The 111,809-nt window shown below is 70.3% G+C and carries 103 protein-coding genes and 3 pseudogenes (1 of these 106 running past the window's edge); 44 read left to right on the forward strand and 62 right to left on the reverse strand.

What is annotated here, in order from left to right; translation table 11 throughout:
• Positions 1-162, forward strand: a pseudogene (locus ACZ3TI_RS21210) (ABC transporter ATP-binding protein); the annotation flags it as partial.
• A 60-nt stretch (positions 163-222) separates the two neighbouring features.
• Positions 223-2,787 (forward strand): ABC transporter permease, encoded by a 2,565-nt coding sequence (locus ACZ3TI_RS21215; protein WP_465728332.1) that lies wholly within the window; start codon positions 223-225, stop codon positions 2,785-2,787.
• A 133-nt stretch (positions 2,788-2,920) separates the two neighbouring features.
• On the opposite strand, the gene efeU is transcribed toward ACZ3TI_RS21215, so the two are convergent.
• The 4 genes from efeU to ACZ3TI_RS21235 all read right to left on the reverse strand — a co-directional run bounded on the left by efeU (position 2,921) and on the right by ACZ3TI_RS21235 (position 7,389).
• Positions 2,921-3,769, reverse strand: a complete 849-nt coding sequence (efeU, locus tag ACZ3TI_RS21220; protein ID WP_465728334.1) for an iron uptake transporter permease EfeU — start codon at positions 3,767-3,769, stop codon at positions 2,921-2,923.
• 49 nt (positions 3,770-3,818) lie between these two features.
• Positions 3,819-5,126: an iron uptake transporter deferrochelatase/peroxidase subunit gene (gene efeB, locus ACZ3TI_RS21225; RefSeq protein ID WP_465728336.1), complete on the reverse strand. Its 1,308-nt coding sequence runs from the start codon at positions 5,124-5,126 to the stop codon at positions 3,819-3,821.
• A 169-nt stretch (positions 5,127-5,295) separates the two neighbouring features.
• A complete protein-coding gene (efeO, locus tag ACZ3TI_RS21230) occupies positions 5,296-6,444 on the reverse strand; it encodes an iron uptake system protein EfeO (RefSeq protein ID WP_465728339.1) in 1,149 nt (382 codons plus the stop codon).
• Between the two features lie 129 nt (positions 6,445-6,573).
• Positions 6,574-7,389, reverse strand: coding sequence for an ABC transporter ATP-binding protein (locus ACZ3TI_RS21235; protein ID WP_465728341.1), 816 nt, complete (start codon positions 7,387-7,389; stop codon positions 6,574-6,576).
• A 189-nt stretch (positions 7,390-7,578) separates the two neighbouring features.
• On the opposite strand from ACZ3TI_RS21235, the gene ACZ3TI_RS21240 reads away from it, so the two are divergent.
• Positions 7,579-9,687, forward strand: coding sequence for an amino acid adenylation domain-containing protein (locus ACZ3TI_RS21240; protein WP_465728343.1), 2,109 nt, complete (start codon positions 7,579-7,581; stop codon positions 9,685-9,687).
• A gap of 7 nt (positions 9,688-9,694) precedes the next feature.
• On the opposite strand, the gene ACZ3TI_RS21245 is transcribed toward ACZ3TI_RS21240, so the two are convergent.
• A complete protein-coding gene (locus ACZ3TI_RS21245; protein ID WP_465728345.1) occupies positions 9,695-11,023 on the reverse strand; it encodes a hypothetical protein in 1,329 nt (442 codons plus the stop codon).
• A gap of 240 nt (positions 11,024-11,263) precedes the next feature.
• Here ACZ3TI_RS21245 and ACZ3TI_RS21250 point away from each other — a divergent pair, with 240 nt between their 5' ends.
• Complete coding sequence (locus ACZ3TI_RS21250) at positions 11,264-12,856, forward strand: M4 family metallopeptidase (RefSeq protein WP_465728347.1); 1,593 nt, start codon at positions 11,264-11,266, stop codon at positions 12,854-12,856.
• A gap of 10 nt (positions 12,857-12,866) precedes the next feature.
• Here the strand turns inward: ACZ3TI_RS21250 and ACZ3TI_RS21255 are convergent, their stop codons facing one another.
• From ACZ3TI_RS21255 to ACZ3TI_RS21270, 4 genes are all read right to left on the reverse strand, one after another.
• Positions 12,867-13,913, reverse strand: coding sequence for a hypothetical protein (locus ACZ3TI_RS21255; RefSeq protein ID WP_465728349.1), 1,047 nt, complete (start codon positions 13,911-13,913; stop codon positions 12,867-12,869).
• 42 nt (positions 13,914-13,955) lie between these two features.
• Positions 13,956-14,924 (reverse strand): D-2-hydroxyacid dehydrogenase family protein, encoded by a 969-nt coding sequence (locus ACZ3TI_RS21260; protein ID WP_465728351.1) that lies wholly within the window; start codon positions 14,922-14,924, stop codon positions 13,956-13,958.
• An 88-nt stretch (positions 14,925-15,012) separates the two neighbouring features.
• A complete protein-coding gene (locus tag ACZ3TI_RS21265; RefSeq protein ID WP_465728353.1) occupies positions 15,013-16,014 on the reverse strand; it encodes a glycerophosphodiester phosphodiesterase in 1,002 nt (333 codons plus the stop codon).
• Between the two features lie 87 nt (positions 16,015-16,101).
• Positions 16,102-17,184: an ArsR/SmtB family transcription factor gene (locus tag ACZ3TI_RS21270; protein WP_465728355.1), complete on the reverse strand. Its 1,083-nt coding sequence runs from the start codon at positions 17,182-17,184 to the stop codon at positions 16,102-16,104.
• Between the two features lie 73 nt (positions 17,185-17,257).
• Between ACZ3TI_RS21270 and ACZ3TI_RS21275 the strand changes: the two genes are divergently transcribed.
• From ACZ3TI_RS21275 to ACZ3TI_RS21290, 4 genes are all read left to right on the forward strand, one after another.
• Positions 17,258-18,205: an oxidoreductase gene (locus ACZ3TI_RS21275; protein WP_465728357.1), complete on the forward strand. Its 948-nt coding sequence runs from the start codon at positions 17,258-17,260 to the stop codon at positions 18,203-18,205.
• Between the two features lie 167 nt (positions 18,206-18,372).
• Complete coding sequence (locus ACZ3TI_RS21280; protein ID WP_465728359.1) at positions 18,373-18,996, forward strand: histidine phosphatase family protein; 624 nt, start codon at positions 18,373-18,375, stop codon at positions 18,994-18,996.
• 101 nt (positions 18,997-19,097) lie between these two features.
• Positions 19,098-19,697: a TetR/AcrR family transcriptional regulator gene (locus ACZ3TI_RS21285; protein ID WP_465728361.1), complete on the forward strand. Its 600-nt coding sequence runs from the start codon at positions 19,098-19,100 to the stop codon at positions 19,695-19,697.
• 123 nt (positions 19,698-19,820) lie between these two features.
• The gene (locus tag ACZ3TI_RS21290) at positions 19,821-20,888 is read left to right on the forward strand and encodes an SDR family oxidoreductase (RefSeq protein ID WP_465728363.1); all 1,068 of its coding nucleotides are present in this window, start codon (positions 19,821-19,823) and stop codon (positions 20,886-20,888) included.
• 61 nt (positions 20,889-20,949) lie between these two features.
• Here ACZ3TI_RS21290 and ACZ3TI_RS21295 read toward each other — a convergent pair whose 3' ends face one another.
• The 5 genes from ACZ3TI_RS21295 to ACZ3TI_RS21315 form a co-directional block, all read right to left on the reverse strand.
• Positions 20,950-21,105, reverse strand: coding sequence for a hypothetical protein (locus ACZ3TI_RS21295; protein WP_465728365.1), 156 nt, complete (start codon positions 21,103-21,105; stop codon positions 20,950-20,952).
• Between the two features lie 69 nt (positions 21,106-21,174).
• A complete protein-coding gene (locus tag ACZ3TI_RS21300) occupies positions 21,175-21,792 on the reverse strand; it encodes a hypothetical protein (RefSeq protein ID WP_465728367.1) in 618 nt (205 codons plus the stop codon).
• Positions 21,793-22,341: 549 nt separating this feature from the next.
• Positions 22,342-22,965: a class I SAM-dependent methyltransferase gene (locus tag ACZ3TI_RS21305; RefSeq protein ID WP_465728369.1), complete on the reverse strand. Its 624-nt coding sequence runs from the start codon at positions 22,963-22,965 to the stop codon at positions 22,342-22,344.
• The gene (locus ACZ3TI_RS21310; protein ID WP_465728371.1) at positions 22,962-23,480 is read right to left on the reverse strand and encodes a hypothetical protein; all 519 of its coding nucleotides are present in this window, start codon (positions 23,478-23,480) and stop codon (positions 22,962-22,964) included. The genes ACZ3TI_RS21305 and ACZ3TI_RS21310 overlap by 4 nt, the downstream gene beginning before the upstream one ends.
• A 42-nt stretch (positions 23,481-23,522) precedes the next feature.
• Positions 23,523-23,753 carry a hypothetical protein gene (locus ACZ3TI_RS21315; protein WP_465728373.1) on the reverse strand — a complete coding sequence of 77 codons (231 nt, stop codon included), beginning with the start codon at positions 23,751-23,753 and terminating at the stop codon, positions 23,523-23,525.
• A 126-nt stretch (positions 23,754-23,879) separates the two neighbouring features.
• On the opposite strand from ACZ3TI_RS21315, the gene ACZ3TI_RS21320 reads away from it, so the two are divergent.
• Positions 23,880-24,521 carry a hypothetical protein gene (locus ACZ3TI_RS21320; RefSeq protein WP_465728375.1) on the forward strand — a complete coding sequence of 214 codons (642 nt, stop codon included), beginning with the start codon at positions 23,880-23,882 and terminating at the stop codon, positions 24,519-24,521.
• Here the strand turns inward: ACZ3TI_RS21320 and ACZ3TI_RS21325 are convergent.
• The 3 genes from ACZ3TI_RS21325 to ACZ3TI_RS21335 form a co-directional block, all read right to left on the reverse strand.
• Positions 24,512-26,695, reverse strand: coding sequence for an acyltransferase family protein (locus ACZ3TI_RS21325; protein WP_465728377.1), 2,184 nt, complete (start codon positions 26,693-26,695; stop codon positions 24,512-24,514). The two genes, ACZ3TI_RS21320 and ACZ3TI_RS21325, sit on opposite strands and share 10 nt — an antisense overlap.
• Before the next feature lie 190 nt (positions 26,696-26,885).
• Entirely contained in the window at positions 26,886-28,622 is a 1,737-nt protein-coding gene (locus ACZ3TI_RS21330; protein WP_465728379.1) for a glycosyltransferase family 2 protein, read from the reverse strand.
• Between the two features lie 140 nt (positions 28,623-28,762).
• Positions 28,763-29,329: a GNAT family N-acetyltransferase gene (locus ACZ3TI_RS21335; RefSeq protein WP_465728381.1), complete on the reverse strand. Its 567-nt coding sequence runs from the start codon at positions 29,327-29,329 to the stop codon at positions 28,763-28,765.
• Between the two features lie 280 nt (positions 29,330-29,609).
• Here ACZ3TI_RS21335 and ACZ3TI_RS21340 point away from each other — a divergent pair, with 280 nt between their 5' ends.
• A complete protein-coding gene (locus tag ACZ3TI_RS21340; RefSeq protein ID WP_465728383.1) occupies positions 29,610-30,515 on the forward strand; it encodes a lysozyme in 906 nt (301 codons plus the stop codon).
• 90 nt (positions 30,516-30,605) lie between these two features.
• Here ACZ3TI_RS21340 and ACZ3TI_RS21345 read toward each other — a convergent pair whose 3' ends face one another.
• The 4 genes from ACZ3TI_RS21345 to ACZ3TI_RS21360 form a co-directional block, all read right to left on the reverse strand.
• Positions 30,606-32,297, reverse strand: a complete 1,692-nt coding sequence (locus ACZ3TI_RS21345; protein ID WP_465728385.1) for a S53 family peptidase — start codon at positions 32,295-32,297, stop codon at positions 30,606-30,608.
• A gap of 197 nt (positions 32,298-32,494) precedes the next feature.
• Positions 32,495-34,330 carry a M1 family metallopeptidase gene (locus tag ACZ3TI_RS21350; protein ID WP_465728387.1) on the reverse strand — a complete coding sequence of 612 codons (1,836 nt, stop codon included), beginning with the start codon at positions 34,328-34,330 and terminating at the stop codon, positions 32,495-32,497.
• A 132-nt stretch (positions 34,331-34,462) separates the two neighbouring features.
• The gene (locus ACZ3TI_RS21355; protein WP_465728389.1) at positions 34,463-34,849 is read right to left on the reverse strand and encodes a hypothetical protein; all 387 of its coding nucleotides are present in this window, start codon (positions 34,847-34,849) and stop codon (positions 34,463-34,465) included.
• A 92-nt stretch (positions 34,850-34,941) separates the two neighbouring features.
• Positions 34,942-35,571, reverse strand: a complete 630-nt coding sequence (locus ACZ3TI_RS21360) for a maleylpyruvate isomerase N-terminal domain-containing protein (protein WP_465728391.1) — start codon at positions 35,569-35,571, stop codon at positions 34,942-34,944.
• A gap of 218 nt (positions 35,572-35,789) precedes the next feature.
• On the opposite strand from ACZ3TI_RS21360, the gene ACZ3TI_RS21365 reads away from it, so the two are divergent.
• The 4 genes from ACZ3TI_RS21365 (at position 35,790) to ACZ3TI_RS21380 (ending at position 38,936) form a co-directional block, all read left to right on the forward strand.
• Entirely contained in the window at positions 35,790-36,452 is a 663-nt protein-coding gene (locus ACZ3TI_RS21365; RefSeq protein WP_465728393.1) for a LysE family transporter, read from the forward strand.
• A 206-nt stretch (positions 36,453-36,658) separates the two neighbouring features.
• Positions 36,659-37,396: a TetR/AcrR family transcriptional regulator gene (locus tag ACZ3TI_RS21370; protein ID WP_465728395.1), complete on the forward strand. Its 738-nt coding sequence runs from the start codon at positions 36,659-36,661 to the stop codon at positions 37,394-37,396.
• 106 nt (positions 37,397-37,502) lie between these two features.
• Positions 37,503-37,847, forward strand: a complete 345-nt coding sequence (locus ACZ3TI_RS21375; RefSeq protein ID WP_465728397.1) for a hypothetical protein — start codon at positions 37,503-37,505, stop codon at positions 37,845-37,847.
• 15 nt (positions 37,848-37,862) lie between these two features.
• On the forward strand, positions 37,863-38,936 hold the full coding sequence (locus tag ACZ3TI_RS21380; protein ID WP_465728399.1) for a M14 family metallopeptidase: 1,074 nt from the start codon (positions 37,863-37,865) through the stop codon (positions 38,934-38,936).
• Positions 38,937-39,024: 88 nt separating this feature from the next.
• On the opposite strand, the gene ACZ3TI_RS21385 is transcribed toward ACZ3TI_RS21380, so the two are convergent.
• From ACZ3TI_RS21385 to ACZ3TI_RS21400, 4 genes are all read right to left on the reverse strand, one after another.
• Positions 39,025-40,392 carry a hypothetical protein gene (locus ACZ3TI_RS21385; RefSeq protein ID WP_465728401.1) on the reverse strand — a complete coding sequence of 456 codons (1,368 nt, stop codon included), beginning with the start codon at positions 40,390-40,392 and terminating at the stop codon, positions 39,025-39,027.
• A gap of 6 nt (positions 40,393-40,398) precedes the next feature.
• Complete coding sequence (locus ACZ3TI_RS21390; protein ID WP_465728403.1) at positions 40,399-41,172, reverse strand: hypothetical protein; 774 nt, start codon at positions 41,170-41,172, stop codon at positions 40,399-40,401.
• A gap of 18 nt (positions 41,173-41,190) precedes the next feature.
• The gene (locus ACZ3TI_RS21395; protein ID WP_465728405.1) at positions 41,191-41,454 is read right to left on the reverse strand and encodes an ABC transporter permease; all 264 of its coding nucleotides are present in this window, start codon (positions 41,452-41,454) and stop codon (positions 41,191-41,193) included.
• A gap of 342 nt (positions 41,455-41,796) precedes the next feature.
• Complete coding sequence (locus ACZ3TI_RS21400; protein ID WP_465728407.1) at positions 41,797-42,423, reverse strand: TetR/AcrR family transcriptional regulator; 627 nt, start codon at positions 42,421-42,423, stop codon at positions 41,797-41,799.
• A gap of 184 nt (positions 42,424-42,607) precedes the next feature.
• Between ACZ3TI_RS21400 and ACZ3TI_RS21405 the strand changes: the two genes are divergently transcribed.
• The 4 genes from ACZ3TI_RS21405 to ACZ3TI_RS21420 all read left to right on the forward strand — a co-directional run bounded on the left by ACZ3TI_RS21405 (position 42,608) and on the right by ACZ3TI_RS21420 (position 46,224).
• Positions 42,608-43,366, forward strand: a complete 759-nt coding sequence (locus tag ACZ3TI_RS21405; RefSeq protein ID WP_465728409.1) for an SDR family oxidoreductase — start codon at positions 42,608-42,610, stop codon at positions 43,364-43,366.
• Positions 43,367-43,443: 77 nt separating this feature from the next.
• Positions 43,444-44,199 carry an SDR family oxidoreductase gene (locus ACZ3TI_RS21410; RefSeq protein ID WP_465728742.1) on the forward strand — a complete coding sequence of 252 codons (756 nt, stop codon included), beginning with the start codon at positions 43,444-43,446 and terminating at the stop codon, positions 44,197-44,199.
• Entirely contained in the window at positions 44,196-45,167 is a 972-nt protein-coding gene (locus ACZ3TI_RS21415) for an NADPH:quinone oxidoreductase family protein (RefSeq protein WP_465728411.1), read from the forward strand. Before ACZ3TI_RS21410 ends, ACZ3TI_RS21415 begins: the two co-directional genes overlap by 4 nt.
• A gap of 70 nt (positions 45,168-45,237) precedes the next feature.
• Positions 45,238-46,224 (forward strand): ADP-ribosylglycohydrolase family protein, encoded by a 987-nt coding sequence (locus ACZ3TI_RS21420; protein WP_465728413.1) that lies wholly within the window; start codon positions 45,238-45,240, stop codon positions 46,222-46,224.
• Positions 46,225-46,464: 240 nt separating this feature from the next.
• Here ACZ3TI_RS21420 and ACZ3TI_RS21425 read toward each other — a convergent pair whose 3' ends face one another.
• Entirely contained in the window at positions 46,465-47,286 is an 822-nt protein-coding gene (locus ACZ3TI_RS21425; RefSeq protein WP_465728415.1) for an NAD(P)H-binding protein, read from the reverse strand.
• A 104-nt stretch (positions 47,287-47,390) separates the two neighbouring features.
• Between ACZ3TI_RS21425 and ACZ3TI_RS21430 the strand changes: the two genes are divergently transcribed.
• Positions 47,391-47,807: a winged helix-turn-helix transcriptional regulator gene (locus ACZ3TI_RS21430; RefSeq protein ID WP_465728417.1), complete on the forward strand. Its 417-nt coding sequence runs from the start codon at positions 47,391-47,393 to the stop codon at positions 47,805-47,807.
• Positions 47,808-47,854: 47 nt separating this feature from the next.
• On the opposite strand, the gene ACZ3TI_RS21435 is transcribed toward ACZ3TI_RS21430, so the two are convergent.
• The 3 genes from ACZ3TI_RS21435 to ACZ3TI_RS21445 all read right to left on the reverse strand — a co-directional run bounded on the left by ACZ3TI_RS21435 (position 47,855) and on the right by ACZ3TI_RS21445 (position 52,109).
• A complete protein-coding gene (locus tag ACZ3TI_RS21435; RefSeq protein WP_465728419.1) occupies positions 47,855-48,313 on the reverse strand; it encodes a hypothetical protein in 459 nt (152 codons plus the stop codon).
• Between the two features lie 183 nt (positions 48,314-48,496).
• The gene (locus tag ACZ3TI_RS21440) at positions 48,497-50,392 is read right to left on the reverse strand and encodes a putative Ig domain-containing protein (protein WP_465728421.1); all 1,896 of its coding nucleotides are present in this window, start codon (positions 50,390-50,392) and stop codon (positions 48,497-48,499) included.
• 439 nt (positions 50,393-50,831) lie between these two features.
• On the reverse strand, positions 50,832-52,109 hold the full coding sequence (locus ACZ3TI_RS21445) for an alpha/beta hydrolase family protein (protein WP_465728423.1): 1,278 nt from the start codon (positions 52,107-52,109) through the stop codon (positions 50,832-50,834).
• Between the two features lie 148 nt (positions 52,110-52,257).
• Here ACZ3TI_RS21445 and ACZ3TI_RS21450 point away from each other — a divergent pair, with 148 nt between their 5' ends.
• The gene (locus ACZ3TI_RS21450; protein WP_465728425.1) at positions 52,258-52,689 is read left to right on the forward strand and encodes a DUF6193 family natural product biosynthesis protein; all 432 of its coding nucleotides are present in this window, start codon (positions 52,258-52,260) and stop codon (positions 52,687-52,689) included.
• Positions 52,690-52,698: 9 nt separating this feature from the next.
• Here ACZ3TI_RS21450 and ACZ3TI_RS21455 read toward each other — a convergent pair whose 3' ends face one another.
• The 8 genes from ACZ3TI_RS21455 to ACZ3TI_RS21490 form a co-directional block, all read right to left on the reverse strand.
• The gene (locus ACZ3TI_RS21455) at positions 52,699-53,016 is read right to left on the reverse strand and encodes a DUF6191 domain-containing protein (RefSeq protein WP_465728427.1); all 318 of its coding nucleotides are present in this window, start codon (positions 53,014-53,016) and stop codon (positions 52,699-52,701) included.
• 82 nt (positions 53,017-53,098) lie between these two features.
• Complete coding sequence (locus tag ACZ3TI_RS21460) at positions 53,099-54,313, reverse strand: acyl-CoA dehydrogenase family protein (protein ID WP_465728429.1); 1,215 nt, start codon at positions 54,311-54,313, stop codon at positions 53,099-53,101.
• Positions 54,314-54,316: 3 nt separating this feature from the next.
• The gene (locus tag ACZ3TI_RS21465) at positions 54,317-55,345 is read right to left on the reverse strand and encodes a phosphotransferase family protein (protein WP_465728431.1); all 1,029 of its coding nucleotides are present in this window, start codon (positions 55,343-55,345) and stop codon (positions 54,317-54,319) included.
• A 145-nt stretch (positions 55,346-55,490) separates the two neighbouring features.
• Positions 55,491-56,030, reverse strand: a complete 540-nt coding sequence (locus ACZ3TI_RS21470) for a hypothetical protein (protein WP_465728433.1) — start codon at positions 56,028-56,030, stop codon at positions 55,491-55,493.
• 90 nt (positions 56,031-56,120) lie between these two features.
• Positions 56,121-56,408 (reverse strand): hypothetical protein, encoded by a 288-nt coding sequence (locus tag ACZ3TI_RS21475; protein WP_465728435.1) that lies wholly within the window; start codon positions 56,406-56,408, stop codon positions 56,121-56,123.
• A complete protein-coding gene (locus ACZ3TI_RS21480) occupies positions 56,392-57,909 on the reverse strand; it encodes a WXG100-like domain-containing protein (RefSeq protein ID WP_465728437.1) in 1,518 nt (505 codons plus the stop codon). Before ACZ3TI_RS21480 ends, ACZ3TI_RS21475 begins: the two co-directional genes overlap by 17 nt.
• A gap of 196 nt (positions 57,910-58,105) precedes the next feature.
• Positions 58,106-58,315, reverse strand: coding sequence for a DUF397 domain-containing protein (locus ACZ3TI_RS21485; RefSeq protein ID WP_465728439.1), 210 nt, complete (start codon positions 58,313-58,315; stop codon positions 58,106-58,108).
• Positions 58,316-58,318: 3 nt separating this feature from the next.
• Entirely contained in the window at positions 58,319-58,609 is a 291-nt protein-coding gene (locus ACZ3TI_RS21490; protein ID WP_465728441.1) for a Scr1 family TA system antitoxin-like transcriptional regulator, read from the reverse strand.
• On the opposite strand from ACZ3TI_RS21490, the gene ACZ3TI_RS21495 reads away from it, so the two are divergent.
• The 3 genes from ACZ3TI_RS21495 to ACZ3TI_RS21505 all read left to right on the forward strand — a co-directional run bounded on the left by ACZ3TI_RS21495 (position 58,562) and on the right by ACZ3TI_RS21505 (position 60,492).
• On the forward strand, positions 58,562-58,933 hold the full coding sequence (locus ACZ3TI_RS21495) for a recombinase family protein (RefSeq protein WP_465728762.1): 372 nt from the start codon (positions 58,562-58,564) through the stop codon (positions 58,931-58,933). The genes ACZ3TI_RS21490 and ACZ3TI_RS21495 overlap by 48 nt on opposite strands.
• Complete coding sequence (locus tag ACZ3TI_RS21500; protein ID WP_465728443.1) at positions 58,930-59,148, forward strand: hypothetical protein; 219 nt, start codon at positions 58,930-58,932, stop codon at positions 59,146-59,148. Before ACZ3TI_RS21495 ends, ACZ3TI_RS21500 begins: the two co-directional genes overlap by 4 nt.
• Before the next feature lie 90 nt (positions 59,149-59,238).
• A complete protein-coding gene (locus ACZ3TI_RS21505; protein WP_465728445.1) occupies positions 59,239-60,492 on the forward strand; it encodes a polysaccharide deacetylase family protein in 1,254 nt (417 codons plus the stop codon).
• A 48-nt stretch (positions 60,493-60,540) separates the two neighbouring features.
• Here ACZ3TI_RS21505 and ACZ3TI_RS21510 read toward each other — a convergent pair whose 3' ends face one another.
• The gene (locus tag ACZ3TI_RS21510) at positions 60,541-62,556 is read right to left on the reverse strand and encodes a transglycosylase domain-containing protein (RefSeq protein ID WP_465728447.1); all 2,016 of its coding nucleotides are present in this window, start codon (positions 62,554-62,556) and stop codon (positions 60,541-60,543) included.
• Between the two features lie 125 nt (positions 62,557-62,681).
• On the opposite strand from ACZ3TI_RS21510, the gene ACZ3TI_RS21515 reads away from it, so the two are divergent.
• Positions 62,682-63,791, forward strand: a complete 1,110-nt coding sequence (locus ACZ3TI_RS21515; protein WP_465728449.1) for a hypothetical protein — start codon at positions 62,682-62,684, stop codon at positions 63,789-63,791.
• Positions 63,792-63,888: 97 nt separating this feature from the next.
• On the opposite strand, the gene ACZ3TI_RS21520 is transcribed toward ACZ3TI_RS21515, so the two are convergent.
• The 5 genes from ACZ3TI_RS21520 to ACZ3TI_RS21540 form a co-directional block, all read right to left on the reverse strand.
• A complete protein-coding gene (locus ACZ3TI_RS21520; RefSeq protein ID WP_465728451.1) occupies positions 63,889-64,788 on the reverse strand; it encodes a Gfo/Idh/MocA family protein in 900 nt (299 codons plus the stop codon).
• Between the two features lie 95 nt (positions 64,789-64,883).
• Entirely contained in the window at positions 64,884-65,555 is a 672-nt protein-coding gene (locus ACZ3TI_RS21525) for an O-methyltransferase (RefSeq protein ID WP_465728453.1), read from the reverse strand.
• Between the two features lie 101 nt (positions 65,556-65,656).
• Positions 65,657-66,310: a DedA family protein gene (locus tag ACZ3TI_RS21530; RefSeq protein WP_465728455.1), complete on the reverse strand. Its 654-nt coding sequence runs from the start codon at positions 66,308-66,310 to the stop codon at positions 65,657-65,659.
• A 313-nt stretch (positions 66,311-66,623) separates the two neighbouring features.
• Entirely contained in the window at positions 66,624-67,148 is a 525-nt protein-coding gene (locus ACZ3TI_RS21535) for a hypothetical protein (RefSeq protein ID WP_465728457.1), read from the reverse strand.
• Between the two features lie 26 nt (positions 67,149-67,174).
• Positions 67,175-74,410: an RHS repeat domain-containing protein gene (locus tag ACZ3TI_RS21540; protein WP_465728459.1), complete on the reverse strand. Its 7,236-nt coding sequence runs from the start codon at positions 74,408-74,410 to the stop codon at positions 67,175-67,177.
• A 481-nt stretch (positions 74,411-74,891) separates the two neighbouring features.
• Between ACZ3TI_RS21540 and ACZ3TI_RS21545 the strand changes: the two genes are divergently transcribed.
• Positions 74,892-78,992 (forward strand): LamG-like jellyroll fold domain-containing protein, encoded by a 4,101-nt coding sequence (locus ACZ3TI_RS21545; RefSeq protein ID WP_465728461.1) that lies wholly within the window; start codon positions 74,892-74,894, stop codon positions 78,990-78,992.
• Between the two features lie 184 nt (positions 78,993-79,176).
• On the opposite strand, the gene ACZ3TI_RS21550 is transcribed toward ACZ3TI_RS21545, so the two are convergent.
• The 4 genes from ACZ3TI_RS21550 to ACZ3TI_RS21565 form a co-directional block, all read right to left on the reverse strand.
• Positions 79,177-80,016: a class I SAM-dependent methyltransferase gene (locus tag ACZ3TI_RS21550; protein WP_465728463.1), complete on the reverse strand. Its 840-nt coding sequence runs from the start codon at positions 80,014-80,016 to the stop codon at positions 79,177-79,179.
• A 263-nt stretch (positions 80,017-80,279) separates the two neighbouring features.
• The gene (locus tag ACZ3TI_RS21555; protein ID WP_465728744.1) at positions 80,280-81,074 is read right to left on the reverse strand and encodes a spermidine synthase; all 795 of its coding nucleotides are present in this window, start codon (positions 81,072-81,074) and stop codon (positions 80,280-80,282) included.
• A 62-nt stretch (positions 81,075-81,136) separates the two neighbouring features.
• Positions 81,137-82,153, reverse strand: coding sequence for an alpha/beta hydrolase (locus tag ACZ3TI_RS21560; protein WP_465728465.1), 1,017 nt, complete (start codon positions 82,151-82,153; stop codon positions 81,137-81,139).
• Between the two features lie 116 nt (positions 82,154-82,269).
• Positions 82,270-82,512, reverse strand: coding sequence for a hypothetical protein (locus ACZ3TI_RS21565; protein ID WP_465728467.1), 243 nt, complete (start codon positions 82,510-82,512; stop codon positions 82,270-82,272).
• Positions 82,513-82,724: 212 nt separating this feature from the next.
• Here ACZ3TI_RS21565 and ACZ3TI_RS21570 point away from each other — a divergent pair, with 212 nt between their 5' ends.
• Positions 82,725-84,128 carry a selenium-binding protein SBP56-related protein gene (locus tag ACZ3TI_RS21570; RefSeq protein ID WP_465728469.1) on the forward strand — a complete coding sequence of 468 codons (1,404 nt, stop codon included), beginning with the start codon at positions 82,725-82,727 and terminating at the stop codon, positions 84,126-84,128.
• Between the two features lie 20 nt (positions 84,129-84,148).
• On the opposite strand, the gene ACZ3TI_RS21575 is transcribed toward ACZ3TI_RS21570, so the two are convergent.
• Positions 84,149-85,450, reverse strand: coding sequence for a globin domain-containing protein (locus ACZ3TI_RS21575; protein ID WP_465728471.1), 1,302 nt, complete (start codon positions 85,448-85,450; stop codon positions 84,149-84,151).
• 135 nt (positions 85,451-85,585) lie between these two features.
• The gene (locus ACZ3TI_RS21580) at positions 85,586-86,545 is read right to left on the reverse strand and encodes a helix-turn-helix domain-containing protein (protein ID WP_465728473.1); all 960 of its coding nucleotides are present in this window, start codon (positions 86,543-86,545) and stop codon (positions 85,586-85,588) included.
• Between the two features lie 189 nt (positions 86,546-86,734).
• Here ACZ3TI_RS21580 and ACZ3TI_RS21585 point away from each other — a divergent pair, with 189 nt between their 5' ends.
• Positions 86,735-87,841: an NAD(P)-dependent alcohol dehydrogenase gene (locus ACZ3TI_RS21585; RefSeq protein ID WP_465728475.1), complete on the forward strand. Its 1,107-nt coding sequence runs from the start codon at positions 86,735-86,737 to the stop codon at positions 87,839-87,841.
• 713 nt (positions 87,842-88,554) lie between these two features.
• Here the strand turns inward: ACZ3TI_RS21585 and ACZ3TI_RS21590 are convergent.
• Both ACZ3TI_RS21590 and ACZ3TI_RS21595 read right to left on the reverse strand, forming a co-directional pair.
• Positions 88,555-88,887, reverse strand: a complete 333-nt coding sequence (locus ACZ3TI_RS21590) for a hypothetical protein (protein ID WP_465728477.1) — start codon at positions 88,885-88,887, stop codon at positions 88,555-88,557.
• Between the two features lie 255 nt (positions 88,888-89,142).
• Positions 89,143-89,337 carry a hypothetical protein gene (locus ACZ3TI_RS21595; RefSeq protein WP_465728479.1) on the reverse strand — a complete coding sequence of 65 codons (195 nt, stop codon included), beginning with the start codon at positions 89,335-89,337 and terminating at the stop codon, positions 89,143-89,145.
• Between the two features lie 111 nt (positions 89,338-89,448).
• Here ACZ3TI_RS21595 and ACZ3TI_RS21600 point away from each other — a divergent pair, with 111 nt between their 5' ends.
• The 6 genes and pseudogenes from ACZ3TI_RS21600 to ACZ3TI_RS21625 form a co-directional block, all read left to right on the forward strand.
• A complete protein-coding gene (locus ACZ3TI_RS21600; protein ID WP_465728481.1) occupies positions 89,449-91,059 on the forward strand; it encodes a hypothetical protein in 1,611 nt (536 codons plus the stop codon).
• An 11-nt stretch (positions 91,060-91,070) separates the two neighbouring features.
• Complete coding sequence (locus ACZ3TI_RS21605; RefSeq protein ID WP_465728483.1) at positions 91,071-92,054, forward strand: single-stranded DNA-binding protein; 984 nt, start codon at positions 91,071-91,073, stop codon at positions 92,052-92,054.
• 141 nt (positions 92,055-92,195) lie between these two features.
• A complete protein-coding gene (locus ACZ3TI_RS21610) occupies positions 92,196-92,606 on the forward strand; it encodes a hypothetical protein (RefSeq protein ID WP_465728485.1) in 411 nt (136 codons plus the stop codon).
• A gap of 129 nt (positions 92,607-92,735) precedes the next feature.
• Positions 92,736-94,829: a type IV secretory system conjugative DNA transfer family protein gene (locus ACZ3TI_RS21615; protein ID WP_465728487.1), complete on the forward strand. Its 2,094-nt coding sequence runs from the start codon at positions 92,736-92,738 to the stop codon at positions 94,827-94,829.
• Positions 94,830-94,895: 66 nt separating this feature from the next.
• Positions 94,896-95,867 (forward strand): replication-relaxation family protein, encoded by a 972-nt coding sequence (locus ACZ3TI_RS21620; RefSeq protein WP_465728489.1) that lies wholly within the window; start codon positions 94,896-94,898, stop codon positions 95,865-95,867.
• A gap of 104 nt (positions 95,868-95,971) precedes the next feature.
• A pseudogene (locus tag ACZ3TI_RS21625) lies at positions 95,972-96,085 on the forward strand (helicase HerA domain-containing protein); the annotation flags it as partial.
• A gap of 12 nt (positions 96,086-96,097) precedes the next feature.
• Here ACZ3TI_RS21625 and ACZ3TI_RS21630 read toward each other — a convergent pair.
• A complete protein-coding gene (locus ACZ3TI_RS21630) occupies positions 96,098-96,325 on the reverse strand; it encodes a hypothetical protein (RefSeq protein ID WP_465728764.1) in 228 nt (75 codons plus the stop codon).
• A 220-nt stretch (positions 96,326-96,545) separates the two neighbouring features.
• On the opposite strand from ACZ3TI_RS21630, the gene ACZ3TI_RS21635 reads away from it, so the two are divergent.
• The 4 genes from ACZ3TI_RS21635 to ACZ3TI_RS21650 are packed head-to-tail and all read left to right on the forward strand — an operon-like array spanning position 96,546 to position 98,322.
• Positions 96,546-97,367 (forward strand): type IV secretory system conjugative DNA transfer family protein, encoded by an 822-nt coding sequence (locus ACZ3TI_RS21635; protein WP_465728766.1) that lies wholly within the window; start codon positions 96,546-96,548, stop codon positions 97,365-97,367.
• A 46-nt stretch (positions 97,368-97,413) separates the two neighbouring features.
• Entirely contained in the window at positions 97,414-97,665 is a 252-nt protein-coding gene (locus ACZ3TI_RS21640; protein WP_465728491.1) for a hypothetical protein, read from the forward strand.
• A gap of 10 nt (positions 97,666-97,675) precedes the next feature.
• Complete coding sequence (locus ACZ3TI_RS21645; RefSeq protein ID WP_465728493.1) at positions 97,676-98,083, forward strand: type II toxin-antitoxin system VapC family toxin; 408 nt, start codon at positions 97,676-97,678, stop codon at positions 98,081-98,083.
• Entirely contained in the window at positions 98,080-98,322 is a 243-nt protein-coding gene (locus tag ACZ3TI_RS21650) for a hypothetical protein (protein ID WP_465728495.1), read from the forward strand. Before ACZ3TI_RS21645 ends, ACZ3TI_RS21650 begins: the two co-directional genes overlap by 4 nt.
• Positions 98,323-98,639: 317 nt before the next feature.
• On the opposite strand, the gene ACZ3TI_RS21655 is transcribed toward ACZ3TI_RS21650, so the two are convergent.
• The 7 genes and pseudogenes from ACZ3TI_RS21655 to ACZ3TI_RS21685 all read right to left on the reverse strand — a co-directional run bounded on the left by ACZ3TI_RS21655 (position 98,640) and on the right by ACZ3TI_RS21685 (position 102,954).
• Positions 98,640-99,056: a hypothetical protein gene (locus tag ACZ3TI_RS21655; protein ID WP_465728497.1), complete on the reverse strand. Its 417-nt coding sequence runs from the start codon at positions 99,054-99,056 to the stop codon at positions 98,640-98,642.
• A gap of 248 nt (positions 99,057-99,304) precedes the next feature.
• Entirely contained in the window at positions 99,305-100,135 is an 831-nt protein-coding gene (locus tag ACZ3TI_RS21660; RefSeq protein ID WP_465728499.1) for a hypothetical protein, read from the reverse strand.
• Between the two features lie 509 nt (positions 100,136-100,644).
• Positions 100,645-100,890, reverse strand: a complete 246-nt coding sequence (locus ACZ3TI_RS21665; protein ID WP_465728501.1) for a hypothetical protein — start codon at positions 100,888-100,890, stop codon at positions 100,645-100,647.
• Positions 100,887-101,288, reverse strand: a complete 402-nt coding sequence (locus ACZ3TI_RS21670) for a hypothetical protein (RefSeq protein WP_465728503.1) — start codon at positions 101,286-101,288, stop codon at positions 100,887-100,889. The genes ACZ3TI_RS21665 and ACZ3TI_RS21670 overlap by 4 nt, the downstream gene beginning before the upstream one ends.
• Positions 101,289-101,372: 84 nt before the next feature.
• Entirely contained in the window at positions 101,373-102,215 is an 843-nt protein-coding gene (locus ACZ3TI_RS21675; protein ID WP_465728505.1) for a helix-turn-helix domain-containing protein, read from the reverse strand.
• Positions 102,212-102,742, reverse strand: a complete 531-nt coding sequence (locus ACZ3TI_RS21680; RefSeq protein WP_465728507.1) for a DUF6879 family protein — start codon at positions 102,740-102,742, stop codon at positions 102,212-102,214. The genes ACZ3TI_RS21675 and ACZ3TI_RS21680 overlap by 4 nt, the downstream gene beginning before the upstream one ends.
• A gap of 1 nt (position 102,743) precedes the next feature.
• A pseudogene (locus ACZ3TI_RS21685) lies at positions 102,744-102,954 on the reverse strand (hypothetical protein).
• Positions 102,955-103,171: 217 nt separating this feature from the next.
• Here ACZ3TI_RS21685 and ACZ3TI_RS21690 point away from each other — a divergent pair.
• From ACZ3TI_RS21690 to ACZ3TI_RS21705, 4 genes are all read left to right on the forward strand, one after another.
• Entirely contained in the window at positions 103,172-103,924 is a 753-nt protein-coding gene (locus tag ACZ3TI_RS21690) for a ParA family protein (protein ID WP_465728509.1), read from the forward strand.
• A 1,469-nt stretch (positions 103,925-105,393) separates the two neighbouring features.
• A complete protein-coding gene (locus tag ACZ3TI_RS21695) occupies positions 105,394-105,591 on the forward strand; it encodes a helix-turn-helix domain-containing protein (RefSeq protein WP_465728511.1) in 198 nt (65 codons plus the stop codon).
• A 42-nt stretch (positions 105,592-105,633) separates the two neighbouring features.
• Positions 105,634-106,095, forward strand: coding sequence for a tyrosine-type recombinase/integrase (locus ACZ3TI_RS21700; protein ID WP_465728513.1), 462 nt, complete (start codon positions 105,634-105,636; stop codon positions 106,093-106,095).
• Between the two features lie 25 nt (positions 106,096-106,120).
• Positions 106,121-106,837 carry a site-specific integrase gene (locus ACZ3TI_RS21705; RefSeq protein ID WP_465728515.1) on the forward strand — a complete coding sequence of 239 codons (717 nt, stop codon included), beginning with the start codon at positions 106,121-106,123 and terminating at the stop codon, positions 106,835-106,837.
• A gap of 170 nt (positions 106,838-107,007) precedes the next feature.
• Here the strand turns inward: ACZ3TI_RS21705 and ACZ3TI_RS21710 are convergent, their stop codons facing one another.
• From ACZ3TI_RS21710 to ACZ3TI_RS21720, 3 genes are all read right to left on the reverse strand, one after another.
• Positions 107,008-107,550, reverse strand: coding sequence for a DUF6114 domain-containing protein (locus ACZ3TI_RS21710; RefSeq protein ID WP_465728517.1), 543 nt, complete (start codon positions 107,548-107,550; stop codon positions 107,008-107,010).
• Positions 107,551-107,552: 2 nt separating this feature from the next.
• Positions 107,553-108,206 (reverse strand): DUF6230 family protein, encoded by a 654-nt coding sequence (locus ACZ3TI_RS21715; RefSeq protein WP_465728519.1) that lies wholly within the window; start codon positions 108,204-108,206, stop codon positions 107,553-107,555.
• Between the two features lie 138 nt (positions 108,207-108,344).
• The gene (locus ACZ3TI_RS21720; RefSeq protein ID WP_465728521.1) at positions 108,345-109,115 is read right to left on the reverse strand and encodes a TetR/AcrR family transcriptional regulator; all 771 of its coding nucleotides are present in this window, start codon (positions 109,113-109,115) and stop codon (positions 108,345-108,347) included.
• A gap of 434 nt (positions 109,116-109,549) precedes the next feature.
• Between ACZ3TI_RS21720 and ACZ3TI_RS21725 the strand changes: the two genes are divergently transcribed.
• The 3 genes from ACZ3TI_RS21725 to ACZ3TI_RS21735 all read left to right on the forward strand — a co-directional run.
• Positions 109,550-110,218 carry a Tat pathway signal sequence domain protein gene (locus ACZ3TI_RS21725; protein ID WP_465728523.1) on the forward strand — a complete coding sequence of 223 codons (669 nt, stop codon included), beginning with the start codon at positions 109,550-109,552 and terminating at the stop codon, positions 110,216-110,218.
• Between the two features lie 204 nt (positions 110,219-110,422).
• Positions 110,423-111,310 (forward strand): AAA family ATPase, encoded by an 888-nt coding sequence (locus tag ACZ3TI_RS21730; protein WP_465728525.1) that lies wholly within the window; start codon positions 110,423-110,425, stop codon positions 111,308-111,310.
• Positions 111,307-111,809: the 5' end (the start) of a VWA domain-containing protein gene (locus ACZ3TI_RS21735; RefSeq protein ID WP_465728527.1), read on the forward strand. 943 nt of this gene lie beyond the right edge of the window; only the first 503 of its 1,446 coding nucleotides appear in the window; it begins with the start codon at positions 111,307-111,309; its stop codon lies beyond the right edge, outside the window. The genes ACZ3TI_RS21730 and ACZ3TI_RS21735 overlap by 4 nt, the downstream gene beginning before the upstream one ends.

Here is a 111,809-nt window from a genome sequence, read left to right on the forward strand (position 1 = left end):
CAGACCGTCGTCATGGTCACCCACGACCCCGTCGCCGCCTCCTACGCCGACCGCGTCGTCTTCCTCGCCGACGGCCGCATCGTCGACGAGCTCCACGCACCCACCGCCGACACCGTCCTGGACCGCATGCGCCGCTTCGACGCCAAGGGCCGCACCAGCTGACACGGCCCACCGGCCCCGATGCCACCCGTCCCACGAGTACCCCAGGACTGACAACACCTCATGTTCCGCACCGCACTGCGCAACGTGCTCGCCCACAAGGCCCGGCTGCTGATGACGGTGCTCGCCGTCATGCTCGGCACCGCCTTCGTGGCCGGCACGCTCGTCTTCTCCGACACCTTCGGCAACGCGCTCAGGACCCAGAACTCCAAGAGCTACAGCGACATCGCCGTCACGGTCGGCGACCGGGAAGCCGTCGGCCGCGGCTACGACCACGGCGGCAAGCCCGGCACCGGCCCGACCCTCACCGAGGAGACCCGCCGCAAGGTCTCCGCACTGCCCGGTGTCGCCGATGCCCGCGGCGTGGTCAGCGGCTTCGCCGGCATCGCCGACAAGAAGGGCGCGCTGATCGGCGACGGCTTCTCCACCACCGGCACCAACTACGTGCCGGGCGCCGACGGCACCGACCCGCGCTACCCGCTGGTCGAGGGGCGCGGCCCGAAGAACGCCACCGAGGTCGCCCTCGACACCAGGACCGCCGACAAGGGCGGCTACAAGGTCGGCGACACCGTGCGGGTCGCCGTCAACGGCCCGGTGATGGAGCTCAAGCTCACCGGCACCCTGCACACCAACGACCCGCGCGTGCAGGCCGGCGGCTCGCTGGCCGCCTTCGACACCGCCACCGCCCAGCAGCTCTACCTGAGCCCGGGCCGCTTCGGCGAGCTGGACGTCAAGGCCAAGCCGGGCACCGACGACACCGCGCTGCTCGCCGCCGTCAAGCAGACCGTCCCGCAGGGCGACAACATCGACGCCCAGACCGGTCGCGAGCTCGCCGCCGAGCAGGACCGGATGATCAAGCAGGGCACCAAGGCCCTGAGCACCTTCCTGATGGTCTTCGCGGGCATCGCGCTGTTCGTCGGGATCTTCATCATCGCCAACACCTTCACCATGCTGGTCGCCCAGCGCACCAAGGAACTGGCCCTGCTGCGCGCCGTCGGCGCGACCCGCCGCCAGATCACCCGGTCGGTGCTGATCGAGGCGCTCCTGGTCGGCCTCACCGCGTCGGCGGCCGGCCTGCTGGCGGGCATCGGCGTCGCCGTCGGGCTCAAGGCGTTCCTCAACGGCCCGATGGACGCGAACCTGCCGGACGGCCCGCTGATCGTCGCTCCGAGCACGGCGATCGCCGCGATCGCGGTCGGCGTGCTGGTGACGGTGCTGGCCGCCTGGCTGCCCGCCCGCCGGGCCTCCCGGATCGCTCCGGTGGCCGCGATGAGCTCGGTCGAGCAGCCCGCGACCCACAAGAGCCTGGTGGTCCGCAACACCATCGGCCTGCTGTTCGCCCTGGCCGGCGCGGGCGGGCTGGCCGCCGGCGTGGCCGGCAAGGAGGTCAAGCTGGTCGGCCTCGGCGCGGGCGCGCTGCTGATCGGCGTCTTCGTCCTCACGCCGCTGCTGTCCCGGCCGCTGATCGCGCTGTTCGCCCCGCTGCTGCGCCGGCTGTACGGCACTGCGGGCAAGCTGGCCAAGGAGAACGCCATCCGCAACCCGCGCCGTACCGCCGCCACGGCCTCGGCGCTGACCATCGGCGTGACCCTGATCACCTCGCTGACCGTGATCGGCGCCTCGGTGAACAAGGCCGTGGACGACGCCGCCGCGAACGACCTCAAGGCCGACTACGCGGTCACCATGCAGAACTTCTCGATGCTCTCCCCCGAGGTCGCCACCCAGATCGCCAAGGCGCCCGGCGTCCAGGCGACGAGCGTGGTGCGCACCGTCCCCGTGGAGAGCGGCCCGGACGGGTCGGACAACAAGTGGCTGACGGCGGTCGACGCCGCCACGATCGACCAGCTGGTCACCGTCAAGGTCAAGGAAGGCTCGCCGGACGCCCTCAAGCAGGGCAAGCTGCTGGTGAGTTCGGGCAGCGCCGGGCAGAACGGCCACAAGGTCGGCGACACCCTCGCCGTCACCTACCCGGACGGCAGCAAGGGCTCGCTGACCGTCGGCGCCGTCATCGAGGCCAACTCGGTGCTGGCCGGGATCGTCGCCCCCGACGCCGTCGTCGGCCCGCACGCGGCACCCGGGGCCGGACTGGACAAGGTCCTGGTCAAGGGCGCGAACGGCCCGACCGGGGAACTGAAGCAGGCACTGCGCGACGCGACCGGCGGCAACCCGCTGATCGCGGTCAAGGGCGAGAAGGACATCAAGGCGGAGAACCGCCAGCTGCTCAACGGGATCCTGAACATGATGTACGGGCTGCTCGGCATGTCCGTCGTCATCGCGGTGCTCGGTGTCGTCAACACCATGGCGATGTCGGTGTTCGAGCGCCGCCGGGAGATCGGCATGCTGCGGGCGATCGGCCTGGACCGGCTCGGCATCCGCCGGATGGTCCGCCTGGAGTCCCTGCTGATCGCGCTGTTCGGCGGGCTGGTCGGGATCGGCCTCGGCATCCTGGTGGCGTGGGCCGGTGTCCGTACGATGGCGGACAGCCTCAAGGGCATCACCACCGTGGTCCCGCCGGTCCAGGTCGTCGGCTTCCTGCTCGCGGCCGCCGTGATCGGTCTGCTGGCCGCCCTCTGGCCCGCCTTCAAGGCGGCGAAGCTGGACATCCTGGGCGCCATCAAGAGCGAGTAGCCCGGCGCCGTACCACCGGAGCCCCCGGGCGGTTCGACCGAACCGCCCGGGGGCTCCTTCACGGGCCCACACACGGAACCGCCCCGTCCGGCGGGTGCCGGGCGGGGCGGTTCGGTGCGGTCGGGGTGCCGGGTCAGGCGGCCGACTCGGCGGTGACGGGCTGGGCGGGCTTGGTCTTGCTGCCGCCGCCGAGGACGTTGAAGAAGACGGCCAGGGTGGGGATCAGGTAGGCCAGCCAGATGACCAGCTGCAGCACCGTCGGGTCGGGCTGGAAGTTGAAGACGCCCTTCAGCAGGGTGCCGTACCAGCTGTCCTTCGGGATGGTGCTGGAGATGTCGAAGGCCACGCTGTGCAGGCCGGGCAGCCAGCCGGCCTCCTGCAGGTCGTGCACGCCGTAGGCGAGGACGCCCGCCGCGACCACGACCAGCATCGCGCCGGTCCAGGTGAAGAACTTGGCCAGGTTGATCTTCAGCGCGCCGCGGTAGAACAGCCAGCCGAGCACCACCGAGGTGAGCAGGCCGAGCGCGGCGCCGACCAGCGGGTTCCAGCCGTCGTCGGTGGCCTGCACGGCCGACCAGATGAACAGCGCGGTCTCCAGGCCCTCGCGGCCGACGGCCAGGAAGGAGGTGACCACCAGGGCCGTGGTGCCCATCGCGAGCGCCGCGTCCAGCTTGCCGTGCAGCTCGGCCTTCAGGTGCCGGGCGGTGCGCCGCATCCAGAACACCATCCAGGTCACCAGGCCGACCGAGATGATCGACAGCGAGCCGCCGAGCGCCTCCTGGGCCTCGAAGGTGAGCTGCGAGGAGCCGAACTGCAGCACGGCACCGAAGGCCATCGAGAGCACCACGGCCGAGCCGACGCCGAGCCAGACCGGCGGCAGCTTGTCCTTGCGGTCGGTCTTGACCAGGTAGGCGATCAGGATGCAGACGACCAGGCTGGCTTCGAGGCCTTCGCGCAGGCCGATCAGGTAGTTGCCGAACACGCGGCCTCCTGGGGGGTGAAGAGGGTGGTACGGACGGGGGCGGGTCGGGTCAGCCGAACAGGGCCTGGCCCCACCACTCCCCCGGCTTGCGCACGCCCGCCGGGCAGGCGAAGTGCGCGGAGCCGACGTGCTGGATGTACTCGTTGAGCTTGTCGCTCGCGGCCAGGCGGGTCTGCAGCGGCACGAAGGCCTTGCGGGTGTCGCGCTGGTAGGCGAGGAAGAACAGGCCGGCGTCCAGGCGGCCGAGGCCGTCGGTGCCGTCGGTGAAGGAGAAGCCGCGGCGCAGGATCATCAGGCCGTTGTTGGCGTCCGGGTGGGCGAGCGCGACGTGCGAGTCCGCGGGCATCGCCTTGAGGTCCGGCGCGTCGTGCTCCTTGGACTTGCCGTACGGGGCGCCCTCGCCCTTGGTGCGGCCGAAGACGTCCTCCTGCTCCTTGAGCGCGGTGCGGTCCCAGGTCTCGATGTGCATCCGGATCCGCCGGGCGACCAGGTAGGAGCCGCCGGTCATCCACTCGGGGCCGTCGCCGGGGGCGGCCCAGACGTGGTCGGCGAGCTTCCCGGTGTCGGTGCCCGCGATGTTGTGGGTGCCGTCCTTGAAGCCCATCAGGTTGCGCGGGGTCTGCGCGTCCGGGGTGGTGGAGGAGGTCTTGCCGAAGCCGAGCTGGGACCAGCGGATGTTGACGGTGCCCATGCCGATGCGGGCCAGGTTGCGGATCGCGTGCACGGCGACCTGCGGGTCGTCGGCGCAGGCCTGGACGCAGATGTCGCCGCCGCTGCGGGTGGGGTCGAGCTTGTCGCCCTTGAAGCCCGGCAGGTCGATCAGGGCCTCGGGGCGCTTGGCCTTCAGGCCGAAGCGGTCCACGCCGTCCTTCTCGAACAGGCTCGGGCCGAAGCCGATGGTGAGGGTGAGCCGGGAGGCGGGCAGGCCGAGGGCCTCGCCGGTGTCGTCCGGCGGCGCCTCGGGCAGGCCGGTGGCGGCGCCGGTGCCGACCTCGCGGCCGCCGGTCATCGCGGCGGCGGCCTTGGTCCACTCCTTGAGCAGCTTGACCAGGGACTCCCGGGTGGCCTTCTCGGAGACGTCGAAGGCGGCGAAGTGCAGCCGGTCCTGGACGGGCGTGGCGATGCCGGACTGGTGGTCGCCGTAGAACGGCACCTCGGCGCCGAGCGGGGCGGCGGCCGCCGCCGGGGCGGGGTCGTCCTGCTTGGTGGCCGCGGCGACGGAGCCGACGGCGGCGGCGCCGAGCGCGACGCCCGCGCCGGCCCAGCCGATGACGGCGCGTCGGCTGACCGCGCTCTTGGTCGCGGTGGCGTCGGTGGTGGCCGGCGTCCCGTTCTGCTGCTCGTTCTCGGCGTCCATCGGCGGCGGGCCCTTCTCGGTACTGAACTGCTCGGGGTGCTCAACTGCTGTGGGTGCGAACTGCTGTGCGCCGACTCACGGATGCCGTGGCGGCCGGTCGGGCCGCCACGGCGTCGGTGGGGTGGATCTCAGCTCGCGGCCGGGTCGGTGCTCCCGGCCCGGGGGTCGGCTACTTGGCGACCACGGCGGCGGCCAGCTTCGACAGCGGCTCGCCCAGCGAGTTGACCGCGTCGGAGAAGGCCTTGCGCTCGGCCTCGGTGACCTTGTCGTAGGAGGTGAAGGTGCCGTCGGCCTGCTTGTACTTGGCGAGCAGGGTGTTGATGGCGGCGAACTCGGAGTCCAGCGTCTTGGCCAGCTCCGCGTCCTTCTCGGAGGCGACCGGCTTCAGCAGCTCGTAGGCCTTCTGCGCGCCCTCGACGTTGGCCTGGAAGTCGGCCAGGTCGGTGTGGCTGTAGCGGTCCTCCTCGCCGGTGATCTTGTTGGTGGCGACCTCGTCCAGCAGCTCCTTGGCGCCGTTGGCCATGCTGGTCGCGGTGATCTCGGCCTCGGGGATCTTCTTCTGCCAGTCCGTGAGGTCGTTGACCAGCTGGTCGGCGAGCTTCTTCTCGTCGTCGCCGATCTTGGCGTCGGCCCAGAGCGACTTCTCCAGCTTGTGCCAGCCGGTCCACTGTTGGCCGGCCTCGACCTTGTCCTCGCGGGTGTCGGTCTTGGGGTCGACGTCGCCGAAGCTCTCGGCGACCGGCTCGGTGCGCTCCCAGCCGGTGCGCGAGGCCGCGTACAGCGACTTGGCCTTCTCCAGGTCGCCGGCCTTGATCGCGTCGGCGAAGGCCTGGACGGCCGGGATGGTGGCGTCGGCCTGCTGCTGGGCGTACGTGCGGTAGGCGTCGACGGCGGCGGTCAGGCGCGGGTCGGCCGGAGCGGCGCTGCCGCCCTCGCCGGTCACGGTGATCTTCTGGCGGATGCCGTCGCCGACCATGCCGGGCTTGCAGGCGATCTCGTACGAGCCGGCCTTGATCTCGGCGTTGATGCTGGCCTTGGTGCCGGGGCCGATGTTCTCGCGCTCGGTGACGATCTTGTCACCGGCGCCGTAGACGTAGACCTCGGTGGTCTTGGAGCCCTTGTTGCTGATGTCCAGCACGACGTGTCCGGCCGGGAAGGTGGTCTTGGAGACCTCGCACGCGCTGTCGGTGGCGTTGACCTTGACGGCGTCGGAGGAGGCCGCCTTGTCGTCCTTCTTGGACGAGCAGCCGGCCAGGGTTGCGGTCGCCACAGCGAGGGTGAGCAGCGCGGCTGCGGTGGAACGGCGACGGGCGGACATGCGGGCTCCAACGGAAAAGGGCATGGGGATGCCGAGCAGTGCGAGGGCCGGCGGGGCCGGAGCCCCGTCGTTAGCTAAGGCATACCTTACGTATGGATGTCCCAGCGTCTACACCCACCCCCTGAACCGTTACCTTCCCGGTGTCCGGCGGGCGGCGGCACGGGCCGTCCAGCGGCCCTCGTGGCGGCTGATCCGGATCGGGTGGCCGAAGGTCTCGCTGATCAGAGCGGTGGTCATCACCTCCGCCACCGGTCCGGCCGCCACGCACTCTCCGGCGCGCAGCAGCAGGGCGTGGGTGGTGCTCTCCGGCAGCTCCTCCAGGTGGTGGGTGACCAGCACGCCGGCCAGCTCCGGGTGCTGGTGGCGCAGCAGGTCCAGGCTGTCCAGCAGCAGTTCGCGGGCGGTGAGGTCCAGCCCGGTGGCCGGCTCGTCGAGCAGCAGCAGGCGGGGGCTGGGCATCAGGGCGCGGGCGATCAGGGCCCGGCCGCGCTCGCCCTGGGAGAGGGTGGTCCACGGGGCCTCGGCCATCGCGCGCATGCCGAGCGTCTCGATCAGCAGCTCGGCGCGCTCCAGCACCTCCGGGCCCGGCTTGCGGTGCAGCTCCGGCTCGATGGTGTTGGTGTGCCCGGTGAGGACGACCTCGCGCACGGTCAGCGGCGAGCGCAGCGGGTGGCGCGGGTTGACGTGCCCGAGGTGGGCGCGCAGCTCGCGGACGTCGACCCGGCCGAGCCGGCGGCCGAGCACGTCCACCTCGCCGCGGGTGGGGTGGGAGACCGCGCCGAGCAGGGCGAGCAGGGTGGACTTGCCCGCGCCGTTGGGGCCGAGCAGTGCCCAGTGCTGGCCCGGGTGGATCTCCAGGGTGATCCCGCGCAGCAGGTGGCGGCCGTCGCGCACGACGTCCACGTCCTTGGTGCGCAGCAGCGGGCCGTCGAAACTCGCGGTCATGGGGCTTGGGTCTCCGATCACGGCGCCGGACGGACGCGGTGCCGTCCGTCCGCGTGCAGACTACGACCGTCGCCCGGGGCGGAGCCGGGCCGTCCACGTCGTGGACGTGCCACAACCCTGTTGCCCGAGGGGAGTTGGGAGGAGGATCGTGCCTTCGACGTTCCGTTGCGGGCACGAGGGGGAGGCCGGATGAACGTGGATGCCGAGCGGGCCGGAACGCTGCACGGGCTGGTCGAGCGGCAGGCGCGCCGGGCGCCGGCCGCGGTGGCCGTGCGCTGCGGCGACCAGGAGCTGACGTACGGGGAGCTGGACGCGCGGGCCGACCGGCTCGCCGCCCTGCTGGCGGAGCGCGGCCTGGCACCCGGCGGGCGGGTGGCGGTCGCGCTGGGCCGGGGCACCGAGGTGTACGTGGCACTGCTCGCGGTGCTGAAGGCGGGCGCCGCGTACGTGCCCCTGGAGCCGAGCGCGCCCGACGCGCTGCTGCGGCACGTGCTGGCCGATGCCGCGCCGGACGTGGTGGTGACCACGGAGGTCCACCGGGTGCGGCTGGCGGACGCGGGCTCCGCGGAGCTGGTCTGCCTGGACACGGCCACGCTCCCGGAGGCGCTGCCCTCGGCGACGCCCGACCGGCCGGAGACCGGGCCGACGGACCTCGCCTGCGTCTTCTACACCTCCGGCTCCACCGGCCTGCCCGCCGGCGCGCTGGTCGAGCATCGCAACCTGCTCGCCGCGTACGAGGGCTGGCGCGAGGTGTACGGGCTGAGCGCCGAGGACCGGATCCTGCAGACGGCGAGCCTGGAGTTCGACGTTTTCACGGCCGACTGGGTGCGGGCGCTGTGCACCGGTGCCACCCTGGTGGTCACCCCGTTCAACCTCACCCTGGACCGCACCGCCGACCTCGGCGCGCTGCCCGCTCTGGTGGCCGCCGAGCGGATCACCGTGCTGGAGCTGAACGTGCGCACCGCGCGCCGGCTCACCGCGCAGCTGGCCGCGACCGGCCAGGGCCTGCCCGGGGTGCGGCTGCTCACCGTCGGCGCCGAGAAGTGGTACCTGGACGAGCAGTTGGGCCTGCAGCGGCTGCTCGGCGAGGGGGTCAGGGTGCTGAACGTCTACGGGCTGGCCGAGGCCACCGTGGACAGCACCTACTTCGACGCGCAGGGCACCGCCGCCGCGGACGGCGCCGAGCAGGTCTCGTTGGTCGGCCGGCCCTTCCCCGGCACCCGGGTGTACGTGCTCGGCCCGAACGGCACCCCCGCCAAGCCGGGCCTGGCGGGCGAGATCGCGATCGCCGGCTCCGGCCTGACCCGCGGCTACCTCGACCGGCCGGCGGACACCGCCCGCCGCTTCGTCCGGGCGGACTTCGACCCGGACGGCCGGGTGCTGCTGACCGGCGACCTCGGCGTGCTGCGGGCGGACGGTGTGCTGGAGTTCACCGCGCGGGCCGCGACCGTGGTCGGCCCGCTCGGCGAGCAGCGGCCGATCGGCGTGCTGGCGCGGGTGCGGGCGGCGGTCCGGGCGGAGGGTGTCCTGCGCGGGCATCCGGCGGTGCGGGAGGCTGCCGTCGTCGAGGTGGAGCCGGTGCCGGGGCAGCGGCAGCTGGTCGGCTACGCGGTGACCGAGCCGGGCGCGGACGGTGCCGACGCAGCGGACGGCTGGTCGCTCTCCCAGTACCTGAAGACGCAGCTCAAGGGCCGCTCGGTGCCCGCCGCCGTCGTCCCGGTGCCCGAGCTGCCGCGCACCCGGGCGGGCAAGCTGGACCGCGCGGCGCTGCCGCTGCCGGCCCCGCCGGAGCACACCGCCCCCGCCCGCTCGGGCAAGGCCGGATCCCGCAAGGGCGGCGGCAAGGCCGGGGGCGGGGGCGGCGCGGAGAGCCCGACGGGCTGCTTCGCGGTGGCCGCGGTGGTGCTCGGAGCGTTCTTCGCCTGGGTCACCACGGACTCCTTCTTCCCCGGCTCGACGGACCTCTCGGCGGTGCCCGCCGGCTACCACTTCGGCTTCCGGCTGCTCTACCTGTGCGAGAACCTCGCCTTCGGCGCGGGGATGGCGTTCCTCTTCCTCGGCCTCCCGGCGGTACTGCGGCAGGGCCGCCCGTTCCGGCTGTCCGTGTACACCTACGTGGCGGTGTTCTGGCTGCTCGCCTCCTGGTGGCCGCAGGACAACCTCTACCGGCTCACCTCCGCCACGGACTGGTCGCGCGAGACCGCGATGATCCTCGTCTTCAACGTCCCGCTGATGCTGGCGGCGGTCGTGGTGGTGGTCTTCCTGCTGACCAAGCCGCGCCAGCCTGCCAAGAAGTGAGTGGCCGTCATCTGAGCGCCTCGAACATCCCGGCCAGCCCGTGGTTCGCCGCCGCCACCAGCCCCTCGGCGGCGTCCAGCGCCTCGGCGTCCGGCCCGGCGAGGGCGAGTCCGACGGTGGGCTCCGGCTCGTGGCAGGCCGTCGGGATCAGCGGCAGCAGCGTGATGCCGAGCCGGGCGCAGCGCGGCCGCAACCGCTGCAGGTGGTCGTGCAGCGCCGCCGGGGCGAGCCGGGCGCCGAGCGGCATCCCGTCCAGGGTGCGGACCAGGTGGCCGGGGCCGCGCACCGCGTCGAGGCGGGCGGCCAGCACGAAGGCGACGGCCGGGCCGGTGAGCCGCAGGTTGATCTCGGTGGGGGCGAGCCGGCGTTCCCGGTCGGTGACGAAGTCGACGTCGTACCAGCCGCGGTAGCCGTCGGCGGCCAGCCGCTCCCCCACCGCGAGGGCGAACCGGCGGGCGGTCGCGGCGGCGCCCGGCGGGACGGCGCCGGGGCCGACGGTGACGCCCTGGTAGCGGGTGCCGGCCACGTCCATGGCGCCCGCGCCGACCGGGTGGACGGTGCCGTCCGGGCCGACCACGGCGTCGTAGGTGAGGTCGCGCAGCCGGGCGGCCGGGCCCGGGTCGACGTGCTCCTCCAGCAGCAGCGCGCCGTCCGGCGGCAGGACCTCGGTCCGGACCAGGCGCCGCAGCAGGGCCCGGCCGCCGCCCGCGGCGAACAGCTCGGCGGGCTCGACCACGACGGTGCCGTAGCCCCCGACGCCGTACGGGCTCTTCAGTACGGTGGTCAGCCCCCGGGCGGCGCGGGCGGCCAGCCGACGGCCGGCCCGGCGGCGGCCGTCCGGGCGTTCCTGGTGCGGGACGACGATCCCGGGGTGCCCGGGGGCGAGGCCGGCGAAGAGGTCGTGCGCGGCGGCCTTGGACTCGTAGCGGCGGACGGCGTCCAGCTCGGGCCCCCCGCCCTGCGCGGCGGTCCGTCCCCACCCGACCACCGGGTGGCCGGAGTCGGCGATCCGCGCGGCCAGGGCGGGGCGGGCGGCGAGCGCCTCCGCCACCGTCCGGTCCGGTGCCACGCCGCTGTGCACCTCGACCGGGCCCCAGGCCAACTCCCGGGCCAGCCAGTCGGTCCACTCCGGGGCGACCTCGGCGGGCAGCACCAGCAGTGCCGGTTCGGGGCTGTAGCCGACGGCCAGACAGGCGTAGTGGTGGGCCTGCCGCAGCCGCCGCAGTCGCTGTGCGGCGTCCATGCCGGGGCCGAAGAACTGCGCGTTGAAGTCCGCGACGTCGCCCACGTGGACGGCCGCCCGCCCACCGGTCCAGGCCCCCATCCATCCGCCCATGGACCGAGAGCGTAGGCGCTGCGGGGTCCGGGCGCGCACGGTTTCCGGGCGCTCCCCCGCGCCGCGTGTAGTCGATCGTCACAACCGCACTGTGGAGCGCATGTTAACTTCCGATCATTTTTGACCATCAAAGGACACAACTTGGCAAAGTTATGACCTTTCCTCTAGCTGCGCCTGACTGATCGCCGTCAATCTCTGACCCAGCTCCTATCCCTGCAGCTAACCCCCACTGGAGTCAGAGTGACCCCCACGTCCTCCTTCCGCCGTGCCCGCGTGGCCGGAGCCGTCGCGATCGTCGCCGCCCTCGCCGGTGCGACCATCCCCGCCGCGACGGCCTCCGCCGCGCCCGACCCGCGTGAGGCCGCGATATCCCAGGCCCGCGCCAACGTGGCCCACAACGCCGCGGTCTTCGGCTTCGGCGCCGGCCAGGACCTCGTGCTCAAGGACGTCGTGCTCGACGCCGACGGCACCTCGCACGTCCGCTTCGACCGCACCTACCAGGGCCTGCCGGTGGTCGGCGGGGACCTGGTCGTCCACCAGGACGCCAAGGGCAAGTTGAAGGACACCTCCCGGGCGGCCGCCCACGACGCCGCCGTGAAGTCGACCGTCCCGAAGGTCCCCGCGCAGTCCGGCGCCGCGAACGCGCTGTCCGCCGCCCCGGGCGTCCGGGACGCCGTCAGCACCCCCGAGCTGGTCGTCTGGGCCGCCGACGGCACCCCCCGCCTCGCCTGGCGGACCACCGTCGAGGGCACCGGCGAGCACGGCCAGCCGGCCGGCAAGGTCGTCGTCACCGACGCCACCACCGGCGAGCAGATCGAGTCCTACGACGCCGAGCACCAGGCCTCCGGCACCGGAAACTCGGAGTACACCGGCACGATCACCATCGACACCACCCCGGTCAGCGGCGGCTACACCCTGACCGACCCGATCCGCGGCCACGTCACCAAGGACGCCCACAACCTCTCGTCGAGCTCGGTCAAGGCCACCTCGGGCACCGCGTTCACCAGCGCCACCAACGTCTTCGGCGACGGCAGGAAGTTCTCCACCGACCGCTCCACCGCGGCCGTCGACGCCCACGCCAACACCGCCTGGACGTACGACTACTACAAGAACACCTTCGGCCGGAACGGCATCAAGAACGACGGCAAGGGCGCCACCGTCTTCGTCCACGTCGGCACCAACTGGGACAACGCCCAGTGGTCCGACGCCTGCTTCTGCATGATGACCGGCGACGGCGACGGCACCACCGACCCCGAGCAGGTCGACCTCGACACCATGGGCCACGAGATGACCCACGGCGTCACCAGCGCCACCGCCAACCTGCGCTACAGCGGCGAGTCCGGCGGCCTCAACGAGTCCACCAGCGACATCTTCGGCACGATGGTCGAGTGGTACGCCAACAACTCCATCGACAAGGGCGACTACCTGTTCAGCGACCAGTCCACCCCGCCGTGGCTGCGCCGCTTCGACAAGCCCTCGCTGGACGGCCGCTCGGCGGACTGCTGGAGCAGCTCGGTCGGCAAGCTGGACGTGCACAACTCCTCGGGCGTCGGCAACCACTGGTTCTACCTGGCCAGCGAGGGCAGCGGCACCAAGACCGTCAACGGTGTCACCTACAACAGCCCCACCTGCAACAACTCCACGCTGACCGGCATCGGCAACCAGAAGGTCGCCAAGATCTGGTACCGCGCGCTGACCGTCTACATGACGTCCACCACCACCTACAAGGGCGCCCGCGCCGCCTCGCTCAACGCGGCCCGCGACCTGTACGGCGCCGGCAGCGCCGAGTACAACGCGGTGGCGGCGGCCTGGAGCGGCGTCAACGTCAACTGACGTACGGCGGTCACTGCCTGAACCCCACGTGGCAGTGGTCATGGTGGGTGTCGTCGGTGAAGAACTGGTTGCCGACGCCCGGGATCGCCACCGGACCGCCCACGTTGTACGAACCGGCGGCGGCCGCGTCCCGCATGAAGGACTCGACCAGCTGCCGAGGCGTGGCCCGGTCCACCACGGCCATGCCGTCGATCCGCCAGACGTCGAAGGCCCGGCCCGGCGGATGGTCGCTGGGCCGGGTCGTCCCGAAGACGTCCAGCGGATGGCCGGTCCGTACCACGCTCACCGACAGCGTGTACGGGCCGGCCAGCCGCAGCATCGCCTCCAGCACGCTGTCGTGGACGGTGCCGCTGCGCAGATCGGCCGCCGCCTCGGGCGGCAGCTCGATCCTCGGCTCGTCCAGCACCCTGGCCACCGCCGGGGGCGGTGAGGCGGCGGCCGGGCCCGCGACGCCCGGGTGCAGGTCGGTGACGGTCCAGCGCGGCTCGGCCCGGCTCAGCCGGACGTCCACCGTGGTACCGCCCTCGGCCACCGAGCCGTCCGGGGCGCGGCTCCACTGCCGGCACACCACCAGCACGCTCGCCGAGTCGTCGAGGATCCCGCCGTACTGGGCGACGACCACCTCCAGGCTCGCCTCGGACGCCGCCGGGGCCAGCGGGCCCGCCTGGTCGGCCAGCCCGGGCGGCAGCCCGAGCGCCGCCACCCGGGCCCGGGCCGCTTCCACACCCTGACCGCCGGGCGGCCAGGCACCGAGCGCGGCGACCAGCTCCACGGCGCGGCGCTTCACATCGGGCTGGATCTCGGACGGTCCGGGCTGCCAGAGCGGCGGCTGGGGCAGCGGGTCGGGCGTCCGGCTGGGAGCCTGACTGGGAGTCGGTGTCGCGGTGGGTGTCGCGGGCGATGCCGTGCTCGGACTCGGCTCCGCCGTCCGCGACTTGCTCCCGCCCGTGCACCCCGCCGCGCCCAGCACCAGCGCCGCCGCACCCGCCCGCAGCACCCCGCGCCGGGCCGCGCCCCGGCCACGGTCGTCGTCTCCGCCCGTCATGCGGTCAGTCATCCCGTCAGTATGCGACCCGGGGCCGGGCACGCGCCGGAGGCGTCAGCCGAGTCGACGGATCGGATCGCCCGCCAGGAAGGCCGCGATGTCCTCCACCGCCTCCCCGTAGTACCGCCGGTAGTTGTCCTGCGACACGTACCCCAGGTGCGGGGTGGCGAGCAGCCGGGGCGCGGTGCGCATCGGGTGGTCGGCGGGCAGCGGCTCGATGTCGAAGACGTCCACGGCCGCGCCCGCGATCGTACCCCCGGTGAGCGCGGCGAGCAGGGCGTCCTGGTCGACGATCGCCGCCCGCGAGGTGTTGACCAGGTAGGCGTCGGGCTTCATCAGGGCGAGTTCGGCGGCGCCGATGAGCCCCCGGGTGCCCTCGTTCGACGCGAGGTGGATCGAGACGAAGTCACTGCCGCCGAGCAGCTCCTCCTTCGTCACCGCGCGACGCACGCCCGCCTCGACGGCCCGCTCGTCGGTCAGGTTCCGGCTCCACGCGACCACGTCCATGCCGAAGGCGAGCCCGACCTTGGCGACCAGGCTGCCGATCTTCCCGAGGCCGAGCAGCCCGAGCACCCGCCCGTGCAGGTCGGCGCCGACGACGCTCTGCCACGGTCCGCCCTCGCGCAGCGCGGTGTTCTCCCGGACGAGGCCGCGGGCCAGTCCGAGCAGCAGGGCCCAGGTCAGTTCGACGGGAGGGGTGGAGGAACTGGCCGTGCCGCACACTGTCACGCCGTGTGCCTCGGCGGCCGCGTAGTCGATCACCGAGTTCCGCATGCCGGAGGCGATCAGCAGCTTGAGCTTCGGCAGCCGGGCGAACAGCGACCCCGGGAAGGGCACCCGCTCGCGCAGGGTGACGGCGATGTCGAAGTCGGCCAGCGCCGCGGCGAGTTCCTCCTCCGAGCCGAAGTGCTCGCGGAAGGCCGTCACCGCGACCCGATCGGCCACCGGGGACCAGTCGACGCAGCTGGTGGCGACGCCCTGGAAGTCGTCCAGGACGGCGCAGCGAAGGATCGGAATCGTCATACCCGCACTCTCGCAGAGGGCTCCCGCCGTCCGACCGACCGGGCCGGGTCCGGCGGGATCGGCGTTCTCCCGGTCCATGCCCAGCAGCCTACGTGGCGGCGGCGGAGTCCTGCCACGCCGCGTTCCAACCGACCAGCTCCGCCGGGCGGTTGGTGATGATGCCGTCCACGCCGGCGGCGGCGAGGGCCTTCCAGCGGGCGGGTTGGTCGACCGTCCAGACGTTGACGGCGACCCCGGCGGCGTGCAGCTCCTCGACCACGGCGGGGCGGGCGGAGAGTGCGTCGTCGGAGGGGTTGTAGGCGCTCAGGCCGAGCTCGCGGGCGGTGGCGACCGGGTCGGCGTCGAGGCCCCCGCGCAGCAGGCCGAGCGGCAGCTCGGGGGCCAGCTCGCGGGTGTGGCGCAGGGCGTCCACCTCGAAGCTCTGGACGAGGACCCGGTCGGTCATGCCGTGGTCGCGGACCTCCCGGACGATCCGGGCGACCTCCTCGCGGGTGTGCGGCCCCTTGATCTCCAGCAGCAGCTTGCCGCCGCGGGTGCGCAGGTCCTCCAGCTGGGCCGCGAGGCTCGGCAGGTGGGTGCCCGCGTAGGCCGGGGCGAACCAGGAGCCCGCGTCCAGCGCGTCGAGCTGGGCGGCGGTCAGGTCGCGGATGCGGCCCTTGCCGTCGGTGGTGCGGTCCACGGTTTCGTCGTGCAGCACGTACGGGACGCCGTCCCTGCTGGGCTGGACGTCGTTCTCGATCCACTCGGCGCCGCCGCGCCGGGCGACCTCGTCCGAGACCAGGGTGTTCTCGGGCGCGGCGGAGGATGCGCCGCGGTGCGCGTACACGGTGGGCGGCGCACCGGCCGGGCGGAGCCGGGCCCCGGCGGTCGGGGCGTCCGACCGGACGGGTGGCCCGGTGAGCGCGACGGTGCCGAGGGCGGCCGCGAGCAGGGCGGCGACGAGGGCCCGTCCGGCGGTCCGGCTGGGACGTGGACTCCGGGCGCTCCACGGGTTCCGAGGGTGCCACGGGTTCCGAGGGCGCCGGGGGTGCCGGGGGTGCCGGGGGTGCCGGGGGTGCCGGGGGCTCCGGGGGTGCTGACTGGGTGTCATGTCCCGCACGCTACGGACGTCGGGCGGATCCTGCCAGATGACACCGGGGAGGATCGGCTGACATTACGGTAGCCGGAGGAACAGATCTCATCCCTCCGCCAGTGGCGCCAGCAGCGCCTCCGCCGAGGCCGTCCGCGCGTACAGCACCGACCGGCCGGCCCGGTGGGCGCTGACCAGGCGCGCGTCCCGCAGGGCCGTCAGGTACTGGGACACCGCCGAAGGCGAGAGCCCGGTGCGCCGGGCCAGTTCGGTGGTGGACGCCGGGGCCGCCAGCTCTGTCAGCAGCCGGGTGCGCGAGCGGCCGAGGACGGCGGCGAGCGCCTCGGTACCGGCCGCCGGGGCGCTCGCCCACAGCGTGCCGATGCCGCGCGCCGGGTAGGCGAGCTGCAGCGGGTCGGGCGGAGTGAGTCGGGTGTAGAGGGCCGGGCCGGTGAAGGCGGACGGCACCAGCAGCAGTCCCGCCCCGGCCGTCCGGCCCGGCAGCGGGCGGGTGCGGTGGCGCAGCCGCAGGGTGTCCTCCGTCCAGCGGAGTTCGGCGTGCAGGTCGTTCAGGACCCGTGCCGCGCCGTGCTCGGCGGCCTGCCGGGCGCGGTACAGGACGTCCGCGTCCAGGACGGCGCGGATCCGCACCCAGTACGGGGCGAGTGCCAGCTCCCAGTACACCTCGACCGCCTCGGTGAGCCGGGCCAGGCCGCCCGCCGGATCGTCGTACAGGGCGCGGAGCCGGGGGCCGGGCCGGCCGCGGCCGTCCCTCGGGCGGTCGTGCCGCGGGCGGTCCTGCCGCGGGCGATCGTGCCGCAGGCTGTCTTCCCGCAGGCGATCGTGCCGCAGGGTGTCTTCCCGCAGGCGGTCGAGGTCGTGGCGGACCCGCTCGGCCGGGGTGGCCCGGATCGCCGCCAGCTCCTCCGCCAGCGTGGGGGCGGGTCCGGCGGGGGTCGGGTTGAGGAAGTCCGGCACGTACCCGGCGGGTGGGACCAGCTCGGCGAGCAGCGCGTACGCCGGTGCGAGCGCCGCCAGCCGGGGCCGCACCTGTTCCACCCAGGGCCGGTGGACGGCGTGGGCGAGCCCCGAGCGCAGCAGCCGCAGGCTCGGGCCGACCTCCCACATCGGGGAAACCGCGAAGCGCATCCGGGCCAGGTCGCCCGCCGTGAACAGCAGTTCGGCTGCCATGCCCCGCCCCCATGGATTCAGACATGTTCGAATCATTGGCGGTCAGGTTAGTGCAGCGGCGATCATGATCAGCATGACTTCGGAGACCACCACCCCCACCATCCCCACCACCCCCGTGACCGCCGCCGCCTCCGGCAGCTGGACCCTCGGCGACCGCACCGTCCACCGCATCGGCTTCGGCACGATGCGCCTCCCGCAGACCGGCCCGGCCCTCGTCCCGCACGCCGTGCCGCGCGACCGGGAGCAGGCCCTGCGGGTGCTGCGCCGCGCTGTGGAGCTCGGCGTCGACCACATCGACACCGCCGCCTTCTACTTCTCCCCGCTGCGCTCCGCCAACGAGCTGATCAACCGGGCGCTCGCGCCGTACCGCGACGACCTGGTGATCGCCACCAAGGTCGGCCCGGCCCGCGGCATCGACGGCCGCTGGGAGGAGCACGCCCGCACCCCGGAGCGGCTGCGCGCCCAGGTCGAGCAGAACCTGCGCCAGCTCGGCCGCGACCACCTCGACCTGGTCAACCTGCGGGTCCTCGGTACCGACTCGATCGCCGAACGCTTCGGCGCGCTGGCCGAGTTGCAGCAGGAGGGCCTGATCCGCCACCTCGGCCTGTCCAACATCCGCCCGCACCAGCTCGCCGAGGCCCGGACCATCGCGCCCGTGGTCTGCGTGCAGAACCCGTACGGCATCGGCGCCTCGCCCGAACAGGACGAGCTGCTGCGGACCTGCGGCGAGCAGGGCATCGCCTTCGTCCCCTTCTACGCCATCGCCGGCGCGGGACGGGAAGGCGGAGCAGGCGACACCGAGTCCACCCAGGTCCGGGCGGTGGCCGAGGCGCGCGGGGTGAGCACCGCCCAGGTCCGCCTGGCCTGGACGCTGCACCGCGGCCCGCACGTCCTGGCCATCCCGGGCACCGGCGACGTGGCGCACCTCGAGGACAACATCGCCGCCGGGGCGCTGCGGCTCTCGCCCGAGGAGCTGGCCCTGCTGGACCAGGCCCACCGGGGCGACAGCCAGACCGGCTGAGCCGGAACCGGACGGGCGGTGCGGTGCGTCGCTCCGGAACGACCTGACGTCGTTTCGACGTCGCCCCCTGATGGACGTCGACCCCTGTTCACGTCGATCCCGGTCGACATCGACCCCGTCGACGTCGAACCCCGTTGACGGCGAACCCCGTTGAGGAGACCCGGAGCATGACCGACCTCGCCACCCGCTACCTCTACCTGGCCCGCCACGGCGAGGCCGCGCCAGACGGCAGCGGGCTCTCCGACACCGGACGCCGGCAGGCCGTCCTACTGGGCCGACGGCTGGCGGGCCGGCCGATCTCGGCGGTGCACCACGGCCCGCTGCCCCGGGCCGCGCAGACCGCGCAGCTGGTCGCGAAGCAGCTGGGCGGCGTGGTGCCCGCGGTGTGCGAGGAAGCCGGGGACTACGTCCCGTACCTGCCCGAGCGGACCGAACTGCCGGAGGACAGCGCGGAGTTCCTGCTGGAGTTCCTCTCGCACGCCACGGCGGAGGAGTGCGAGATCGGCGCGGTACTGGCGCCGCGGGCGGTCGAGCGGTTCACCGGTCCGGTGGCGGGCGGCGAGGAGCGGCACGAGCTCGTCGTCACCCACGCCTTCCTGGTCGGCTGGCTCGTCCGGCACGCCCTGGACGCCCCGGCCTGGCGCTGGCTCGGGCTGCAGGTCGCCAACGCGGGCTTGACGGTCCTGCGTTACGCTCCAGGCCGGCCCCCGTCCGTCCTGCTGCTGAACGACCAGGGCCACCTGCCCGAGGAGCTGCGCTGGACCGGCTTCCCGCCCGGGCTGCCCCGCTGACTCCACGCCCGCCGTCCCGCCGGCTGACATGCGGTGTCGCCCCGTGTCGTCCCGTCAACTCGCCGTCGACAGGAATATGCAGACCGGTCTACTATCGCCGCATGGGAGTCAAGGGCGAGGAGACCCGGGCCCGGCTGATCGCCGGCACCAGGGAACTGATCGAGGCGCAGGGTTACTTCGGGACCGGCCTGAACCGGATCGTGGCCGCCACCGGCGCCCCGCGCGGCTCGCTCTACTTCCACTTCCCCGGCGGCAAGGACCAGTTGGTGACGGCCGCCCTCACCGAGGCCGGCCAGGAGGTCGAGGAGCTGCTCGCAGCGCTGGCCGCCGAGGGCGCCGACACCGCCACCCTCGCCGAACGGCTCGTCGAGGCCTTCTCCGAGCGCCTGGAGCAGTCCGACTACACCAGTGGCTGCCCGATCGCGACCGTCGCCCTGGAGACGGCCGGAACGAACGACGCACTGCGGATCGTCTGCGCCGAGGTGTACGCGCGGTGGCAGCAGGTCCTCACCGACCGGCTGGAGGCCGAGGGCTTCGGCCCGGCCGAGGCCGACACCGCCGCCGGTCAGGCGCTCGCCCTGCTGGAGGGCGCCGTCCTGCTCGCCTCCGTCCGACGCAGCCGCGAACCGCTGGACCACGCCCGGCACGCCGTCCGGCACCTGCTCGGCAGGCAGGACCGGCACGAGAAGCACGACAAGTAGGCACGGGCGCGCCGCGGTCCACGCAGCGCGCCTTCGCTTGGGCAAAAAATATGCAGACCGGTCTACTGATTTCTTGGCCATCGGCTTCCCGAGCCACCGACTTCCTGAGTCCTGGAGCGCAGCATGACGTCCGCCCCGCCGCCCCGCACGCTCGTCCTCGGCGCCACCGGCTTCCTCGGCCGCTGGCTGGTCCTCGAACTCCTCACCCGCGGCGAGCCCGTGGCCGTCGCCGTCCGCGAGACGGGCGGCGAATCCGGCCGGGCCCTCGCCCTGCGCCGCTGGCTGCGCGAGCACGACGCCGACGACGTGGCCCTGACCACCGTCACCGCCGACCTCACCCGCCCCGGCCTCGGCCTCTCCCCCGAGGACGACACCCGGCTCGCCGAGGTCCGGGACGTCCACAACCTCGCCGCCCGCTACGACTTCGGCCTCACCCGCGCCCAGGCCGAACCCGCCAACGTCCACGGCGCCCTGCACGCGCTGCAGTGGTCCGCCACCCGCCCCCGGCTGCGCCGGCTCGTCCACCTCTCCGGCTACCGCGTCGGCCGCGACCCCGACCCGCGGTACCCGCTCGACGAACGCGCCACCACCGCGCTCTACACCCGCCTCGGCGCGTACGAGGCCTCAAAGCAGCTCGGCGACGCCGCCGTCCGGGTCGCCGCACCCCGCCTCGGCGTCCCGCTCACCACCGTCAACCCGAGCAGCGTGATCGGTCACTCCCGTACCGGCGAGGCCGGTCAGTACCTCGGGCTGGCCCAGCTGGTCCGCCAACTCCACGGCGGCCGCCTCCCCCTGCTGCCCGGTACCCGGCGCACCTTCCTGCCCGTGGTCACCGTCGACCACCTGGCCCGCTTCCTGGCCGCCGTCCCCGGCCACGACCGCGACCCGCTCCGGGCCCACACCGTCCTCGACCCCGAAACCCCCGTCCTGCCCGACCTGATCGCCCTCATCGCCACCCACCTGGGTGTCCGCCCGCCCCGCGGCCTGATCCCCGTCCCCCTCGTCCGCCGCCTCCCCCGCGCCCTCACCGGCGCCGACCCGGAGACCCTCACCTTCCTCTCCGAGGACCGGTACGACACCGCCTCCGCCGACCGGCTGTCCGCCGCCGCGGGCCTCGCCCACCCGCCCCTCACCCCCGCGCTGACCCGCTGGGCCACCCGCCTGGTCGAGGAGGGCTTCGGCACACGGTGACACCGGGACAGCCGTGCGCAGGAAGTCGGCCCAGCTGACTCCCTGCGCACGGCGGCGCCGCTCAGCGGTCTGCCGCACGACCCCGGGAGGCGCGAACCGCGGCGATGACGACTGCGATCACGATGGACGCCAGGAACAGCGTCACCGCAGGCCACAGTGGATCGCCCTCGACGAGTGCGGTCGTGAGCACGCGGAAACCGGAAGCGATGATTTTCATGCGCGTACCGTAGCGCCCACCGCCTCGAATCGGAACGCAGAGTTCCGCTAACGGGAATCCCCTGGTCGATCAGGCCGCAGAGCGGCGCCGGAACGCGACAGCCGACAGGTCGGCGGCGACGTCGACGGCTTGGTAGCCGTAGGTGTCCGCCGCGTCGACGCGCAGCATGAGGCAGAACCGGTCGACGGACTCGATCTCCTTCAAGAGGATCCTGTAGTCACGTTTGAGCAGGTGCACCGCCGCACGATTGGCGATCGCCGACTGCCCCATGATCACGAGAACCGGCTGTGCGGACCGGGGCGTGGTGAACTTCGCGACCAGGGCGTGGTCCGTCCGCCCTTGCTCGTGGATGTAGCGCCGGCCGTCGACGGTGAAGTCACCATGGTGATCGACCTGCACGCCCGGCAGGTGCCGTGCCACGTATTCGACGTTGCGCCGGTTCGATCCGAGGCCACCGATGCTGAGTTCGGCGCGGTCTCCGTTCAGCTCGGGTGCTTCGGCGGCAACGAGGGAGAACGCGCAGCCCGCCTCCTCGGCGAGCATCGCGAGCTCGATGATCGCGTAGACATCACTGTGCTCGGTGACAGCGGGCATCTGCCAGTGGCTGTTCAGGATGATGACGCACGGTACGCCGGGCCGTAGACCGAGGAGTGCCTGCTTCTGATGCAGGATGCGAGCGGTGCTCACCCGTCTCCAAGCCCACACGGACCCGCCGCTGACCACGCTCGTGACCAGCCCGATCACGAGATTCAGTACTGCATCCGACACGAAGCGCCCCCGCCCTCGTCCTGCCGACCGATCCGACCCGATCCGACCCGGCCCGATGGCCGGTGAGCCAGCCTACTGATCAACGGCCAAGGCAGCACGGTGGTTTGGCGACGACGTCAGGGCCTCCGTCTCGACCCGCACCCGCTCCGGCGGGTTTCCCGCCCGACCTCCGCGAGCAAGCGGTCGAGCAGACCGAACCCGGCCCCCGCTCCCAGCAGTCCCGATCGACAAGGCCGACCAGCACGGAGGCCCCCGCCGCCGGACGGACCGCCCCGCAGGCCGCCAGTCGGCCGGAACCGTCGAACGCGCCGATCGCCACGGCGCCCTCGGCGAAGAACCGGCGCTCGAGGACGGCCGGGGCCACGGCTGCCGGCAGGCCGCCGTCCCGGTCCACGCACCGCCGCGCGAGCTCCGCGACCGCGGCGGGCTCCCGGACGGCCAGGGGCGCCCACGCGATCCGATCCGTCGTCATGAGACGGGCGCTCCCTCGCGCTCCCGCTCGAACAGCAGCTCGGTCCAGCGCACGCCGACCCGTCCGTGCAGGTCCGGGCGGGTGGTGCGGTGGAGGAGGCGCAGGCCGCGGGCGGTGGCGAGGTCGATGGTGTGCTCGGGCGGGAGGTCGAACATGCGGCGCCCGGGTGGGACGGGGCCGTGGCGGAGGGTGAGGGCGAGGCGGCCGCCGGGGGCGAGCAGGGCGGCGAGCGCGTCCATCGCGGGCGGGCACTCGGCGGGGGCGAGGTGCATCCAGACGGCGGTGAGCAAGACGAGGTCGAACTGCTCGCCCTCGGCGCGGAGTTGCGGCAGGCCCGGCAGCGCGTCGGCGACCCAGCGGATGCCCGCGTCCGGGTGCAGCCGTTCGCCGACGGCGCGCAGTTCGGGGGTCGGTTCGGCGGCGACCACGCGGTGGCCGAGGGCGGCGAGGGCGGCCGCGTCACGGCCGGTGCCGGCACCGATGTCGAGGACGGCGGCGGGCGGCGCCGGGTAGCGGTCCAGCAGTTCGCGGTGGACCTCGGCGAAGCTCACGCTCTCGTACTGGACGGCGAGTTGCTCGGCCGCCTCGCCGTACCCCGCCGTACTCGCCAACTCGCTCACTGCGCCTCCCGCTCTGCCGTTGACTGTGCCTCCCGGACGATCACCGCGTCCCCGGCGGCGGCCGCGCCGGCGAAGAAGTCCCGCAGTTCGCGCAGGTCGTTGACGACCCGGACGGCCACGGACTCGGACCAGGGCGACGGGTAGCCGAGGTGCGCGGCCGTACGGGCGAGCACGCTGTGCTGCTGACGGACGAGTTCGCCCAGCGCCGAGTCGCGCAGGAAGGTTGCGGCCGCCGCGACCTGCTCGGGGCGCAGCACGGGCATCTCGGTGCCCGGCTCGCGCCGTCCGCCGCCGTAGACGGGGAGGCGGGCGGCGGGGTCGGGGTGCAGGCCGTTCTCGGTGAGCGCGAGTTCCATCAGGACGGCGGTGCGCCGGACCCCGAGCGCTAGTCCGGCGGCGGCCAGCCGGTCGTACCGGACGTCGCGGTCCCGGGGCACGAGTTCGCCGAGTTCCTCCGGCGAACTTGTGTCCACGGCCTGACCCGGCAGTCGGCACCAGAAGTGATCCACACTCACCCGCTCAGCCTAACCACGTCACGACCGGTGTGGAGCGGTGGATCAGGCCTCGCCGGGGTGCCACGCGGGCCACTCCCAGGGGCGGTCGGCCCACTGGACGCGCTGCGGGTCGCGCGGGTCGAGGTCCGGGAAGAGCTGGTGGATGCGCGGCTCGAGCTCCTCGGGCCCGAGCGGCTCCCAGCCGTGGCCCTCGAAGTGGACGAGGCGGTAGCGGCTGTCGGTCCGGAACTCGGCCACCTTGACCAGGGGTTCGGTCGTACTGTTGGTCTCCATGAGCCCAAGCATGGGGCGCGGCGGCAATCAGCGCCCGTCCGGACCCCTCTTCCGGGTCATGTCCCCGCGTCGGTGTGCTCGTTGAGCACGGAAAGGTAGACGGGGGGCCGCTGGAAGGACGAACACATGACTGGGCAGCCCACCGGAGGGCAGTGGCAGTGGCCGCAGGACGCGTGGCAGCCCCCGCCGGTCCCCACGACTCCCCCGCCGCCCCCCGCTCCCGCCCCGCCGCGGCGCCGCCCGCGCAGGGTGTGGGCGGCTGCGGCGGTCGGGACGGGTGCTCTGCTGGCGTCCGTCCTGGTGATGTGCGGGCCGGGGTCGGGCGACGTCCTGAGCGTGACGGCCCTGCCGGAGGCCTCGCCGTCCGCCACGGATCCGGCCTCCCACCTGCTGCCGGTGCCCCCGCCGCCCGTCACGCCCTCGCCCTCGCCCTCGCCGCTGCCGCCCCCGGTACCGGGAGGCGGGACGGCGGGCACGGCGGAAACGGCGGGAGCGCCGGGCGGAGCGGGAACCGCGGCGACGGCGGCCGCTCCCGGGGGCGCGGACGTCCAGCACGGGTCGGCGAGCCCGCGCCCGAAGCCGGGGCACAGCCCGCGGGCCTCCGCCTCGGCGCGCGGGACGTCGGGCGCGCCCGCCCCGGCGGGTCCGGGGTCGGGCGTGTCGGTGCCGGGCGCCGGCCCGGGCACCATCTGCGACCAGGCCGAACGCATCGGCCGCTGGCCGGCCGGCTCGGAGCAGGCCCGTCTCTGCCGCAGCGTCTACGGCTGAGCCGGGACGCCGGCACCCCCTGATGCTCCGGGAGTCCCCGGGGCCCCGACGGCGGTCGCCCCCAGCAGCCCCTTGTCCAGCCGGGGCGCCAGCACCCGCGCCAGCGTGTCGGTGATGTGCCCGGTGTCCCGGTACAGCACGACGCCTTCCAGCACCGCCGGGCAGGAGGGCCCGGTGCCGGGGCAGAGCAGCGGACCGAGGTCCAGGGTGCGCACGCCGTACCGGGCGGCGAGCCCGCCGTCCAGCAGCGGGTCGGGCTCGAAGGCGGTGTCTCGCGGGAAGAAGCACGCGTCCGAGCGCCCGTCGGAGGCGGCCAGGCAGGTCGGGATGTCCTTGCCCGGCATCGGGGTGTCGCCGAGGTAGGCGAGCGGGGCGCCGAGCGCGGTGAGGCGGTCGAGGGTGCGGGTCCAGCCTTCGGTGCGCTCTTCGGGGCTGCCGTAGCGGTTGAGTCCGGCCATCAGGACGAGGCGCGGTGTGGGCCCGGAGGTGAGCCGGGTGAGGGTGTTCTCGCGCCAGCGGTGGCACTCGTCGAAGGTGCGGCCGAGCACGTTGTTGCGCACGGTGAGGGTGGCCAGCGGGCAGCCGGGCTTGACCAGGACCTCCAGTGCCCAGTGCCGCTGCTCGGCCATGGCGAGGGCGGCGGAGATCCACTGCCCGGCGTGCGAGTCGCCGATCAGCACGATCCGGTCGGGGCTGTCCTCGGCGCCGAAGCGGCAGCGCGGGCTGCTGTCGGCGTTGAGCGGGATCTCGCAGCCCTTGCCGGGTGGGAAGTCCTCGCGGGCGCGGGCCAGCGAGGGTGTGAGGGCGAGCACCCGGATACCGGGGGCGAGCAGGCCGGGCCCGTCGACGGCTCCGGCGGGGGCCGCCGTGGGCCCGGCGGAGGGGTCGCCGAGGGCGCGGACGGTCCCGCCGCCGAGGGTGAGCGCGGCGATCAGCGGGATGACCAGGGCGCTCGCGCCGACCGCGAGCCCGCGCCGGGGTGCCGGGCTGCTGCCGTACCGCAGCGGCTGTTCGACCAGGCGCAGGGTGAGCCAGGCGGGCATCGCACTGGCGGCGGTGAGCGCGACCAGGGTGGTCCAGGGCAGCGCGCCGTACCGGGCCTGGGCGATGGTCAGCACCGGCCAGTGCCAGAGGTACCAGGCGTAGGAGAGGCGCCCGGCGGCGCGCAGCGGGCGGGCGGCGAGCAGCCGCCCGGCGTCGAGGGCGCGGAGCGGGCCGTGCCCGGCAAGCAGGACGGCGGCGGTGCCGAGGACGGGCAGCAGCGCGGCGGCGCCGGGGAACGGGGTGTCGCGGTCGTACAGGAAGAGCGGCGCCAGGACGCCCGCCAGGCCGAGCCAGCCGAGCACCCGCAGCGACCACTGCAGCGACCGCTGCACCGGCCGTTGCACCGGGCGGCGCTCGGTGCCGGCGGCCAGGGCGCCGCCCAGCAGGGCGACGCAGGCGCCGGCCGCGAACTCCCAGAGCCGGCTGCCGGTGGAGAAGTAGGCCAGCGGCGCCGAGGTCTGCGTCCAGCGCAGGCAGAGCGCCAGGGAGACGCCGCCGATGCCCACCGTGGCGAGGGTGAGCGCGAGGGTGCCGCGCCGCCCGTGCAGGTAGCGGGCGAGGCCGAGCAGCAGGACGCCCCAGAGCAGGTAGAACTGGTTCTCCACGCCCAGGGACCAGAAGTGCTGCAGCGGGCTGGGGTCGCGTTCGGCGGCCAGGTAGTCGGTCTGCCGGCCGACGAAGCGCCAGTTGGCGAACTGGCCGGCGGAGGCGATCAGGTCGCGGGCGAGGTCGGTGCCGCGCAGCGGGTCGAGCAGCGCGCCGCCGGCGACGGCGGTGGCGACCAGGACGGTGGCGGCGGCGGGCAGGATGCGCCGGGCGCGGCGGGCGGCGAAGTCCCACAGGCCGAGCGGGCGGCCGATCAGCAGGCCGGTGATCAGGAAGCCGGAGATGACGAAGAAGACGTCGACGCCGACGTAGCCGCCGGTCACACCGGGGACGGCGGCGTGGAAGGCGAGGACGGACAGCACGGCGATGCCGCGCAGCCCCTCGATGTCGAGGCGGAAGGCGGCCCGCCGGCGGGGCGGCCCGCTCTCGGCGACGGCGGCGCCCTTCGGGGCGGCGACTTCCCGGTCCGCCCTGTCCACCCGGTCCATCCGGACGACGTCGGGCAGCAGGTCGGGTGCGGGCACGGAAGCGGATGCAGGTGCGGACGGTGAGGACGACGGTGGTACGGCCGTTGGCACGGCGGCGCTCCTTGGCAGGGCTGGCAGCGGTGGTCGGGCCCGCCGGGCCGATGGGGCGGCCGGGCGGGGTCCGCGCCGGTGGGGCGACGCGCAAGGAAACTCGATGACGAAGCGGTCGAGGAGAATTGACTGAGTATCAGAAGATCAGCGGGTCGGCCCAGCCGGACGCCAGCAGCCCGCAGAGCAGCAGCACGGCGGTGACGGCGACGGCCTCGGCGCGTCCGAACCCGAGGTCGGAGCGGCTCCGTACGGGCGCGGCGACCTCGCCGACGGTGGCGTCCTTGCCACCGTTCGCACCGTTCAGGAGCGGCCACAGGGCGCTGATCAGCGGGATCATGGTGTAGGCGGTGAGCCCGAGCAGTGCGGCGAGCGCCCAGTACGGCCGCCAGCCGTGCAGCAGCGCGGCCCGGACGAGTCCGGCGGCGCCGGCGAGGACGACGAACCCGAGCCAGCCGACCCCGATCCGGGCGACGGCGCGGGCGAGTGAACTGCCGCCCGACACGGCGCCGGTGGGCACCCAGTCGGCGGAGCGGCGGCGCAGGGCGTGCGCGATGGCGACCACGTGGCAGAGCCCGCCGAGGAGTTGGACCCGGGTGACCTCGAAGCGCCACCGGGTACGGGACATCGCGGGCAGCAGCACCAGGGCGACCCAGATCGGGGGCAGGAAGGGGAGCACCTGCCAGGGCTGGATCTCCTCGGGCCGGAAGAACAGCATGATCAGGGCGGGCAGCGGCACGGCGAACACGTTCACGGCGCTGGTGAGGTAGCCGAGTATGCCGTTCCAGAAGCAGAGCCGGGCGGAGCGGGGCAACGGGCCCTTGCGGAAGTCCGGGTCGCGGACGAGGGCGAGCGAGCCGAGGCACCAGCGGTACTGCTGGCTGATGAAGGCGGGCAGGCCGGTGGGCGACATGCCCTTGGCGACCAGCGCGGGCACATAGCGGGTGGACCAGCCGGCGCGGGCGAGGGCGAGGCCGGTGTAGAGGTCCTCGCTGTGGTCGATCTCGGCGAAGCCGCCGATCCGCTTCAGCGCGGCGCGGCGGTAGAGGGCGTTGGTGCCGCAGCAGACGGTGCCGTCCTGCGCGTCCCGGGAGGGCTGGATCCAGCGGTAGAAGATCTCCTGGGTGGCTCCCGCGGCGCGTTCGAGCCAGGACATGTCGGCGTCCGTGTCGAAGCACTGCGGGCTCTGCACGATGCCGACCCCGGGGTTGTCGAGGTAGGGCCCCAGGTGGTGCAGGAAGTCGGGGCGGGGGCAGAAGTCGGCGTCCAGGACGGCGACGATCTCGCCGGTGCCCTCGGCCAGGCCGTGGTTGAGGTTGCCGGCCTTCTTGAAGCGGCCCCGGTCGGGGCGGGCCCGGTAGCGGAAGCCGTAGGACTCGGCGAGGTCGCGCACCTCGGGGCGGTCGGCGTCGTCGAGGACCAGGACGGTCAGCTCGCCGGGCCATCGGACGGCGGCGGTGTGCCGGTAGGCGTTGTCGAGGACGGCCAGCGGTTCGCCGGCGGTGGGCAGCAGCAGGTCCACGCTCGGGTGGCGGGCGGGCTGCCAGGCGCGCATCAGCAGGTCGTGCGAGTCGCGGGTGAAGCGGCGGGCGCGCTGGCCGTCGGCGAGCGAGAGCAGCCAGGTGGCCGCGTTGAGCACGGTGAGCACCAGGAACGGCCAGAGCAGCGGCTTGCTGAGGGCGAACAGGCCGAGCGTGGCGGTGGCTCCCGCGTAGGAGAGGGTGGCACAGAGCAGCACCCAGCGGCGCTGCGGGCCGAAGTACCAGTAGAGCTCCTCGTCGTCGGGCGGGACGGGCAGGCGCAGGCCGGGGTCCGCGGGTATCCGGCGCGGACCGGCGTCGGGTGCGGGCATGGCGGTGCCATGGAGTACGGGCATGCGGAAATGGCCCCCTGGGCATCGGACGGAACGTGGCCGTTCGCGACCCAGCCTCTCACATTGGCCTAGACCAATCATGAACGAGGTATGACATCTCCGCATCGCCCCAGCTCAGCGACTTGACGCCACATCAGCCGACTTCAGGCGGCCTTCAGCTCCTTGACCAGGTGCTCGAACCGGAGGTCCGGCCGCTTCGGGATCCCGAAGCGCTCGTCGCCGTACGGGAAGGGGCTGAACACGCCGGTCCGGCGGAAGCCGCGCCGCTCGTACCAGGCGATCAGCTCGGCGCGCTGCTCGATCACCGTCATCTCCATCTCGCCGACGCCCCACTCCTCGCCGGCCACCCGCTCGGCCTCGGCCAGCACGGCCCGGCCGACCCCGCCGCCCTGCAGCCCGGGGCGCACCGAGAACATGCCGAAGTACGCCCGCCCGCCGCGCCGCTCCAGCTGGCAGCAGGCGACCAGCTCGCCGTCGCGCTCGGCCAGCAGCACCAGCCCCTCGGGGTGGCCGAGCGCCTCCGCGACGGCCTCGGGGTTGGTCCGCCGCCCGCCCAGCAGGTCGGCCTCGGTGGTCCACCCGGCACGGCTGACGTCGCCCCGGTACGCGGACTCGACCAACTCGACGAGGGCCGGGACGTCGGCGGGTGTGGCGGTCCGGAACACGGGCTCCCCGACGGGCCCGGCAGTGTCGGTGGCGCTCTCGGTCATGGCTGGTCCTCTCCTCCGTGCTGGGGCGCCGGCCGGGACGGCGGGCACCCGGGCATCGTGTCACAGCGCCCTGGTCGGCCCCGGGGCCGGGACCGGCCGGACCGGCGGCGCGGGGTGCCGGCCATGGCGGTCCGGCACATGTGACAGCGGTTCACGATGGTGCCGAAGTTGCCTGGCGCCACTGGCGGGAGGATGGCTACTCTTCGGTTCGGCCGACGCCAACGTCCGGCCGTATCAGGCCCGTTGGGCCCATTCCCGCACCGGAACCAGAGGAGTGTCCATGCCCCGCTCTTCCCGCTCCGCCCGCACCACCGGTACCGACCGCACCACCGATACCGACCGTCCCGCCCGCCGCCGGCTGCCCGCGCTCGCCGCACTCGCCGCCGCGACCGCCCTGGTCGTCGGCGTTGCCGCCCCGGCGTACGCGGCCGAGCCCGCCCCCGTCGCCCCGGTCGTCGAGGGCACCGCCGCCTTCCACCCGGACCGCGACTTCGCCGGCTCCACAGTCGCCGCCCACGAGGGCCGCAGCACCTCCGCCCCCTTCGCCTCCCTCGCCGCCACCCAGACCCCCGGTCTGGACGTCGCCAGCTACCAGGGCAACGTCAACTGGTCATCGGTCGCGGCCAACGGCGCCAAGTTCGCCTACGTCAAGGCCACCGAGGGCACCGGATACACCAACTCCTACTTCGCCCAGCAGTACAACGGTTCCTACAACGCCGGACTGATCCGCGGCGCCTACCACTTCGCCCTGCCGAACAGCTCCTCGGGCGCCACCCAGGCCAACTACTTCGTCGACCACGGCGGCGGCTGGTCCGCCGACGGCAAAACCCTGCCGCCCGCCCTGGACATCGAGTACAACCCCTACGGCGCCACCTGCTACGGGCTCAGCCAGAGCAGCATGGTCAGCTGGATCCGCTCCTTCAGCGACACCGTGCACTCCCGCACCGGCCGCTACCCCACCATCTACACCACCACCAGCTGGTGGACCCAGTGCACCGGCAACTACGGCGGCTTCGGCACCACCAACCCGCTGTGGATAGCCCGCTACTCCTCCACCATCGGCACCCTGCCGAACGGCTGGAGCTACCAGACCATCTGGCAGTACGCGGACTCCGGCACCTTCCCCGGTGACCAGAACTACTTCAACGGCGCGACCGACCGCCTGAAGGCCCTCGCCCTGGGCTGACGCACGAGCCGGTGGGCCCCCGTCGCCGGGACGGGGGCCCACCGGGTGCGGACCGAAGAGGATTCACAGGGCCGTGAGGCCGCCCGGGGTTCAGAGGGCCTTGAGGCCGTCCAGGAGCTCCTGGCCGCCGGGGCTGCCGAAGCCCGTGCACGGGTCCCAGCCGGGCCCGGAGGCGAAGGCGCCGTTGCTGCCCTCGGTGACGTCCCGCAGCACGTCCGTCGCCAACTTCGCGTACAGCAGCGGGTTGAGGAAGCCGACCTGGGCGTTGCCGGGCAGCGCCTGGTTGATCCGGGCGAGCAGGGCGGACCACATCGGGGCGGCCGCGCTGGTGCCGCCGATCTGGTGGAAGTTCACGCCGTCCACGCTCGGCACCACCACCCCGGTCCGGGGATCCGCGAGGGCGGCCACGTCCGGGACCCCGCGCCCGCGCCGGTGCGGCGGGTTGACCGAGGGCGGCACGTGGACGCCGGCCTGGTACGGGGGCACCGGGAAGATCGCGCTGACGCCGCCGCCGGTCCGGCTGCCGGGCCCGTCGTCCCAGACGGTCTCGCTGACGACCAGCCCCTGGCGCGCCACCAGCCGGGTGCCGCCGACACCGAGGACGTGCGGGTCGGAGGAGGGGTAGTCGGCGTGGGCGCGCTCGTCGTCGGCCTGGTCGCGGGAGCCGTCGTCGCCCGAGGCGCAGCAGACGGTGATGTTCTTCTCCGCCGCGCTCGCGAAGGCCCGGTCGATCCGGTCGACCGCGCCCGCGGTGAACAGGCTTCCGGAGACCAGCTCGGGGTTGCCGTAGCTGCAGGAGATGATCGTGGGCCGGTTCTCGGTGTCGTTGACGATCCGGGTGATCACGTTGACCCAGCCGCGCTCGGTGAACTTGGTGAAGTACACGACGATCTTCGCCTTGGGGGCGAGGGCGCCGACCACCGCGAGGTCGAGCATGATCTCGCCGGTGGTGTCGGCGGTCTCGAAGTCGGCGTCCTGGCCCGGGTCGTTGCCGGGGCTGCCGACGTTCGGGATCACCACGTTGGTGATGTCGGGCATCGACTGGTGCAGGACGTTCTCGAAGTAGTTCCGCAGGGCGTCGAGCGAGTAGCCCCCGGAGGGGACGCCCGGCGGCGTGTCGCCATTGAAGGCGAGCACGGCGATGCACTGACCGGAGCCGTCGGTGCCCTCGGGGTAGGCGTACGGCTTCTGCAGCGCCGGCGGGAGGAAGGCGCCCGGCCGGACCACGGGGGTGGCGGCGCGGGTCACCGGGATCGCCTGGGTGGCGCGCCGGATCAGCAGGCGGGAGCCGATCGGCCGGTCGTCCAGGCCGAACACGCCGGTGACGATGCCCTTGAGCTCGGCGGGCACGTAGACCGGGCCCTCCCGGCCGCGGTAGACCTGCGGGTTGCCCTGGGCGTCCTGGTAGCGGTAGCGGGCCAGGGTGACCCGGAAGGCTTCGGCGACGTCCTCGGTGGTGCCGGTCAGGTCGACGCTGCGGGCCAGCGGGTCCTCGTCGGAGGGGGTGAGGCGGTGCTCGGCGGCGAAGGCCTCGAGCGTCTTGAGGTCGGTGTCGCTCCAGCGGTGGGTGGCGGCGTACTCCTGGTCGGTGGGCACGGTACGGCGGGTCGGCGGCTGCAGCGCCAGCTCGTACACGTCGGGGCGCGGGGGCGCATCGGGGTCGCGCCGCAGGTAGACGGTGACGGTGAGGGAGGTCCGTGGATTGGCCGGTCCGATGACCCGCGCCCCGGTGAGCGGAGCGCGGGAGCTGTCCGGCAGCGCCACGTAGTGGTTGCTCGACATGATCGCTCCAGCGGTCGGGTCGACGCCGGGAGCTCGCGACGGTTGGTCGTGCGCTTTCGACTGTCCGTATACGGCACACGCTTATGTCGTACACGGACAGCGTCTCCCCGATCCGGGGGCGACGTCAAGCGGCGCCGGGCACTGCCGGGCGGTGCCGGCCCCGGCCCCGGCCGTAGCCGGGGCCGGCACCGGGGCGGTCAGCCCTCGATGCGGTGCTGGGTCCAGAAGGAGCTCAGGTCCACGGTGGTGGCCGCCTGGGCCGCGGCCTTGAACTCCGCGGTGGTGGACACGCCGTACCAGTGCGCCTGCGCGTAGTTCCGCAGCATCGTGGTCATCGCGGTGTCGCCGATGGTCCGGCGCAGCTCGTGCAGCGCGCACTTGCCGTAGCCGTAGACGACCGTGGAGTAGCGGGAGGAGTTGGCGTCCCAGTAGGCCATCGAGTTGCTGATCTTCTCCGCCGAGGAGGCCCAGGAGACGCTGTTCCAGCAGCCGTTGCCGGTCTTGCCGAGGGCGAGGTCGGTGGCGTAGTCGGTGAAGGCCTCGTCCAGCCACGGGTTGTTGTACTCGTCGTCGCCCACGATGCCGTACCACCACTGGTGGCCGATCTCGTGGGTGAGCGCCGTGGTGCTGACCAGGTCGAGGACGAAGCCCGGGTACTCCATGCCGCCGAACCAGAAGTTGTTGTCGATCACCGCGTCCAACTCGCCGTACGGGTAGGCGCCGAAGCGCTGGGCGTGGGCGTCGACCGCCGAGGTCGCGGTGGAGAGCATCGACTTGGAGTCGGCCGCGCTGATCCCCGCCACCGAGTACACGTTGACCTTCACCCCGGCCGCGGAGGTGCCGGAGATCCTGGTGAACGGCCCGGCGCCCCAGGCGAAGTCGCGCACCTTGCTCGCGGTCGCCTTGGTGACGGTCCGTCCGGCCGCGCCGGGGGTGTCCACCGAGGTGCCGGTCGCGGGCACCAGTAGGCCGCTCGGGTGGTCCAGGGTGACGGTGAAGTCCGAGGCCACCGAGTAGAAGGACTCGCCGTTGTTGGTGTATGGGTCGAGGTGCCAGCCGGTCGCGTCGCGTATCGCCAGGACGGGCAGGGCGTTGCCGACGAAGTTGTACGCGCCGTCGTGGCCGAAGCGGTCCGCGCCGCTCGGCACGGTGATGCCGAGGTCGAAGCCGACGGTGCCGCTCTGGCCCTGCGCGAGCGGTGCCGGCAGGGTGATCTTGAGTGCGGTGCAGTTCACCGTGAGCGGGGAGGGCGTGCCGCCGGTCACGTTGGTCACCGTGATCGGGGTGCTGGGGCAGCTGCCGTGGGCGTTGTCCCACAGCCGCAGGTACACCTCGTTCAGCGGGGTGGGCGAGGCGTTGCTGAAGGACACGCTCTCGTGGCCGGTCCAACTGCCCCCGGAGGCGTCGCTGGTGAGGTCCACGGTGTACGCCGGCGCGACCGGGGTGCGGGTCGGGTCGCCGGGCTGGGGCGGGGTGGTGCCGCCGGAGGCGTCCAGGGTGACGTCGTCCAGCACGAAGCTGGTCTGCAGGCTGGAGTCCTCGACGCCGGTGAACGCGAGCGTCGCGGTCTGGCCGGCGAAGGCCGAGACGTCGACGGTCTTGTGCACGTACCCGTCCTTGGCGTCCAGGTTGGAGTAGGTGGCGAGGGTGGTGGAGCCGAGTTTGACGGTCAGTTTGTCGTAGGCGGTGCTGCCCGTCGTCTCGGCGGTGTCGATGTGCAGCCAGAACCCGAGCGTCGCGGTGCCGCACCCGGCGGGGAGGGTGACGGACTGCGAGAGCGTGTCGGTGTGGCTGGAGCCGTAGCCGTCGAGCCAGGCGTAGGAGCTGCCGGAGTGCGCGCTCTGGCCGCTGTCGGCGGTGATCGCGCCGCTCGGCGCCGTCCAGGACGAACTGCCGGACTCGAAACCGCCGTTGGCCACCACCTGGGCGGGTGTGCAGTCCGCGGCGCTCGCCACCGTGGGGGTGGCGAGCACCGCGAGGCCGGTCGCCGCGAACAGGGCGGCGCCGGTCAGGGCAGGCAGGAGTCTTCTCATCGGAGCCTCTCGTGGGGGATCGGGCCGGGAGCAGCAGCGTGACAGCAAACCCGCACCTTTGAAAGGCTCATGACACCAACGGCCCCGGTCCCACCGGGGACCGGGGCCGAGGACCGACCGAGGAAGGAACGATCAGCGCGGGTCGACCAGCTCCGGGGCGAAGACCGTGCCGAGCGGCTCCGGGCCGACGTACTGCTGGCAGTTGCAGGGCCGCGCCTCGTACTGCAGCGGGCGGCGCTCGGCGTCCCACGCGGTCGGGGCCTCGACGACCTCGTGGCAGCGCCCCTGCTTGTCGTGCTTGGCGAGGTGGTGGGTGCAGCCGCAGACCGGCTCCGGCGGCCGGTTCGCCGCCTCCAGCGCGGCGGTCCGGCGCTCGGTGGCGGCGAGCAGCTCCATCTTGCGCTCGTGCCGCACCTTCAGCGCCTGCCGGGCGTCCTTGACGATCCATCCGCTGCCGTACAGGACGACGGGCAGCACCCACCAGATGCTCAGCAGGTGGTCCACTGATTCTCCCCCCATCGGACCTATTCCAGCTGCTGATCATACTGCTGACCAGGGCCTACCGGCCCCCGCCGGACGGAGGGAGCGGCCGACCCGACGCCGGCGGGCGGTCAGCGGATGACCGGCAGCACCGCCGTCGCGCTGCGGCCGGTCGCCGCCTCGATGAAGGCCACCGGGTCCGCGACCTCCGTCAGCAGGACGCTGGTCGCCCGCAGGGCCGCGTCGGCGGGCGGGGGGCCGCCGACGGCCGCGGTCAGGTCGAGCAGGTGGACGGTCGCCTCCATCAGCGCCACCTCACCGAGCGCGCCCAGCCGCACGCTGCCGAGCAGGGGGTGCGCCACCGTCGTGTCCGGCGGCAGGTCGGCGAGTCCGGCCAGGGCGGCCGGGCCCTCGACCCCGAACCGGGCGATCAGCACGGCGGATTCGGTCCGCCCGGCGACCTCCCTCGCCGCGTCCGCGATCTGCCCGGCCGCGGTGTGCGCGAGGCCACCGGGGCGGTTGTAGGCGCGCAGGATCCCGGCCCCGGTGGCGATCTCGGGTGGCGCGTCCAGGACGGCCCCGCGCAGCCCGGTGAACATCTCCGGCACCGGCGCCACGTGCGTGTACAGCTCCCGGACGGTCCACGCGGGCAGCCGGGTCGGCCGGTCCCAGTCCTCGGCTCCCAGGGCCGCGCCGCGTTCCGCCCAGGAGCCCCACACCTCCGCCAACAGGGCGCGCGTCGTATCGATCTGACTGGTCATCGGCTCTCCCGGGATCACAGGTCACGGAACGGCCCACGCTACCCGGCGCCCCACCGAAAAGCGCCCACGGAAAACCACTTGCCGTCCCCCCACCCGGCCAGCAGGATCCCGCCCATGACCGACTCCCCCGCCCGCCCGCTGCCCGTGACCTCCGCCGCCCGTACGGCCGTGGTCCGACAGCAGCCCTGCCGTCCCCGGAGGCCCGACGCCGCACGCACGTGAGGGCCGCGCTGGTCGCGGGGCTGCTCGCCGGGTACGGCGTCGCCGTCCCGGTCGGGGCCGTCGGGTCCTACCTCGTCGCGCTCACCGCTCGCACCTCGCTGCGCACCGGCGCCTGCGCCGCCCTCGGCGTGGCCGCCGCGGACGGGTTGTACGCGCTGCTCGCGGCGGCCGGTGGCGGCGGCCTCGCACCGCTGCTGGAACCCGCCGCCCGACCGCTGCGGATCGGCTCCGCCCTGGTGCTGCTGACGCTGGCCGCCCGCACCGCCCACGCCGCGCTCCGCAGCCACCCCGGGGCCGCCGGAAAGCCGGGTCGCACGCCGGGGCAGGCGCCCGGGACGACGCCGGAGCAGGCGCCGCCGACCCCCGCCCGGGCCTTCCTCACCCTGCTCGGGATCACCCTGCTGAACCCGCTCACCGTGCTCTACTTCACCGCCCTGGTCCTCGGCGGCGGGGGCCGGGACGAGGCGGCCGCCGGCTCCCTCGCCAGGGCGGTGTTCGTCGCCGCGGCGTTCGCCGCCTCCGCGAGCTGGCAGCTGCTGCTCGCCTCGGGCGGCGCGCTGCTGGGCCGCGCACTGACCGGTCCGCTCGGCCGACTACTCACCGCATTCGGGTCCTCCGCCCTGGTCGCCGGGCTCGCCCTCCGACTACTGGTCGGCTGACCAGCGAAATCGCCGGAATCACAGATCGGTGGAGCAGCACCCGTTTACGCCTGATTCATACCTTGTATCCTGGTCCTGTATCCGCTGAGTGACATCAGCTGCGGACGGATCCGCCCGCAGCGGATCCGGCGCAGAGCCCCCGCCGGTCCGCCCGACCGGCTCTGGCACGGCCGAGGACACCGGCACCGACCCGGAGGAGTGCGGACATGGTTGAGCGGGACGGCACCGAGAAGCGGGGGCGGCTGAGCCGGCCGCTGGTGCTCGACGCCGCCGTGGCACTGGTGGACCGCGAGGGCCTGGCCGCCCTGACCATGCGCAGGCTGGCCACCGAGCTGGGCGTCGAGTCGATGGCCCTGTACCGCTACACCCCGGGCAAGGAGGCCCTGCTCGACGGGCTGATCGAGGCCTACTTCACCCAGGTCAACGACCGGCTGCGGACCAGCGCCGCACGCGACCCGCGCGAGCCCGAGCGGCACCGGGCCGAGTGGCGGCTCGAACTGCGCCGGATCACCCGGGCGTTCGCCGACGTCGCGCACGCCCACCCCGAGATCCTGCCGCTGGTCGCCGCCCGCCCGCTGACCGTACCGGTGGCGCGTCGGCCGGCGCCGGTGCTCGAACTCACCGAGCACATCCTCGCCGTGCTCGGACTGGCCGGCTTCGACGACGCGACCGCGCTGACCGTCTACCGCACCTTCGTCGCCTGGAACCTCGGCTGGATGCTGGTGGACAAGCGCCAGGTGGTCGACAACCCGGAGGAGCCCGACCCGGCCCTGCGTCTGGGCCTGCACCGGCTGCCCGCCGCCGAGTACCCGCGGCTGCGCGCCCTGGTGCCCCGCTTCGCCGACTTCGACAACGAGAACGAGATGCTCAGAGGCCTCGACAGCCTGCTCGACGGGATGCCACAGCCTCCCCTTGACGCGTTCTACGGCGGCGGCGCATCCTGAGGGATACGAGGTACACGTCGGACATATCCGCCCAGATCGGCGCCGCCGAGCGAGCCGCCCGGAACCGCTCCGGCCACGCTCCGGCGGCGCCCGGAAGAAGCCCCCCATGTCCGCCGTTCCGAACGCATCACCCCAGGACGCGACACCCCACGACGACATCCTGCGCCTCCACGTCACCGCCAAGGACCCGGAGGCCCTGCGCGCGCTGCTGCACGAGACCCGCGCCGACATCGGTGGACGCCCGCACGTCGAGGCGGACGGCCGCATCGGCGTCGACGTCTACACCACGGCCGACCGGATCCCGGACCTCGAACGCGAGGACGTCACGGTCACCCGGACCGGCAACGCCAGCGAGGCCGGGCGCGCCGCCCAGGCCGAGGTCGGCAGTGGCGACCGGTTCGCCCCCGACGACGCCTTCCCGCGCGGCCTGGCCGCCAAGCTCGCCGACTGACCCGGGAGACCCGTCATGCCGTACCTGAACGTCACCGAGGTCGAATCCGCCGTGACCAGCCTGGCCACCGCCTACCCGGACCTCACCCAGCTCATCACCCTGCCCGAGACCACCGTCGAGGGCCGCACCGCCCACGCGCTGCGGATCGGCGAGCCCTCGGACACGCCCAAGCCGTGCGTGATGATGATCGGCGGCGTGCACGCCCGCGAGTGGGGCAGCTGCGAGATCCTCATCCACCTCGCCGCCGACCTGCTGGAGGCCCACCGCGACGGCACCGGCCTCGGCTACGGCGGCACCACCTTCACCGCCGGCCAGGTCAGCGGCCTGCTCCGCCGGCTCGACCTGGTGGTCTTCCCCCTGGTCAACCCCGACGGCCGGCACTACAGCCAGACCGTCCGGCCGATGTGGCGCAAGAACCGCAACCCGGCCAACGCCGGCGGCAACCCGGACGGGGACTGCGTCGGCGTCGACCTCAACCGCAACTACGACTTCCTCTTCGACTTCGTCACCGCCTTCGACCCGAACGCCAATCCCCGGGTGTCGAACGACCCCTGCGACCCGCAGACCTACGCCGGGCCGAGCGCGTTCTCCGAGGCGGAGACCCAGAACGTCCTCGCGCTGCTGGAGCAGTTCCCGCTGACCCAGTGGTTCATCGACGTGCACAGCTACTCGCAGGACATCCTCTACAACTGGGGCGATGACGAGAACCAGTCGGTCGACCCCGAGATGAACTTCCGCAACGCCGAGTACGACGGCAAGCGCGGCGTGCCCAACGACCTCGCGTACGCCGAGTACATCCCCAAGGACGACGAAGACGCCGCCATCCTGCTCTCCGAGGCGTTCTGCAAGGGCCTCAACGGCGTGCGCGGCCTGACGTACAAGCCGATCACCGGCTTCCACCTGTACCCGACCAGCGGGACCAGCGACGACTACGTCTACTCCCGCAGCTTCGCCGACCCCGACGTGGGCAAGGTGCTCGGCTTCACCATCGAGTGGGGCACCGAGTTCCACCCGCGGTGGGCGGAGATGGAGGAGATCATCCGCGACGTGGACGCCGGGCTGGTGCAGTTCTGCCTGGCCACCGCCTGACGCACCCCGCGGCATACACCCGAGCCACAGTGCCCGACAGCAGGGCGCCCGCCACGATCGCTCGTGGCGGGCGCCTTGGGGTGGGTGCTCAGGCGGCCCGGTGGAAGAAGAACGGGTCGATGGACGGCGGGACCCTGGTCAGGCTGTCCGTGCTGAGCAGTTGATGGGTGGTGAAGTTGGCGTTGCGCTGGTACGTCACGCCGACCGGGAAGTTGGCCGGGTCGGGGGTGTTGTTGCCGGCGAACACGCCGTAGAAGTCCTTCCCGACGGTGATCATCCTGATGTAGTCACCGAGGTACGGCAGCTGCCCCCGCGCCGGCGGGACGTCGCCCGGGGCCTGGTGCAGCACGTGGCTCTCGACGTTCCGGAAGTCGTCGTCGGTCAGCTCCAGCACCGTCGACCACTGGTTGGTGACCAGTCGCTGGTAGACCAGCCCGACCAGACCGTCGGTGTTGACCGCCAGCGACGGGTTCTTGCCGTTGATCACGTCCTGGCGCGCCGCGGACCAGGACTGCCCCCGGTTCACCGAGTGCCGGGTGTGGAGCACGTAGTCGGTGGGGCCGGTCCCGCCGATGTTGTCGCAGAAGGCGACCCACAGACTGTTGGAGTCCCTGGGATCCACCGCGATCGAGAGGTCCGCTCCGGTGCGTTCCTGACCGAGCGTCCGCATCAACGAGTTGAACCGGACCTTCCGGCCGGTCTCGACCCGCTGGCCGACCTCGCCGTCGGCCGAGTCCAGGAGGTCCTCGAAGGGGTTCGGTCCGATGCCTCCCTTGTCGTCGCGGGTCACCACGACGTCGAAGGTGAGGAGGTCCCCCGGAGCATCGTCGGTGAAGCTCTGGAACGCGATGTAGACGGTGCCGTCCGGGTGTGCGGCGATCCGCACCGCCGGCCCGTCGCCGATCACGCCGGCACGCCGGTCGAGCTGGACGGGCGCGAACCCGGCCGGACCGGGCCCGGTACCGGCGTCACTCGAGACGTCCACGGTGGAGGTGCCGCCGTCGTTGCTGCCGACGTACACCCGGTCGCTGCTGTGGCCGTTCACCGCAACGGTGGTGGCGACCACCCAGGGCTGGTCCTCCTCTCCCCGGTCGACGAGGACGGTCATCGGCGCGGTCGCGGTGACCTTCGGCATGCGCAGGACCTGCAGGTCCGTGGTCCGACCGTTGAGGATTCCGGTGTAGAGTCGGCCGCCCTGTGCGGCGAAGCCGACGCTGATGTCATGGGTGCCGAGGCTCCCGTTGCCGGGGACCACGCTGTTCAGCACCCAGGTGTCCCCGCCGTCGGTCGAGACGTAGACCGGAGCGAACGCGCCGCCCATCGGATCGGGAGTGAAAGCAGTCGCGACCATCTCCTTCGGATTCTCCGGATTGACCGCGATGTTGGGCTCACTGTCCAGGAGCTGGTCTCCACTCAGCGCCTTGGGAGTGATGTTGACGACCTTGATGGTGGGCATGTCGGCTCACCTCTCTGCCCGCAGCACGTCGAGCTTCTGCACCGGCTGGTAGTCGTCGGGGTGGAGCAGCTGATAGGGCGCCTGCTCGGCCGCCCCGGCCGTCGCGGCGTGCAGCAGCCAGACGCCCAGCTGCCCGGGCATCGGCTTGGGCACCCGACGCCAGCGGATGTCCTCGCTGCTCGGGTAGAGGACGGAAATCCGGCCGGGATCCGCCTGCCCGGACTCGACGTGCGAGACATCGATCGTGGCGCGCCACCAGTGCGGGGCGTGCTCGGAGAATGAACGCAGGCCGAGGTCCTCCAGGCCGACGACGCTGCCGACCACCACCGCGTCCGCCCCCGCCGCGTGCGCGGCGATCTCCTGGTCGCGGATCTTGCGCTGCACCGAGGAGAACGGCAGCTCGTCGGCGGTGGTGGCGGCGAGCGAGACGTGGTGCTGGACGGCTGCGGCGGGCAGCCGACCGATCTCGGTGACTCCCAGGCCTTCGCCGTAGACCAAGCCCTGGGTGAAGAAGGCCGCCGTTTCGCCGACCTGCATCGGGTCGGCGTCGGCAGCCAGTTGGACCGTGACCTCGCTGCCCGCGAGCTGTTTGAAGGCGTCGGGCGCGTGCAGCACCTCGCTCACCTTCACCACGGCCGTCCGTTCATTGCGGTCCTCGACCGGAATGGCCGCGAGCGAGGTCCCGCCGACCCGGGTCACGGTGCCGCGGAAACTGAGCGGGGCCTGCCGGACGAGTTCGGTGATCCGCTCGTGGTCGACGGCCGGTGTTGCGTCGGTCATGACGATCCTCCTCTCCCGTCACCGCACGGTGCGGACCGAGGAAGGGCGCGCCCGGCGCCACTCGATCCGCGCGGCCGTGGCGCAGACCGCGGTGACGGCGGCCGCCAGCGCGACCACGAGCCACTCCGCGGCCCCGCTGCCGGCGTCCGGGTCGGTGCCGAAGAGCGTCTCGATCCACTGTGGCCACACCACAGTGAGCAGGAACAGCAGCCCGGAAAGCCCGCCGAGGGCTGTCTCCAGCCAGAAGCGGGGCCGGACCGGATTCGATTGTCGGAGGGGCATCGCTGCACCTCCCCTTCTCCAGCCGCCCGGGCCGCGCCGCGACGCAGCACGCGCCGCACCCGTGCCGCCGCGCAACGGCGGCGGCAGGGCTCGGCCGGGCCGGCCCGGGTCGGGGTCGGCTCCCGTCGGCGCCGCCGGTCGGGGGCGTGGTCGCCGCGGGAGGTGATCTGCTTCGATCCGCAGCGCCGGGGGCTGCGGTGGGAGTGCGTCGGGGAGGGGCTGGCGGTGTCACCCGGTGTGCCGGTCCCTGCGCTGTACGCCTACGAGGCACACGTACTTCGTATACGAGTCTGCTCGCCACCCCGTGGGCAGGTCAAGGGACCGGTCGGCCCGCTTTTCGCCTCAGACCCGGGCGCCGAGCATCCGCAGCACCAGCTCGCCGTAGCGGCGGCCGAGTTCCTCGGGCGTCTCGGTCGAGCGGTCGGTGTACCAGCGGGAGACGTCGATGCCCAGCGAGGTGACCGCGCGGGCCGCCGTCCGCACCTCCGAGACCTGGAAGTCACCGACTGCCGCGCCCGCCTCGATCAACACGCTGACCTCGCGCTCGATGTCCAGCCGCAGCGCCGCGACCACCGCGTAGGCGTCCTCGGGCAGCGCGTGCAGCTCGTAGTTGACCACCCGGCCCACCGTCCGCGCCCGGGCGTGCCAGGCGGTGAACTGCTCGACCAGCCGCCGCATCCGCTCCGCCGGACCACCCTCGCCGGCCACCGCCTCCCGGACCAGGGCCAGCGTGGCGGCGTGCCCGGCCTGGCTGATCTCGGCCAGCAGCGCGGCCTTCGACTGGTAGTGGATGTACAGCGCGGCCGGGCTCATCCCGGCGGCGGTGGCGATGTCCCGGGTGGTGGTGGCGTGGAAGCCGCGTTCCGCGAACGACTCGACGGCCGCCTGGAGCAGCCGGTACGCCGCCTCGGGGCGGGTGTCGGCGCCGGGCAGGGTCGGCCAGAGGTCGGCCATCGGGGTGCTGGTCATGGCGTCATCCTCGCAGAAGACTCGAACCGGAACTCGTACAGGCTTTCCCGTCGGACCGCCGGGGCATCGGACGGACCGGGCGGACGGCGAGCGGACTGTTGACAGGCTCCCGCACCGACAGCATGCTGAGCAAGCGCTTAGTCAGCTAGTGGTCGAGATCCTCGCGCGAAAGGCAGGACGCTCCGTGGTGCACTCCTTCAAGGGCCGGGTGGCCGTCGTCACCGGATCGAGCCGGGGCATCGGCCTCGGCATCGCGCGCGAACTGGTCGACCGCGGCGCCAAGGTCTGCCTCACCGCCCGCAACCCCGAGCCGCTGGCCGAGGCCGTCCAGGACCTCGGCGGCCCGGAGAACGCCATCGCCGTCGCGGGCAAGGCCGACGACCCGGCACACCAGGAGGAGGCGATCGCCCGCACCCTGGAGGCCTTCGGCCGACTCGACCACCTGGTCAACAACACCGGCATCAACCCGGTCTACGGGCCGGTCCTGGACACCGACGAGGCCGCCGCCGCCAAGATCATGGCCGTCAACGTGCTCGGCCCGCTGGCCTGGACCCGCCGCGCGCACGCCGCGTGGATGGGCGAGCACGGCGGCTCGGTCGTCAACGTCGCCTCGATCGCCGGCATCCGCGCCTCCGCCGGGATCGGCATGTACGGCGTCAGCAAGGCCGCGCTGATCCGGCTCACCATCGAACTCGGCGCCGAGCTGGGCCCGCAGGGCATCCGGGTCAACGCCGTCGCGCCCGCCGTGGTCAAGACCAAGTTCGCCGAGGCGCTGTACGAGGGCCGCGAGGAGCAGGTCGCCGCCGCCTACCCGCTCGGCCGTCTCGGCGTCCCCGAGGACATCGCCGGCGCGGTCGCCTTCCTCCTCTCCCCCGACGCCGGCTGGATCACCGGGCAGACCCTGGTCGTCGACGGCGGCGTCACCCTCGGCGGTGGCATGTGACGGCCACCGACTCCGCCGACCGGGGCGTCGGCCGGCCCGCCGGACAGTCCGCCGGGCAGTTCGCCGGCCAGGGCGTCGTGGTCACCGGGGCCGGGCGCGGGATCGGGGCCGCGCTGGCCCGGGCCTTCGCCGCCGCCGGGGCCCGGGTCGTGGTCAACGACCTGGACGGCGAGGCGGCCGACGCCGTGGCCGGGGAGTTCGGCGGCACGGCGCTGCCCGGGGACGCCGCCTCCGCCGAGGGCCTGGCCGAGCTGGTCGGGGGCGCCCGGGAGGCGCTCGGCGAGATCGACCTCTGGTGCGCCAACGCGGGCGTCGCCCCCTCCGGCGGGGCCGACGCGCCGGCCGCCGCCTGGGCGACCGCCTGGGAGGTCAACGTGCTGGCACACGTGCGGGCCGCCGAACTGCTGCTCCCCCGCTGGCTGGAGCGCGGCGAGGGCCGCTTCCTCGCCACCGTCTCCGCCGCCGGGCTGCTCACCAGCCTCGGCTCCGCCCCGTACGCGGTCAGCAAGCACGGCGCGCTCGCCTTCGCCGAATGGCTCTCCGCGACCTACCGCCACCGTGGGCTCAAGGTCCACGCGCTCTGCCCGCAGGGCGTGCGCACCGACATGCTCGCCTCGACCGGCGCCCTCGGCGAACTCATGCTCGCCCCGACCGCCCTGGAGCCCGAGGACGTCGCCGAGGCGACGCTCGCCGCGCTGCGGGAGGAGCGCTTCCTGATCCTGCCGCACCCCGAGGTGGCCGAGTACTACCGCGTCCGCGCCACCGAGCCGGAGCGCTGGATCGGCGGGATGAACCGGCTGCAGCGGGAGCTGGAGAAGGGCGGTGCGCTGTGAGGGCCTGGCAGGTCCGCGAACTCGGCGAGCCCCGCGAGGTGCTCCGGCTCGTCGAGGACGTGCCGCGGCCGGTGGCCGGCCCGGGGCAGCTGCTGGTCCGGGTGCGGGCCGCCGCCGTCAACTTCCCGGACGCGCTGATGGTGCGCGGGCAGTACCAGGTCCGCCCGCCGCTGCCGTTCACCCCCGGGGTGGAGCTGTGCGGCGAGGTGGCGGGCGGCCCCCGGCGCGGTGAGCGGCTGATCGGCAACCCGGTGCTACCGCACGGCGCCTTCGCCGAGTACGCGCTGCTGGACGCCGCGGCCGCGTTCCCGGCACCCGAGGCGCTCGACGACGCCGAGGCCGCGGCGCTGCACATCGGCTACCAGACCGCGTGGTTCGCCCTGCACCGCCGGGCCAGGCTGCGGGCCGGGGAGACCCTGCTGGTGCACGCGGCGGCCGGCGGGGTCGGCAGCGCGGCGGTCCAGCTCGGCCGGGCCGCCGGAGCCCGGGTGATCGCGGTGGTCGGCGGCCCGGCGAAGGCGGAGACGGCCCGGGCGCTCGGCGCCGACCTGGTGGTGGACCGGACCGCCGAGGACTTCGTCGCCGCCGTCAAGGAGGCCACCGGCGGGCACGGCGCGGACGTCGTCTTCGACCCGGTCGGCGGCGACGCCTACACCGGCTCCACCCGGTGCGTCGCCTTCGAGGGCCGGATCGTGGTGGTCGGCTTCGCCGCCGGGCAGATCCCGGCACCGGCGCTCAACCACGCCCTGGTGAAGAACTACTCGATCCTCGGCCTGCACTGGGGCCTCTACAACACCCGTGACCCGCGCGCCGTCCGGGCCGCCCACGACGAGCTGACCAAGCTCGCCGACCAGGGCACCGTCCGGCCGCTGGTGAGCGCCCGGGTGCCGCTGGCCGGGGCGGCGGACGCCGTCCAGCGGGTGGCCGACGGGCTGAGCACCGGGCGGATCGCCGTCCTCGGCGACTGACCGTCACCGGTCCTGCCGTGCCCGGCGAAACCGGGTGCGGGGGGACCGTCGTCCCTGCCACGATGCCCGCATGACATCCATTTCCGCTGCTCGTGACGCGCTGGAGGGCCTGGCCCTCGGGGACGGATTCGGGGAGCGCTGGTTCCCCCTGTTCCGGTCGCCCCAGGAGGCGTTCCGGCAGATCCGGGCCCGGCAGACGCCGGAGGAAGGGCCCTGGCACTGGACCGACGACACCGCGATGGCACTGTCGGTGTTCGGGGTCCTGACCGCCTTCGACGCGGTGCACCAGGAGCGGCTCGCCCAGGCCTTCGGGGCCACCTACCGGGCCGACTCGGGCCGCGGCTACGGACACGGCATGCACCTGCTGCTGCCCGAACTCGCCGCCGAGCCCGCGAGTTGGCGCACCAGGGCGCGCGAGCTGTTCGACGGACAGGGCAGCCTCGGCAACGGCGCGGCGATGCGGGTGGCCCCGCTGGGCGCCTGGTTCTCCGCGGACCTGGCCGAGGCGGCCGAGCAGGCGGCGCTGTCCGCCGAGGTCACCCACGCCCATCCGGAGGGCGTGGCGGGGGCGGTGGCCGTCGCCCTGGCGGCGGCCCTCGCCGCCCGCGGCCGCGCTCCCGTCCGTGCTTCCGCGGGTGCTTCGGCCCGTGGTTCCGCGGGTGCTTCCGGCCGTGCCTCCGCGGGTGCCGGGTTGCTGACCGAGGTGGCCGACCGCACCCCGGCGGGCGAGGTCCGCGACGGGCTGCGCCGGGCCGCCGAGCTGCCCGCGGCCACCGAACCGTGGCGCGCCGCCGACCTGTTGGGCAACGGCCAGCGGATCCGGGCGAGCGACACCGTCCCGTTCGCCCTGTGGTCCGCCGCCCACCACCTGGACAGCCTGACCGACGCCCTGTGGACCACCGCCGAGGGGCTGGGCGACGTGGACACCACCTGCGCCATCACCGGCGGCGTGGTCGCGGCCCGCACCGGCCTCGCCGACGTGCCCCCGGCCTGGCTGGCCTGTCGCGAACCGCTCCCGGACTGGGTCGCCCGCGCCGAGGCGGAGGCGGCTTCCTAGGGCGGGGCCCGGGCCTTTGCCCGCGCTTGTGGCCCCCGGGCACGCCTTGGTGCGCGGGTCCCGCGTGGGGCGGCAGTGACTGCTGTGGCGCCCCGAACGGAACCTCGCCTCCCAGATGTGGCGAACGGATGGCGGTTCGTGCCGCGCACGGTAAGACTGGCCGGGCCGGGGACTCGCGGGACCCCGCGCACCCGTTGCTCTGCCCGTGACCGGGTCCTACGGCCAGCCGGCCCGTGACGGTCAGCGCCCGGCGGCGATGACCTCCAGGGCCGGGCGGGGCTCGCGGTCGAGCAGTGCCGCGAGGTCGCCCGGCCCGCCCGGGCCGGCCAGGAAGCCGTGGGCGATCGCCGAGTAGGTGCCCACCACCATCGGCACCTGGAAGTCCAGCGCGTCCGAGGCCGCCACGGCTGCCCGTGCCTCCTCCAGCCGGCCCGGGCGGTACTCGACGCCGAGCGCCTCGGCCACCTCCGCGCCGCCCAACGCCCGCTCCCCCACCAGCTCGTACGTCCGGCCCACGTGCTCGGAGGGTGCCAGGGCCACCGTCACCGCGACGTCCGCGAGGTCCGCGCGGGCCACCGCCGCCAGCTTCCCGTCCCCGAGCGGCGCGCTGATCACCCCGTCCGGGCCCGGCGCGGCGATCGCCCCCAGCAGTTCGGCGTAGAGGCCGTTGCGCAGCACCGTCCAGCGCAGGGACGCCGACTCGCGCAGCCGCCGCTCGGTCCAGCGGTGGGCGAGGGCGTACGGCAGGTGGTCGCCGTCGCCGGAGAGGCTGGTGTAGACGACGTGCTCGACGCCCGCCTGCTCCGCCGCCGCGATCGCCGCGCCGTGCCGGGCGATCACCACGTCGTCCTCGGCGGCGCCGGCCGAGATCAGCAGCAGGGTCCGGACGCCCCGGAACGCCTCCGTCAGCGTCTCCGGCCGGTCGAAGTCCGCCAGTCGGGCCGGTGCGCCGCCCGGCACCTTCTCGGGGGTGCGGCTCCCGGCCACGACGCCCGCCCGTCCGGCGAGCCGCTCCAGGACGAGCGCGCCCAGACCTCCGTTGACACCGGTGACGAGCAGCATGAACGTTCCTCCAGAGATGGATCGGGGATGGATCGGGGATGACCCGCGGTTGGTGACGAGACCATCCTCGATAGCCTGGGCATCCGGCGTAAGGAGGCACTTTCATGTCAGCAGGGCACACCGCGGTAACCACCACCCCGCGCCCGGTCGTCTGGTGCGAGGACGGCGTCGACTGCGGGATCCGCGACCTGCTGGACCGCCTCGGCGACAAGTGGTCCGTCCTCACCATCGTCGAACTCGCCCAGGGCGTACGGCGGTTCCGCGAACTGCAGCGCGCGCTGCCGGGCATCTCCCAGCGGATGCTGACCCTGACCGTGCGCCGCCTGGAGCGCGACGGGCTGGTGTCGCGGACCGTCCACCCGACCGTCCCGCCACAGGTGGAGTACGAGCTGACCCCGCTCGGCCACAGCCTGACCCACCTGGTGCGGGCGATGGCGGACTGGTCCTACGACCACCACGACGCCATCGTCGACTCGCGCCGCGCGTGGGACGAGGCCAACCCGGGCTCGGAGATCCGGTAGGAGCCCCCGGCCCCCGACCCCCGGCTCCCGGCTCCCGGCTCTCCGCCTCAGCCGGCGACCTCCACGGTGACCTCGTAGCTGCGCTGCTCGGGCGGGCAGTTGAGGGCCTCGCCGCAGCTGGTGCGGGTCGCGGTGAGGCGGGCGGTGCCGGGGGCGCGGGCGGTGAAGGCGGCGGTGACGGTGCCGCAGCCGCCGCCCGGGCGGCAGGACGGGGACGGGACGGTGGTCGGGGTGCCGTTCGGTGCGAGGACCTCGGGGGCGGAGCTGGTCGCGGCGGACCAGTAGGTGCTGTGGAGGGCGAGCGTGACGCTCGTGCCGACGGCGACCTTCACGGTGGTGCGGTCGGCGTGCTCGTCCACCGTGACCGCCGCCGGACTCGGTGCTGCGGATGAGCCGGTGGGCGATCCGGTTGCGGTCGCCGACGGGCCCGTCCCGGTGGAGGCGCACCCGGTCAGGGCGAGCAGGGCGGAGGCGAGCGCCAGGGCGGCGGGTCTTCTCAGGTTCACGGTGGTTCCTCGTGCCGGTGTACGAACGGTGGCGGTGTGCCGACGGTGGCGGTGTGCCAGCAGTGCTGGTGTGTGAAGGGGTACCGGTTCGACGCGCCGACGCCCGATTCGGATCCCTCCGGCACAGACAACAGCACCGGGGCGGGCGCTGGGCCCACCCCGGTGCGTTCGGCGCGGTGCTCGTCAGGAGACGGTCACGTCGTCGTAGTAGGTGTAGGTCGGGTCACCCGCGTAGTTGTCGTCGTGGTTGCTCAGGGTGAGGGTGTAGGAGTGGCCCGGGGTGACGGTCGCCGTCTTGTTGGTCCAGGTGCCGGTGGTGGTGCAGGTCTTGGCGAGCACCGTGGTGGTGGTGCCGGTGGTGTTGTCCTTCAGGGTGGCGGTGGCCCAGTCGTAGGTGACGGTGTCGTTGCAGGTGTTGCTGTACCAGAAGGACACCCGGCTGGAGCCGGTCGGCGCGGTGAAGGTCTGGGCGACCGAGGAGTCCCCGGTCGGGCTGGTGGAGCCGACCATCGCGCCGTAGCTGCCGCTGTGGGCGGCGGAGGCGGTGGCGGAGGTGGAGCCGGCGGCGGTCCAGCCGGTCAGGTTGCCGGTCTCGAAGCCGCCGTTGGTGACGGCGCTGCCGCCGCCGGTGGTGGACTCGGTCCAGGTGAAGGTGGTGCTGCCGGCGGCGCCGGTGGTGTCGGTCGCGGTGACCGTGACGCTGGAGGTGCCCGCGGCGGTCGGGGTGCCGGAGATCAGGCCGGTCGAGGAGTTGATCGACAGGCCGGCCGGCAGGCCGGTGGCCGAGTAGCTGAGGGTCTGGCCGGTGGCCGAGTCGGTGGCGTTGATCTGCAGGCTCGCCGCGGTGCCGACGGTGCCGCTCTGGCTGCCGGGGTTGGTCACGGTGACGGTGTTGCCGTGGGTCAGGATGGCGTGCGAGATCGCGCAGGAGTTGGTGTCGTTGGACCAGCTGGCCTGCTCGGCGTAGCTGCCGAAGGAGCCGAAGGAGACGTTGGCGGCGCCGCCGGTGCTCCCGGGGCGGATCCAGGCGCACTCGTCGGAGTTCTCCTGGCCGTTGTAGCTGCTGCCGGAGACGTGGTTGGTCCAGCCGCCGGCCGGGTTCTGGTCGGACATCATCTCGTGCCACTCGTGGCCGAGGGTCATCGTCCAACCGTCCAGGGTGCCGGGCGAGTTGACGAAGCCGACGCCGCAGTTGGCACCCGCGTCGATGTTGTACGGCTGGTTGGAGAACGCGATGTCGCCGTAGGGCGAGGTCGCCGCACCGCCGGTGAGGGTGGTGTCCCCGTTCCAGTCGTGCCAGGCGCAGTACCCGGTGGTGGGGTTCTGGTAGTCGTCCGGGTTGGTGCCGTGCGGCGAAAGGACGATGTAGTACGCGTCCCGGTTGGCGGCGGCGGTGGTGTTCCCGAAGTGTCCGGCGGCCTTGACCGCCTCCTGGGCGAGCTGGTTGCCGGTGGCCTGGCTCGGCGAGGCGGCCGCGTTGTCGTACCAGACGCCGGACAGCACGCCGCCGCTCTGGTACGGGATGAAGGCGGCGTTGGCCGGGCAGCTGACGGCGCCGGTGGCGACGTTGGGGCCGTCGCACCACTGGGTCAGGTCGGCCGACCAGGTCTCGCCGTTGGTGCCGATGCCCTTGAACATCTGCTGGGTGGCACCGGCCGCACCGGCCGAGTCGTTCGAGAACTTCGCGTTCCCGTTGGCGTCGGTGGTCTGGGTGCCCCACTGGTTGCCGTAGAACACCAGGTAGACCTTGGAGTGCCCGCTCTGCACGCCGATGCCGTCGACACCGCCGCCGTAGGACAGCGTCTGCTGACCGGTCGCCGCGGCCTGGTTGTGGGCCGCGAGCCACTTCTTGTAGTTCTCGTGCTGGGACATGCCGGGGACGGCCCCGTGCCGGTAGGGGTGGCCGTTCTGCGGGCTCCAGGGGTTGAACTCGTTGGCGGTGCTGCCCTGCGAGCTGGAGATGTCCTGCGCGGAAGCCGGGCCGGCCGTGCCGGCGAGACCGGCCACGGCGAGCGCGAGCGACGCCATTCCGGCGAGCGCCGCGTACTTCGCGCGTCCGGTCCTGTGGGAGTGACCCATGGGTGAGGGTGCCTCTCTTCTGCCGATCGCCCCACGGCCTTGGGGAGCCGGGAACGATCCCTTGTGGGGAAGGGTCGGCGGCGGGGGCCGTCGGGAGTCGACTCCGGCGGAATTTCTCCGCACACGCGGAATTGACTGCCCGTCGGCTCTCCGCCGCCCGCTGGGCATGAAGGAAAGCAGAGCTGATGAACACCGGTCAACGGTGCGGGGTAAGGGCTGATTAAGAAGCGAGTCGAAGCAGGTCAAGCGGCGTTGATGAAAAGGACTCGACGCGCGTAGCCATTCACTGAATAGGCCTGGAATGCCGGTCGGAATTCAGCTGGCCGCCCCCGCGTGAAAGGTGCTTCTTGACGGATATTCACCCGTCACCGGCACCGGCGGGAATCGGCGGCGACCCCGGGGGCCTCGATCTCGCGCTCACCCCAAGGTGCGGACCGCCCTACCGCTCGTACGTCATCTCCGGGAAGCGCGGCGAGGGCCCGTCCAGCAGCTGGTCGTCGTGGCCGCGCAGCCAGCGGTCGAAGAAGGAGGCGACGTACGAGCGGGTGGCGAGTTCGGCGCGGCCGGGGCGGATGTCGCCGACGTCCGCGCGCAGTTGCTCCGCGGTGAGCGCGCCCTGGCGGGCGAGCTGCGGCAGCAGCGACTGGCCGTCGGTGTAGGAACCGTGGCGGGAGCCGGTGAGGGTGACGTCGGCGTGCCAGCCGGTGCTGTGCTGCCAGAGGGCGTTCCAGCCGGGCTGGTTGCGGTAGCTCCCGGAGTCGTCGCTCCCGGTGCCCATCAGCAGGAAGGGCCGGTCCAGGCCGTCCTCGGCGACGCTGGGCAGGAAGACACCGGTGCGGCCGTCCGGGCCGGGGAAGTGCATCTGGCCGTCCAGGTTGATCCCGGCGGCGATCCGCGGGTCGTCGTGCATGGTCTGGAGCGCGGTGAAGCCGCCCGCCGAGTGGCCGACCATGCCGACCCGGTCGAGGTCGAGTGCCCCGGCCAGCCCGCTCGGCAGGCCCGTCCGGGTGCCCAACCCGGCGAGCTGGTCCAGCACGAAGCGGGTGTCGGCCACCCGCGCCTGCATCGACTTGCGCAGCACGGCACCGATGTCGAGGCCCGGCTGCCCGAGCATGCCGGGGAGGGCCGAGGTAGCCAAGTCCCCCTCAGGGAAGGCGACTTCGGAGGCCTCGTAGGTGTGGTCGACGGTGACCACGACGTACCCGCGGGAGGCGAGGTCCTCGACCAGCGCCGTCCCCCAGGTCCGCGGGTCGCCGAGGCCGGGCGAGTACAGCACCACCGGTCGCCGGCCGCCGGGCAGCGCCGGGGCGTCCTTGCGGGCGTGGGTGCGGATGCCGGACCAGTCGGTGCGGTCCGGCTCGGTGCCGTAGTTGACCCGGGCGAGGCCCTCGGCGCCGCCGAAGTGCGCCCCGGCGGCGGGCTCCATGTACGGCGCGCGGTCGGCGGGCCCGGCCGGCCGGGAGGTCGGGTACCAGAGGCTGATCATCAGCTCGCGCCGGTGCCCGGGCTGCCACGGGTCCTCCCGCCCGAGGTCGGTCAGGTGCAACGCGGTCGTCCCGATCGGGTACGGCCCGGTCGGCTCCGGCAGCCACGCCCGCGCCTGCTGCTCGGCACTCCGGCCCTCCGGCGCCGCCACGGCCCCGGGCACCCCGACCGCACCCAGCACCGCCGTCGCCGCCAGCAGTACGGCCGCTGCGGCCCGTCCCCCACTTCCCATGGTGTTTCTCTCCTCGTCCTGACTGATCGAACACGCAGGACACTACGGCGGGAACGGGCCCCAGCCGTCATACCAGGGAGCCAACCAGCCCCTGAATACCCAGGTATGACACCCCTAAGGGCGCATCACGTCTGGCAGACTCGCCCGCATGTCCGAGACGCTTCCCGACCTGGTGCCGACCGACGACACCGATGACACCGATGACACCGGTGCCGACGACGACGCCGAGGCCCGGGAGCGCGCCGAGACCGAGGCCATCGCGCGACGGTGGCACTTCAGGCTGCGGCGCCCCGTGAACAGGAGGGACGCCGATTGGCGGGACCTCGCCGTCGCCGCCTTCGCAGAGCCCCGGCTGCGGGTCCTGTCACCCGGGCGGGCGATGTACTGGTTCACCCTCAGCCGCCGCGCCACACCGCCCATCTGCGACGACCTGCCGCAGACCAGGCCGCTCGGCAACCGCCGCTTCGAGGTGACCTACGCCGACGGCCGGGCGCAGGTGGTGGAGGGTGCGGCGGCGGCCGTCGCGGCGATCCTGGAGGGCCTGCCCGAGGACATCACCCCCGCAGCCCCGGACGCGTGACCGACAGGGTCAGGACGCCTTCGGCAGGCGGATCACCGCCGAACCGCGTTCCAGGTCCACCCCGGTGCGGTTCGGCGGTGCGCCGTCCTCGTCGTCGTCGCGCAGCATCAGCGCCGACTGCCGTTCCTTGAGCTCGTGCTGCTTGCCCGCCGAGAAGCTCGCGTGCAGCTGCTCGAAGCCGGTCGCGGAGACCTGCCCCTGGCGGGCGCCGGTCCGCCAGGGCAGCAGCCCGGCCCGGCCGGCCCGCAGCAGCACCTGGTCGACCACCGCCAGCGCGGTGAGCAGCAGCACCAGCCCCGGCAGGGTCAGGAAGAAGAGGAACCCCATCCGGCCAGTATCGCCGCCCGACCCGCAGCCGACCAGGGGCCCGGTACCGCCTACCGTCGGTACGGCCTGCCGTCGGTACGGCCTATCGCCGGTACGGCTTCAGCTCCCGGCGGGCCAGCGAGCGCTTGTGCACCTCGTCCGGCCCGTCGGCCAGCCGCAGGGTGCGGTTGCCCGCCCAGAGCTGGGCGAGCGGGGTGTCCTGGCTGACGCCGGCGGCGCCGTGGGCCTGGACGGCCTTGTCCAGGATCCACTCGACGGTGCGCGGCGTGGCGATCTTGATCGCCTGGATCTCGGTGTGCGCGCCCCGGTTGCCGACGGTGTCCATCAGCCAGGCGGTCTTCAGCACCAGCAGCCGCAACTGCTCGATCCGCACCCGGGACTCGGCGATCCAGTCCTGCACCACGCCCTGCTCGGCGAGCGGCTTGCCGAACGCCACCCGCTCGCTCACCCGGCGGCACATCAGCTCCAGCGCCCGCTCGGCGATGCCGATCGCCCGCATGCAGTGGTGGATCCGGCCCGGACCGAGCCGGGCCTGGGCGATCGCGAAGCCCGTACCCTCCTCGCCGATCAGGTTGGCGGCCGGGACGCGGACGTCCTCGAACAGCACCTCGGCGTGGCCGCCGTGGTCGGCGTCGTCGTAGCCGAAGACCGTCATGCCACGCTTCACGGTCACACCGGGGGTGTCGCGCGGAACGAGCACCATGCTCTGCTGGCGGTGCGGCTCGGCGGTGGGGTCGGTCTTGCCCATCACGATGAGGAGCCTGCACTCCGGGTTCATCGCGCCGGTGATATACCACTTACGGCCGTTGACCACGTACTCGTCGCCGTCCCGCTCGATCCGGGTGGCGACGTTGGTGGCGTCCGAGGAAGCCACCTCGGGCTCGGTCATCGCGAAGGCGGAACGGATCTCGGCCTCCAGCAGCGGACGCAGCCACCGCTCCCGCTGCTCGGCGCTGCCGAACTGGGCGAGCAGCTCCATGTTGCCGGTGTCGGGGGCCGCGCAGTTGAGCGCGGGCGGCGCCAACTGGGGGCTGCGGCCGGTGATCTCGGCGAGCGGCGCGTACTGCAGGTTGGTGAGGCCGGCGCCGTGCTCACCCGGGATGAACAGATTCCACAGCCCCTGCTTGCGGGCCTCCGCCTGCAGGTCGGCGACGACCGGGGGGACGGTCCAGGGCTCGCGCGTCGGGTCGGCCAGCTGCGCGGCGAGGATGGGCTCGGCGGGGTGGACGTGCTCGTCCATGAAGGCGAGCAGCTGCTCGCGGAGTTCGTTCGTCCGGGCGTCGTAGGCGAAATCCATCGGTCAGCTCTCCTTGAGGGTGCTCAGGCCGTGGCGGGCGAGGATCGGGGCCATCTCGCCCGCGCGCTCGAAGCCCGCGCCGAGGGTGCGGCCCTGCTGGAAGCGGAAGAAGATGCCCTCGGCGACGGCGGCGAGCTTGAAGGACGCGAAGGCGACGTACCAGTCCAGGTCGGCGGCGTCCCGGCCGGTCGACTCGGCGTAGTACGCGACCAGTTCATCGGCCTTCGGGAAGCCGGGGGCGGTCATCGCGGAGGGGATGATGCCGCCGCCGACGCTGGCGAGCTCGGTGTACATCACCAGCAGGCCGACGTCGGTGAGCGGATCGCCGAGGGTGGACATCTCCCAGTCGAGGACGGCGGTGATGCCGTCCTTCTCGTCGACCAGCACGTTGTCGAGCCGGTAGTCGCCGTGCACGAGCGCGGGCGCGGGCGAGACGGGCAGCCGCTCGGCGAGCACGGCGTGCAGCCGCTCCAGCTCCGGCAGTTCACGGCTGCGCGAGGCGGCGAGCTGCTTGGACCAGCGGCGCAGCTGGCGCTCCAGGTAGCCGTCGGGGTGGCCGAAGTCCGCCAGCCCCACCTGGGCCGGATCGATCCGGTGCAGGTCGGCCAGGGTGTCCACCAGCTGCCGCCCGAGCGCGCCCACCCGCTCCTCGCCGATGACGGCCAGGGCGTCGGCGTCCCGGTGCGCGGTGCCGGCGACGTACTCCATGAGGTACCAGGGCGCGCCGAGGACGTCCTCGCCGTGGTCGATCAGCAGCATCCGGGGCACGGGCACCCCGGTGCCGCGCAGGGCCGACATCACCCGGTGCTCCCGGCCCATGTCGTGCGCGGTCGCCAGCACGTGCCCGAGCGGCGGCCGCCGCAGCACCCAGCGGGAGGCCCCGTCCGAGAGCAGGTAGGTCAGGTTCGACCGGCCCCCCTCGATGAGGTCCGCGCGCAGCGGGCCCCGGACGGCCCCGGGCAGCTCACGCTCCAGATGGGCGCGGAGCCGGGCCAGGTCCAGGCCGGGCGGGTCAGCGGGAGTCTCGGGCATCGGGCGGCTCCTGGGGACGGCATGAACGATGACTAAGCGCTTGCTTAGCATCGGGCGCAGGTCTCCGCATGTCAATGCCACCCGGACGCGACGAACCCCCGAGCCGGCGGGCGCGGGGGTTCGCTCGTGGGATATCGGCCGGTGGCTACCGCCGGCTCTCCGCGGCGTCCAGCGCGTCCAGAGTCGCGGCGTCGAGCGCGACGACGGGCTCCGCGGCGAGGTGCTCGCGCCAGGGCCTGATCTGGACCCGCAGACCGGCGAAGTTGAAGGCGCGGCTCTCATCGGCGATGACCTCGCCGCCCCGCTCGTACAGGAGGATCAGAGGCTCGAACGGGTCCGGCAGGTCAAGCGGACGAACTCCGGGCGTCTCCAGCAGCGTTGCCCAACGGACGGCCGCACGGCAGACGTCCTCGGTCGAGATGCCGCCGATATTCTCCTCAATGCACTCCTCCAGCCGGTCCGCCACCTCTGGGGCTACCCGGACCGCGGGGGCGAGCACACCGGCGATGTCGAAGAACGGCCACTTCGGCGGACCGCCCAGCGCCTCAGCCCAGAGCGCGGCCCGGCGAAGGTATTCCATCATCAGTCGGGATCGCGAGGTCGCGTGCGCGTTGCGGCCCTCCAAATTGGTCCACTTGATAGCGACCAACCGTTCCATCAGAGTGTCAGTGAGATGTGTGCTCATGCGCGAGCCACCCCTCTAGGGCTCCTTGGGTCAACGCCCCCTGAGTCGCGCGGCCCAGGGGGTCGTCGGGTGGCGACACGAGGCGGGGGGCTACTGCCCCGCGTTCCGCTCCCGCGTCTTTCGCCGCATCTCCTTCAGCTTGGCCAAGGTCTCGGGGTGAGCCGGGGCCTTGCTCTCTGCAACAACCTGCGGATTCTGCCGTGCCGCCGGGAGCAGCTCATCGTAGCGAGGGTCCCCCGGCTCGAACTTGTGCCACCCGTCGTAGAAGTACCCCTCCGGGGCTTTTCCGCCGTACCGTTGCCAAATGGTGACGCCATCGGCGTCGAGCATCGGGTTCCCGGTGACGTGGTAGCTCTCGCTCTCAGAATGCTCGCTCAAAATACTCCTCCAGAATCTGCGCCGCCTCGCGGTCACCGTACGTGAATGTGTCCAGCGTCTTGGCGGTCCAGTTATTGAACGCCTCGGCGAAGTACTCGTGCGGCTGGCGAAGGTACGCATCCAAATTTGGATTGCTGCCAATCCGGTCCATGACCTGCTGCTGCGCATGCTGCCACTCAGGCTGGCGACTCAGATTGCCATAGGCGTCATCGACCGCGTGCCCAAACTCATGGACAGCAACACTACTGGGTGTCTCGGCAGTTGAATTGACCAGGAGTCTACGCTGGCCGGGCACATACATGCCAGGTATGTATTCTGCCGGTGAAGTGCCTCCAACCGGGTTGACGCCGGCGAGATGGTAGCCCCCCGGAAGCTGCGTGATGGGCCTGGGGCCGATGCTGACCCCGCCACCCGGCACCTCTTTCAGGTAGTCCCAGACCTTGTCGAAGATATGGTCCGGTACGCGCGCCAGCTCCGTTTCCACCTTGTCGATGCTCGGGTGATCTTCAATGTACTCAAGCGGCAACTTGCCGGGCATAGGCAGCTCAGTGGGTTTGGCATGTTTTGGGCCACTTTGAGCACTATCGCCGGGACGTCCGCGCGGTCCTGCCGCACCGCCGACCCCACCGACTACGACATCCAGGGGTGCAACCGGGCCGGTTTTGAACTCGGCGTCGTAGCCGAAGCTGAGGCCGGCGCCGGTGACCATCCGGCCCGGTAGGGTGTCGGCGGCGTTCGCGACCTTGGCGAGGCCGGCGAGGACGACGGAGGCGCTTTCCGCACGTTCGGCGGCATTGGCGACGACGCGCCCGCCGGCGCCGAGGCCGCCTCCGGCGGCACCCATGATGCCGCCGGCCTCGTAGGAGTCGGCGGCCTCCTTCAGGCTGTAACCGCCGTCGTCGAAGAATTCGACACGGATCGGTTGGGCGACGGCGAGGTCGACGGTGACAGCCTCGATGGCGCCGAACGCCGCGCCGACCAGGACGGTGGCGGCGATCATCGCGATGGTCTCGGAGACCGCGACACCGAGGCCGGCCGCAGTGGCGACGATGCCCGCGGCGGCGGTGACGGCGACGCCTTCGGAGATTCCGGCGGTGAAGAAGGCGAGGGCGGTGCCGGCGACCAGGGTGGCGCCGACGATCGCGGCTTCCTCCTCCAGCTTCTTGATCGCCTTGTCCACCTCGTGGGCGAAGTCCCGCAGTGCCTTGGCGAGGCTACGGCAGGCGTCGGCGGCATCAGGGAGCCAGCCCTTGCCCTTTCCCGCGCTGTCCTTGCCGCCGTAGTACTGGCCCCAGAACTTGCCGAAGGCGTCGATCGCCGGGCCGTGGTTGTTCGCGACGATGGCGGCCGCGGCCTGGTTGGTGGGCGCGGTGACGTTGTCGATGGCGGTGGCCATCGCCTCCCACGCGTCGGCGACCGTGCGGAGCTTGTCGGGGTCGGCGTCGGGCCACCACATCCCGGTGAGCTTGCGGACGGCCTTCGCCGCCGTGGACTCACCCATGCCACGCCCCCGCCGGGGAGGAAGCGCCGGTCATGAGAAGTCCTTGCGGACGTGATTGTCGGCGCCCTGCCATGGTGATGTCCCCCTGCGCGCTTGTCGATCTCAACTCCAGTGAAGAGATCGACAGGCGTTATGACAGGGTTTCAATCCGGGCACGTGATGTCGATCACGTGCCCGGCAAGCCGTGCGGCGGTGGTCAGATGCCGCCGAACTCGCCGGCGGCGGTCGCGGCGACGAAGGATCGCCAGGCGTCAGCGGGGAAGACGAGAGCGGGCCCCTCCGGGTCCTTCGAGTCACGAACGGGAACGACGCCGGGGAAGTCCGCCGAGACCTCTACGCACGTGCCACCGTTGTCGGAATGCGACGACTTGAACCAGGAAGCACCGGACAGATCTTGGCGGGTCATGAGTCAGAGTTCCTCTCGGGCCTTGCGGATCAGGTCAAGGGAAGCTGCTCTGGTCAGCGCTTCCGCCCTCAACCGATCGTAGGCCCTTTCCCACCCCCTGACAGTCCTGTCGTCACGCACGACGTAGCCCTGATCCGCGGATTCCGTGTATCCGACCACAGAACGATCGGCGAGCGTCAACAACGTGACGACGGACCGGAATGGGGCGTGTTCCGCCAGGCCGAACGGAGCGACCTGAAGGATCACATGAGGCCGGGTCGCCATCTCGGCCAGGTGATCGAGCTGCGCACGCATCGTCGCAGCGCCTACCAGGTCGTCCTGTACCTGGCCAAGAGCAACTCCCACTTCCCCGAGAGGGAGTTGGCCGTGTGCGACGCCTACGCCGGGGCCTTTGACTGGGGCATCGACCTGATCGTCGTGGACGACGAGGTCGACCGGAAGGGGCCCGACCACCGGCCGATGCTCCGGGCGGCCCTGCGGCGGGTCCAGGACGGGCAGGCCGGCGCGATCCTCGTCCCCTCCAAGTCCTCCATCTCCCCCATCGAGGGCGAGTTCGACGACTTCGCGAAGCGCGTCGAGAAGGCCTCCGGGTTCATCCAGGTGGCGAACCGGCGATGACCGGCCACGATGTCCCCGACAACGCCCTCAGGTTCGAGATCCGCGTGATCGACTCCACGAGCCCGCACTTCGTCATGCTGGAGTGCTGGGGGCTCTGGGATCGCGAGCACAACGAGTTCCTCCGCGTCCCCGGTTCCTCGGACCGGATCAGGCGCTTCTACACCGTCGCGGCCGCTGTCGCCTTCCGACGGAACCTCAGGACCAGCACGAGGTAGCCGAGTTGTCCGAGGCAACCTCCTCCGATCCCTCGAGCGTCGATCAAGGTGTTCCAACGATCGAACTGTAGGGCGATTTACGGAGGTACGGTGCGGATTGCTCGCGGCACGACCGGTCTGCTGGTGGTGGGGGTCGTCTCGGCCCTCGCCCTGACCACGGGATGCTCCGGCACGACGAGCAGACCGTCCGCCGCCGGCACCACGCCCGCGAGCCCCGCACCGACCCCCACCCCGACCACCCCAGCCACCACCCCCGCCCCCACCTGGGACGGCCAGGTCAAGGTCCTCGGCGACGGCTCCACCTCCGACACCGGGCCGCAGCCCAAACAGCCCAAGCCCGAGAAGCTGAAACCCGGTGAGCGCCCGCCGCAGTTCGTCGTCTTCTCCTGGGACGGCGCGCTGGAGGGAGACGAGCGCCAGTTCTCGCACTTCCGCAAGCTCGGCATGGAGAACAACGCCCAGATGACCTTCTTCCTGAGCGGCATCTACACCCTGCCCAAGTCGAAGCGCACGCTCTACCACCCCCCGCAGCACGACGCCGGCTCCGCGTCCATCGACTTCGCCACCGACGCCCACATCAAGGACACCCTGGAACAGCTGCGCCTGGCCTGGCTGGACGGCAACGAGATCGGCACCCACTTCAACGGGCACTTCTGCGGCCCCCAGCCCGGTGGCGGCGGCGAGTGGTCCACCGAGGAGTGGAAGAGCGAGCTCGACCAGGCCGTCTCGTTCGTCACCAACTGGAAGACCAACACCGGCTTCAAGAACCTCCCGCCGCTCCCCTTCGACTACACCAAGGAGCTGGTCGGCGGCCGCGCCCCCTGCCTGGAGGGCCAGAAGAACCTGCTCGCCGCCGAGAAGGCGACGAACTTCCGCTACGACGCCAGTTCCCCGGGCGAGTTCCAGGTCTGGCCGGTCAAGAAGGAGGGCATCTGGAACTTCCCGCTGCAGCTGCTCCCCTCCCCCGGCAAGACCTCCCAGAGCCTCTCGATGGACTTCAACTTCCTCGCCGGCCAGTCCGGGAACACCACCAAGGGCGATCCGAAGAAGTTCGACGCCTGGGAGAAGGAGACCCGGGACAGCTACCTCGCCGGTTTCGAGCGGGTCTACAACGGCAGCCGGGCCCCGCTCTTCATCGGTAACCACTTCGAGGACTGGAACGGCGGCATCTACATGCAGGCCGTCGAGGACGTGATGAAGAGCGTCTGCAAGCGCGAGGAGGTCCGCTGCGTCTCCTTCCGCCAGGTCGCCGACTGGCTGGACGCCCAGGACCCCGCGGTGCTCGACAAGCTGCGCCGGCTGGACCCGGGGCAGCCGGCCGACTGGCCGCGCCTGGTGAAGTAGCACGCACCGCGGGGCCCGCTCCATCGCGGGCCCCGCGATCGCCTCGGCCTACCGCCCTCCCGCCGCCTTCATGTACGAGGTCCAGATCCGCGTCGGCAGCGCCGAGTCCGGAACGTCCGGCGCCGCCCCGCCCAGCCCCTCCAGCGACAGCAGCTTCATGTCCTTCAGATCCGCCCTGAACACCGTGACCGCCGTCGCGAGCTGCCCGCTGTAGCCGACGGACCACCCCGCCGTACGGTCCGCCGTCGTGCCGGGCTTCGCCGCCAGGTCCGGCCCGGCCTCCGCCACCGACGCCGAGCTCCCGCCCCGGACCGCCCCCTTGAGCGCGGCGTCCACCTCCCCCGCCACCGCCGCCGGCAGCACCTGCGCGGCGGCCGGCAGCCGCAGGGCGAGCGGCTCGCCGTTGCGGGTGATCCTGAGCACCGAGTACGGGTCCGTCCGGGTGCCTCCCGCCGCGAAGGCGGCGTACGCGTCGGCCGCCCGGATCACGCTGGGCGTGGAGTTGCCGACCCCGAAGGCCGGCACCAACTCGCCCATGCTGCCCGGGAGCAGGCCGAGGTCGGCGGCGGTCTTCTGGACCCGGTCCAGGCCCACGTCCATGCCGAGCTGCACCATCGGCCCGTTGACGGACTGCTCGACGGCGCCGCGCAACGAGATCTGCCCCCAGTTGCGCTTGCCGTCGTTGGCCGTCTTCACGATCTTGCCGTCCCGCCCCCAGTACGGGCCCTCCGGCGTCATCACGTTCACCCCGTTGTCGCCGTTGTACGTGGTGGTGGGCGTCACCTGGGTCCGCTTGCCGCCCCGCTCGCGTTGCACGCCCTGGCTGAGCCCGGCGGCGTACACGACCGGGGTGAAGGCCGAACCGATCGGCACCGTCGAGGTGTTGGCGTTGTTGAAGCCCTGTTTCAGGTAGTTCGGGCCGCCGTAGAGCGCGACGATCCTGCCGTCGAGGGCCACGGAGGCGGCGCCGACCTTCAGGAGCCGGTCGGCCTCGCGGTTGTCGGGGTCGATCCCCTTGGTGGCCTCCTGCACCGCGGTGACCAGGGCGTCGACCCTGGACTTCTCGAAGGTGGTGTAGATCTGGTGGCCGCCGAGGTCCAGCTGGGCCGGGGTGATGTCGCTGTGGCCCTCCACGTAGGCCCGGGCCATGTCCACCAGGTATCCGACCTGCCCGCCGAGGCCCGCCGACTTCGGCTGGGGCTTGGGCTCGGGGAAGACCGTGTACCGGGCGCGCTCGCCGGCGGACAGCTTTCCGACCTCCACCATCCGGTCCAGGATCCAGGACCACCGCTCCTCGGCCCGCGCGTGGTTCTCCGCGCCGAGCGCCGGGTCGTACTGCCCGGCGCCCTTCAACAGGGCCGCCAGGAAGGCTCCTTCGCTCACGTCGAGCTGCGAGACGTCTTTGCCGTAGTACGCCGCCGCGGCGCGCTGGATGCCGTAGCTGCCGCGACCGAACCAGCTGCTGTTGAGGTAGCCGGCGAGGATGTCGTCCTTGCTCATCCGGTCATCCAGCTTGATCGCGATGACGGCCTCCCTGAGCTTGCGCGAGTAGTCCTGGTGCTGGTTCAGGTAGATGTTCTTGACGTACTGCTGGGTGATGGTCGAGCCGCCCTGGGTGTCGCCGCCGGAGACCAGCTGCCAGACCGCGCGGCCGATGCCCGTGACCGATATCCCCGGGTCCGAGTAGAAGGTCTCGTTCTCCGCGGCCAGCACCGCCCACCGCACCGGCTGCGGCACCCGGTCGAGCGGCACCTCCTGCCGGTTGGTCTCGCCGATGCGCGCCATCTCGGTGCCGTCCGCCCAGTAGTACACGTTGTTCTGCTGGGTGGCGAAGGAGTTCAGGTCCTCCGGCACCTTCGTGGTGACGAAGAACCAGGCGAGCAGCCCGGTCAGCGCGCAGGCCCCCGCCCCGGCCAGCAGGAGCAGCTGCCGCCAGGACGGGAGCCAGCGGCGGACCCCGCGCCGCCCCCGGCGCGGGTAGTCGATCCGCCGCACCGGCCGCCATCGCCGTCGCCGGCCTCCGGGCTGCTCCTCCTCGGCCCCGCCGCCTCGCTGTGCACGCACAGTCCGCTCTCCGATTCGCTCGTTGGTCGACCCCCTGTCGGATAGACGCGATGGGGACCGCAGAACGTGGGCGGGGGCGGGGTGTGATCATGGTCATACCGCGCGCCACGTGGAGAATGGCGCCCATGAGGTTGATCCACACCGTGATCGGTGCGCTGCTGCTCCTGCTGGTCGTCGGGAGCATCCTGCGCACCCTGGTCGTCCCGCGCGGGCTCTACTCGTCCCTGGTGAACCGGCTCTGGGCGGTGCTCCGGGGCGTGCTGCGGCTCTCCGCCGCGCCGTTCGGCGGCTACCGCGCGCAGGACCGGGCGCTCACCTGGCTGGCGCCGCTGGTGCTGCTGGGGATGCTCGGGCTGTGGCTCAGCGGAATGCTGACCGCGTACACGCTGCTGCTGCACGGCACGTCCGACCTGAACTGGTCGATCTCGATCCGCGAGGCCGGATCCAGCCTCTTCACCCTCGGCTACGCGAGCGGCGAGCGGCTGCAGCTCTCCGCGATCGACTTCATGGCCGCTGCCAGCGGCCCGCTGGTGGTCGCGCTGCAGATCTCCTACCTGCCGACCCTCTACGCCGCCTACCAGCGCCGCGAGACCGAGGTGACGCTCCTGCAGTCCCGGGCCGGTGAACCCGCCTGGGGGCCCGAGCTGCTGGCCCGCCAGTCCCTCGTCGACACCGAGAACGCGCTCCCCCAGCTCTACCGGGACTGGGAGCGCCTGGCCGCCGACATCGGCGAGAGCCACTCCAACTACCCGGTGCTGCTGTCCTTCCGCTCACCGCAGCCCAACCGCAGCTGGGTGGTCGGCCTGATCGCGGTGATGGACGCCGCCGCCCTGCACCTCGCGCTGTGCCCGCGCTCGGCCCCGGCCGAGGCCCGGCTGGTGATCCGCGCCGGGTTCACCGCGATGCGCGACATCGCCCGCTCGCTGCGGATCCCCTTCGACCCGGACCCGGACCCGGACGTGCCGATCCGGCTGACCTACGCCGAGTACCTGGGCGCCGTCGCGATGATCACGGCAGCCGGCTTCCCCCGCGAGCGCCCGATCGAGGACGCCTGGCCGCACTTCCACGGCTGGCGCGTCAACTACGAGGCCCTGGCGTACGAACTGGCCCGCCGCAGCGATGCCGTCCCCGCCCTGTGGACCGGCCCGCGCGACTTCCGCGCCCCCGTCATCCCCCCGGCCCGCCCCACCGACCGCCGCCCGAGCGGAACCCGCCCGCCCCTCCCCCCGGCCTGAGCGCACGGACGGCGGGCCCCGGGCCCGAGCGCACGGACGGCGGCGGGCGGGGCACCGAGGTGTCCCGCCCTTCGTCCCGCCGTTGCCCGGACCGTCCTCAGACCTCCACCGAGCCGCCGACGGCGAGTGAGCGTTCCGCGGCGGCGAGGATCTCCACGATCCGCAGGCCGAAGTCGGCACCGCAGGGGTGCGGCTCGCCGGTGGCCGCCGAGTCCTGCAGGGCGTCCAGGGCCCGGTGCAGTGCGGCCAGCGGGCCCTCGCCGCGCTCCGGCAGCTGCACCACGCCGTGCTCGCCGCGCAGCTCCATCCCCGTGCCGCCTGCCGCGGCCGGCGCGGTCAGGCTGAGCGCGAGCGTGCTGGACGCGCCGCCGGCGTGCCGCAGCACCAGGTGCACGGCGTCTCGCGGTCCGGCCACCGCCGTCACCTGCGTGGCGTCGCCGAGCACCGGCAGCAGGACGGACAGCGCGTGCGGGCCGACGTCCCACAGCGCGCCCTTCTCCTTGCGCCACGGCGAGGCCGCGTACGGGCTGGTGCTGTCCGGCGCGAACACCGAGCCGAGCCAGTCCGAGCGGCCGGTGTACCAGCCGCCGAGCGCCGCCTGCTCCTCGAGCCAGGGGATCTGCGGGCCGCCGAAGCGCACCGTGAAGAACACCACCGAGGCGACCTTGTGCTCGCGCACGGCCGCGGCCACCGCCTCGGCGTCCGGCACCGTCAGCGCCACCGGCTTGTCCAGCAGCACGTGGCAGCCGGCCTCGACGGCGCGCACCCCGAGGCCCGGCTGCACCGACGGGGGCAGCGCGATGGAGACCGCGTCCACCTCGGCCAGCAGCCGGTCGAGGTCCGCGTACCCGGGGACTCCGTGCGCCGCGCCCAGCACCTCGGCCGCCTCCGGGCGGCGGCCCCAGACGCCGGTGAACTCCAGTCCGGCGTGCTCCGCCAGGACGGGCGCGTGCACCCGCTCCGCCCAGGGGCCGGTGCCCAGAAGTCCGATCCGCACGATGTCTCCGTTCTTCGGTGGTACTGGTATTGCTGGTGGTACGGGCGGTACGGGTGGTGCTGGCGCTACGGGCCGCACGGGCTGTACGGGAAGGCTCAGCTCTGCACGCGGGCGAGCGTGAAGCCGTCGTAGCCCTTGCTGCCGACCGTCTGCACCGAGGTCGCGGTGACCCTCGGCTCGGCCGCGATCAGCTCGTGCAGGGCGCGGGTGGCGACCACCGCCGGGTCGGTGCTGTCGGCGTCGGCGACCGCGCCGGCCCGCACCACGTTGTCGACGACGATCAGCGAGCCGGGGCGGGTCAGCTGCAGCGCCCGGCGGAAGTACTCGGGGTTGCTCGGCTTGTCCGCGTCGATGAAGACCAGGTCGAAGGGGGCGACGCCCTGCTCCACCAGCGCCGCCAGCGAGTCCGCGGCCGGGCCCAGCCGCACCTCGGTGACCTTCTCCAGCCCGGCGGCGGCCAGGTTGCCGCGTGCCACCTCGGCATGCCGGGGGTCGATCTCCAGGGTGATCAGGGTGCCGTCCGCGGGCAGCGCGCGGGCCAGCCAGATCGCGCTGTAGCCGCCGAGGGTGCCGACCTCCAGGATCCGCTTCGCGCCCTGGGTCAGCGCCAGCAGGTGCAGCAGCTTGCCCTGGTTGGGGGCGACCGCGATCTTCGGCAACCCGGCCGCGTCGGCGGCGGCCGCTGCGGACTCCAGCACCGGATCGTGCCCGACCAGCTGCTCGGAGAAGTACGCGTCCACGGCGTCCCACGTCGGCTGCAACGTCATCGGGCCCTCCAGAGTGCAAGATCGGCAGGTACTCCGCCGATGCTACTCCGAGGGCCCGATGGCTCCGGGACGGTCGTCAGCCGTCCTCCGTCAGTCCGAGGTCATTCCGCCGGGGCTGCCGCGGCCGCGGCGGCCTGCTCCGCCTCGATCTTGGCGTGCGTCTTCGCGGCCCGGCGCTTCATGATCCAGGCCGAGAGGCCGCCGATCACGAGCGCCGCCGCCAGGCCGGCCCAGGAGAAGCGGGCCAGCCACGGCTCGATGCTCTTGCCCACCTTGTAGACCAGCAGCGTCGTGCCGCCGGCCCAGACCACGCCGCCCAGTACGTTGGCGATCAGGAACTTCCAGTACGGCATCTTCAGCGCACCCGCCAGCGGACCGGCGAAGATGCGCAGCAGGGCGATGAAGCGGCCGAAGAAGACCGCCCACATGCCCCACTTCTGGAAGGAGCGCTCCGCGGTGGCCAGGTGCGAGGGCCCGAAGTGCTTGGGGAACTTGCGTCCCAGCTTCTCGAAGAGCGGCTTGCCCCCCTTGCGCCCGATCGAGTAGCCGATCGAGTCGCCGATGATCGCACCGGCGATCGCCACGCCCGCCACGCCCCAGGGGCTCACCACACCCTTGACCGACATCAGGGCCGCCGTGACCAGGGCGATCTCGCCGGGCAGCGGGATGCCCAGCGATTCGATGCCGATGATCAGACCGACCACGGCGTACACCGCGGTCGGTGGAATGCCCTCGATCCAGGTGTCGATGTGCAAGGCCAGTACCTCCGTGGCAGGTCAGGACCGGTCGCGCGCCCCGAGGAGCGCGGCCGGTCCCGGCAGTTGTCCGATGGCGGCACGGCGCCGCTCCCCCTCAAGGCAGCGTAACGTGCCGGGCGGCCTGTCCCCCCGGCCTTCACCCGTGGTTACGACGTGCGGCCGCACACCATGGTTCCAGGCCGACCGGCATTTCTTCAAGATTCGGCAAAGTGCCTCTGACCTCGGGCGGAGCCCCTTAACGCGTACCGGATGCGACGACGCAGCCCCGGCGCGGAGGTTTCCGCGCCGGGGCTGCCGTGTGTGCCGGGTGTCAGAGCCGGACGTCCCACGGGAGCCGGTCGCCGGCCGCCTCCTGGAAGCGGCGCAGGCGCGCCTCGTCGTCCTCGACCAGGCTCAGGATCTCGAAGGCGTGGCCGGCCGAGTCGAGCGAGCGCCCGGAGAGGACTTCCGCGTAGAGCGTCCACAGGCCGGCCCGGGCCGCGTGCCGGCACTCCTCCGGGAGGTTCCTCCCCTGCGCGGTCGCGCCCTCCCACTGACCGTCGTCCCCGACCAGGTTGAGGACGATCTCCAGGAAGGAGCGCCGGGCCGCCGGCGAGATGTCGTCGGCGAGCGCGGCGAGGGCGACGGAGACGACCGGCACGGACGGCTCCATGACGACCGACGGAATCCACGCATGGCCGTCGATGCCGTCGAGACCGGCCTCCTCCTCCGAGCCCGCCCGGGCGAGGCGCACGAGCTCGCCCGCGAGATGGCCGGCCGGAGCACCGCACCCGCAGTGCAGGGCGTCCCAGTCGTACCGGCCGACCTCGATGTCGACGAGTTCCACGTTCTTCATCACCTTTCCTCGGGCCCGACGGGCCGTCACTGATGTCCCCACGGACCACCGGGTGCGCCCCGGGTACCGGGGACGAAGTTGGACGGAGCGTAGTCGGCCTGGCAACGGACACACACCGGCTTGGGCATCGCGGTCAACGCTCCCTCCGCCCGCTGCACCTGGAACGCGGGGGTGAAGATGACCTTGGACGGGTCCCCGCCCAGTGCCCGCAGCGCGTTGCCCTCCGCACAGTACGACACGCCCGGTGCGACACCGCCGGACGAAGCGAGTGCGATGTCACCGGTCTCGGTGTTGATCGCTGCCGCGTAGGTCCGGTTGGCCGTCTTCGAGCTCCGGCTGAAGACCGCGAAGGAGGGCAGCCGCTCAGTCGCCTGTGCCAGCCGTTCCGCCTGCGACCAGTCGCCCGCCGCCCGGTCGACCTCCACGACGGGCGGCGGCCCGCCGGCCTCACCGCGTGCGCTCGGCACCTCGGCGGGGCCGTTCGAGGCGGCCGGAGTGTCCCCCGCCGCCTCCGCGTCGGCGGACTTGCCGCCACCGCCCGGCTCGGTGTTCGGCTCCTTGCTGGTCCCGCTCTTCGGGTTGGAGGGGGCTTCACCCTTGGGCGTGGTGGGTGCGGGGTCGGGATCGGTCGCGATCGGCTCGTCATCGCTGAGCAGCCGCTTCAGCCAGCTGACGCCCTCGTCGATCTCGTCCGCGGCCTTGTACGCCCGGTAACCCTCCGATGCCGCCTTGATCAGGCCGTATCCGTCGAGCGCGATCGAGCCGACCGTGCCGGTGATCTGCCCCGCGATGTAGGCGTCGGAGTCGGTGTCGATGCCGAACAGGTCCGCGACCGGGGTGTCGTCGACGTAGTCCAGGTGCCCGGCCTCGGGCATGATCCAGGAGTTGTCCTCGTAGACCCACTCGTTGTAGAGGTCGGCGCAGCCGTTCCAGAAGTCCACGGTGCCGTCGACGGCCCACTCGTACGGCTCGCCGACGATCGAGTCGGCCACGCCGACGAAGAACTCCTCGGTGCCCTCCGCCGCGTCGTCGAACCAGTCCTCGCCCCACCACAGGCCGCTGGGGTCGCAGCCGGTGGTCGGGTTGTCGGCCGCGTAGGCGTAGCCGCCCATCTGGTTGGCGTCGCCCACCTCGAAGACCGGGTCGACGCTGAGGAAGCGACCGGTGACCGGGTCGTAGTGGCGGGCCCCCAACAGGCTGAGTCCGGTGGTGGTGTCGACCGGCTGGCCGAGGAATCCGTGGTTGTCGGCCCAGTTCGCCGGGTTGGCGCCACGGAGGTTGCCGTAGGGGTCGAAGGCCCTCCGGGTGATCCCCGACGTCGAGCCGTCGATCTGGAGCTGGGCCGTCCCCTGGCGGCCGGCCGGCTGGTAGCTGACGCCTCCCTTGCTGGAGCGGACGATCGTCGTGCCGTCGGGCGCCCGGTAGTAGCGCAGGCCGCTGACGGTGTTGGCCACGGTGTCGAGGTTGAGTTGCTCGACACCGCCGAACAGGTAGAGCGTGTTGAGGCCCGCGCCGCGCTGCAGCAGCAGCGTGCCGTCGGCGTCGTAGAGGTAACCGGCCTGCTTGCCGTCGGTGGTGGCGCTCTGCGTGCGCCCCTCGGCGTCGTAGGTGAAGGTCTGGTTGCTCGCCTTCGCGCCCGTGGTGACCCGGCCGGTGGTGTTGCCGGCCTTGTCGTACGCGGGGGTCAGCACCGTGGTGCCGGTGGTCGGGTTGCTGATGGTGACGGTGGCTGCCGCATTGGGCTGGTTCGCGGTCGCCGCGCCGGCGCCCGGGTAGGTGATGGTCTGGGTGGTGTCCTTGGCCGCGTTGCCGGTGACGTCGTGGCTGACCTGCTGGGTGCGGTCACCGAGCTGGTTGAACTGCCAGTCCAGCCAGTAGGGGTTGGGCCCGCCGACGGTGGCCGGGCTCGGCTTGGCCGAGGTGCACCGGGCGAGTTGGCCGGGGCTCGCGCCGGTGATGCCCTTGGTGTCCGTCCAGGCGGTGACCAGCCGGTCTTGTGCGTCGTAGGTGAAGCACTGGGTGTCGGTGGCCCGGTCGGTGCCGCCGCTCGACTGGACGTCGGACACCGTGGTCAGGTTGCCGGACTCGTCGTAGCCGAGGGTGAGGTTGCTGATCGGGTTGGCCGTGTTGTTCTGCAGCGTGACCCGGCTGGTGGCCAGTCGGCCGGTCGCCTGGTCGTAGGTCTGCGCGGTGCGTAGTTGCTTGGCGGGCGCACCGATGGTGGTCTGCCACACCTGGCCGAGCGGGCTGTAGTTGGTGGTGGCGACGTACGGCGTGCTGGGCGAACCCATGCTGTACAGCCCGCCCTCGAGGTTGTAGCCGTACCCGATCGTCTCGCCCGGAAGGCCGCCTTCGGTGCCGTAGGTGGTGGAGGCCAGCAGGTTGACGTTGGCCGTGTAGGCGGCGGAGGCCTTGTAGGTACCGGCCAGCTTGCCCTCGCTCGCCGGGATCACCACCGAGGTGGCGGTGGGCTGGCCGACCGCGTTGTAGCCGTCGATCCGCTTGACGTACGCACTGCCGTTCTTGCCGCCGACGTAGCGGGCCGAGGAGGAGAACAGCCCCTTGCCGAGGCTGTCGTAGTTCCAGTCGGCGAGCAGCTTCGACGGGTCGCCCGTGTTGCTGCCCGCGTACTCGCCGGTCTTCCGGCCCAGCGGGTCGTAGGTGTAGGAGAGCGTCTGGCCGCGTGCGTCCGTGGTGGTCGCGACCTGGCCCATCGGGTCGTAGCTCGTCGTGCTGGTGCCGCCGTCCGGGTCGGTCTGCGAGAGCTTCCGGCCCTGGAGGTCGTACGTGTAGGACCAGGTGTTGCCCACCGTGTCCTTGATCGTGGCCGGCTTGCCGGCGGCGGTGTAGGTCAGGCGGGTGGTGATGTCGGCGGTGGCCACCGAGTTCGCCGTACCGCTGGACCAGAGCAGGGTGCTGCCCGCGTCGTAGACCGCGAGGTTGCCGTCGCTCTGGACCTTCACGAACGCGCCGGTGTGACCTGCGGTGTTGCTGGACCAGAGCTGGGTGCCCTTGGGGTCCTTGACCGTGAAGCTGCCGTCGGCCTGCACGGTCGCGTAGGCGCCCGGGTGTCCCGTGGTGCCGGAGGACCAGAGCGTCCTGCCGTCGGTCAGCGCGGTCAGGACCAGGTTGCCGTCGGCCTGCACGGCGAGCCGGACGCTGCCGGAGATCTCGGAACTACCGGAGCGGATCACCGAGTTGGCGGCCAGCGTCTTGTCACCGGTGGTGTCACGGGACACCTTCGCCGTGGTCCGGCCCTGCGCGTCCGTGTAGGTCGTGGTGGCCTTGCCCCCGCCCGGCGGGGTGCTGTCGACCCGGTCGACGCCCCGGTAGGTGCTGGAGGAACGCCACAGCACGGTGGCGAAGGAGTCCAACTCCGAGGTGACCGCACGGCCCTGGCCGTCGTACCGGGTGCGGGTCACCGACGGGCCGGTCCTGTCGGCCTCCGCCCACATCGTCGTGCCCGGGGCGTTCGCCGGATCCGAGTACGGGGCGATGGAGGCGGTCTTCCAGCCGTGCGAGTCGTAGAAGTTCGACGAGACCAGCCGGCCCGCCGAGTTGTCGGCCGTGGTCGCCTGGTCCTGGCGCAGCTGGAGCAGCCCGTCGTAGATGCTCGCGTTGACGCTGTAGGAACCGTCCTCACGCAGCGACTGCGTGAGGACGCTGTTCGGGTCCGGGTTGTCGCCGGCGCCGTGAACCGCGTACGAGAAGATCTTGTCGGGGCTTTGCGTGGCCTTGTTCCGGCCCGGGAACCAGACCCTGGTCCGGCGGCCGAGCGCGTCGAACATGACGTCCGTGACGCGGCCGTTGGAGTCGACGGCGTGGGTGACCGCCGCCCGGGTGGGCGCGACGGTGCTGCTGGAGGTCCAGCCGAGCGGGTTGGTGGTGGAGATCGTGGTGGGCAGCGTGCCGCTGTCCGGGCTGTAGCTGGTCGTGGTGGCCGCGCCCGCGCCGTCCCGGCTGCGGATGACGCGCCCGTACCTGTCGTAGCTCACCGCGCCGATGGTCTGGAAGACCGGCTTGCCCTTGGCGTCGTAGGAGGTGACCGCCTGGGTGGCGGTGACCAGGCCGAGGGTGGAGCCGTTCTGTCCGACGGTACCGAAGGTGCCGGGGTTGGCGATGCTGCCGTCGCCGTCGTAGAACATCCGCTTGTGCGAGAGCGTCGTGGTGGCGCTCTCGGCGGTGCCGCAGGGGCCCGCGACGGTGACGGTCTCGTCCGGGACGGTCAGCAGCAGCGGGTTGGCGGCCGGTGCGTCCGCGTACGTGGTGGTGGTGCAGCTCTCCTGGGAGGGGTCGGCGAGGTCACCCTTGTCGTCCACCTGGGAGAGGCGGCCGAGCGGGTCGTTCACCTGCTTCGACTGGGTGGTGCGCCACGTGCCGTCGGAGAGCAGGCCGATCGAGCGGGTGCCGGTGGACTGGACCCGGCGGGCCGTCTGGTCGGGCAGCGTGGAGAGCTTCGCGGGCGCCGGATCCTCCGAGGTCCACGCCGTGCGCGTCGCGGTCGCGGTGACCGTGGTGCCGGGCGCGTCGGTGAGCACCTTGCGGTTCACGGTGCCGCCGGCCTGCGTGTAACCGTCCGTCTCCTGGGCAGTGCCGGCCAGCCAGGGGCTGTCCACGGTCTGCTCACCGAGCGAGTTGGCCAGCTTGACGCTGCGCTGGGTGCCGTCGGCCTTGTAGTCGCCGTCCATGCCCTGGAGGTAGGAGACGACGGTCTGGGTGATCGGGTCGGGCGCCGCGCCGGTGGTCGTGGTGACGGTCCGGTAGCCGCGGAACTCGTTCCAGGTCCGGTGCTTGTCGTCGGTCAGGTCGGAGTCGTCGCGGTGCCAGGCCGCGCCGCCGCTATAGGCGTAACCGGTGACCTTGGCCGGGGAGCCCGCCTTGGTGCGGTCGCTCTCGGCGACCTGCGCGACCATGGTCTTGTTGAACCAGTCGGCGATCGGGTCCTTGCCGCCGGGTGTGTTCCAGAACACCGGGTAGCAGCCCATGGTGTTGCTGTCGGCCGAGGACGGCATGCGGTTGTTCTCGCGCGAGCACTCCGGAGCCCGGTAGGAGACGGCGATCGACTCGCCGGTCTCGGTCTGGACGCTGGAGATGCGCGGGTGGTACAGCGGCGGGGCCGCCGGATCGAGGCCGTCGACGCGGTTGTCCATCTCGACGCCGACGAAGCTCACCGGGTCGAGGGCGAGGCTGCCGGTGCCGCCCGCCGAGGTGTCCTTGCCGGTGTGCACGACCTGCGAGAGCCACATCACCGACTGGAGGGCGCCGGTCGTCTTCGGGTCCTGGGTCTTGCCGGTGACCGGGTCCATCGTGCCGCCGGCGTCGGAGAACACCTGCTTCAGCTCGTAGCTGTCGACGTCCTGCCAGGTGCTGCCGACCCGGACCTTGGTGTCGATCGACTTCAGCCGGTAGGTGGACCAGAAGGTCGGACCGCCGATCAGGCAGACGCCGTCGGTGTTGTCGCCGTCCGCCTTGGTCTTGTCGTCGGCCTTGCACGTGAGGTCGTACGGCGTGTCCGGCCAGTTGGTCGCGGTGTCCTTGGACAGGTTGGACGCCTGGCAGACGCTGTCCGACGTGGTACAGCGCTGGGCGGCGTCGAACACGACCTTGGCCGAGGGCTCGCGGCCCGCCTGGGCGTCGGCCAGCAGGTAGCCGTAGGAGACCTGGGTCAGGTGGCCGCCACGGGTGTACTGGGTCATCGTCCCGCCGTCGCCGTTCTTGGCGACCTGGCCGAAGCCCATGTTGTAGTGGTTCGACTCGGTGGCCCAGTCGTAGCGCTGGGTGTTGCCGTGCGCGTCGACCACGAAGTCGAGGTTGAAGCGGTAGCCGACCGGTTTGTCGCAGCGCGAGTCGTTGCCCTTGCCGGAGTCGTAGCAGGGGTCGCCCGACTTCGGATGGTAGACCGGCACGCCCCAGGCGCTGTTGGTCGCGCCGTCCGAGGTGGTGCCGGGGGCGTGGTTGAGGCCCAGGTAGTACGAGGAGCCGTCGGTCGTGGTGACCTTGAAGTACTCGCCGTCCCACAGGCCGTTGGCCGCGCCGGTGAGCCGCTCGATCCGGGTGCCGTCGTCGTTCGGCAGGCGGTAGATCCCGTCGGCGCCGCGGATCAGCTTGCCGTTGTGCGAGCCGAGCGAGATGGTCGCGTTCCACCCGGCCCAGCACTCGTCGCCGGAGTCCTCGATCCCGTCGTTCTTGCAGGACTTGTAGGAGCGCTCGATGAAGCCCGGGCTGTACGCCCAGCCGTCACCGATCCACGAGGACTGCGAGTTGCGGGCCGAGGTCTCGCCGTCCACCGCCTGCGAGTCGTAGGAGAGCGCGACCAGCGGCGAAACCCCACCGAGGGCGGGCGGGAGGGTGATCGGATAGCGGTAGGTGAACGCGCCGGAGGACGAGGTCGACCAGGCGCCCGAGGCGGACAGCGAGGTCGCGCCGTAGTCGCCCTGCGAGCCGCCGCCACCCGCCACCGCGGCCACCGCCACACCGGGCGAGGACTGCGCGGCGAGCGCCGAGCGCGAGGCGAACAGGCTCGCCGGCTTCGACGCCTGGGCCGCCGAGGGCAGGGCGACGGTGGCGGTGAGCTTCTTCCCCGCCGGGTCGTTCACCGACTCGATCGGCTTCTGCACCCGGCAGGCGGGCAGTTCCGGGGTGGTCAGCGCGCAGCCCGGCAGGGCGACCAGGTGCAACCGGGAGGCCCACCCGCCGCCGTACGCCTGCTCGACGCCGCGGTAGTCCAGCGAGACGGAGACCCCGCCGACACCGGATCCCTTGTCGGCGCGTTCCAGGCCGACCAGCAGCCCGTCCACGCCGATGCCCTTGGCCTGCTCGTGGTCGGCCGTGCGCACCTGCACCGAGGAGACCGGCGCGATCGGCGCCAACGGGCTCACCGGCGCGCGGGCCCGGGTGCCGACCGCCGAGGGTTCCGCGGCGGCCACCGACACGGGGGACGCCCCGGCCTTGACCTCGGGCTTCGACCCGTTCTTGGCGTCGGCCTTGGCGTCGGCCTTGAGCGCCGCGGGCGTGGCGGTCCGCTCGGCTCCGCCGGCCGCCGCGCCGAGGTCCACCGTGACCGTCGAAGCGGTCGGCCACACGGGAGCGACGGGCTTGTGCACCGTCAGTTCCCGTGCCCCTGGCGTCAGTAAGGGCGCGGGCTTCGCCCCCGAGCCGCTCACCGGACGGCCCGGGACCTTGGCAAGGTCGGGCAGCGGGTCGGCCGCCCATTCCTTGTCGGTGTAGTGGTAGCCGCCGACGACCGACTCGGCCACTGCCATCGGTGTCAGCAGCGAAAGGGTCACCGCTGTCGCGACGGCGACCGTCCCGCGTCGTGCCAGGGCACGCGCGCGGGGACCGTGGATCCGGCGCAGCTTTGATCGCATGCCGAACTATCCCCCTGTCGAACAAGAACCTCTCAGATGCCCACAGGACGCGAACATCTGACGATACGTATGATCGTTCGGCACCGTATTGCCACAACTGTTTCACCGGCAAAGAGCAACCCGGGAACCAGACCGCCGGGGGTTCTCCCGGCGCTTCCACCTGGGCTGATACAGCCGGATGAACACGACCAAATGCGATGCAAATCCGACATTCGACGGCCGACGGGGCGTCCGGTTGTGAAGAACATCACGGCGTGACCCGCCGCCGTCCCAGCTGTCCTGAAAGGGCGACCTCATGGGGGAAATCACCCGCGCCCGGAACCATCCGGCGCGAATACTCACGCGCGCCGTGGTGATACCGGCCACACTCACCGGATTGTTCCTGGGAGGCAGCGGGCCGGCGCTGGCGGGCGGTCAGCCGTCCCCCGCCGCCCCGGCCACGACGGCCGGCGCGAGGGCCGTGACACCGCTGGAAGCGGCCTCGACGACGGCCCGGGAGTCCGGTCGCCCGGTCCCGGTGGAGGCGCTGACCACGGAGACCGCCGACACGGTGGCGAACGCCGACGGCACCTTCACCCTCACCACGCACCTCCAGCCGGTGCGGGTCAAGCGGGACGGCACGTGGAAGCCGCTCGACGCGAGCCTGGCGCACAACGCCGACGGCACCCTCTCCCCGAAGGCGACGCCGGCCGGCCTGGCCCTCTCCGGCGGCGGCTCCGGCCCGCTGGCCACCCTCACCGACCCGAAGGGCCGCCGTCTGGCCCTGTCCTTCCCCGCCGACCTGCCGGTCCCCGAAGTCAGCGGCGACAGCGCGCGCTACCGCGGCGTCCTGCCCGGCGTCGACCTCGACGTCACCGCCAGCGACCAGGGCGGCCTGCGCGAGGTCCTGGTCGTCCACGACGCCACCGCCGCCGCCAACCCGGCCCTCACCTCGCTCCGGCTGGCCACGCACACCACCGACGGCCTCTCACTCGCGACCGGGCCGGACGGCGCCATCACCGCCCAGGACGGCGACGGCACGGCCGCGTTCACCGCCCCGACACCGGTGATGTGGGACTCGACGGGCCGGACCACCGGCTCCCCGACCCAGGCCCCCGCCGAGCACCGGCCCGGAGGCGACGCACAGGTCCGCCCGATCGGGGCCAAGGCCGAGCGGAACTCCCTGGTGCTCACCCCGGACGCCGGACTGCTGACCGGCCCGAACACCGTCTGGCCGCTCTACATCGACCCCGCGGTCAGCCCGGTCACCAGCACCACCAGCCACTACACCATCGTCCAGGAGGGCTGCCCGGGCAACACGTACTACGACACCGCCCAGGACAACGGCCAGGGCATCGGCTACCAGCACTGGAGGGACTGCTACGGCCTCCAGCGCTCCTTCTACGAGGTCGGCCTGGGCAACCTCAGCAGCGACATGGTGATCTCCAAGTCGGTGCTGCACCTCACCGAGACCTACGCCGCGTCCTGGGACTGCACCAGGAAGTCCCAGGTCCGCCTCGCCACGGTCGGCCGGATCTCCTCCTCGACCAACTGGGACAACCAGCCCTCGGTGGCCGGCGACGGCTGGCTCGGCACGCAGTACCCGACCAGGGCCAACGGCGGTGGCGGCTGCGGCAACCAGGAGGTCGGCTTCGACGTCACCGGCCAGATCACGAAGCTCGCCGGGCACGCCGACACCTGGACCTTCGGCCTCTACGGCAACGAGTCCAAGTCCGACGACAACGACGACTACATGCGGTTCAACCGCAACCCGTACCTGACCACGGTCTTCGACATCGCCCCCAACCAGCCCGACGCGCTCGGCACCGCACCCGCCGCCCACAACCCGGACGGCAACGGCTGCGAGGGCCAGCCCGGCTGGATCGGCAACTCGGGCACGGCAGGCACCGCCTCCGACATCGCACTGACCGCCCGCCTCACCACCCGGATGAGCGGCGTCAACCTGCGCGCCCGGTTCAAGGTGTGGGACACCCAGGCCGGCGGGGCGGCGAAGAGCCAGCCGGTCAGCGACTGGGTCTCCCCCGGCGGCACCGTCCGCACCAACCTCGGATTCACCGTCAGCGACGGCCACCCGTACAGCTGGTCGGCCCAGGCCGAGGACGGCACGCTCACCGGTCCGGTCTCACCGACCTGCTCCTTCAGGGTCGACCTGACCCCGCCCACCGTCCCGGCCGTCGCCGACTCCCCCGTCTTCCCGCCGCTCGGCGGCTCCGCCGCACCCACCGGACACGCCGGTGACGGCGGCGTGAGCGTCAAGGTCACCGCCGCCGACCCGGTGCCGGCCGACTGCGCGGGAAGCTGCCTGAGCAGCGGCATCAAGCGCTTCGAGTACGCGCTCGACACCGACATCAACGGCGCGACCTGGGTACCCGCGACACCCACCGGCGGCGGCGGCGCGACCGCCGACGTACCCATCACGCTCAGCGCCGCCCAGTGGGGCACCCACACCCTCTACGTCCGGGCCGTGGACGCGGCCGGCAACACCCGTCCCACCGCCGCCCAGTACAGCTTCTTCGCGCCGTGGAACCCGGCCGCCAAGGTCGCCCAGGGCGACCTGGACGGGGACGGCGTCCCGGACCTCGCCGCCCCGACCACCGACGGCGACCTGATGCTCGTACGCGGCGACAGCAACCCGGCCGCCGCGCCGCAGGTGATCTCCACCAAGGACAAGAGCCCGGACGGCACCGGCTGGAACAACTACCTCATCGCCCACCGGGGCACCGCGACCGGCAGCAACACCGACGACCTGTTCGCCCTCAACAGGGCGACCCACCAGCTCTACCTCTACCCGAACGACGCCACCACCTCCGGGGGCACCACGGGCCGCTTCACCCTGACCCAGAACGTACTCGCGATCAGGAACTCGGACAGCTGCCCGGCCAAGGGCAGCGACGGCACCTGGAACAACGTCAGCCAGATCCTGGCCCCCGGCAAACTCGCCCAACTCGCCGACGCACCCGACCTGATCACCGTCGACAAGGGTGAACTCTGGTACTACCCCGGCAGTTTCCAGGCCGGCTGCAACCTCGCGGCCGGCGTGCGGATCGGCACCGGCGACTGGTCCGGCACCACCCTGCTCGCCCCCGGCAAGGTCGGCGGCACACCGACCCTGTGGGCCCGCGACAACACCACCGGCGCGGTCCTCAGCTACCCGCTGACCTTCGCCGACGGCGTGCCCACGAGCTCGATCCCGGCACCGGCCGGCGCAGCGCTCACCTCCGCCGTCCTGAGCGGCCCGGGCAAGAACCTCTGCCTGGACATCGACCACGCCAGGACCGTCAACGGCACCGCCGCCCAGGTCTGGAGCTGCAACGCCACCAACGCGCAGACCGTCACCCGGGGCACCGACAACACCCTGCACGTCCTCGGCAAGTGCCTGGACGTCTCCGGCGGCCGGACCGACAACCTCACCGCCGTCCAGCTCTGGACCTGCAACAACACCGACGCCCAGCAGTGGGTGCCGGGCCCGAACCCCGGCTCCCTCAAGAACCCGGCCTCGGGCCGCTGCCTCACGGACCCGTCCGGCAACAAGAACCCGGGAACCCGGCTGGTGATCCAGGACTGCACGGCCTCCCCCGGCCAGAACTGGGCCGCCACCACCGCCGGCAACGCGCTGCCCGCCGCCCGGCCGGTGCTGCCGCTCGGCGTCGGCGGCGGCGAGTACCCGACCGTCGGCTCACCCGGCGACGCCCAGGGCACCGGCAACCCGGCGCTCTACGCCACCACCACGGGCGGCCAGATCGTCGCCTACCCGGGTGCCGCGCCCGCCGGCGGCACCGCCCGCTTCGGCAGCCCGGTGGCCATCGGCTACCTGCACCAGCCGGTCGACTGGTGGAAGCTCGCCGACACCACGGACAGCGTTCGCCCGGCCAACGGCCTCACCCCGGCCGGCGGCGCGACGCCCGGCACCGACCCCGCCCAGGGAGGCGCGCTCGCGCTGAACGGCTCGTCGGCGTACGCCGCCACGCCCGGTCCGGTCCTCAACACCGGCATCAGTTACACCGTTTCGGCCTGGGTCAACCTGTCCGACCTGAAGAACAACTCCACCTTCGTGTCCCAGTCGGGCACCAGCGCCAACGGCCTCCAGCTGTACTACTCCGCTTCGGCCCACGCCTTCGCGCTCGGCCGCGCCCACGCGGACGACACCACCGGCGCGTTCTCCAGCGCCTACGGTCCTGACGACGGCACGCTGAGCCCGAAGGCGAACACCTGGTTCCACCTGGTCGGCGTGTACGACGCCGGCCGGCAGCAACTGCGGCTGTACGTCGACGGCCAGGCGGCCGGCACCGCCGACTACACCGGAACCGTCTGGAACGCCGGCGGACCGCTCCAGCTCGGCCGCCGTCTCTACCAGGGCGGCTACGGCGAGTACGCATCCGGCCGGATCAGCGACGTCCAGGTCTTCGACCAGGCGCTGACCCCCGCCGGGGTGGCCTCCCTCGGCAAGTCCCAGCCGGTGCCGACCCAGCTCGGCTGAACGACGCAGCTCGGCTGAACGACGCAGCTCGGCTGAACGACGCAGCTCGGCTGAACGACGCACCGAAGGCCGCCCGCCCGCTCCGGATCCCGGAACGGGCGGGCGGCCTCTTCTGCCTCTCCGGCCTCTCCGGCCTTGGGGGCCTCTCCTGCCTCGGGGGCTTCCGGTCTACGGCTCCTTCGGTCTATGGCTCCTTCGGCCGCTCGGCGAAGTCCAGGACGGTGACGGAGGGACGGCGGGTGGACAGGGGCGGAGCGGCCAGCGCGAGGGGCAGCAGGGCGCCGACGAGTCCGCGTCCGCCGCTCGGTCGGACGTCCCGCACCGCCACCACCGCGGGACTGGCGGTGCGGAGCTTGTCCCGCTCGCCCGCGTCCATCGCCCACGGCATCCGCGGCGCCTGGTAGCCGTGGGCGCGCATCTTCCCGGTCAGGGTGAGTCGGCTGAACCAGCGCGGCACGGCGTCCAGCACCAGCGACCCGCCCGGGAACCGCTCGGCGCAACCCGCGATCAGGGCCTTCACCCGGTCCGGCGGAAGGTACATCAACAAGCCCTGTGCGCTGACCAGTACCTCGTGGTTGCGGTCCACCTCGTCGACCCACCCCAGTTCGGTGGCGTCGGCGGCCAGGTACCGCTGGCGCTCGCCGGGTGGCAGCAGCTTCTCGCGCAGCGCCACCAGCTCGGGCAGATCCACGCTCAGCCAGCGGGCCCGCCCGTTGTCGACCCGCCAGTACTGGGTCTCCAGGCCCTCTCCGAGACAGACCACGGTGCCGCGCGGTTCCCGGGCGAGGAAGTCGGCTACCTCGCGGTCGAAGCAGGCCGCGCGCAGCGCCTGGAGCTGGGCCTGGGTCCCGCTGGTGCCGAACCGCTGCGCGAACGGGAAGTCGATCCGGTCCACCAGCTCGACGGCCTTGGGATCGTGGAGCACGGTGTCCGGCCGCCGGGCCTCCAGTGCCCGGTGCCACAGCGTCCACAGGGCCGTCTCCGGCACCGCCCCCAGCTCGGGCCGCTCCACGCCGCCAGTCATCGCTCGCTCCTTCGACGTGCCTCGTGCGCGCCCCACGCGCGCGCTCCGCGCTCGGGCATGAACCCGCCGATTCTGACACCCGGGCCGCACCGGTCGATCCGCCGACGCGCCGACGCACCGACCGGCTGCGGGCGGGGCCGCGGCACGAGGAGTCGGGCCCGTCGACTTCTCACGCTGTGGCGGTGACGGCCGTGGCGGTGGGGGCGGGCATGCGCGTACGGGTGGCGAGGGTGAGACCTCAAACCCGGTGGCCCGGCGCGGGCTCAGCCCACGCTGAAGGCGCCGTCCGGCGGGGGCGGGGAGTCGGTGGCGTCGGCGTCCGCCACCGGGGCGGTGCGGCCGACCAGGGCCGCCAGGTCCTCCCCCGCCACCAGCCGGGCGGGGAAGATGTCGCCCGCGCACAGCCGGGCCAGCTCCGCCTCCGGCAGCGGCGCCGTCGAGCCCGCCAGCAGCACGTTGCCGTACCGGCGTCCGCGCAGCACCGACGCCTCGGCCACCAGGCAGACGTACGGGAACACCGCGCGCACCGTCGCCGCCTGCGCCTTGGCGAAGGCCAGCGGCGGGCCGTCCGCCAGGTTGGCGGCGTAGCAGCCGCCCTCGCGCAGCGCGGCGGCGACGAGGCGCAGGAATTCCACCGAGGTGAGGTGCGCGGGGGTGCGCGAGCCGCGGAAGACGTCCGCGATCACCAGGTCCTGCGAGCCCGCCGGGACGTCGGCGAGGGCCGCGCGGGCGTCGCCGACGGTCGCGGTGATGTCCGCGCCGGGGCCCTGCCAGGGCAGGTGCGCGGCGACCAGGTCCAGCAGCGGCCCGTCCACCTCCACCACCCGCTGCCGCGAACCGGGCCGGGTGGCGGCCAGGTAGCGGGGCAGGGTGAGCGCGCCGCCGCCGAGGTGCAGCGCGTCCAGCGGCTGCCCGGCGGGGGCGAGCGCGTCGGTGAGGTGGCCGAGGCGCCGGGTGTACTCGAACTCCAGGTGGGTCGGGTCGGCCAGGTCGACGTACGACTGCGGGGTGCCGTCCAGGGTGAGCAGCCAGCCGCCGTCGCGGTCGATGTCCGGCATGAGCTTGGCGAAGCCGAGGTCGGTCTGCCGACCGACCGGCACCGGCTCGTCCTGCTCGAAGGTCACGCGTTCTCCCCCACCGGCTGCACGCCCGTCGGCGGCACGTCGGTCGGCTTCGCGTCCGCCGACGGCACGTCCAGGTAGGCGGCGAGCCAGTGGTCCAGCTCGGCGAACGTCCGGGTGCGGGCCTTCTCCCCGGAGAGCACCAGGTCGTGCATGCCGCCCTCGATCCGCACGATCGTGACGTGCTGCCCCAGCTTCGGCCCCTGCGCGGCGATGTCGTCGGCGCGCAGCACGGCGTCCGCGTGGTGCAGGGCGCTGTGCCACTTGGTGGTGGCGATCGACTTGGTGGAGGCCATCAGCAGCACCGGCACGTCGATGCCCAGCCCGTGCCGCAGCCGCCGGTGCCCCTGGTGGATCGCCGACAGCCAGCCCGCGAACAGCGGGAAGCCCTCGGCGGGCTTGAGGGTGAGGTCGAAGTCCCACTCGCCCCTGTGGTCCTTGTGCAGGCTGTGGGTGTAGTGCGGGTTCATGCTCGACGGCAGGACGCGGGTCGGCGCCAGCCGCCCGATCGCCGTCACGGCCGGCCCGCCGAGGGTGCGGACCGCGGGCGAGGTCGGCATCGACAGGAACGGCGAGTTGAGGAACAGCCCGTCCACCACGCCCCGCCCGGCCCGGCGCCCCGCCCACAGCGCGGCGACCAGCCCACCGGTCGAGTGACCGTTCACCAGCAGCTGCTTGTGCCCGTCCACCTCGCGGATGATCCGCACCGCCGCGTCGATCTCCTCGTCGTACTCGGCGAGGCTCCGGACGAAGTTCGGCGACTGGTGCGGGCGCAGCGAGCGGCCGTACTTGCGCAGGTCGAGCGCGTAGAAGGAGAAGCCGAGCGCGGTGTAGTGGTCGGCGAGGTTGGTCTGGAAGAAGTAGTCGTTGTACCCGTGGATGTACAGGACGGCCCGCTCCGCCCCGGGCACGAGCCGCCGGACGAGGGTCGCGCACACCGCGCCCTCGGCGTCCGGCCGCAGCTCGAGCTCCGCCGCCTCGTAGGGGGCACCCAGGATGTCTTCCCGAAACTCCACCGCCGCACCGATCCTTCGCTCCGCCTGCCGACCGCCTTGCCGGTCCGGCAGGTGACCACCCGTTCCGAGCCATGACGATACCGGCCGGTAGGGTCGCGCCGCGCGGCGGCGCCGGGTCAACGGCCGGGAGTGTCCTCCGCCGGACCGGCCCGGACCGCCCGCTCCCGCGCCTCGGCCTCGCCCGCCCCGGCGACGGCGCCCGCGGCGCGGAGGACGGCGCTCAACACGGCCCGGATCATGGCCTCGCCCTCACGATCGCCCGACGCCTGGAGCATGCCGATCGCCTCGCGGCAGGCATCGGCCGCCTCCTGGAAGCCGCCCAGGCCGCTGAGCGTGCTCCCGAGGTTGATCAGGGCCATCACCTCGCCACCGGGGTCCGCGCACTCCTGGAACAGACTCCGGGCGCGGCTCGGTGCCGGGAGCCCCTCCTCGTGCTGTCCCGGGGTTTCGTAGGTCTCGGCACCGGCCCAGGGTACGCTCCGCGCTTCCTTGCCACTCCTCGTGCGCCTGCTGTGCGCCGGTGCCGATGTGGAACGCTTCCCGCACGGACAAGGCGAGTTGGGGAGTCTGCATGCAGCACGAGCACACCGATCCGTCGCTCTACCGGTCGGCCGCCGAGGCCATCGCCGCGCCTCCGGAGAAACTCGCGTACGTCGCGGGGTTCGACCGGGCCGGGGAGCGGCCGGACGCGTTGCTCACCGTCGACACCGATCCGGAGTCGACGACCTACGGAACGGTGTTGAACTTCGCCGAACTCCCCACCCTCGGGGACGAGTTGCACCACTTCGGGTGGAACGCCTGCTCCAGCGCACTGGCGCACGCCTGCCACGAGAACCCGGAACGGCGCTTCCTGCTCCTCCCCGGGCTGCGGTCCTCCCGGCTGCACGTGATGGACACCAGGCCCGACCCGGTGCGCCCGCGCCTGGTCAAGACCGTCGAGGCGGAGGAACTCGCCGCCAAGGCGGGCTACTCGCGCCCGCACACCCTGCACTGCGGCCCCGACGGCGTCTTCCTCTCCTGCCTGGGCGCCGGTGACGGCACCGACGGGCCGGGCGGGGTGGCGCTCCTCGACCACACCACCTTCGACGTACTGCGCGCCTGGGAGACCGAGCGCGGGCCGCAGCACTTCGCGTACGACGTCTGGTGGCACCTCGGCACCAACGTCGGCATCACCAGCGAGTGGGGCACCCCGCGGATGGTCGAGGAGGGGGTGGTGCCGGAGCTGCTGCTGGGCCGCAAGTACGGGCACGCGCTGCACTTCTGGGAGCTGGACTCCGGGCGGCACCTGCAGCGGGTCGACCTCGGCGACCAGTACCAGATGGTGCTGGAGCTGCGCCCCGCGCACGATCCGCAGGCGGAGTGGGGGTTCGTCGGGGTGGTGACGAACGTCGAGGACCTGTCCTCCTCGGTCTGGCTCTGGTACCGGGACGGGCCGGCCTTCACCGCGCGCAAGGTGATCGAGATCCCCGCCGAGCCGGCCAAGGCCGAGGACCTGCCGCCCGCGCTGCAGCCGTTCGGCGCGGTGCCGCCGCTCGTCACCGACATCAATCTGTCCGTGGACGACCGCTGGCTGTACGTGTCGGCGTGGGGCACCGGCGAGTTGTTCCAGTACGACGTCTCGGACCCGTTCCATCCCCGGCTCGCCTCCTCCGTCCGGCTCGGCGGGGTGGTCGCCCGCACCCCGCACCCGGCCGAGCCGGGACGCCCGCTCAGCGGGGCGCCGCAGATGGTGGAGATCAGCCGGGACGGCCGGCGGCTGTACCTCACCAACTCCCTCTACGGCGCCTGGGACGACCAGTTCTACCCGGCCGGCATCGAGCCCTGGATCGTCAAGCTGGACGCCGACCCGGAGGCGGGCGGGCTGAGCATCGACGAGCGCTTCTTCCCGCACGGCGCGGACTTCCGGGGACTGCGCGTACACCAGACCCACCTCGCGGGCGGCGACGCCTCCTCGGACTCGTACTGCTTCCGGTAGGACGGGCTACCGGCTACCGGCTACCGCTGCAGCGCCTGGTCGTACCGGACCTGCCCCGAGGGCAGCCCGGCGGCCACCAGTCGGCGCCGCACCGAGGCGACCATGCCGACCGGTCCGCTGACGCAGGCCAGGTGGTCGCGCCAGTCGCCCGCCGCCGCGACGGCGTCGGCGAGGCGGCCGGCCGTCACCGGAGTGAGGGTCAACCACGGTTTGTGCAGGCCGAGTTCGGCGAGCGACTGCCAGTCGTAGAGGTCCGAGCGGTCCCGGGCGCCGACGAACAGGTGGACCCGCCGGCCGGTCGGCCGGTGGGCGGCCTGCTGCTCGACGATCGCCTTCATCGGGGCGAGGCCGGTGCCTCCCGCGACCAGCAGCAGGTCGCGGGCGTCACCGTCGGGCAGCAGGCTGCCGCGCGGCGGGCCGAGGCGCAGCCGGTCGCCGACAGCGGTGTGCCCGACCAGGGCGGCGCTCACCCCGGCCGGGCCGGTGCGGCGGACGTGGAACTCCAACTCGTTGTCGGTGCGCGGGGCGCAGCCCATCGAGTACTGCCGCCAGGTGTGCGGCAGCGCCGGGTGCTCGACGGTGCCGTACTGCCCGGCGCGGTAGGGGTACGGTTCGCCGGTGCGCACCCGCAGCACGGCGAGGTCGGGGCGGCGGCGCTCGTGGCCGGTCACCACGGCGTGCCAGTACGGGGGTTCGGCGAGCGCGGAGTCCGCGCCGGCCACCATCGCGCCGACGGCGAAGCGGATCATCCGTACCCAGGCGGCCTCCAGTTCCTCGGTCCAGTGCCCGCCGGCCCGGTGGCGGATCGCCGCGCACAGGGCTTCCTCGAAGGCCTCGTAGTGGACCGGTCGGACGCCCAGTTTCCGGTGGTCGCGCCCGAGTTGGCGGAGCGTGCGGCCGAGCTCGGCGGGGCGGTGGAGGTGGTCGACGAGGTGGTGGAAGATCCGCTCGAGGTGGGCCTGCTGGAACTCCATCGAGGCGGGGAAGAGCGGGCGCAGGTACGGGCGGCGGCGGAACATGACCGCGTAGAGGTGGTCGATCAGTTCGGCGAGCGGGGCGACCAGGTCGAGGTCGCGTCGGATCAGGTGCTGGTCGGCGGCGCCGTCGTAGCCGCCGTACCCGCCGTCGTCGTCACCGTCGTCGCCGTGGACGCCGTAGTCGCCGTGCCCGAAGTCGCCGCCCGAGGAGGCGGGCGGGGCGAGGAGTCGGCGTCGTAGGCGCATCGCGTGGTGGCGGGCGATCAGCCGGTCGTACTCGGCGGTGGTGGTCGCGGTCCCGATGGCCGTGCCGTTGGCGGGGGGCGTGCTGCTGCTGTTGTCCATGTCATGCCCAGTCAACTGCCCGGCCACCGAGGCCGAGAAGGGCCGATCGCCCCGGCGGACCCGGGACCATCGACCCCTTGCACTTTCCGACCGCGAGCCGGGTGCCACACCCTCCGGTCGCGACTGCCCGGGCGGCTACCCGGGCTGTTCGGCAGCCGCACCGGCCTGCCGCTCGGACCGGCCCGCCTGCCGCTCGGACCGGCCCGTCCGGAACTCGGACGGGCCCGTCCGGAACTCGGACGGATCCGCCTGGAACTCGGTGGCCGCCCAACTCGCCAGCAGGCGCAGCGATTCGGCCGAGGTCGAGCCCGGTTCGGCGTGGTAGGCGATCAGCACCTGGTCGCCGTCCCCGGCCGGGCGCAGGGTCTCGTACTGCAGGCTGAGCCCGCCGACCACCGCGTGGTGCAGGTGCTTGGTGCCGTGGCCCTTGTCCTGGATGTTGTGGGTGGCCCACATCCGGCGGAAGTCCGGGCTCTTGAGCGAGAGTTCGCCGATCAGCGAGGCAAGGTGGGGGTCGTCCGGGTCGCGTCCTGCGTCCAGGCGCAGGATGCCGACGACGTCGTTCGCCTTGCCCTCCCAGTCCTGGTAGAGCTCGCGCGCGGCCGGGTCGAGGAACACGTGCCAGGCCATGTTTCGCTGCTCGGGCGGCATCGCGGCGAAGTCGCCGAGCAGGGCGGTGCCGAGCCGGTTCCAGGCGATGATGTCCAGGCGCCGCCCGAGCACGTACGCGGGCACGCCCTCCATCGCGTCCAGCAGCTGCTGCAGCGCGGGCCGCACCCGCTGCACCCGGGCGGCGGCCCGGCCGGAGCGGCGGCGGGGCGGCTTGGTGAGCCGGCCCAGGTGCTCGCGCTCGGCGGGGCTGAGCCGCAGTACCCGGGCGATGGCGTCCAGGACGGCGGCGGAGACGTTCTCGCCGTGGCCCTGTTCGAGCCGGGTGTAGTAGGCGGTGCTGACTCCGGCGAGCTGGGCCAGCTCCTCGCGGCGCAGCCCGGGCACCCGGCGCCGGGTGGTGGTGTCCGGCAGGCCCACGTCCTCGGGCCGGAGCCGGGCGCGGCGGGATCGGAGGAACTCGCTGAGTTCGGTGCGCTGGTCCATGTCTGCAGTATGCGGGCGATCCGGCGCGCCCGGGGTCGGGCGAGGGTGATACTGCCGTGCGTACCTTCCCCGGACGTACGTCCGGCTTCCCTACGTCCGGCTTCCCTACGTCCCGCCCGCCTACGTTCCGGGTTCGTACGAAGACCTCTGGTCTGGTTGGCCCGGCCGCCCCGCCGCAGTCTTGGGGACATGACGAACGGAACGACGAACAGCACGGCCACCACGGACATCGCGAGCACCACCGGCACCACCCGCACCGTCGCCGCCTACGCGGCGCAGCACCCCGACGCCCCGCTGGCGAAGACCACCGTCACCCGCCGGGCCGTGGGCGAGCACGACATCGTGATCGACATCAAGTTCTCCGGCATCTGCCACTCCGACATCCACCAGGTCGGCGAGGACTGGGGCACCGGCATCTTCCCGATGGTCCCGGGCCACGAGATCGCCGGCGTGGTGAGCGAGGTCGGCCCCGGCGTGACCCGCTGGAAGGTCGGCGACCGGGTCGGCGTCGGCTGCTTCGTGGACTCCTGCCGCGAGTGCGACAACTGCCGCGCCGGGCTGCAGCAGTACTGCACCGGTGAGGGCGGCCTCGTCTTCACCTACAACGGCACCGGCAAGGACGGCCTGCCGACGTACGGCGGCTACTCCTCGGAGCTGGTGATCGACGAGGCGTACGCGCTGGGCATCCCCGACAGCCTGCCGCTGGACGCCGCCGCGCCGCTGCTGTGCGCGGGCATCACGCTGTACTCGCCGCTCGCCCACTGGGGCGCCGGCCCGGGCAAGAAGGTCGCGATCGTGGGCCTCGGCGGCCTCGGCCACATGGGTGTGAAGCTCGCCCACGCGATGGGCGCGGAGGTCACCGTCCTCAGCCAGTCGCTGCGCAAGCGCGAGGACGGCCTGAAGCTCGGCGCCGACCACTACCGGGCCACCTCCGACCCGGCGACCTTCAGCGAGCTGGCGGGCAGCTTCGACCTGATCGTCAACACCGTCTCCGCCGACCTCGACCTCAGCGCGTACCTGGGCCTGCTGCGCACCGACGGCACCCTGGTGCAGGTCGGCATGCCGGAGAAGCCGATCACGGTGCACCCGTACCCGATGGCCCTCGGGCGCCGGTCGCTGTCCGGGTCGATGATCGGCGGGCTGCCGGAGACCCAGGAGATGCTGGACTTCTGTGGGGAGCACGGCATCACCGCGGAGATCGAGCTGATCCGGGCCGACGAGATCAACGAGGCCTACCAGCGGGTACTGGCCGGCGACGTCCGGTTCCGCTTCGTGATCGACGCCTCGACCATCTGATCGTCGCCGCGGCGGTCCGACCGGCGGGCGAACCACCCGCACGAGCACGACGCCCGCGCCCCGGTGCTCTCCCATGGCAGGACTACCGGATTTTGGCGTCCAGCTTGTCCAGGAGGTCCGGCAAACGTCCAGGTCAGAGGGCTTCGCTCCAGCCGGCAAGTCGGAGTCCGTGACAAATGCGTGACACAGCCGGACGCTCGGACCTCTCCTGTCAAGGTCACCCCATATAGAGGCGACAGCCCTTCCTATTACAGGAGGGGCTGTTCGTCGTCTCGCGCTCTGACATTGTCGCGTGGGCCATCAGACCATCCCTGACGCGAGCAGGGGCCACGATGAGCTAGTGATCATGAAGGCGCGAAGCGCCCGCTTCAGAGATCGTGGTGCCCTCGCAGGGGTGTGTGGCTGAGGCGCGGGGCCAGGCAAGGGGTCGAGTCTTGGGCAGCGCCCGCGCCCTGACGATCACCCTAGCCGCTCGCCTGTGCCGTAACGGTGGGTTTACCTGGAGCCATATTGGCTACGAAGCGTAGTTGTCACTCATCGTAGCGTTGCCACGATGAGTATTCAGTGAGACGGTGGAAGTGCTGGAGGTGCGCTATGGCCAGCATGGTGCGTATGCGAGTGATTACCGGCTGTGTGAGCACATAATGGCAGATGGCCTTGGATGCCACAGGCTTTGAAGAAGGGAGGTCAGATCACGTGTCGAACCTTGGTTGTTAATCTGTTTGCGGGTATACAGGGTGCGTAATGGTGGTTGAGTTTACAAAAAGCGATCCAAACGCGGCAATGGATCCAGCTAACGCCATGCCGGCAGATGGGTGCTCTGGATGCAGCGCGAATACGCAGTATGTTGCAAGCCCAGCAACCACTAAGGTAGCAACGGCTGGAACCCATAGATGACGGTTGACAATTAGCCCCATCAGCCCTGCAGTAATTGCGAGGATGTCAGCTTCGAGGCCAGAGAGTTTGAGGTCTCTCTTGCTCATTGCCGCGAGACCTAGGAACGCCATAAGCGCCATGTAACCGAACTCTTTTAGGAGCGTTGTCATCCACGTATATGTGCTAGGCGGGGGTGACCATGAGAACGTAAGTGACTTGCGATCGTTAGACCCTCGTGCGGCGATGCGGGTAGCGCTGGGATCGGTCATACGACCATCACTACATGCTTCGCCTGGATCCCGCTCGGTGAACTAGACCAATTGGATGAAGATCCCATGTTCATTCCGGTAGCGAAAAGAGGAAAAAATACACGCCCGCGATAGAGCCAGAATGCCGACAGGAAGCGAGACAATTGTTTTCTGCGACTATTGACCGCGATGGGGGCTCTTGCCAATAGCCCTGTTGAAGCGTCTTGAATCTTCTTTATTTGCTAGCTTGTCAGCAGCCTTTACGGCTGCAAGACGCTCTTCCAGAGACATGGGATTGTCGGTGTTTTCGCGCTTGGCGTTTTCCCTGTAAATTTGATCGATGGCAATCTCCCATGGAGTAGGCTTTTCCATATCCTTCTATTTCGAGTTCATCCATTGTTTAGAACTCTATAGTCTATTATCCATAAAGGACTTCCTAAAGTCAATATAGCAGTTTTGGTGGCAAGGAGGGAGGCTGCAGGCATGCGTCTACTTTCCGGCGATGAGAAAGAACAAGTCGATCAAGCTGCCGTGGCGCTTATTGCCGATTTTCCCGCTTGGCGACTCCGCGCTATAGAACGCATTGAACTTTCAAGTGCACTTTGGTCCGAGCGCAAGCGTGAGATCCATGTCCGCCCGCTCGTCACGGCTATATCGGAACCTCATGAGCACGACAATGAGCAGCCGATGATTAGTTTGAAAGGCATACTCAACGCCCCATTGAGCCCATTTAGGCGAACCCACAACACCGTTGAATTAATTCTCCCAATTGCGGACATGCCAGCAATTCCGGTACTCGACCTCCATATTACCGTTGACGGGCAGGAGGCTTACCGAATCCCGCTTGACGAGAGTGCCCGAATTCAGGCTAAACATGTTGTGCACCTGGCACGCATGGCTGGACTTCAAGAAGGCGATCTCCCTGGGGGATTTATCGAGTTTTTGACAGCCGTCTTCTACTTCCCATCCAGTTACTACGAGGAGCTCTGGAAGAAGTACTACCATCCTTCCCTGCGAACCATTGGATACTGGGATCAACGAAAGGAGGCCAAAATCGTTAAGGAGTTCCTTCTTGCGAATGAGAAGGATATCTCTCCCAGTGATGTTATCCAGCACTATAGGGGATGGGAAAATGCATCAAGGGACATCCGGAAGATAGCCGGCAATCACGCCCTCTCAGAACATCTGAGCGGCGCCGAATGTCCTTTACTTGCACTTCCTTATTACTTCCGACAGCAAAAGCGAAAGCATAAAATAATGCCCACAAGTGAGTCAGTTGAAAGCTATTTGGGCACTCTTCATGACCTTATACAACATGCCGCACAACGTGCCCGTGGTTCACTTCTTGCGCAGAAGTTCCTTGGCGCCTACTTTGGCTATGGTTTGCGCTGGGTGGCCTTTGCTAGATGCACCGTTCCTCTGAATGAGGCTTTTATTATCGAGGTGACACATAAGCGGGCAATCTACTTCACAAAGACGCGCGATACGTCCATGCCAATGCGCGAGCACTTTTGTAGAAGCGCATATACAATGCTTGCCTTCGCCGATGCCGAGACCAATCATGTGAGCGTCCGAGTTGGCGATACGTCTGTCCGTCTCCACCGCCCAGAAGCCCTAGACAAGCTAGGTCGACGCTTCAAAAACTCAAAACGATTGACGGTGGATGAAGAAGTGAGGACTTCTGAACTTTATTTCAGGCAGGACTCCACATGGGATCGGGACGAACGAATCTGGATCAAGTTGCCATTACGCTTGGCTAGACTACAATCCGCAATGCTTTGGCTCACCATGGTCGTTACAGCATTTGCTATCGCCCTGCTATCCGTCCGTGGAGTCGCGGATACCGATCTGACCGCAAAAGACGCGACAGTCGTGCTAGTTCCAGTTGCCTTTGCAGCCACCCTTCTGCTTGCAAGAGACTCATCGACACTAAGCACGAGGATCCGACAGGTGCGCCAGTCTGCTCTTCTAATTGAGCTATCCATTCTTCTTGGCATGGCATTTTCCCTCGTATTGATTCACTACATTGGCGATCATGATCCCAGTGCTATTTGTAATCTGCCATACATACTTCGCTGCCATAGCTCCGTATAATCCGCTCTCATATGCCAGAACGAGAGCAACAAGCAAACTTTGATGGGGCGGCCATCGCCAAAGCCCTGAAGGCTGATGCCACTGCGGTGAATGATCCCGCCTACGGCAAGGGCCAGCACTTCCAGGTGCAAGGCGAGAAGACCTTTCTGAGCCTGGATACCTTCCCCGAGACCGGCGTCTCACGTATCACGACCAAGGGAGCCCGCATCGAGCTGTTTGGTGGCACGGCGCCCACAGTCGAGGAAGAGGGCATCGTCTTCCTGCAAAAGGACGCCGACCACGAGCACGTGACGGTTGCACTCCATCCTGATGGTGCGATCACCATGGGCTACCAGCTCGATACCGGCCCTGCCGCGGTCGCCGGCCTGCCAGACCATGTCGAGGACACCGAGCAGATCCTCAGCGAGCAGCAGACAGCCAAGCAGTTCGAGGATCAGGGACCGGCTGACCCTGTGGTCACACTGGCCAAGCCGCCCGAGAAGTCTGCTGACAGCCTCAACCGGATGCCTGGCGCCTATCCCGATGTACGACCCATGATCCAGCAGGTTGGGCAAACGCCTGTCGCCTCAGCGCAGCCGCCGGCCGACGCCCAGGCCGCGGAGGATCCGCTTGCCCGTGCCGCACGGATTCGAGAAGCAGAAGAGGCCGAGGGTTCCCACAAGCCCGCAGAGCCAGGAGCCGAGGTCGAGCCCGAGCGCATCAAGGTCACCGGCCGGCTGGGGAGAAACCCCACCATCCGTGAGACTCGCGGGGGCAAGCTGGTCGCCAAGTTCCCCCTTGCCATGCACAACGAGGACGGCACTACCACCTGGCGCGATGTGATCGCCTTCAACGAGCGCGCAGCCGCGCTGCAAAAGCGCATCGAGGCCGGCGAGCTGGTGAAGGGACGCGAGGTCGATGTCGTTGGGTACCTCCACGAGCGTGAATACAAGGCCCGAGACGGCACCCCCAAGACGGCGCAGGAGATCTACTCAGTTGCTATAACCAGCCGTTGAACATCTGGACATTCTTCTTCTCCCACAGAAAAGGAAGCCGGATCTCCCTGCGCACAATGAACTCCCACGCGCGCCGAGGCCGATAGGAGATCTGCCCTCTTGACGAGAAGGCCCCGCTTATGAGATATACGAACCATATATATGACAGAAGCGAATACCAGAGGAGAGCCATACGAAGATGACCGAACCGAGTGGACCCAGCAGGAGTGGCGCGACGGATTTGAGTTTTTGGCGGATCTGCTTTCCTTAACCAGGGATGAAGCGCGACGACAGAAGACTGACGGGACCGTGGAATCCGTCTTCTCGTATACAGCTACCCTTCACTTCGATAAACCCGATGCTGAGGCACTTGGCTCAATGCGACTTTCCGCACTAGCAGCCGGCATGGTCGAGGTGGCACCACCGATTATCGCGCCACTGAACGATGGCAGCGACAAGACCTTTGTACAACTTCTGTACCATGAGCCCACGTCCATACAGGCCACAACCAAGTCCTCGATCCGCAAGCTGCTTCTTGTTCCGCCTGGCCTGTACAAGCCGCCAAAGCAGTGAGTCAGGGGGCAACCACTCTTTGTGTCCAGAGCGTCGCGCCTGGTGTGGCCGCTTAAGCGCATTTGGGTCTCTCCCTTTGCGGGTAGGCACATGACACTTTGTGATTTCCTGGCCCTGTGAGGTACCCCCATGGCCGGACAGTTCAACAAAAGGGCTTACGGTCCATTCGAGGTCGTCATCCCACTAACCTCTCTTCCCCGTGAACGGAGCTGGGAGGAGCTGCTCTGGCTCACTACCCAACCTGATTTCCGCTTCGGGAGCCAGGAATATCGCGAGTCGATTCTCTCGCATATGCCAGAAGCCATCAAGAGACAGCAAGCGATAGCCAGATGGACTGACCCTAGCCCTGTAACAATTGGCACCGGTGACGACGGCCAGTGCTTGCTCCCCACTGACGAGCTCTGTTCTGGCATCTACGTGCTCGGCACGCAGGGAACCGGCAAGTCATCCCTGTTGCAAACCGTTGCTCTGCAGCGATTGGACGCCCACGATAGCGTCATCGTTCTGGACCCGCACGGTAAGCTGGTCGATGACATCGTTAACACCATGTCGACCGGTCGGCTGCGCCACACCTTTCTTCTTGACCTTGGCGACGCTCGCAACTTCCCCTTTTCATTGAACATCTTCGTCTGCCGCGATCCCTCGGATGAGGTTGAACGCACCAGGACGGTTTTGCGTGCTTCCTCAGTGTTCCGTCGGATCTGGCCAGAGATCGAGGGTGGGGTCTTCGTTGATGAAGTCCTGGATCACGTCACATCAACACTCATAGACAACCCTGATTGCACCCTTGCAGACGTCCCTTCCTGGCTTGCATCTGCTATCCCTGCTCACGTCATCAGAAATTGCCAGGATGACGACACTCGAACGTTCTGGGTTTCAACACTCCCGAAGCTTTCTGCCGATCAGCGCCAATCGCGGTGCGGCCCCTTCCTCAGGCGTCTGCGAAAGCTTAACCGTGATCCGCTCCTTAAACGGCTGCTCTGTAATCCAGACCCCGCAATCGATGTGCTGTCGCTTCTGAAGAAGCGCCAGAGTCTTCTGGTCAAACTTCCAGTCGATGATCAGGTGCTTGGAGCCGCAGCCCGCTACACGGGCGTCATACTCTTCACGCTGATTGAAGCTGAGACATTCAGCAATCTTCCGGATGACGGAAGCCTTGGTTACACACTCCTTGTCGACGAATTCCACAACTTTGCCACCGATCGCTTCGTCAATCTCTTTGTCGCTGGCCGCAAGTATGGAGCCAAGACTGTTCTTGCGCACCAATACATCGACCAGCTTGCTGCCGCAGGCCTGGGTGATTCGATAACGGGCGCTCAAACTGCTGGCACTACCATCGCCTTCGAGCTCACGCCGGCGGACGCTAGAACGATCTCGGCGAAGTTCACTGCTTTGCGTGTATCAAGGGAGCGGTCAAATCTGCGCGCCAATGTCGCCGAGGCACTCATCGAGGACCCCGAGGAGGACGTGAAACTCTTTGCGCTGCAACATATAGTTCCCCTGTTCAAGGGGAGCCACATACAGCTACATCGCACCTGGTCGAAGCACGAAGATGCCTACATTATTCGTAATGGCCATAAGGACTACTTTAAGACCCCTCGTCAGCCTCAACGCGAAACGACACAATACCCCACACAAAACCTTGGGTGGGGAGACGAGGAATTCGATCCCGATGATGCTCGTCGCGCCGTAACTCTCCTAAACGAAGTGCTCTATACCGCCCAAAAGAACGGCCGTGCCGAACCTGACAAGCTCGCAGATCTCGTACGAGCTTTGGCTAGTACCCCTAGGGGACTTGAGCCGAAGCAACTTGCCCTACGAGAGCAGGAGCTTGAAGCCAAGCTTTCGATTATTGTCCGGAAGCTGATTGAGGAACCGCTCATACAGATACGGCCCTCTTCTACTCAGATAGAGATCGCCGAAGAGCTCCAGTTGCTTCGTCCTCGCGAAGCCTTCGTCAAGACCCGTCACGGAACCAGTCGAATCCGTACGAGCGATCGGCCCGAGCCTGTTTCTGCGCAGCAGCAGACACAACGGCATCAGCAACTTCTCCACCAGACCCACGCTGCATTCTGCCGACCTCGCGATGAAGACCCCACCCTGCGCTCCCTTCGCGAGAAGCTCTCGGGCGCGTCGCCACCCGAGCTGAAGCCCCCAGGGCAAGAGCCGCCAGAGGACCCCCCAATCGGGAGGCGTTCCCCCAAGAGGTCGCCTGGAAAGTAGCTTCTCTTACGGGAGTCTTACGCTGTTTCAGTTCGAGTTGTGACACTCGTTTGGCAAGGTAGTCCAATGAACGACCTACCAAACTCCAAGGGCGCTGCCCGTCCGCTTCGCATCGGTGAGGTCGATGCGCAGATTCTGCGGGCCATCAACAGCTTCCAGTACATGACCGCTGCCCAGGTAGGCCGGCTGTTCTATCCCAACCAGCACGACAACAACCGCTATGCCCAGCGAAGACTTCGCCGGCTCGCCGAGGAGTCTTACCTGCTCAGGCTGCGGGAGCTGCCCACGCCACGCCTTGGCTCAGCACCTCTGGTCTTCACCCTGGCCGACAAGGGCCGCCGCTTCCTCGCCGCCCGTGGCGTGCCGCTTGTCTCCTCCTACTACCGTCCGTCCGAGGAGCTGGCGAAGGCGTGGGACAACCCGTTCATGGAGCACACCCTTGCTGCCATCGATGTCCTGGTTGCCGCGGCCCTGTTGTGCCGTGAGCACCAGGTCGCCATGCCCAGGCTTCTCAATGAGCGCCAGCTCAAACGCTCCACCATCCGCGTGCAGCCCGTGGGCCCGCCCGACAGCCGACCGGTGACCGTGATCCCTGATGCCTGGTTCCAGCTGCAGTCACCGACAGACGAGCAGCCCATCTCTGTCGCTCTGGAGCTTGACCGCGGCACCGAGGCGCAACAGCACTGGCGCCGCAAGGTCGCAGCGCTTTCGGCCTGGGCGACGGGGCCATACCGGCGGGCCTTTGACACCGACAACATCACCATCGCTGTGGTGGTGCCTACCACGCGCCGCCGAGAGCAGCTGGTGGACTGGACGCGAGCCGAGCTCACCGCGACTGGACAGGTTCAGCTTGCCGACATCTTCCTCTTCACGCAGGCCTCGCCGGTCACCACAGACCCCGCCGCCTTCTTCTTCGCCCCGCTCTGGTTCACGGCCGCAGACGACGATCCCGTGAGTCTGCTTGATTCCCTACCCCAGCAGCAGGCCGAGACTGACCAGCGCTGGTGGCTGGGGCCAGCAGAACGGGAGGTCGAGTGATCTTTCAGCCGACCCACCCAGCGCCCCGCATCCCCCTTGGCACGTACTGGAGTTGGCTGTTCCCGCGAACCCTCTATCTCCCGCTCACCGATGCTCGTGTCCACATGCATGCGCTGGGCAAGACCGGCTCGGGCAAGAGCTACTTCCTCGCCTCGCTGTTTCTCGCCCTCCACCAGGCCGGCCAGGCGGTCACCCTCATTGATCCCCATGGCGATCTCGCCCAGCTGGTTCTAGCGCACCTCGTCCAGGCCGAAGCGCTTGCAACGCCCGAGCAGCGAGCGCGCCTGGTGTACCTGGACGTTCCTGCTGCCGCGGCACAGCAGCGCTTCCTGCCGTTCAACTTCCTGGCCCAGCCCTTCGACGATCACGCCATGGCCGAGCACGTTGCCGAGGCTGCCCGTCGGGCCTGGCCCGAGCTGGCCCGCGGTGCCCCGACCTTCGAGAACATCCTCAAGCACGCTGTCATCGCCCTACGGCAAAACGGCCTGCCCCTCACCCGACTCTCCGACCTGCTGACCGACACGCCCTTTCGCGAGCAGGTACTCGCCTCAGTGACCGACCCCCAAGTCGTACGGTTCTTCCACCTGCGCATGGATCAGTGGGGACGGGAGGCGCCACTGATGAAGGAGTCCACGCTCAACCGAGCCGACCTCCTGACGCTCTCCCCCATCCTTCGCCATGCGCTGGGTAGCCCACGCAACCGCCCTGGACTTTCGGGCCATCATCGACTCGGGCACCTCGGTGATCATCAACCTGGCGGTTGCCTCACCGGATACCCGCCGGCTCTTTGGCTGCCTGGTGACCGTCGGTATGGAGACAGCAGCCCTCAGCCGCGCGAGCGTCCGCGCTGGAGGATCCGCCCGCACCCCGCACGTTCTCATCCTGGACGAGTTCTCTCAGTTCATGGCCCAGAGCGAAGAGAGCCTCACACGGATGCTCTCCGAGACTCGTAAGTACAACCTGTTCTGCGTCATGGCGCACCAGAACTGGAGCCAAGCCTCCGACCGACTCAAGGGGGCGCTTCAGAACGTAGGGCTGGAGGTCGTCTTCAAGGCCGGCCGTCCCGACGCCGAGCACTCGGCTCGGCTGTTTGGCGTGGTCGACCCCGATGCCGTCAAGCACGTCGTAGTGGACCAGGCCGCCGAGCAGCGTTCACACCCCACCTACTACCCCCTCCAAGAGCAGTGGGAGCGCCAGGTCCAGGCCATCCAGCAACTCCGCGTTGGTGAGGCCTTCATCAGGTTGCCCGACGACCAGGTCAAGAAGGTCACAACCCCCAAGCTCCCAGACCTCAGCCTCTCCCCCACCGAGTTGGCCGAGATCGAGCGCTTCTATCTTGACCGCTACTTCAAGCCGCCCCCTCCCGAGCCAGTGCGCCAGGCCGTCACCATGGCCACACCCATCAGCCGGCGCCAACCACGCGACCGCCCCACGCAGCGCAGGAGAGCAAAGGGGACGGTATTCCGAGCGGGAGCGAGGAGAGGCGAGGCTAGGAAATAAATTGGGGGTTGACTCAATTGCGAGATATATGTTATAAGCAAGACGTATGATTCGAACGCAGGTTTATTTAACGGAGGAGATTCACAGTCGCGTCAAGCTTGCCGCCTTGAAGGAAAAGAAGGCAGAGGCTCAGGTGATCCGCGAGGCTCTTCAAGAGGGATTGACTCACAAGGTGCCAACCGGCAACGCAGGGGAAGGTCTCCTTGCGCTTGCTGCCCTGGGCAAGAAGCTCGACATTCGCCTCGGCCCAAGCGCCTCTGCTTCGATCGACGACACTCTCTATGGACACGCTAAATGACCCAATCATCATGGACACCAGCGCCATAATCTCCCTTGTCGACGAGGAGGATGCGCTCCACGAACGGGCCTTAGCCATAAGCACCTACCTCAAGGCTCACGACATCGTGGCACTCGTCCCAGGAGAGGTTTTCACCGAGACAACAAACTTTCTGGGCAAGTCCCTCGGGCACGCTAAGACAGTTCCTGTCTGTGAGCTGCTCTACACCGATGACTTTCAGCTCGTAGAAACAACCCCCGAGATTCACACCCACGCCTTCCTCCTCTTTCAAGAGAAGCCCAATTCAGTCAGCTATACAGACTGCCTCGTTATGGCTTTCGCCGATGCCCACTCGACCAAGAGCATCTTCGGCTTTGACGAGGGTTTCCGTAAGGGCGGCTATCAACTTCCGCCATTTAGCGAGGAGGCCGCGGCATGAACTACCTCCGTCTCGCCACCTTCGAGCCTGGCGTGGATCACCCAACGCTTTTCATCAAAGGGACGAAGATTTCAGTTCTAGACGTGGCCCACCAGGTGCTCTGGGAGGGGTTGTCCCTGGATAAAGTGCGGGGAGGACTTCCAAAGCGCATCTCCGTTGCTAGACTTCGCGCCGCTCTCGATGAGCTTCTACAATTCACGATCGACGCCTTGCACAAGGACTCGCTAGCTACCCCCTGACCATCTTTCCCTTTTCCTTCCTTAATTGGCGGCTCTTACGACCTGGCCAGCGGGTCAAGGATCCGAAGGACCCCGAAGGGGCTCGTCCTTGACGCGGTGGGCAGGTCGTAACATCATGTGCCAGAAGGGAGAAAAGAACCTATAGCACCCATGCCATGAACCGCCCATGTCGCACAAGAAATGTTCCACGACCAACTTACGAGGCTAGCGTCTCGCTCCGGTGGCGGCTTTAGCCCTATAGCCTAGCTCTTGACGCTTCTTGCGAGGCTAAGCGACGTTTTCGTTTCTCTGCGCGGCGCTGTTGTTCCCTGAGTGGCTTATAGCTTATTTCCCTCAGGAAGGGTGAAGCCACTCGTGTCAAGCGATAGCCCGCCCAGCGCAGCGATAGCTCCTGCTAGTACGCCGGCCGCAGCTGCGCTGTCTGAGTGGTACATCCGGTAGATTGCTAGCCCAACAAGGACAACAGGAGTGAGGTAGGCGAGAACTCGGACGATGAAGAGAGGGTGCCAGCTTTTTTCTTTTTTGGGGTTGACCGAGAGCCCAAGAAGTCCCACCGCAAGCGCACTTGCGCCACTTCCTAACTCTGGGAGGTCCTTCGGTGGGTTGAAGAGCACAACGTACAACAGCCCGATGATTGCAAAGAAGAAACCGGTTCTTAGCCAGACGAGTGGTGGCTCCTCGTTTTCTCCTGGGACCGACCCTGTTTGGGACTTCTGGTTGTGTTGCGTAGCCATGGTTCTAGGTATAGGTCTATGGCTGCGGTTATGCAGTCTGGCGTGCTCTGCCCGAGCGACCCTGAGGTTTTACCCACCTACCGCGGCCTGGGGCCCGAAGCGGGAAGGCCAAATCGGGGCCTCAAGGGGCAGCTGGCCAGCTGCCCCGATGTGCTGGTCGAGCGTACGGCCTCCCCGCTCCCAGGCCGCGCCAGGACACCGGCCAAAGCCTCAGGCAAAGAGCCTGCCGGCTGTTCCTAACTCTCTGACTATTTCCTCCCTGCAGCTTGCCAACCAGCAGCAAGGAGCTGGGCAATGATCGCTAGCGTTTCGCTGTCCTCGATACTCAGAGCCTTTGCATTCGGGGAGTCGAATGTCAGCATTCCCACGAGCTCGCGAGTCTTCGAGAGCACGGCAGCGGCAGCGAACGCTTCATAGCCACATTCGCCGGACAGCCATTTCGGGTGAGCTTTGACGCCCACCTGGGGGTTCTTTACGTCACTGATAAATAGAGGCGATCTCATGCCATCTTCCATGCAAGCGAGCATGAAGTCGCCCCATTCCTCCCCTGCGGGAAATGTCTCGCCTGGGTGGCCATCGCGGCCGTCAGAGAATCCATGGCAAATCAGGGTCCTTGAGGGATGCTTGTCAAGCTTGAAGAACGAGACCCGCACACCATCCGGCATCTTAGGCGCGACGGTTTGAACTACCATCAATTTTAGCGCCCGTCGTACGTTGTACGGATTGCTGTGTTTTGAGTGCGTTAGATGCACAAGTTCATTAGCAAGTGGGTTGAGGAGTCGGGTTAGTCCTTGCTTCGCTCTCCTGTTAGCATCGTCCGCTGCCACTGCCTTTTCTGTCACCAGGGACTGCTTCGCGAGGTCTGCCTCCGCACGCGCGTCCTCTGCTCGCTTGGTTGCTCTTCTCGTTTCCAATACCGGCAGGAGGATCGCGACCAAGGCACATGCGCCTCCTGGGATTGATAACGCCAGGTTTTGCGCCCCTTGCAGAACCTGGGCGACCACGGCAAGAACGGCGGCCAGGATTGTTCCGGCTTCCCAGCGCCACCATCTTTCACGGCTGAAGACAGCCCACACCATAGGTGTGTCTATACCCACCCTAGCTTCTTCTCATGCTCCGCCATCCAGGCGATTCTTTCCCATTGATAATATTGAGACAATTTCCTTATAATGGGAAACGTGGAGGGTGGACGTTCATGGACATATAGGGGGATGAAGGCGGGTGAATATGGTCCAACCTACGATCGGCACTATTTTGAACTCGCCGAAGAAGGGCTACGAGAAACCGGAAGAGTGGATACGGGTCCAGATTGGAGCATAGAGCAAATAAAGGCGGATCCATCGGGATGGGGCAAGGTCTCTAACGAGTGGTTACATGGAGCCGATCTTTATCGCACCGAGAAATCCCGTGAACAACTAGAGCGCGCGTGGTTGAAAGATTCGGAAGATCCGCCTCGATCTCCTCGCAAAGCGACCGTGTTCCTCCGCCGGTTGTTCCGCCGATCCAAGGCCCGCTAACTTCCACGCACTCTGGTTCGCCGAATGACCTGGCCCCGCCGTTCCCGCTAAACTCTTGTCCCAAATGCCGGCTATCCGCGGCTGGCCTGCCACTCTCTGAATCCTCCAGGGGCGTCATCCGGCGGTACCAGGTCGGCAAGCCGCTTGATCTGCTCCCGCCCGCCCCGCAGCGGCCGCACAAAGACCCCGAAGCTGTGCACGGACATGATCCGCACCAGCTCACCGGTCTTGATCACTGAGACCTGCTGCCCCTCCTCGGGCACCCATCTCCTCTCATCGGTGGTCGCCACTGAAGAGGACTCGTCCACGTTGCTCATGCGCTCACTTCCCTGGAGGATCGCATCGGTAGGTGTGCCGGCGGCTGGTTTTCGGGCAGGTCGAGCAGCCCGTGGAGCACCTGGACGTCTGCTTCGCTGGGAATGACTCGCCCCGTCCAACGGGCGTGGAGCATCAGCAGATCCGCCAGGGCCTGGGCCGTGTGAGCATTGCACCCCCCCAGGTAGACGTAGCCACCCTCCCGAAGCCCCTGAACCTCCGGTGCCACATCCAGTGAGGGCAGGGTGGGCAGCCCGTTCACCCGAAGTGCCGTCCGCAGCGCTTCAGCAGCCACTTCGGCCTGCTGGTGTCGGTCTCGTCGGATGTCCGCCTCGTTCGCAAGCTCGCCCACTACGTCCCGCCTCTCTGTGAAGCAGCCCAGGTCGTCCTTGGACTTCACGGCAGGTTAGACCGCGACGGTTCAGCAACTCCCGCGTGTTTCTTGGAGTTTCGAATCACGTACTAGGTTGTTCCTGAGGTTTCATCAGTCGAGATTCAGCGCTGTTCCGGCGCGGCAGATGAGCCGGTGCGCCTGGGCACCAAAGACCGCGGCCTCACCAAGCTTGTCCCAGATCCGCTCGTACAACGCGATGTCCTCGGGACTGTCCAGCCACATCTCCGTGCTCCAGGTCTCAACGATCACCAGGCGATCATCGTGGATCCAAAACCCCTCCTTGGGGACAACCGATAGGTTCGCTCCCAAGGGGATGATCCCGATGCTCACCGTGTCCAGCCCGAGGATGCCCGTGAGTCGATCGAGCTGGGCAGCCATGACCTCCCTGGACCCGAAGAGGATGTAGAGGGCTGCCTCCCAGAGGAGGAACTCGAAGCGGTGGTTGCGCTCGTAGAGCTGCTCCTGGCGCTTCAGACGGGCCCGCACACCCTCCTCAATGTCACGAGGCGTGTCGTGCAGCTGGGAGAAGTTCGCCAGGACAGATCGGGCATAGTCCGCGGTCTGGAACAGGCCAGGGATGATCGCTGATTCAAAGCCGCGGATCCGGCTGGTTCGCTTGGCCTCAGCGAGGCCTTGCTCCTGGCGCGCACGGTGCCCGCCGGCCAATTGTCGTCGCCAGGAGCGGTACCGAGATTCAATCCCTCGCAGCCGGCCCTTGAGCTCTCCCGCGGCCTCCGGATAGCCGGTGCCACCAGCCCAAGCCTCAAGATCCGCCAGGGTTGGGGTCTGCTTGCCGTTCTCAAGCTTGGAGACCTTCGAGTGCGGCCAGTTCAGCCTCCCTGCCAACTCGCGTCCGGTCAGGCCGCCCTCGGCACGAAGCTCGCGAAGCCGCATGCCGAGGGCTTCTCGGGCCTGCTGGAAGTCAGTGCTCACCCGCCAGACGCTACCTGCTCTACGAAGTCCTCGAACTCCACAGCGAAGTGCCAGGCAGCATCGCGGACTTGGCACCAGCGGAGGACCGACGCAGGATCCTGCGTGAGCTCCATGCCCAACGGACGGGCACCGTCAAAGAGGAACCGTCCGGTCGAGCGGGAATCGAAGAGCCACACGTCTTCCATAGGAAGCCCGAGGTCCTTCGCCTGCTCGCGCCAGAGATAGCGGATGTCCTCCCCTGCCATCAGGTTTAGTGGCGTTCGGGCCAGCAGGAAGCGCTGGTTGTCCGTTGGCGGGCTGTCCACCAGGCGCACCCGCTCAACCCGCTTTCCCAGGGCCGTCTGCTCCCGCATCGTCTGGTGCCAGCCAGTCGGGTCGCCGGCCTGTCCGCTCGTAAGGAACAACTGGTACGCCGGACTGGCAAGGTCTGAGGGGTACGACCGGCGGGTCTCAAGCCGCCAGGCGGTGTGGTCAAACCCTGACCGGAAGAACTCGTCGACGTCTTCCGGTGCGATCAGCTTGTGCACGTCACTCCTTGGGCGCGAAGCGCGTCAAGAGTTCACGAGGAACGACCACGAAGGTCTCCCCTGGGAGGACGTCCTTCATCTGGGCCACGTCGGGAGGGGTCAGTGACCGCATCGCCCTGCACGAGGATCTCGCCCGTGTCCAGGTCTTCGTACAACGTCGGGCAGCTCCCACCGTCAGAGGTTGAGCCGATCATGCGGATACGCCGTGCCATGTGCGCCTCCTTGGTCGTGGGCCGTCAGGCCGTCCCACACCGTAGTGCGACAAGGCATGGCCTGACCGTGATGTTTCGCAAAGTTTCTTGTGACACCCAGGGGCCATGTCCCTTTTATTGCTATATTGACATATTTGTATTGAATTCGCTATTCTGAGATAGATTAAGAAGTTGCGTCGGAATAACCCGCAGGGTTTTCGATGGACTTAACTTACTTATGGTTATCTCAATTGCTTCACAGAAAGGCGGTGTCGGTAAGACATCATCCACCATATCCCTTGCGGCAGGACTTGCCAGACGTGGCAAGCGGGTACTCCTGATCGATATCGACTCTCAGGCCAACAGCAGCAAGGTGCTGCTTCATAACTACCCACAGATCCCAAAACAACAGACGATCTTTGCCACGATCCTGGAGCGAAGCCCCCTACCAACACATCAGACTAGTGTTCCCAACCTCCATATCGTTCCTTCCCACATCCTGCTGTCCAACACGGACGTTGAGCTCACGACAGCAATTGACCACCGCGAGGAACGGCTCAAGAAGGAGCTAGACGCCCTCAAGGGCAAGTATGACTTTGTCTTCATCGACTGCCCTCCTACGCTTTCGTGGCTTACCATCAACGCGTTCACTGCCTCCGACAAGGTCATCGTGGTTGTCTCGCCTGGCTACTTTGAACTTGACTCGATCGTCCAGATCAGTAAGACCATCAAGGAAGTCAAAGAGTACTTCAACCCCCAACTTGAACTCGCCGGCTTCCTCTTCACGATGAGTGACCCGACAGTGAATAGCAAGACCTCACTTCAGATCCTGCGACAGACCTATACGGGCTCAGTCCTCAACACGGTCATCCCCCGCAACACGGATCTTCGCGATGCCCACTTTAACCGCCAAGACGTCTTCTCGTTCAACCCAAAGTCAGCAGCAGCGCTCGCCTACAGCAAGTTGATCGGCGAGCTGTTTGAAGTATGAGCAAGAAATTAAACACTGATGCCATTACAAGTGACCTAGAAGGGTCTTCATTCTTCCCATCCAGGGACTCACGACCAGTAGCACCCGTGCCAGCTTTGGGTGGGCTGGTACAGCAATCCGATCACTCAACACCCGTTCGCCCGAACGACCGCCCGCCCGTTCGCCCGAACACCAGGAGGATTATTACGAGAAACTCGTTTGAGATCTATGAAGACCAGATGGATTCGCTGCGCGAGTTGGCTTACCTGGAAAAGAGAGATGGGAAGATTGGTAGCATGTCAGCCAAGGTTCGAGAAGCAATCGATAGCTACCTTAAGCAGAATCCTCCGAAGAAATAGCCCCATACCCGTTCGCCCGTTCGCCCGAACGATGCATCGACGGGGCGCCCCATCGTAGCAACGGGACTATGCAACACCTTCCCGTTCTGCTTATATCAAAGAGCAGACACAGCAGCCGCCGTCTCCCTCTTTGAGGTTTGCGACTAAAGACGGACTAGCTGGCCGTGATCAAGTGACCGACTGACTGAAGCAAACATGATCGACCTACAAGCCTGTATATCGATCTAGGGCGCAGGCATCATTTTCCTGTAAGCCTGAGTTACCTCATCGACCGAAGGTCGATAGGAGAAGCGAAGGAACGAGAGAACGAAGAGAGCGGGGAATAGGGGAGCCACCGAGGGGGACCTAAGGGGGTTTCCTTGGCGTGTCATAAACGGCGGTTTCGTCTCTTCGAGCATCAGGATTGATCGAGTAGATCTGGTACTCAGGTCGGGTGTCGTACCGCCTCAGGCCGGTACGACGGGCGGTACACCAGGAGCTGGTGAGCGGTAGCGTCCTGCGGACGGTTGTGGCTGGAAGGAACGGCCCGCTGACCAGCGGGTTGGGGTGGTCATCGGACGGGGGGAGTCAGCCCCGCTCCAGGGTTCCCCTAAGCCTCCCGTGCGGTCGGTCGCGCGGCTGACTCCCCCCGTCCTCTCCGCCTGCACATATGGCTTCGCAATACAGCCCTTCGGGTGTGCAGGCTCCGAGTCCACCCCCCAAGGGGGGACACAGTGGCGGCGCGACGGCTTTCCTTCCAGACCTTCCTTCCGCCGCGCCGCAATTGGCCGCTAACGCGGAGAGTGGATCCGGCGTCGCCGGATGACAGAGTGGGGACACCAAATGCGCGGCATGACCGCTGGTGGGCACCAGGAGCTGGTGCGTCTGGCCTACCGGCCAGAGCTTTCTCGCCCCGCGGTTTTTCTTCCGTTGCCCTGTGGCAAAGGCTGGTGTGGAACATGCACGGCCGGCAGGCCCAGTGACACTGCCCCTCGGCCGCCGCCGGAGAATCAGCCTCAACAAACGCATATTTAGGGCGAGTTGGGGGTTTGCCGACCAGACTGAGCGGCAATAGTACTAATAACCTCGGTTTGCGGATTTCCCGCTTGTTCACCGAGTGGTTCCTCTTCGCTCCCTTGGGGTTGGTGCTTGATGCAACCCACACTCGATGAGATCCGGTCTTGGGCGGCTACTGTCGATGTCCCGCAGGCGGCATTGGCCCTGGGTATCTCCCGATCCCACCTGTATGAGTTGATCAAGCGCGGTAGCGTGCCGTTTCGCGTCGTGCAGTTTGGCAACCGGTATCGCGTGATCACTGCATCACTTGTTGCGTACCTGGAGGCGTGCTAACTCCGCCTTTTCCTCAGGGGGGAAAGACCTGGCAGGTGTGCGATGGCTGATCCGATCAGCAAGATAGTCCTCAAGAACGGCAGCGTGCGCTACCGCTTCGTCATTGACGCTCCGCCTGATGCCTCCGGCAAGCGTCGCCAGATTCGCCGAACCTTTGACACCAAGAAGGAAGCGCGAGACGAGCTTGCGCGGATTCGCTACCAGCGAGCGGCTGGGAGCTACGTTGCCCCATCCAAGATGACGGTTAATGAGCTGCTGGACGTATGGTTCCAGACTGCCACTCGTGATGTGGAGGAGGCGACGGTCAAGAACTACTACACCGCTATTCAGTCCGCTCGCACCTTCTTCGGCGAGAAGCGTGTCCAGCGGCTGACCGAGGAAGATGTCGAGGCCATGGTAGACTGGATGGCCACTAAAGCGCGCCAGGCTGGGTGGCAAGCCTGGAACAGGTCTGAGTCTTCGATCCATTCAGCTCACCCTTGGCCGGCTTCGCTCGGCACTTAATCTTGGTGTTCGTCGTGGGTGGCTTGTGCGAAACGTTGCCCAGTATGTACGTGTCACGCGCGAGATCAAGACTAAGGCCACTCAAAACCAGCAGGTGCGTCGCCCCTGGGACGAGGCGGAAGTCAGAGCGTTTATCGAAGGAATCAAGGGCGATCGTCTGTTCGGCGTTATGTTGCTTGCCCTGATCGCCGAGCGGCCGGCCGAGGTCTGTGGTGCGCGTTGGGCACAGGACGTACGCCTGGGTGCGTCCGGAGGAACCATCGCTATTGGCAACACTCGCACCCTTGTCTATGACCGTAACCAGGAGTGGGGGAAACGAGACAAGGTTGTTGAGAAGCAGCCCAAGACCGAGGCGGGCGGGCGCGTGCTTCCTCTGCCTGAGCCTGTGCACACGGCACTGCTGCACCTTCGCGCCCTGCAACTGCGGGAAAAGCTTGCGGCAGGGGAGGCCTACGAGGACAGTGGCTATGTCCTGGTTGACGAGCTGGGCCGTCCCTTCAAGACCGACAAGCTCCGCCGTGAGGCCCACCGTCTGATGGAGCAGGCTGGAGTTCGCAAGGTTCGCTTGTACGACGCCCGCCACGCCGTCCTCTCCTGGATGGCCAACAACGGCGTCCCTGACACCGTCGTCTCCGCCTGGGCCGGTCACGCTGACCTGTCCTTCACCAAGCGGGTCTATGTCCATCCTGACCCGCAGAGTCTTCAGGCCGGCTCGGACAAGCTGGGCCAGCTGCTGGGCTAAGCAAGATCACCAAGGTTTGTGACAAATTGTGACACGCCCAGCATATGAAGCGATGTGTATCTCGTTGATTGCAATCAACTCGGCTCTTCCAGAGGCCATTTGAGCGATGAGAATCGGTCACGACGCCCGCGCCCCGGTGCTCTCCCATCACCGGGGCGCGGGTGTCCGTGTCACACCGACGCGGTCTTGGCCGCCCGTCGCTCCTCGCGCCGGTCCAGCCGGCGCTGCCTGCCGCGGCGCAACGGCTGGTCGGGCAGCCAGCCGAAGGTGAGGCAGGAGCCCACCACGCCGAGCAGCATCCCGATCAGGAAGCCGCCCAGGTTGGAGGTGACCCAGCTGGCCAGCGAGGCCAGCACGGCGAGGATGGAGTAGAACAGCCGCTGCGCCGGGTTGAACAGGATCAGCAGGCCGCACAGGGCCATCACCGCCGGCACCAGGTACCCGGCCAGCCCCTGCATCCCGATGTGCAGGACGACGGGCAGCGGGGCCCGCAGGGTGAACAGGATCTCGGCGCCGCCCAGCAGCACCAGCAGCCCGCCCCAGAACGGTCGCCTGCCCCGCCAGTCGCGCTTGACCGGGCGGGCGGCGGGCTCGGCCGCGGTTGCCGTGGCGGCGGTGCCGGGCGCGGCGGCCGTCCCCTCGGCCGCCACCCCCTCGGCCCGCGCCTCGGTGCCCCCGCCGTTCCCGGCCGGCTCCGGTACGGACTCCGTCATGCTCAGCAGCCCTGGGAGCTGAAGCTCAGCCGCAGGTTGGGCAGTTTGAACCCGACGGCGGTGCTCGCGTAGTTGTGCTGCTTGAGGTGCGTCAGCTGGACGGTGTCGGCCTGCTGGCCGAAGACGCCCGGGTTGCCCTTGCCGACCGGGCCGGCCTTGGTGAAGGTGCTGGCGTCGCCGCCGATCTCGATGTTGGTGAACTCCGCGTCGCCGGACAGCAGGTCGGAGTCGGTGGTGAGGTTGGTGGCGCTGACGGGGGTGCCACCGTCGCCGGCGTGGATCACCAGGTTGATGCCGCCGAGGTCGACACTCTGGCACAGGTTGGTGATCTGGGCGCTCTTGATCGCCGACACCGCGACCAGCACCTGGCCGCCGGTGGAGCCCGCGTTGGGGCTGTCCGGGATCATCGAGTCCAGCGCGCCGAACTGCGCGAAGCCCTGTCCGTCGAGCTTGTCGGCGGTGATCGTGAACGGCATGCCGGAGATGGAGAACTGGGCGGCGAGCACGCCCTGGGCGGTGAGCGCCATCAGCACGCCCCCGGCCGCGATGGCGGGTACGGCCATCAGGGCGGTGCGCTTGAGCCGTACCCGGCCTCTTCTCGGCCCGACCGGCTGCGGGGTCTCGGCCGCCGCGGCGGCATCCTCGGACATGGCCATGTGTGCTCCCTGTGGGTGGAATGGGTGTGCAGGCACTGGCACGTTGCCCTGGCGCGGACAGCGTTCCGCGACCGAACGGGCCGCCCGCCCCTCGGCAGCGGGGCGGGTCCGGTCGGAGCGCGGTGAGTAACTGGGAAGCTACTGCCCGGTATTGGCCGGGTCAATACGGGTGCACGAAGGATCTTCACGCACCTCCGCCCCGAGCCGTACCTCCGCCCCGAGCCGTGCCGCCGCCTCCACCGGACCGAGGAACGGAGCCAGGCAGAACATGCTCAACACCGGTAGTAGGTCCGGCAGTTGTTCGGTCCGGCCGGAGTCGACCCGGCTGTAGATCGCGCTGTAGACGCCGCCCACCACGGCATCCACGAGCTCCTGCACCGCTACGCCGACCGGAAGTTGGGGCACGTCGGCGAAGAACGCCCGGAACCTGGTGAGGAGTTGGGTGCGCTCGCGCCGCCCGGCCGGTCCGACCGCCTCGATCTCGATCACCGCCATGGTGGCGAACGCCGGTGTGCCCGCGAGCAGTTGGAGCATCGCTCCGAGCGACCGGCGGATCCCGTGACACCAGTCGGATTCGGCCGCGAAGGCCGCCGCCATCCGCCGGATCACCACCCCGGTGCCGTACCGGTGCGCGGCCAGGAAGGCGTCCTCCTTTCCGCTGAACAGCTCGTAGAAGACCGGCCTGGTCACACCCGCCGCGCGGCAGATGTCGCTCACCGTCGCGTGCTGGTAGCCGCGCTCGGCGACGGTCTGGACCAGACCGTCCAGCAGCCGCTCGCGCTGGGTCGCGGCGACCACGCCCGCGGGCTGCCGGCGCGGACCGGGCTTGATCGACCGGGCGGGATCGCGGCCGGTGCGCGCACCCGGCAGCAGGACCACGTCGGCACTCCGGCGGTGGTTCGGATCCATCACCAACTCCTGTGTCCTGTATTGACATTGACGGAACACCGGGTTTACAACACTGACAGGTTTCCAACCGGTGGGCGAGCAGGCTCCCACCGGCCGACCTCCAGGGGCTCCCACCGTCCGGACGAACCGCCCGGACCACCGGGGCCATGGCGGGCGCAGGCCCGCGGCGGTGGCAGCCGCCGACGTGCACCCCCACAGCGGTGCCGATCTTCAGTTCCGCGTTCGGTTCCGCCGCGTCGCGCACCACCGGACGTCCACGCGCGTACGTCCGCACACCGCCGTACCGCACGAGCGGGCCCGTGGCGCCGGGCCCGCCCGCACCGCGGCCCCGCCGGAGCCCCCGGTACGCCATGCACCTCCCCCGTCGTGCACACCACCACACCCGCACGCCGGGATTCCCCCCACCCGTCCACCGGACGGAGAGAGGCACCCTCATGCGCATCCGCCGCACCCTCGCCACCGCCGCGCTCGCCGCCCTCGCCCTCACCGGCGCGGCCGTGGCACCCGCCGAGGCCGCCACCGCCGTGCTCACCACCGGCGGCCCGACCGGCCCGGCCGTCGCCGTCGGCGACGTCCTCACCGCCAACCTGGCCTCCGGCAGCTACGCGACCTTCTACAACAGCGCCACCGGGACGAGCGGCATCAAGTGTGCCGCCTCCTCCTTCTCGGCGACCGTCACCGCCAACCCGGCCGCCCCGGGCAGCGCCGTCGAGCAGCTCAACACCCAGACCTTCGGCTCCTGCACCTCCAACGTCCTGGGCGTGACCGGCGTCAAGAGCATCACCGTCACCAGCCTGCCGTTCACCAACACGGTCAGCGACGCCCCCGGGTACCCGGTCAAGCTCACCCCCGGCGCGGCCGGCGTGATGGGCACCACCGTGGTGCTCAACACCATCCTGGGCAGCGTCAACTGCACCTACAAGAACACCACCGGGATCGACGGCACCGCTTCGAACACCGGCAACACCATCGGGTTCTCGGCCCAGCCGTTCACCCTGGTCTCCGGCTCGGGCCTGTGCTTCTCGACGGGCTACTTCAGCGCCACCTACGGCCCGGTCGTGGACACTTCCGTCGCCGGCAGCCCGGTCCTCTTCGTCAACTGACGCTCCGCACCGTCGTCCGACGACACCGTCGTCCGACGAGACCGTCGTCTGACGAGCAGCCCACCCCGACCACGGCGGCGTACGGCACCCGGCACCACGCCGTACGCCGCTGGGCCGTGCCCGCACGGGACTCCGAGACAGCGAAGTGACCGGCCGGTAGGGTGGCGCCGCACACGGACGGCGAACCTCGAACGGGGCGGGCACATGGGCAGCGACGGCACGACGGCACCCGGCACGGGCTTCTTCACCTCGGTGGCGGACGCCGCCGAACAGCTCGCCGCCACCGGCTACCTCGCCTCCACCGCCGTCGCCACCACCGTCTTCCTCGCCGACCGGCTCGGCAAGCCGCTGCTGGTCGAGGGCCCCGCCGGGGTCGGCAAGACCGAACTCGCCAAGGCCGTCGCCGCCATCGGGCAGGCCCGGCTGGTCCGGCTGCAGTGCTACGAGGGCATCGACGAGGCCCGCGCGCTCTACGAGTGGAACCACGCCAAGCAGCTGCTGCGGATCACCGCCGGCCGCGACGAGGGCTGGGAGGAGGCCCGCGGCGACATCTTCGGCGAGGAGTTCCTGCTCACCCGCCCGCTGCTCACCGCCATCCGCGGCGAGGAGCCGACGGTGCTGCTGATCGACGAGATGGACAAGGCCGACGTCGAGGTCGAGGCGCTGCTCCTGGAGGTGCTCAGCGATTTCCAGGTCACCGTCCCCGAACTCGGCACCATCACGGCGAGTCGCCGCCCCTTCGTCCTGCTCACTTCCAACGCCACGCGTGAGCTCTCCGAGGCACTGCGCCGCCGCTGCCTCTTCCTCCACCTCGACTACCCGGACGCCGAGTTGGAGCGCCGGATCGTCCGCCTCAAGGTGCCCGGACTGGACGACACCCTGGCCGAGTCGCTGGTCCGGATCGTCGGCGCCCTGCGCGCGATGGAGCTGCGCAAGGCACCGTCCGTCGCCGAGACCATCGACTGGGCCCGCACCCTGCTCGCCCTCGGCGCGGACACCCTCGACGCGACGGCCGTCCGGGACACCCTCGGGGTGATCCTCAAGCACCAGGACGACATCCGGAAGGCCGCCCAGAAGCTCACCCTCGCGTGACCGCCGCACCGACCCCCGCGCAACAAGGCGACCCGACCGACACCGCGGCCCGCCTCACCGGCCTGGTCCGCGCCCTGCGCGGCCACGGGCTGCGGATCGGCCCCGCCGAAACCGTGGACGCCGCCGCCGTCCTCGACGTCCTCGGCTTCACCGACCGCGAGCAGATGCGGGCCGGCCTGGCCGCCGCCCTGCTGCGCTCCGACGGCCAGCGGGCGGTCTTCGACGCCACCTTCGACCTCTTCTTCCCCCTCGGCGTCGGCACCCCCGAGGCCGTCCGCGCCGCCCCGCCGCCCGTCCCCGACGACCCCGAGCCACCGCGCTTCGGGCGCCCCGACCCGCTCCGCGACGACCTGCGCGAACGCCTCGCCGCCGCCCTCGCCGCCGACGACCGCGCCGCCCAGGCCCGGCTCGCCGGGGAGGTCATGGAGGCCTTCGGCCGGTACGGCGCCGGCAGCAGCCCCGGCTCCGACGGCTGGTCGGCCCAGCAGGCCCTCGGCCG

This window comes from Kitasatospora sp. NPDC023120 (genome assembly GCF_055560835.1).

Bases quoted from the DNA above. Each gene is read 5' to 3' on its own strand.
- ACZ3TI_RS21215 (WP_465728332.1), top strand. From the start codon at position 223: ATGTTCCGCACCGCACTGCGCAACGTGCTCGCCCACAAGGCCCGGCTG.
- efeB (WP_465728336.1), bottom strand. From the start codon at position 5,126: ATGGACGCCGAGAACGAGCAGCAGAACGGGACGCCGGCCACCACCGAC.
- efeO (WP_465728339.1), bottom strand. From the start codon at position 6,444: ATGTCCGCCCGTCGCCGTTCCACCGCAGCCGCGCTGCTCACCCTCGCT.
- ACZ3TI_RS21235 (WP_465728341.1), bottom strand. From the start codon at position 7,389: ATGACCGCGAGTTTCGACGGCCCGCTGCTGCGCACCAAGGACGTGGAC.
- ACZ3TI_RS21240 (WP_465728343.1), top strand. From the start codon at position 7,579: ATGAACGTGGATGCCGAGCGGGCCGGAACGCTGCACGGGCTGGTCGAG.
- ACZ3TI_RS21245 (WP_465728345.1), bottom strand. From the start codon at position 11,023: ATGGGCGGATGGATGGGGGCCTGGACCGGTGGGCGGGCGGCCGTCCAC.
- ACZ3TI_RS21255 (WP_465728349.1), bottom strand. From the start codon at position 13,913: ATGACTGACCGCATGACGGGCGGAGACGACGACCGTGGCCGGGGCGCG.
- ACZ3TI_RS21260 (WP_465728351.1), bottom strand. From the start codon at position 14,924: ATGACGATTCCGATCCTTCGCTGCGCCGTCCTGGACGACTTCCAGGGC.
- ACZ3TI_RS21265 (WP_465728353.1), bottom strand. From the start codon at position 16,014: ATGACACCCAGTCAGCACCCCCGGAGCCCCCGGCACCCCCGGCACCCC.
- ACZ3TI_RS21270 (WP_465728355.1), bottom strand. From the start codon at position 17,184: ATGGCAGCCGAACTGCTGTTCACGGCGGGCGACCTGGCCCGGATGCGC.
- ACZ3TI_RS21275 (WP_465728357.1), top strand. From the start codon at position 17,258: ATGACTTCGGAGACCACCACCCCCACCATCCCCACCACCCCCGTGACC.
- ACZ3TI_RS21280 (WP_465728359.1), top strand. From the start codon at position 18,373: ATGACCGACCTCGCCACCCGCTACCTCTACCTGGCCCGCCACGGCGAG.
- ACZ3TI_RS21285 (WP_465728361.1), top strand. From the start codon at position 19,098: ATGGGAGTCAAGGGCGAGGAGACCCGGGCCCGGCTGATCGCCGGCACC.
- ACZ3TI_RS21290 (WP_465728363.1), top strand. From the start codon at position 19,821: ATGACGTCCGCCCCGCCGCCCCGCACGCTCGTCCTCGGCGCCACCGGC.
- ACZ3TI_RS21295 (WP_465728365.1), bottom strand. From the start codon at position 21,105: ATGAAAATCATCGCTTCCGGTTTCCGCGTGCTCACGACCGCACTCGTC.
- ACZ3TI_RS21315 (WP_465728373.1), bottom strand. From the start codon at position 23,753: ATGGAGACCAACAGTACGACCGAACCCCTGGTCAAGGTGGCCGAGTTC.
- ACZ3TI_RS21320 (WP_465728375.1), top strand. From the start codon at position 23,880: ATGACTGGGCAGCCCACCGGAGGGCAGTGGCAGTGGCCGCAGGACGCG.
- ACZ3TI_RS21330 (WP_465728379.1), bottom strand. From the start codon at position 28,622: ATGCCCGTACTCCATGGCACCGCCATGCCCGCACCCGACGCCGGTCCG.
- ACZ3TI_RS21335 (WP_465728381.1), bottom strand. From the start codon at position 29,329: ATGACCGAGAGCGCCACCGACACTGCCGGGCCCGTCGGGGAGCCCGTG.
- ACZ3TI_RS21340 (WP_465728383.1), top strand. From the start codon at position 29,610: ATGCCCCGCTCTTCCCGCTCCGCCCGCACCACCGGTACCGACCGCACC.
- ACZ3TI_RS21345 (WP_465728385.1), bottom strand. From the start codon at position 32,297: ATGTCGAGCAACCACTACGTGGCGCTGCCGGACAGCTCCCGCGCTCCG.
- ACZ3TI_RS21350 (WP_465728387.1), bottom strand. From the start codon at position 34,330: ATGAGAAGACTCCTGCCTGCCCTGACCGGCGCCGCCCTGTTCGCGGCG.
- ACZ3TI_RS21355 (WP_465728389.1), bottom strand. From the start codon at position 34,849: ATGGGGGGAGAATCAGTGGACCACCTGCTGAGCATCTGGTGGGTGCTG.
- ACZ3TI_RS21360 (WP_465728391.1), bottom strand. From the start codon at position 35,571: ATGACCAGTCAGATCGATACGACGCGCGCCCTGTTGGCGGAGGTGTGG.
- ACZ3TI_RS21370 (WP_465728395.1), top strand. From the start codon at position 36,659: ATGGTTGAGCGGGACGGCACCGAGAAGCGGGGGCGGCTGAGCCGGCCG.
- ACZ3TI_RS21375 (WP_465728397.1), top strand. From the start codon at position 37,503: ATGTCCGCCGTTCCGAACGCATCACCCCAGGACGCGACACCCCACGAC.
- ACZ3TI_RS21380 (WP_465728399.1), top strand. From the start codon at position 37,863: ATGCCGTACCTGAACGTCACCGAGGTCGAATCCGCCGTGACCAGCCTG.
- ACZ3TI_RS21385 (WP_465728401.1), bottom strand. From the start codon at position 40,392: ATGCCCACCATCAAGGTCGTCAACATCACTCCCAAGGCGCTGAGTGGA.
- ACZ3TI_RS21390 (WP_465728403.1), bottom strand. From the start codon at position 41,172: ATGACCGACGCAACACCGGCCGTCGACCACGAGCGGATCACCGAACTC.
- ACZ3TI_RS21395 (WP_465728405.1), bottom strand. From the start codon at position 41,454: ATGCCCCTCCGACAATCGAATCCGGTCCGGCCCCGCTTCTGGCTGGAG.
- ACZ3TI_RS21400 (WP_465728407.1), bottom strand. From the start codon at position 42,423: ATGACCAGCACCCCGATGGCCGACCTCTGGCCGACCCTGCCCGGCGCC.
- ACZ3TI_RS21420 (WP_465728413.1), top strand. From the start codon at position 45,238: ATGACATCCATTTCCGCTGCTCGTGACGCGCTGGAGGGCCTGGCCCTC.
- ACZ3TI_RS21425 (WP_465728415.1), bottom strand. From the start codon at position 47,286: ATGCTGCTCGTCACCGGTGTCAACGGAGGTCTGGGCGCGCTCGTCCTG.
- ACZ3TI_RS21430 (WP_465728417.1), top strand. From the start codon at position 47,391: ATGTCAGCAGGGCACACCGCGGTAACCACCACCCCGCGCCCGGTCGTC.
- ACZ3TI_RS21440 (WP_465728421.1), bottom strand. From the start codon at position 50,392: ATGGGTCACTCCCACAGGACCGGACGCGCGAAGTACGCGGCGCTCGCC.
- ACZ3TI_RS21445 (WP_465728423.1), bottom strand. From the start codon at position 52,109: ATGGGAAGTGGGGGACGGGCCGCAGCGGCCGTACTGCTGGCGGCGACG.
- ACZ3TI_RS21450 (WP_465728425.1), top strand. From the start codon at position 52,258: ATGTCCGAGACGCTTCCCGACCTGGTGCCGACCGACGACACCGATGAC.
- ACZ3TI_RS21455 (WP_465728427.1), bottom strand. From the start codon at position 53,016: ATGGGGTTCCTCTTCTTCCTGACCCTGCCGGGGCTGGTGCTGCTGCTC.
- ACZ3TI_RS21460 (WP_465728429.1), bottom strand. From the start codon at position 54,313: ATGGATTTCGCCTACGACGCCCGGACGAACGAACTCCGCGAGCAGCTG.
- ACZ3TI_RS21465 (WP_465728431.1), bottom strand. From the start codon at position 55,345: ATGCCCGAGACTCCCGCTGACCCGCCCGGCCTGGACCTGGCCCGGCTC.
- ACZ3TI_RS21470 (WP_465728433.1), bottom strand. From the start codon at position 56,030: ATGAGCACACATCTCACTGACACTCTGATGGAACGGTTGGTCGCTATC.
- ACZ3TI_RS21480 (WP_465728437.1), bottom strand. From the start codon at position 57,909: ATGGGTGAGTCCACGGCGGCGAAGGCCGTCCGCAAGCTCACCGGGATG.
- ACZ3TI_RS21485 (WP_465728439.1), bottom strand. From the start codon at position 58,315: ATGACCCGCCAAGATCTGTCCGGTGCTTCCTGGTTCAAGTCGTCGCAT.
- ACZ3TI_RS21495 (WP_465728762.1), top strand. From the start codon at position 58,562: ATGAGGCCGGGTCGCCATCTCGGCCAGGTGATCGAGCTGCGCACGCAT.
- ACZ3TI_RS21490 (WP_465728441.1), bottom strand. From the start codon at position 58,609: ATGCGTGCGCAGCTCGATCACCTGGCCGAGATGGCGACCCGGCCTCAT.
- ACZ3TI_RS21500 (WP_465728443.1), top strand. From the start codon at position 58,930: ATGACCGGCCACGATGTCCCCGACAACGCCCTCAGGTTCGAGATCCGC.
- ACZ3TI_RS21515 (WP_465728449.1), top strand. From the start codon at position 62,682: ATGAGGTTGATCCACACCGTGATCGGTGCGCTGCTGCTCCTGCTGGTC.
- ACZ3TI_RS21525 (WP_465728453.1), bottom strand. From the start codon at position 65,555: ATGACGTTGCAGCCGACGTGGGACGCCGTGGACGCGTACTTCTCCGAG.
- ACZ3TI_RS21535 (WP_465728457.1), bottom strand. From the start codon at position 67,148: ATGAAGAACGTGGAACTCGTCGACATCGAGGTCGGCCGGTACGACTGG.
- ACZ3TI_RS21540 (WP_465728459.1), bottom strand. From the start codon at position 74,410: ATGGCAGTGGCCGAGTCGGTCGTCGGCGGCTACCACTACACCGACAAG.
- ACZ3TI_RS21550 (WP_465728463.1), bottom strand. From the start codon at position 80,016: ATGACTGGCGGCGTGGAGCGGCCCGAGCTGGGGGCGGTGCCGGAGACG.
- ACZ3TI_RS21555 (WP_465728744.1), bottom strand. From the start codon at position 81,074: ATGCCGGACATCGACCGCGACGGCGGCTGGCTGCTCACCCTGGACGGC.
- ACZ3TI_RS21565 (WP_465728467.1), bottom strand. From the start codon at position 82,512: ATGGCCCTGATCAACCTCGGGAGCACGCTCAGCGGCCTGGGCGGCTTC.
- ACZ3TI_RS21570 (WP_465728469.1), top strand. From the start codon at position 82,725: ATGCAGCACGAGCACACCGATCCGTCGCTCTACCGGTCGGCCGCCGAG.
- ACZ3TI_RS21575 (WP_465728471.1), bottom strand. From the start codon at position 85,450: ATGGACAACAGCAGCAGCACGCCCCCCGCCAACGGCACGGCCATCGGG.
- ACZ3TI_RS21580 (WP_465728473.1), bottom strand. From the start codon at position 86,545: ATGGACCAGCGCACCGAACTCAGCGAGTTCCTCCGATCCCGCCGCGCC.
- ACZ3TI_RS21585 (WP_465728475.1), top strand. From the start codon at position 86,735: ATGACGAACGGAACGACGAACAGCACGGCCACCACGGACATCGCGAGC.
- ACZ3TI_RS21590 (WP_465728477.1), bottom strand. From the start codon at position 88,887: ATGACAACGCTCCTAAAAGAGTTCGGTTACATGGCGCTTATGGCGTTC.
- ACZ3TI_RS21595 (WP_465728479.1), bottom strand. From the start codon at position 89,337: ATGGAAAAGCCTACTCCATGGGAGATTGCCATCGATCAAATTTACAGG.
- ACZ3TI_RS21600 (WP_465728481.1), top strand. From the start codon at position 89,449: ATGCGTCTACTTTCCGGCGATGAGAAAGAACAAGTCGATCAAGCTGCC.
- ACZ3TI_RS21605 (WP_465728483.1), top strand. From the start codon at position 91,071: ATGCCAGAACGAGAGCAACAAGCAAACTTTGATGGGGCGGCCATCGCC.
- ACZ3TI_RS21610 (WP_465728485.1), top strand. From the start codon at position 92,196: ATGACAGAAGCGAATACCAGAGGAGAGCCATACGAAGATGACCGAACC.
- ACZ3TI_RS21615 (WP_465728487.1), top strand. From the start codon at position 92,736: ATGGCCGGACAGTTCAACAAAAGGGCTTACGGTCCATTCGAGGTCGTC.
- ACZ3TI_RS21620 (WP_465728489.1), top strand. From the start codon at position 94,896: ATGAACGACCTACCAAACTCCAAGGGCGCTGCCCGTCCGCTTCGCATC.
- ACZ3TI_RS21635 (WP_465728766.1), top strand. From the start codon at position 96,546: ATGCGCTGGGTAGCCCACGCAACCGCCCTGGACTTTCGGGCCATCATC.
- ACZ3TI_RS21640 (WP_465728491.1), top strand. From the start codon at position 97,414: ATGATTCGAACGCAGGTTTATTTAACGGAGGAGATTCACAGTCGCGTC.
- ACZ3TI_RS21645 (WP_465728493.1), top strand. From the start codon at position 97,676: ATGGACACCAGCGCCATAATCTCCCTTGTCGACGAGGAGGATGCGCTC.
- ACZ3TI_RS21650 (WP_465728495.1), top strand. From the start codon at position 98,080: ATGAACTACCTCCGTCTCGCCACCTTCGAGCCTGGCGTGGATCACCCA.
- ACZ3TI_RS21655 (WP_465728497.1), bottom strand. From the start codon at position 99,056: ATGGCTACGCAACACAACCAGAAGTCCCAAACAGGGTCGGTCCCAGGA.
- ACZ3TI_RS21660 (WP_465728499.1), bottom strand. From the start codon at position 100,135: ATGGTGTGGGCTGTCTTCAGCCGTGAAAGATGGTGGCGCTGGGAAGCC.
- ACZ3TI_RS21665 (WP_465728501.1), bottom strand. From the start codon at position 100,890: ATGAGCAACGTGGACGAGTCCTCTTCAGTGGCGACCACCGATGAGAGG.
- ACZ3TI_RS21690 (WP_465728509.1), top strand. From the start codon at position 103,172: ATGGTTATCTCAATTGCTTCACAGAAAGGCGGTGTCGGTAAGACATCA.
- ACZ3TI_RS21695 (WP_465728511.1), top strand. From the start codon at position 105,394: ATGCAACCCACACTCGATGAGATCCGGTCTTGGGCGGCTACTGTCGAT.
- ACZ3TI_RS21700 (WP_465728513.1), top strand. From the start codon at position 105,634: ATGGCTGATCCGATCAGCAAGATAGTCCTCAAGAACGGCAGCGTGCGC.
- ACZ3TI_RS21710 (WP_465728517.1), bottom strand. From the start codon at position 107,550: ATGACGGAGTCCGTACCGGAGCCGGCCGGGAACGGCGGGGGCACCGAG.
- ACZ3TI_RS21715 (WP_465728519.1), bottom strand. From the start codon at position 108,206: ATGGCCATGTCCGAGGATGCCGCCGCGGCGGCCGAGACCCCGCAGCCG.
- ACZ3TI_RS21720 (WP_465728521.1), bottom strand. From the start codon at position 109,115: ATGGATCCGAACCACCGCCGGAGTGCCGACGTGGTCCTGCTGCCGGGT.
- ACZ3TI_RS21725 (WP_465728523.1), top strand. From the start codon at position 109,550: ATGCGCATCCGCCGCACCCTCGCCACCGCCGCGCTCGCCGCCCTCGCC.
- ACZ3TI_RS21730 (WP_465728525.1), top strand. From the start codon at position 110,423: ATGGGCAGCGACGGCACGACGGCACCCGGCACGGGCTTCTTCACCTCG.